Raw genomic sequence first — 115,343 nt, 5'->3', positions numbered from 1 at the left:
CCTTCTCCTTTATTGGCGCTGTAATTGAAACTTGTTCCAAAAGATAGGTAATGAACGGTTTTACCCGTGTTGAATTCCGCATTAAAGTCTAGCCTCGCCGAAAGGTTCACAGGACGGCCATCTACTAATGAAACGGCATTATAAATTCCAGAAGCAAACTGCCCTTCGGTAATACCCGTAGTCGTAGCCTCAGAATATAGAATATAGGCCACATTCCTCAATTCTTCTGAATAAGTTTGCTGATGACCTTCATTATATTTTAAATTTAACCCGATGTTTTTCAGAAAATTCCCATTCAAGCGGTAATTCATCCGGTTTCCGATGCCAAAGTTCCAGCTGTCGAACCTGGTTTTAGTGGATTTCGGATCGTCAGGGTCTTGTTTGATCCCATCCAGATTTCTTCCGTAATCGAGGCTAAAGGTGTTTTTCAATTGTTTTTCCCGGCCAAAAGAATTCGTCCACATCGTATTGGCATTGATTCTCTTGTAAGCTTTCAGTTTCTCCCTGTTGTCAGAAAATGAATTGACATAATTTAAACCCATATTTAAGGCACCAAGATCATGACCCAATTTTGTTCCTTTAGAAAAAGAGTAGGAAGTGGCATTGTCTCTGAGCTGCATCCGGATTTGAGCTGGACCAGCACCTGCCTGACGTTCCACAATTACGGCTCCATCACTGAGGTCCCCATATTTTGCAGAGGGAACACCAGCAATCACTTCAATACTTTCAATATTGTCTGCCGGAATTTGTCGAAGGTCGGTACCCCCAAAAGCGTAATCACCGGAGTACGCCAGATTTCTTCCACCAGATAGTCCCCAACTGTTGGGACTTGATATACTGGAACCCGATAATCCAGTTAAACCAGGATTATAACTCTGCATATTGGCATTATTACTGATCGCCTGACCATCTACAATGATGGCAACCCCAAAGGAATTGTTCAGCGTAAAAGCATCTCTGCCGTTATTCCGATCTGGGTAAGCTGCCCTTAAGGTTAAATTCTGTATGTTTTGTAAGGAAGGCGGACTGGTTTTTCTATTCGGAATCAAATTCAGCAGGTCATTTAAACTCAGTGCAGGAATCTGTTCAATCATGTCCCTGTCGATGAGGATAGAGGAGTTGGAAGATCCCTCTCCATTACTTTTTGCGCTAATCGAGATCTCCTTTAAACCCAGGTCAAGTGTTTTAAGGGTAATGACACCCAAATCAATTTGCTCTTTATTGATCAAAACCTGTCTGCTGATCTTTTTGTAACCAATGTAGCTGAATTCCAGATGGATCACCTGATTGCTTACTTCTGACACCTGAATCGTAAAAGTTCCGTCTTTTTTAGTGATGGAATACTGATTGGTTTCTACCAGTTTGATATTCACCAAATCAATAGGTTGATGTGATTCATCATTCACTTTTCCAGTGACGACCGCTTTTTTTTGCGCGTAAATAGCCGTTGAAGCTATTAATAGGAGTGTTGTGTAAAGTAATTTCAATTTAGACTGATTCTAATTCCAGGCGCAAAAGTGTAATTTTTACACTAATAAAGCAAGTTATTTAGAATAATTCTATTTAGTCTCTTTTGAAATTCCAATGCTGTCTATGAAATAGGGAAGGATCGTACAAAATGATTGCTTACTTTTGTACAATAATTCTTCCGCCAATGATTTCTAAGCAAAAACATCGTTTCTTTCTAAGTCTTTTCTTTTTCATCTCCGGTTTTAGTTTCGCGACCTGGGCATCAAGAATTCCTACAATTAAGATGGCATTTGACTTGAACGAAGCGGAATTAGGAAGCATCCTATTGGCCCTGCCGATAGGATCATTATTAGGCTTGCCCATCTCTGGATGGTTGATTTCCCGATTCAATAGCAAGGTGCCATTGGCAGGAGGATACGCTTTAAATGCATTTTCATTGGCATTAATCGGCTTTGCACACAATATTTATAGCCTGGTAGGCGCGGTAATTCTATTTGCATTCACCACCAGGATCTTTAATATTTCCGTAAATACCCAGGCTTTAACCTTACAGAAGCAATTTGAAAAGAAAATTATTGGCTCTTTTCATGGCTATTGGAGCATTGGTGGAATTGCTGGAATTGCACTTTCAACCGCTTTACTGGCTTTAAACGTGTCTATTCAGCTCCATTTCAGTATTGTAGCGGTCATTATGCTGGGAATTACCTTGTACTCTTATCAGTTCCTGCTCAGTGGCGATCGTGCTACAACTGGCAATAAACTGATCCTGAGCAAACCAGATCCTTATATTTTTTACCTGGGGGTTGTGGTTTTTTTGTGTGCAATTTGTGAAGGCGGGATGTTCGACTGGTCTGGAATTTACTTTCAGGAAGTCATCAAAGTAGAAATCTTCACTTATGGTTACCTGATCTTTATGACCTTTATGGCGGCTTCCAGGTTCTTATCAGACATCATTATTGGTAAAATCGGAATGCCGAAAACTTATATTATGAGTGCCGCATTTATTGTGTCAGGAATTAGTCTGGCCATTATCTTTCCGGTTTTCTGGCCTGCAATGATCGGTTTCTCTTTAGTGGGCTTTGGTACTGCATCAATTATTCCAATGTCTTATGCATTGGCTGGTGCCTCAAAAAAATATTCTCCAGGGATGGCCATCTCTATTATTGCCACTTACTCGATCACCGGAATGCTTTTAGGCCCTCCATTGATCGGTTATCTGGCTCATGCTTTTAACCTTAGGGTTTCCTTTATCATTTTTGCTCTATGCGGATTGATGCTAATTCCGATCACCAGGATGTTTTTCAACCACCAGAAAATCGTAGATAAAGAAGTTGCCTAGTGCTGAAATCACAAACTAATAGTAGTATCTAACTTCTCTGGTGTAAACTTATTCCAGTATAGGATAGCCCTTATTGTGCTGATACGTATAAAGTCATTGGTAGGTCTCTGGTAGGGGGTTGATAGGGCCCTGATAGGTCTAATGGCCCTATTAAGGCAGGTACAAGGGCCTTTCAAATAGGATGGAACCCCGAAGAGAACCTAAGGTCATGCCGGAATCAGCTCCAGTTCAGCAGGGGCCTAATAGCAAAAGCCCATTACCTTACAGCGTAAGAAACGGGCTTTTGAGGAAATGAAAGAAAGGGGGATAGAATTAACTATTTAGTACGTTTTCTGCGGTATGTTTTGCATCGGATTCCAGATCTTTAGCTTTAGATTTTACTTGATCTACAACGTCACCTACTGCATTTAAGGCTTCATTTGATTTTGTTTTCGCTTTGTCAAATACCTGATCTTTCAAATCGGCCAATTGGTCTACTTCTGATAATATTTTACTTTTAGCAAGGTGTAATTTGTCCTTTGCCGAATCAGAAAGATCTTTTGCCTTGTCAGCTATTTTTGTTCTGGTATCAGTTCCACTATTTGGTGCAAACAATACACCTATGACAGCCCCAATGGCCAAACCGGCCAAGAGTGCCACTACAGGAATAGTAGAATCAGTTTTATGAGCGGTTAATGAAGAAATTGCGTTACGATAATTATTGTATTTCATGGGATTGGGTTTTGTGGTCTCATCTAATTCGATGATAACCTGTTTGATATACCAACAAGTGGCTTTCCAAAGTGTTTGAAAAAAAACAAATTAAACAGATTCTATTTGACAGAATGAAGACGAAATAAAGCAAATGATTTAGTTAATTTTGCATGGTGTATTTATTACACTAACTTACAGTTGATGATGAAGAAAAGCTTACTTACTTTAACCCTTGGCGGACTTGGAATTGGCATTACAGAATTTGTAATGATGGGCCTCTTGCCTGATATTGCCAAAGATTTAGCCATTACCATCCCGCAGGCTGGACATTTGATCTCTGCTTACGCTTTAGGGGTAGTGGTAGGTGCGCCGCTTTTAGTGGCCATTGCCGGGAGTTATCCTCCAAAAAAAATCCTGATCGCGTTGATGGTGATGTTTACTGCATTCAATGCTTTATCTGCTTTTTCTCCGGATTATACCATGATGCTTGCTGCACGTTTTCTTGCCGGACTTCCCCATGGGGCATTCTTTGGCGTAGGATCTGTAGTCGCTAGCCGCATTGCCGGAAAAGGTAAAGAAGCTCAGGCTGTTTCCTTAATGTTTGCCGGTTTAACCATCGCCAACGTAGTAGGAGTACCGCTTGGAACGTATATTGGTCACCATTATTCCTGGAGATACACCTTTGTAATCATAGTGATTGTAGGGTTAATCACACTTTTAAGCTTGAAATTATGGATGCCTAACCTTTCAGCAACTAAAGACAGAGACCTGAAAAAAGAACTGGCATTTTTCAAACTTCCTGAAGCCTGGTTGATCATTTTGATGATTGCTATTGGTACAGGTGGATTGTTCTCCTGGTATAGTTATATTGCCCCATTGCTAACCGATGTTTCTGGTTTCTCAGCAGATTCCATCACTTACATCCTGGTACTTGCCGGTTTAGGAATGCTGGTGGGTAACTTTATCGGTGGTAAACTGGCGGATCGTTTCTCCCCAGCGAAAGCCTCAGTTTCTCTTTTGATCGCAATGGCTGTTTCTTTATTTATCGTTCATTATGTTTCCTATAATCAGACGCTTTCTTTGGTGATGACTTTTATTACTGGTGCAATTGCTTTTGCTGTGGCTGCCCCAATACAGATGCTGATGATCAATACGGCCAAAGGCTCTGAAATGATTGCCGCTTCAGTGAGTCAGGCGAGTTTCAATATTGGGAATGCTTTAGGCGCATTTTTAGGCGGTTTGCCATTGGCTGCGGGTTATGATTATACTTCCCCGGTTTGGGTAGGAACAGTAATGGCTTTAACCGGTGCAGTATTTGCCTGGCTGCTGATTTCCAGAACTAAAAGATTGTCATTAGCACAGTAATATTTAACTACCTGCTCCCCTGAAAATAACAAATCAATAGCAATAGGCATTGTCCGTTTTTGAACAGTATGCTGTCCGCTTATGGACAGCTTTTTCTATAAACTGCGTAGTCTAGGCCTTATAGGCTGATTTAGCGACTGGCATATAGATTGGCTATCACCTACAAAAATACCTATCAATATGTTTAAGCATCATCTGCTACTGATCTACCGGAATTTCAAAAGATATAAAAGCTCGTTTTTAATTAACCTGCTAGGGCTTACTGCCGGTCTTTGCTGTGCCTTATTGATTTACCTCTGGGTGATGGATGAATTGCGAATGGATAGGTTTCATGTGCATACTGATCAGTTGTACCAGGTGATGGAAAATGAAAAAACTGCCTCGGGAATCAATACCAGAGATGCAACGGCTGGTTTGCTTGGTGAAGCCCTGGCTAAAGACATGCCTGAAGTAGAGGAGGCAGTTACCACTTCACCTAACTTTTGGTTAGCAGAAAGTAAGGTAAATACCGGAAATAATCCAGGGATAAAAGCAGGCGGTAAATTTGTCGGGAAAGATTTTCTAAAACTCTTCTCCTATCCTTTGGTTGCAGGAAATACCTCGGAGGCATTGGAAGGAAAAAATAACATCGTAATTTCTGAAAGCCTGGCAAAAAAACTATTCCATACTACAGATGTGGTTGGAAAAGAAATGGTTTGGAATAATTCTGAGATAAAAGGCGATAACCATGTCTTAATCTCTGGGGTTTTTAAGGATATTGCTGCCAATTCCTCAGAACATTTTGATTTTCTGGTGACTTTGGATGTACTCTTTAAAGGCGGTACCTATTTGAAATGGCAAAACCTGGGACCTAATACTTTTTTGCTCTTGAAAAAAGGAACTGATCCCCAGGAATTTGCGGCAAAGATTGAAGATTTTATGGCCAAAAAAGGACATCCTTACAGAAGGCTGTTCATCAGGCCCGCTGCCGATGCTTACTTGTATGGAAGGTATGAAAATGGTGTGGTTGCTGGTGGAAGAATTGATTATGTGAAGTTATTCTCACTGATTGCTATTTTCATTCTAGTGATCGCCTGTATCAATTTCATGAACTTATCTACCGCAAAAGCCTCGAGGAGAATGAAGGAGGTAGGGATTAAAAAGGTGATGGGCGCAAGTCGTAAATCATTGATTTTTCAATATTTATCCGAATCTGTCCTGTTAACCGTGTTGTCACTATTTCTGGCCTTACTTTGTGTAGAACTCTTTCTGCCGCAATTCAATAGCATTACCGGTAAAAACTTAAGCCTTCATTTCGATTTAAAAATGACAGGTGTTTTATTGGGAATTATCTTATTTACAGGATTGTTTTCAGGAAGTTATCCCGCTTTATACTTGTCTGGATTTAATCCTGCAGCTGCATTAAAAGGCAAGTTGGGAGCCACCATGGCCGAATTATGGACGCGTAAAGGCCTGGTTGTTTTTCAATTTACACTTTCAGTGATCCTTATCGTTTCTGTTTTTGTCATCTATAAACAGATTGAATTTGTACAAACCCGCAATCCAGGATACCAGAAAGACAATGTGATGTACTTTGAAACAGAAGGAAGATTGCAGGAGAACTTCGGTTCTTTCCTAACCGAGGTTAGAAAGGTACCAGGCGTTATTAAAGCTGCTGGAATGGATCGGACCTTTTTAGGAGATCAGAGTGGCACAACAGGTACTTTTAAATGGGAGGGGATGGATCCAAAAGAAGTCATCAAATTCCAGAAAGGAAGAATTGGTGTCGATATGGTGGAAGCCTTAGGAATGGAAATGGCCCTGGGAAGAAGCTTTTCTGACAAGTTTGGTGCTGATAGCTCAAAAGTCCTGGTGAACGAAGCTGCCATAAAAGTGATGAAACTTAAAGACCCAATTGGTAAAACATTTGGGATTTGGGGAGAAGATTATCAGATTATAGGCGTGATCAAGGATTTTAATTACGAATCCATGCACCAGGAGGTGAAACCCCTGTTTTTTAAATACGCGGAGAAAGACCTGACCCGGGTGATGATTAAGATGAAGGCCGGATCAGAAAAAGAAACAATTGCAGGAATCCAGGACTTCTATAAAGAGTTTAATCCGGGTTATACCTTAAATTATAGGTTTCTGGATCAGGACTTTCAGGAGCAATATGTGGCGGAAACCAGGGTAGCGGTATTATCCAGATATTTCTCCGCATTAGCCATGATCATTTCCTGTCTTGGTTTATTCGGATTGGCTACTTTTACTGCTGAAAGACGATTGAAAGAGATTGGCATCAGGAAAGTATTGGGAGCTTCAGAAGCAAGTATCATCATGATTTTATCCAAAGATTTTACAAAACCGGTCATTGCAGCTATATTGATTGGCCTGCCAGTTAGCTACATCATAACTAAATACTGGTTAAATACCTTTGCTTATCGAATAGAGCTGCAGCTTTGGTATTTTGTAGCTGCAGGGCTATTGGCTTTATTGATTTCCTGGATAACGGTAGCCATTCAGGCAGTTAAGGCAGCTACAGTAAACCCGATTCAATGCATTAAAGCAGATTAATAAATTTGACAAATTACTTATATTTGAATGCTATGGTTTTTTTAGCCATAGCATTCAAAGTATGCCAGAAATACTCCTCATCTGTGTTTTATTAATTCCCCAGACTGTAGCCGGTATTCTTGCTTTCAGCATGGGGAGAAGCTTTTGGTTCTGGTTTTTTATCTCTTTTCTAATCCCTATCATCTCTCTGATCGTTTTGTTGTTTATGGACGATAAAGGAACAGAAGCTACAGGTTATGAACTGGCAGATCATGTTCGCGAAAGAGAAAAAGAAAAGCACTCATTAGAAAAAGAAGCACACTAATTAATGGCTTTTGGCAGCCAATCTGCAGCCTTGCAATAAGCCTTTTAATTCTTCAATTTCTGCTGTTGAAAGAGGTTTTAAAGGTGCCCTAAGCTGCCCTGCATCTTCGCCTAGTAACTCCAGGCCAGCCTTTATGGCTCTTGGTAAACCTTTTCCCAGTAAGAATTTTAAAAGATCTAATTGCTGGTAAAATAATTCCTGTGCCCGTTTTAAATCATTCTTTAAGGTAGCTTCATATAAGGCAATGTTCAATTCTGGAATCAAGTTACTTGCTGCGGTGCACCAGCCGCTGGCACCTGCGGTAAATGCACCTAATGCCAATGGATTGGAGCCGTTGAAAAAGGGAAGGTCCGCTCCAAGCTCTTTGCGTAGCGTATGCATTCGCTGAAGATCTCCAGAACTTTCTTTAATCATAGTCACATTTGGAATTTCTAATAGTCTCTTTAACAGTGATGGCGACATGTCTACTCCTCCGGTAGCAGGGTTATTATAAGCCATGATGGGTATAGAAATTGCAGCGGCCACCGCTTCATAATGCTCAAAAATCTCTTGATCGCTCAATTTCCAATAACTCATTGGTAAGATCATGACCGCATCAGAACCTGCCTTTTCTGCAAATTTTGCATGGTAAATGGTTCTTTCAGTGGTGAGATTGGAAACACCGGTGAGCACAGGAACTCTTCCGGCAACTTGTTGGATGGTCGCTTCCGTAAGCGCCTCTTTCTCTTCATCGCTGAGGTAAGGCATCACTCCTGTGCTGCCAAGCGGTGCAATGGCATGTACGCCAGCTAGGATCATCCGCTCCGTTAATCTTTTGAAAAGAGGAACATCAATTTGTTTCTGCTGATTAAATGGAGTGATGGGATAGGCAATGATGCCTTTAAATATGGATTTCTGCATGGAATTATGTTTTAATGGTGGTTTTTAAGGATTAATCTCTTCCTTCTTCTTCGCGAAGGGCTACACCTAAATGCTGTAGCTGTGGTGCATTTTCACAGGCAATGTATTTTGCCTGATTTTTGTCGCTCTTATTCTGGTGCCTATGCCATGCCCAAACCGGGATGTAAACCGCATCCCCAGCCTGCCATTCCACTTTTTCTCCTTCGATTTCGGTGTAACCTTCTCCTTCAATGACAAAAAGAACAGTTTCGTATGTGTGACGGTGTTTATTGGTCAGCTGACCCGGTAAAAGTCCACCAATAGTCATGCTTACATTTTTAGTGGGCAGGTCTACAAAAAATACCGGATGTTTCCTCTCTGAGGAAAATTGATTATGAATGCCTGCTTGTTCTACATTTTTATGAATGAATTTTTCAGGACGCTGGTAATTTGGACGGGCAAAAGTTTGATGAAAATCTTTGGATGATAAGGGTTTGTTGTTTGCTGTTGTACTCATGATTTTTTGATTTAATGATGAATTGAAGGAAATATGAACTCCTTTTTATACTGCAAAATTTGTTTATTTTTGGCTGACTAAAATCATCCAGTTTTTAGTAAAACTAATGGGCCAGATGTTAAGACCTTGGAAAATCCTTTTAAACATTGAATTGGGGACAGATAAAGCTGTTTTTCAGCAGATTGCTGATGGTTTGATTGCTGAAATTCTCAAAGGAAGACTAAAGCCGGGGATGCCATTACCCGGAAGCCGGATTCTGGCAGAAGACATCGGCGTCAATAGAAAAACAGTGGTTCTAGCTTATGAGCAATTGATTGCAGAAGGCTGGCTGGAAACGCTTTACAAAAAAGGAACCTTTGTTTCAGAAAAACTCCCTAAGCAAAAAGTCAGGCGTAAACAAAGAAATGAGGACAATATTTCTGCTTTGAAAAACTTCTCTTTTACGGCATACCATAGGGGTAGCCCAACAGAAGTTACCAGTGATGTACCCTTAATCGTCTTTAATGATGGTTTACCTGATGTGAAATTGGCACCATTGGATGAGTTAGCCAGGGCTTATAAAAGGATATTTCAGCAGAAAGCACGCTGGCGCATGCTGGGCTATGCAAATGAAAGGGGAGAGGAGCGGCTTCGCAGCGCAATATCCGCTATGCTGAGCATGGATCGGGGCTTGAATTTTAATGTCAACCAGATTTGTATTACCAGAGGAAGTCAGATGGCACTTTACCTAACCGCTCAGGTTTTGTTGAAAGCCGGAGATTTTGTAGCCATAGAAAATCCTGGATATAGACCCGCATTTGATGTGCTTCAGCATGCAGGTGCCACCATGATTCCTGTTGGACTAGATGAACAAGGCATCAACGTGCAGCAATTGGAGGAGATCTGTAAGTTACAGCCGATCAAAGCAGTGTATGTGACACCTCATCATCAATTTCCTACCACGAGGAGTATGAAGGCAGATCGTCGTTTGCAGCTGCTAAATCTTTCCAATCAATATGGCTTCGCCATTGTGGAAGACGATTATGACCATGATTATCATTTCGGATCCAGGAGCTTACAGCCGCTGGCAAGTTATGAGGCGGCACATAATGTGATTTATATCAGTTCTTTGAGTAAGCTGATCGCTCCAGCGGTAAGGGTGGGGTATGTGGCCGGCCCTGAGGCGTTTATAGATTCTTTAGCGGCATTAAGGATGACAATTGATCGTCAGGGAGATCCGGTAATGGAAAATGCAGTCGCCGAATTGATGGAAGAAGGTCTGGTAAATAAGCATGCTAAACGGGCATTAGGGATTTATAGAGCACGAAGAGCAATGATGGTCAAATACCTGGACTTATATATGAAAGGGCTGGCAGATTACGAACTTCCGGAAGGTGGGCTTGCCTTTTGGTTGGTGTTTAAGCAACCTGTAAATACCATTCAACTCGCGGAACAGCTGCTGAAAACTGGGGTCCAGGTGATTTCTACGGAAAGGTTTTCTTTTGATGAACAGCCTTTAAATGCACTGAGACTGGGTTATGCTTCTTTAGAAGCCGAAGAAATGGAACGTGGTATCAGGTTGATTGCCGCATTATTAATGAAATGATCAGTTGCAACTTATTTTCCACAAGACATAAGTGGAATGGATAAACTAAAAAGGGAGATCAATAAACACAAAGGAATATAAGTTCTGGTATCTTCTTTTGCAAAACCTGTTCCTTTCACACTTTTCATCATTCCAATGTATTTGAAATCCCCAATGGCACGTAATGAAAAGATTCCAGCAATGAAATAAGTTGCCATATGGATATAATTCATGGGAATAAAACTACCGATTACACCAGTATTGGCTACGGTAATGAAGGCAAAAATAACTAGCCCGAGGGCTACCATTAAGGTTCCTGTTTTACCGGGTTGTAAGGCTTTTTCGCCGCTGCTGCAAACTGGAAGCGCATTTTCCAATGCCCAGGTGCCACCAAATGCCCAATAAATATGTAAAAATGCCAGGAAAAGAAAAATCATTGCATTGATTGCAACCAGGAAAAACATCATCATAGTTATAGTTAAAAAAGGGTCGCAATATCGCAATACTTTCGGTTTTCATCGTATAGAGGGAAGAAATATATTTTCATTTCTTTTCCTGTAGCTCAGAAATAGTTATTTTCATTAGAAATCAGATGGGCTGTTTTATTTCTTGCTGGCTATTGTATATCTTGTAAAACGAATCGGGTGCTAAAGGAGTTTTTCTTTTGATACCTTGAATTTTAAAATAGCTCAATTATGGAAAACAAATGGAATGAAGACGATTTGAAGGCAGTTGGCAGTCAGTTGAGTTCGCCAAATGGTGAAGCTGGGAAGAAAACCGGAGAACGGATGGCTGTTTCAAATGAAAATATGATCAAGCGGACTATTGATGCCATGAAACTGGCTGATCAGCAGCAGGTATTAGAAATCGGACCTGGGAATGCGAGCCATCTGACTATGCTAATGGCACAGGCAAAGGGCTTAAAGTATATAGGAATTGATATTTCTGAAACAATGATCGAAGAAGCAAGCCGGATCAATCAGGAACTGCTGAAGGCCGGCGAGGCTGCTTTTTTATTGTCGGATGGTATACATATTGATTTTCCTGCCCACAACTTTCATAAAATATTTACGGTAAATACGCTGTATTTCTGGAAAGATCCTAAAGCGTACGCTACGGAAATTTATAAAGCGTTAAAACCAGGAGGTTATTTTTGTATCGGTTTTGCCGACAAAAACTTTATGGAACAGCTGCCCTTTACGAAATGGGATTTTCAATTGTACGATACACAAATGGTGAAAGATTTGCTGGAAGAAGTAGGTTTTGAAGTAATCAAAGTATGGGAAGAGAAAGAACAGGTGACAAATAATATAGGTATGGATGTGAAAAGAGATATTATTGTGATCACTGCAGGCAAGTAAATGACGCTTTTTAGCACCTATAGGGGTAATGTTCAAGGGAAGTCAGGAATATTGTCATATTAAAATAAGTTCCTGTCGGCTGCGGATATTCCATCGCAATGAATGTATACATTTGCATTTTTTACGACCATGGAAAATAAAACAAACACTACCCTAGAAAGAATTCAGCAGCATATTGAACCTTTAAGACAGGAGATCATTCAGCATAAAGTTTACGGCGTCATCAACGACCTGGAAGATTTAAGGATCTTTATGGAATACCATATTTATGCTGTATGGGATTTTATGTCCCTTTTAAAAGCCTTACAGATTAACCTGACCTGTACCAGTATTCCATGGTTTCCGGTTGGTTCTGGAAATACCCGTGCGTTAATCAACGAAATTGTAGCAGGTGAAGAATCAGATGTTGATGCTGAGGGGATTAAAAAGAGTCATTTTGAAATGTATCTGGATGCCATGCAGCAATGTGGTGCGGATATCAAGCCAATTGGTATATTTCTGGAGGCCTTAAAATCAGGAAAAACAAGGAATGCGGCTTATGAAGCAGCGGGAACTCCGGCTGAGGCCAGAGAATTTGTTGATTTTACCTTTCAGGTGATTGAGGAAAAACAAGCACATATCCAAGCGAGTACTTTCACTTTTGGCAGAGAAGATTTGATTCCAAACATGTTTTTAACGATGGTTAACGACTTAAATCAGAAGTTTCCTGACCAGATTTCCTTGTTTAAATATTACTTAGACCGACATATAGAAGTAGACGGAGATCACCATAGCCATCTTTCCTTAGAAATGACAGCGGAACTTTGTGGCAGTAATGAAGCTTATTGGCTGGCTGCCGAAGAAATGAGTATGGAATCTTTAAGAAAAAGAATCGGGCTTTGGGATGGTGCTTATCAAGCCATCATGAGCCGCAAAGCTTAATTCATAAATATTGGCGGAAGACTATAGTCTTCCGTTATTTTTTCAATAAAGAGCGAATTGATCGCCTTAATTAATAGATCGGCATTTCTTTTCGCAATAGGAAGCGCTGTCTGGTATACATCTTCTGGTAAATCATAGTGATTATAAGTCTGGAAAATCATGAGGATTTGAGCATTGCTCCCCGCTTTTGTGGCCTCTTTCCCAATCACTGATAGACCCTTTTGAAAGAATTTTAATTTTGGATTGGTCCTGAAAAAACCGTAGTCATGTTGGTACATCATTGTTTTTGTATTGATAACGAGGTGTTCTTTTCCGTAAATATTCCAAAAGGAGAATCTGATCAGTAGAATCGCGCACAAAGTACTGAATATCATCAATGCGACAACCCCTTTGCTGACAGCAAGGACTATAACCCCCAGTAAAATAAGGTTTAAAGATCCTAATATCAGCTTTGCCGGGAGATCGGCATTGATCCCAATGGTGACGTAAATACAAACTCCATCAGAATCCATGATGAAAAAATTTTCCTTCATATTCGAGCATTAAGGTATTAAGGAAAGTTAGGTAAAAAATAAATAATAATCCTAAGTGTTGTTTCGTACGAAAGTTTTCCTACCTTTAGTTTATGGAAACGAATCACTCAAAAAATCTAAAACCAATAGAGCCGACCAAAGCGGAATTAGAAATCCTCCAGGTACTATGGGAGCAAGGCCCTACTACCGTTCGTTTGGTGAATGATAAATTAAATGAATTTCGCGAAGTTAATTATACTTCTACCCTGAAACTGATGCAGATTATGGCAGAAAAAGGAATCCTAACCCGTGATGAAAGTCAGATGAAACACATTTACCATGTTGCGGAAAAAGAACAGACGACTAAAGATTTTCTGTTAGACAGATTTATTGATACCATGTACAATGGATCGGCTGGTAGATTGATGATGCAATTGATGGGGAATAAGAAAACCTCAAAAGCAGATCTTGAGGCGATTAAAACTTTGCTGAATCAGCTGGAAGAAAAATAGCATACGAGAATTATTAAAATAAATACGATCACCTAAAGAACCACAGGAATGGAAAGCATCATATTTAAAACCTTGTTACACTCCCTTTGGCAGGGCCTGATCCTTGCCCTCCTCACTGCAGCAGTATTGGTTTTTACACATAAATCCAGTGCCAGCGTACGATACAACTTATTGATTTCTTGCTTGATCTTGTTCTCAGTAAGTGTTTTTGCCAGTTTTATCTATGAATGGCAATCTGCGGATGCTGCTGTTGATACTGGAGTAGTTACTGCTGCGGATCGACTGGCAAATGCTTTTCCATGGTCCTCGGGTACTTTACCAGCGCAAGATAGCGTAGGAAACGATTCCATTGCTGCGGTACAGCAACCCTGGGTTTGGCTGCAGCAGGCGCTTTCATTCTTTAATTCCTATGCCAGCACGATTGTACTGCTTTGGCTTTTAGTTATCGCCGCTAAAAGTGTGCAGTTGTTTGCAGGATTATATAGTATCAAAAGAATTCGCCAGACTAAAATCAGCTCAGCAGGGCCGTATTGGGAGAATAGGGTGCAGCAATTGGCCATACAATTTGGTATTTATAAAATGGTGGCCATCGTACAGTCCGGACTGGTGAATGTTCCTATGGTAGTGGGATATTTTAAACCCTTGATTTTAATCCCTATTGGTTTACTAAATAACCTTTCTAAAGAAGAGGTTGATGCGATCTTATGTCATGAGTTGGCTCATGTAAAAAGAAGAGATTATTTGGTGAATATCCTTCAAAGTTTCATGGAATTGCTGTTTTTCTTTAATCCGGCAGTCTCTTGGCTGAGTGGATTGATCAGAGAAGAAAGAGAAAGCTGCTGCGATGATCTGGCTGTTTTGAATACAAATAATAATAAAGCAGGTTATATCAGTGCACTGGTTTCTTGTGAAGAGTTTCAAATGAATAAACCAGTCTATGCAATGGCGATTTCAGGGGATTCCAATCAATTGGTGAAACGGGTAAAGAGAATGGTTTCTAATGACCATCCAACTTTAAATAAAATGGAGAAGAGCATTCTGGCAGTTTCCCTGCTGGCGGTGGTTACTTTTAGCATGGCATTTTCTACCGTATTGAAAAAACCGGCACAAAAATCAATACAGGAAGCATTGAAAAGTCAAAGCCTAGCAGACACTGAAAAAGAAGTGCCAGCCTATCAAAAGATGATCTCTGCTATTGAAAGCGGGGTGCTGACCGCAGAACATTTGGTGAAAGGAATAGAAAAAGGTGTTTTAGAAACTGAAAATGCCGTAGCTAAAACTGAAAATTTTGTAGCTGATGTTGAGCAGCAATGGTCTCCAGGTGACCCGAAAAAATATGCGGCTAATCAGGCTAGATATGAAGCAGATAAATTAAGATATGCAGCTGATAAAGCAAGGGATAAGGCAATTAAAGCTGAATTAGTGGAAAACCAAGCGAGACCCGAGGCGAGTAAGGAGGAAATAGCAGCTGATCAAATCCGGGCTGAACATGAAAAGCAGCGGATTCAAGATGAACAGAAGCGGGTTCAAGATGAAACAAACAGGATTCAAAATGAAAAGCGAAGCCCTGCTCAGAAAAAAGTAAAATCAACAGATGCAAAAAGTACCATCACCAAAAAGTTTGTTTCTGATAATTCTACGGCAACGGTTTATGATGAGAAAACGCCAGACTACATTTTGAAGGATTTGATAAAAGACCGTTTGGTAAAGCAGGACGAGAAGTTGTCTTTTGAAATCAATCAGCATCAATTCCTCTTAAATAACAAAAAACTTCCGAAAGATGTTCGAAAACGCTATGAACAGAAATATCTGAAAAGTGCGGATTGGATCATTTCCTATAAACAGGAATACGAATCAAAATAGGGAGCATAAATATTCAATTAATGTGTTATAGCGCGCTGTAAAACAGCTTTTCTACAATTTAATTCTTAAATAAATGAAAGTATTGATCGCGGTAATTCTGACCGCATGGCTGATTACAGCCCAAATTTTAGCTTTTTCCCAAGCGCCCGCTACAGCCAGATTATCAGGAACGGGGCGAATTTCAGGTAAAATAATGAAAGATGCGACTGCACCTTTTGACCTGGCAACAGTGGCCTTGTTTAATGCACAAGACAGTAGTCTTTTGAAAAGTACGTTTACAGAGCAGGATGGAAAGTTTTCTTTTGAACAGTTACCAAAAGGAAGTTATCAATTGAGAATCTCCGCAATGGGTTATCAAAACCTCCAGAGCGCAGTGGTGATTTTGCAGGATCACAATTCAACAGTTGTCCTTCCGGCATTAATCCTGTTGGGCGCTACAAAAGACCTGAAAGAGGTAGCCATCACTGGAAAAAAGGCTTTTATTGAGCGTAAAATTGATCGAACCGTAGTCAATGTAGATGCTTTAATTGCAAATGCAGGTACCACTGCCTTAGATGTACTGGAGAAATCACCAGGAGTAATGGTGGATCAGAATGGTTTGATTAGTTTAAAAGGAAAACAAGGGGTTGCGGTATTTATAGATGGTAAGCCCAGTTATTTATCGGGTGCAGACCTGGAGAATTACCTGAAGTCCATGCCATCTTCTTCATTAGATCAGATTGAGCTGATGACCAATCCTCCTGCAAAATATGATGCTGCAGGAAAAGGTGGAGTGATCAATATTAAAACGCGTAAAAGTAACCAGACAGGCTGGAATGGAGGATTAAATTTGGGATATACACAAGGGGAATTGCCTAGAAGTAACAATAGTTTTAATATGAATTTTCGAAAGGATAAGTTGAATTTTTTCACCAATCTAAGTCAGAATTACCAAAATAACTTTACTGATCTGGATTTATTCCGCAAGTATAAAAATGAGGATGGCAGTACTAAATCTTTTTTCGAACAAAACAGTTATATCCGTAGAAAGGCCAATACTTTAAATGGAAAAATTGGAATGGACTATTACCAATCTGAGAAAACAACCTGGGGAGTGGTGGTGACTGGCATGAACAGATCAGGAAATCAAACGACAGATAATGTAAGTCAGCTTTTAAATGCCGGAAGAGGACTAGATTCGGTAGTTAAAGCACTCAGTAAAGAAAAAGAAAGCTTTAAAAATCTGGGTTTTAACCTGAATTATCGCCATGATTTTGACAAAAATGGTCAGCAGATTTCCATGGATGCCGATTACCTGGTATACCGTACCAATAACCGTCAGCAGATCTTTAATTCTTCTTACCTGCCTGATCAAAGCTTGAAATCTCAAGATATCCTTCATGGAGCATTACCCGCTAATATTAAAATATATTCCCTGAAAGCAGATTATACTAAGCCACTTAAAAACAATTGGAAAATAGATGCTGGCTTGAAATCAAGTTATACCAAGACTGATAATGTGGGGGATTACAGCTACACGATTGGAGATATCACCCGTCCGGATTATCAAAAGAGCAACCATTTTATTTATAAGGAGAACATCAACTCAGGTTACATGAACCTGAGCAGGGAAAGTGGAAAATGGTCCATACAATTGGGGTTAAGGGCAGAAAATACCAATTCTGATGGCCATCAATTGGGCAATCCTTTGAAACCAGATTCTGCTTTCAATAGAAACTACACGAGTCTTTTTCCTACGGCCTACCTGTCTTATAAACTGGATACCTTAGGAAATCACCAGATCGGTTTAAATTATGGAAGAAGAATAGATCGTCCTTATTTTCAGGACCTGAATCCATTTATTTCTCCACTGGATAAATTCACTTATTATGAAGGTAATCCTTTCCTGAATCCCTCTTTTACCAATAGTATTGAGCTTTCTCATACCTTCAAAAATAAAGTGACCACTGCTTTGAGTTACAGTGATACGAAAGATGAAGTGAATGAAACCATCGAGATTCGGGATGGGATTTATTACAGCAGGCCTGGAAATATTGGCAGGAAGATCGTGAAAAGCCTGAGTGTAAATTCAGGTTTGGATTTGTTTCCCTGGCTTTCCTGGCAGTTTTATGGTGAATTGACCAATATTAATGCAAAAAGCAACGATTTTTACAGTGGTGCGTTGCACACAAAGGGTACTTTCTTTTTCACAAAGAGTAGTTTTCAATTTAAAATTGGAGAAACCTGGACGGCGGAATGCAGTGGTTCTTACAGTTCTAAAATCACAGATGTACAGTTTGTCATAGGGGAGATGTACCAGTTTAATGCGGGCCTGCAAAAGAAATTATCTCCGAGTTCAACGATTAAAATCAATGGTAATGACCTCTTTTATACTAAGATCGTCAACGGAAAGATTAATAATCTGGCTTCCGTAGAAGCTGGCTGGCGCAATCGTTCAGATTCTAGAAATGTGGTGGTTAGTTATAGCTATCGTTTTGGAAAGACCTTTTCCGACTTAAAAAAACATAAAAATACCGGAGCAGAAGCGGAACAGAATAGAGTGAAAAATTAATATTTTCACCATCTTAGCGGTTCAACAAACAAGACGAAGCTATTTTTTATGAGTTCAGTATCATTTTTTAAAAGACAAGAAGAAGAAGCCATCCGCCTATCCAGGATGGACTCAAATATGGCCATCTCTAACCAGGATGTTGCAGGAGTTGCTAAATATTGGATGGATGATATCGTGGTGATCTCTGGTGAAGGTGGACAGTATTTAGGTAAAGCAAAATTGCTGAAAGCCTGGAAAGAAATGTTTGCAAGTAAACCACCATTATTTGAACGCATTCCTTCGTCAATTGTGATCGGTGACAGTGGGATTCTAGCTTGGGAAACCGGAGCCTGGAGTTATAAAACAGAACCGTTTAGAGGTAACTATTCTGCCATGTGGCGCAAAATAAATGGGGTATGGCTGACACAGTCGGAACTTTTTGTTTCTCTGGACTAAACATCCCTGTTTAAATTAAAAACCCGCTTATTTTCCATGCTAATGGTAGATAAGCGGGCTTTTCTTTATATAAATAAATTATCTTCGGTGATGATTGAAGTTTGCTGTGCAATTATTGTAAATGAAGAGGGGCAGGTGCTTGTGACTCAGCGAAGCGCTGTAATGTCTATGCCCTTGAAGATGGAATTCCCAGGCGGTAAAATCGAGCCTGGAGAAACTGCGGAAGATTGCCTGATCAGAGAAATACAAGAAGAGCTGGACTTAACTGTCGAAATCATCTCCCCGCAACCAGCCTCAGCGCATCATTATCCGGATTTTTCTATTCTTCTCCTCCCTTTTGTTTGTCGCATTGTAGCTGGAACTATACTATTAAGAGAGCATGCAGCCTATGCTTGGATGGCACCCTCAGATTTACTAAATTGCGATTGGGCCGAAGCGGATGTACCCATTGTTCAGCAGTATCTGGCCATATAATGCAACATCACCATTAACGAACAAATAAAAATTATGAAAAACTCAGGCAAAGGGTTCATCTTTCTCGCCGTTATGCTTCCATTCGTTGCGGAAGCCCAGCTGAGTAATCCCCAACAAAAGACTATGATTTACCCTGAAACAAAAAAAGAAAATATAACAGACAGCTATTTTGGGACTACTGTACCAGATCCTTACCGTTGGTTGGAAGACGACCGATCAGAAGAGACTAAACTATGGGTGGAGGCTCAGAATGCGGTAACCAAAGCCTATCTGGCGAAAATTCCTTATAGAAACGACATTAAAGAACGCCTGAAAAAGCTGATGAATTATGAAAAGTATTCTCAGCCATTTAAAGAAGGCGCTTATACTTATTATTATAAGAATACAGGCCTACAAAATCAGAGTGTGCTTTATCGTCAGAAGGAAGGTGGCGCACCAGAAGTTTTTCTTGATCCTAATACCTTTTCGAAAGATGCAACCAGTTCGATGGCAGGGGTTAGCTTTTCAAAAGATGGAAGTATGGTGGCTTACCAGGTTTCTGATGGTGGTTCAGACTGGACTAAAGTGATCGTATTGAAAGCAAGTGATAAGTCTGTCGTTGGAGAAACTTTGACGGACGTGAAGTTTTCAGGCATTGCCTGGCAAGGGAATACAGGTTTTTATTACAGCAGTTATGATAAACCTGCAGAAGGCAGTCAGTTGTCTGGATTGACACAGTATCATAAGCTATTTTTCCACCGATTGGGTACTGCACAAAAAGATGATCAACTGATCTTTGGAGGTGATCAAACCCCAAGACGTTATATTGGAGCCGGTTTAACAGAAGATGAGCATTACCTGATCATTTCTGCCGCAAACTCTACCTCTGGCAATGAACTGTATATTAAAGACCTAAAGGCGAAGGATGGAAAGATTGTTCCTGTAGTGGCTAATTTTGATAAGAACCATAGTGTCATTGATAATATTGGCAGCAAGTTATTCATTTATACCAATCTAAATGCACCTAATGGCCGTGTGGTGACAGTAGATGCTGCTCAACCTGGTGTTGAAAACTGGAAGGAGCTGATCAAAGAAACAGAAAATGTATTGAGTGCTTCTACAGGGGGCGGAAAACTATTTGCCGATTACATCAAAGATGCGGTATCTATGGTATTGCAATATGATATGAATGGGAAGCTGGAACATGAAATCAAGCTTCCTGGACTGGGGACAGCCGGTGGTTTTGGCAGTAAAAAAACAGATAAAGAATTGTATTATACCTTTACTTCCTACGTCTATCCTGCAACCATCTTTAAATACACGGTGGCAACGGGTAAATCGGAAGTTTACAAGAAGTCAGGAGTAGATTTTGACCCTTCAAATTATGAGTCCAAGCAAGTTTTTTATCCTTCAAAAGATGGGACAAAAGTGCCGATGATTCTTACTTATAAAAAAGGAATCGTGTTGGATGGTAAAAATCCTACTGTTTTATACGGATATGGTGGTTTTAATGTGAGTCTGACGCCGGCATTTAGTACAGCTAACATTGTGCTGATGGAGCAGGGTGGTATTTACGCCGTAGCGAACCTGCGTGGCGGTGGCGAATATGGAGAGAAATGGCACCTGGCAGGAACGAAAATGCAAAAGCAAAATGTGTTTGATGATTTTATTGCTGCGGGAGAATACCTGATTGCTAATAAATATACTTCAAAAGACTACCTGGCTAGTATGGGTGGTTCAAATGGCGGGTTGCTGGTTGGTGCTACATTGGCACAGCGTCCTGACTTGTTCAAAGTAGCTTTCCCAGCGGTAGGGGTAATGGATATGCTTCGTTACCATAAATTTACAGCAGGAGCAGGATGGAATTATGACTATGGTACCTCGGAAGATTCAAAAGAGATGTTTGAATATTTGTATAAATATTCGCCGGTTCATGCTTTAAAACCTGGTGTTAAATATCCTGCAACGCTGATTACCACTGCAGACCATGACGACCGTGTCGTTCCTGCACACTCTTTTAAATTTGCAGCAACTTTACAAAAGGATCAGGCAGGTGATGCCCCGATTTTAATCAGTATACAGACCAATGCCGGTCATGGTGCGGGGAAACCAACTGATAAAGCAATCGAAGAAATAGCCGACAAATGGTCTTTCCTATTTTACAACATGGGGATTAACTATAAGAAATAAAGCCCAGGCACATAAAAAATGCCCAATCAAAAGAAATTGATTGGGCATTTTTTATGCTTCTTATTTCAAATCAATAAGTAGAGGATGCTAAATCCTTATTTCATTAAGGCCAGGAATTTTGGTAAATCTTTTTCATTGCTGGAGAATAAGATCAGTTTTTTGTCTGCTCCGTACAAGTATAAAGATGGATATTGTTTCGGGTGGAATAATGGAATAAATACATAGTCTTTATCCTGTAGGGTAGTTACGTTTTTCATGCCTCTTAAAGGCTTAGCAAAAGTATCCACAAAGTAATTAATGGAACGAAATACGTCTTGAGAAACCAGATACAAGTTCACATTGGATATTTCCTTAGTGTTTTTGCTGAGATTTCCGGCAACTTTCTGACAATGTTCACAGGTGGCGTCAAAAAACATAATCAGTGATTTTTTTCCTCCTGGAATCTGATCAGTAGAAAAAGTTGCGCCATTTTCTTTGTAAAAAACAGCTTTAGGGCGTGTTGATCCTGGTGCCAGGCCCTGAGCAAATGCGCCAATTGAAAATGATATGAATAGCAGGGAAAAGAAAAATGATTTCATAAGGTGTTTTTATAGATTAATATTGGCAATATCGCGTTCTCATCTGAGGAATCTGTCATTTGAATTCAAAAATACAATTCCTATATTTATCAATTGAGGTGCCAAAATGAAAAAAAGAAAATTTAGCGGTCTGGCGGGAAAGGTGCTGATCTTAGTAATTATATTGTTAAATGTCGGTTGTGATCAGATTAGCAAGTCTATCGTAAGAGAACAAGTGGATTATTATGAAAATATAAAGGTTTTCAGTAATTATGTAACCCTGACTAAAGTGGAGAATTCCGGCGCCTTCTTAAGCATGGGTGATGCCCTGCATTCCGGAATTAAATTTGTCTTTTTACTGCTGTTGCCTGTTGCGGTATTGATCGCCGGTATCTATTTTGTCATGACCAGGAAAGACCTGAGCCCAGTTTTGATATTTGGCATTTGCTGTGTGATTGGCGGTGGGATCGGTAATTTATACGATAGGATCATTTATGGCTCCGTTACGGATTTTCTTCATATCGATTTCATTGTATTTCAGACCGGTATTTTTAATGTGGCTGACTTGTCTATTATGGCGGGAATGTCATTAATCATTTTTGATTCCATTCATAAAAGAAAAGTCGCGTCTAAACTTCGTCCTCAAGCATAGCGTCGTATGCTTTTAGGGACATTATAAATTTCATTATTATCTGCTGTAATTAAAATAATTGCGTTTAGTTATTTGTTTAAGTGCCAAAAAGCAAGATACTCTTGCTTAATTTGATCTGCTGATAAATTTAGGCGCTTTCTTTGTGGTAGGCTTAGGTAACATAAATCATTTACCATGAAAAATAGACTATTACTAGCCCTGGCCCTGTTGTTTTCAGGCTTTACTTATGCACAGGATATTCCTGCAAAAGATGTTCCTTTAGAGGTGCGCAATTCCTTTAAGAAAGCATTTCCTAACGCCACCAAGGTAGAATGGGAATTGAAAGGCGATTTGTACAATGCAGATTTTGATATTGGCAGACGCGACCATGAAGCCTGGTTCACAAACAAAGGTGCAATCGTTAAGCATAAAAAAGAAATCAGAGCCAAAGAGCTGCCTGTAGCGGTATCCAATGTTATCAAGAAAAACTATAGTGGCTATAGAATTGATGATGTAGATCAGTTTGAAGAAGGAAAAGTATTCCTTTATAAGGTGGAACTGAAAAAAGTTGGAGAAGAAAAGAAGGTAGTTTTTGACGCCAAAGGAAATGTAGTCAATAGGATATTATAGTTGCAAGGATTTAACCAAGCACCAAACGTCATCAGGATTTTGCTCTTGATGACGTTTGGTGTTTAAGGATATACTGGTTTGCTGGATGCGGCTTCTTTTTTAACAGGTTCCTTGTCTCTTGTGATAATTGGAGGAGGGAATTTTTTGTTATTTTCTTTTGCATCAGGTACTATAATCGGTGGAGGAAATCTGGTGATATTCTTCTTCAGCATTGGTTTTGCAAATTTCACTTTTTCTTTTTTAATGGGTTCTTGAGGCGGTGGAGGAGGAACTCCTGGTGCTGGTGGAGCAGCTGGCGGAGCTGGTGGTACTGCAGGTTGTTTTTGTGTTTTACTTTTAACGGGCTCCTGATTTGTTGAGAAATGCAGTGGTTTTAATACTTCTGCAGTATTACTGACTGATTTTTCCGGATACAAGTCTACCAGACTGTAATCTTTGGTAAAAGCCATGGTGGAGCTGCCCAGCATGACAGCTGCGATTGGCAATGCGAACAGGAACTTGAGCCTTGCCCTTCCTGTTGATTTTTCTTTGTTTAACATGTTGATTCTCTGTTTTAGTATAGATTGATTAAATATGTGATTACTCAAAGGATTGGCTTCCATTCCAAAAGAATTTTTAATCAGAAATAATGCGTAATCATATTTTCCAATTTCTTTTAAAGTAGTTTGTTCATCGGCAATATATTCATGCAGGAGTTTGATGTCTTTTTTAAGAAGATAGGTGATGGGGTTGAACCAGTTCAGGGTCTGAACGATTTCAAAAAAGATAATATCCAGGCTGTGTCGCTGACGAATATGTACCAATTCGTGTTTTAGAATCGTTTCTTTTCCTGCAATGTTCAATGGAATAAACAATAGATGGAAGAAAGAAAAGGCCGGGTTGTCCTGTTTCAAATTGACGTAAGTCACCTTGTCTTCCTGATAACGTTCAGATCTTTTGGAAAGTGCAAAGATTCGGTATATATCTCTGATGAGTTTTAAGCTGAAGAAGATGGCTATTCCAGTATAAAGCGTATAAAGTAAGACATTTAACAACTGTAATTCCGTGTCATTGTTGTTGGTATAGTTCATGATTCTGGCTGCTGGCTGATCAATTTCACGCTCAAAAAGCTGATTAAGATAGCCCATTTGCAGGAAAGGCAGACTGAAAGCCAGGATGCTGCTCCCGATCAGGAAAAACCTGTTGGCAGTATAAAAGGTCTCTTTATGCAATAGCAAACGGTAAACTCCGTAAAAAACCGTGAGGTATAAATTAGCCTCCAGCAGATAATAGAACCAGTTCATCATTTCTTATTTTTAAGTTTTTCAGCCATTTGGATTAATTCATCAAGCGCCTCCATATCCATGTTTTTTTCTTTTACTAAAAAGGATACCAAGCTTTCATAAGAGTTTTCAAAGTAATTGTTCATCACTTTATCGAATGCAAAGTGCTTATACTGGTCTTCTGTGATGACCGGGAAATAAATATGTGTATTTCCAACGGCTCTGTGGTCGATAAAACCCTTGCCTTCTAATACCCTGATCACTGTAGATACGGTATTGTAAGCCGGTTTAGGTGGATCCATTTTTTCAATCACGTCTTTAGTTAAGCCTTCCTTTATTTCCCATAAAATCAACATCACCTGTTCTTCTGCTTTTGTAAGTTCTCTCATTATATGCTTTAATTACGATGGTAAAATAAAGGTACTACTATTTTTATAGTTTGCAAACTATTTATGTAGTTTAATAACTATTTATATAGTTTTTGTGACTAAGTGTTTGAATTTCAGCTTTTTTAAAAATAAAAATAGAAGCGGTTGTGTTCAGCGGAGAAATTTGGACTGTTCTTTTTCATCACTATCATGGAGCTAAAAGGCCATTGATAAATGCAATTAAAGAAGCGTTATGATAGGCTTAGCTGGTTGGAAAGATGAGCGTGAAGGTACTGCCTTCTTTTACTTTAGACTGCACCTTGATTTCAATATTATGATAAAGGGCAATACTTTTAACGATAGAAAGGCCAAGACCATAACCTACATTTTCAGAAAGGTTTGCTTTTCTAAAGCGATCAAAGATGAAATCCAGGTCTTCTTCGGCAATACCGATTCCGGTATCCTGAATGGTGATCGTATAGGCATTTTCAGGGGTATATCCATCAGTGATGAGGATACTTCCCTGATAAACATTGTATTTAATGGCGTTATTGATCAGGTTGTAGAACAACTGAAAGAGTAAATCCTGATTTACCTGCTTTAAAGTCTGATTTATGGTTAGGACTACTTTTAGGTCGATTTCCTGTTCCAGGAGGCGATGATTGATTTCTTCTAACACTTCATCAATAATCACCGCAGGTTTGACGCTGGCTGATTTCACAAACTGCTGGTTCTCAATTCTGGAGATCAGCAGGAGGGAATTGGAGATCTTCTTGAGACGGCTTAATGTTTTCATCATCTCAATAATCCTCAGTACCACACTTTCCGGAAGGTTTTCATCTCCCAATAAGTTTTCCATTTTATTTTGAAGGATGCCAATTGGTGTCATGAGTTCATGAGACGCATTGGCGGTAAATTCTCTTTCTTTTTCAAAAGCTTCATTAATCTGGTCCATCAAAAGAATCAATGATTCATCCAGGTATTTAAAATCTTGTGTGGAAGTGGGGATCGGGGGAGAATAATCTTTAAAGGGAAATTTTCTATTGATCAGTTTACTTTTAATAATCTGACCTAATGGCCTGATGAGGATCCTGGTAAAGATCAAGTCAATTAATAGCGTGAGGGCGATGAGGCCCATCAGCACATATAAGGCAGTTTTTTGTAGTGTTTTGTTGTATTGGTTGATACTGGAAACGGTTTTTCCAATCTCCAGCAGGTAGTTTTTCTGGTCGTATTTGAAGGTATGGATCAGGATCTTATAGGTTAATGTATCGCGCTCTACGATCCGCTGCGCAGTTTTTATCGTATCAATGTGAATATTTTTTGCTGCGGGCTCCAGTGCAATGTACTCTTCTTTAAGCATGGTATAACTACCATAGCTATCATCTCCCTGGAGGTAATGTTCAATCCCGTTCTTTTGCACCACATCGATGACCTTATTTTGCTGATTTCTCAAAGAGTAATTGGTGTATTCTGAGACAATCCTGTTTACCAGGTAAGGCAATGAAAATACAAACAGTAAAACAACAGCCAGTTTTGAGCTGGTGATAAACAGGATAAGCTTTGATGATAATTTCATTTATTTTCTGATTCTGTAACCTACACCTCGCACGGTTTCCAGGAAATCGGCTGGCGCCCAGGCATTCAATTTTTTTCTGATGTTCTTAATGTGTGCATCTATATAGTTGGAATCGTAGTCGTCATCTGCAAAAGTGCCCCAGATGTGTTCGCTAAGCTGCATCCTGGTCAGCACACGGTTGTTGTGCAGGAAAAGATAGCTCAATAAATCAAATTCTTTTCTGGAAAGTTCGATTTGATTTTCCTGGAATAGGATCAGTCGTTTTTGCAGGTCGACCTGGAAATCGCCTAATGGCAACAATTCCTCTTTGACATTGAACTTACGACGGGAGATGGCCTGCATCCTCGATTGAAGTTCTAATAAAGAAAAGGGCTTCGGTAAGTAATCATCGGCACCAAGGTCTAATCCGGCGATGCGGTCTTCCAGATTGCCTCTGGCAGTCAGAATAATATAGGCCGCATCAGGATTGTGTTTTTTCGCTTTTGGTAATAATGTCAGTCCATCTCCATCGGGAAGTCCGAGGTCCAGCAGGATAAAATCATAGCCATTGCTTTCCATCTTTTCCAGGCCGTCTTTAATATTATGGGCCAGGTCGCAAATATAAAAGGCCTTTTTCAGGAAATCTTCCATCTCATACGCCAGCGTTTTTTCATCTTCTACAATCAGGACTTTCATAATGGGTTTTTAGTCTCTTCTTCTTTTATCGTCCCGGCCTGGTCGTTCTCTTTTTTCAGGTTTTACTTCTCCCGGTTTTTCCTGTCTCCTGGATTGAGGAACTTCTTTGACATCTGGCTTTTTCTTTTCCTTGCCGCGTTCTTGTCTTTTATCTCTTCTATCCTGATAAAAGTTTTCATTTGAACTCAAGGTATTCTCCTTGGAAAACAGGGGTATAGTTACCTTTTCGCTGGCAAAAGAACCAATCGGGAGTCCTAGGAAAAGTAGGGCTGCGGTATATGAACGTAAGGATTTATTAGTGCTCATGATGTAAATATATGGAAAGTTTGCCTCTTGCGAGGCAAACTAGTCCTCCCTCTCATTAAAACATTGTGTGTTTTATTATCTGCGCCACTTGTATTGAATGATACGAAGATGGGGGCCGAAGATGAAATTAAGATGAAAAAGAAAATTAAAATAAATAAATCTGAAATTTCATGTTCATTTCATGTTCGCTATAGACATTTGAATCAACAAACACACAAATGAAACATTAAACATAGGGTTATGAAAAAGTTAATAGTATTAGGGTTACTTGGAATAATAGGATGGGCGCCCTTTAAGGCTTCGGCACAAATCAGTGTCAGTTTGAATATTGGTTCTCAACCATTATGGGGACCTGTAGGTTATGATCATGTAGATAGTTACTATTTGCCGGACATAGAATCCTATTATAGTGTACCAAGGCGTCAGTTTATTTATATGGATCGTGGCAGATGGATTTATTCGTCCTCATTACCATCAAGATATAGAGGATATGACCTATATAGTGGATACAAAGTAGTGATCAATTCCAGAGATCCTTATCGTGATTTTGACCACCACCGTGTAGCTTATGGAAGGTATAGAAACATCAGAACTCAGCCGGTGATCAGACATAGCCATGATTCTAGGTATTATGTAGTGAAAGGGCACCCATATTATGGTAGAGGAGACCGGGGTGGTTTTGATCGCAGGGACAGAGGGCATGATAATTGGAAAGGTAATAAAAAATATGATCGTGACAACGGACATCGCTATGAGAAAAGAGATCATGATCGCGGAGATCATGGAAGAGGCCGAAATGAAGGCAGAGGGAATGACCGTGGCGGTGATAACCGACATGGAAGAGGTAGAGGTTAATCATTTGATCATCAAATAAAATAAAGTATATGAAAAAGTTAATCATATTGAGCATGTTAGGCATCATGGGCTTTTTAGCTCAGCCTGCAGCTGCACAGATCAGTTTAAATGTTAATATTGGTTCACAGCCATTATGGGGTCCGGTAGGTTACGACCATGTGGATTACTATTACCTACCGGATGTGGAGAGTTATTACTCTGTACCGAAGCAACAATTTATCTATCAGGAGAGAGGAAAATGGATTTACTCCAGATCTCTACCTACCAGATACAGGAATTATGACTTGTATAATGGGTATAAAGTAGTGGTGAATTCCAATGAGCCTTACCGCAATTTCGACCGCGATCGCGTTCAATACTCGAGGTACAAAAATGTACGTACCCAGCAGGTGATCCGAAATAGTAACGATAAGCGTTATTACGTAGTGAAAGGACATCCACATGGAATGCCTCCGGGACAAGCGAAAAAATATCCTGCAAGAGTAGAAAGACCACAAGTTAGAGACAACGGGAGAGGGAATGAACGCGATAACCGTGGAAATGACAAGAATAAAAGAGGAAATGAGCGTGAAAAACGTGGGAATGACAATGGCAGGGGTCATTAAGCAGCATTGCTGACACCAGCAGTATAAATAAAAAAAAATAGGCCTTCCATTTGTGAAGGCCTTTTTTTTTATCATTTAATTTTTTCGACTAGCCACTAATTGGTAATCAGTTTTGCAACCGCTTTTTGCTCTAATCCTGTCGGAACCATCATTCCTATACTTAAGATGGTATAAATACCACCCGCTTTAATTTCTGCATCTACCAACTCTGATTTCACTAATCCAGTGGCTTTGTCTTTGATTTGAAGGGTCTGGGTTTTAGCCTCCACTTCAATAAACGCACTATTTGCTTTATACGCTTTATCGCTGATTAAGACTGCACCTTCTTTAATGCCCAGATCTAATGCTCCTGCATCTGGAGACAAATTAATGAAACGGATCAATGCTTTTTCTTTTGGAGCCTGCGTGACTTCATCCTTGATCACTAAATAGTCCAGTTTATCATCTTTGCCGATTAAAAAAAGAGAGTAAGCTCGGTTGTTTTCAGTAGAAACTTTTTTGGTGATCAAACTTTCTGTGCTGCTCGCAGTAGTGAATTTAATAGATAGATCTCCTGTGCCGACTCTCAAATAAGGCAATGCACCACCAAATGGAATTGCGCCTTGATTTGCTGGTGAGTTGTTTACATAAATATTGTAAGTAGCAGGAGTAGGTGAGGTATTCACCATCATTAAAGAGGCCGATTCTGGAATTGGGGTCTCTTTTGTAGAGCAAGAGCTTATCATTAAGCTGCTTAAGGTAAATAGGGCGCCGGCCATGATCTTGGTTAAGTTTCCGGTAATTTTTCTTGTAGAAAGGATCATATTGAATGAATTTTAGATTGTTATTTGCTAAAACGAGATGCGCTGACAAAACGCTACAGATTCAGGTAGATTAAAAGGGCTGGGAATTGGGAATGAAATTTGTATACCTGATGTTATGAGAATTATTCTAGGGTCAGACCATGCAGGGTTTGCTTATAAAACGATTTTAGCTGCGGCACTAAATGAGGAAGGATATGAAGTGATTGATCTTGGTACACATACAGTTACGCCAAGTGATTATCCTGATTATGCTGCGGCAGTGGCCGAAGCAGTACTGAATAAAGAAGGTGAAAGAGGGATTTTGATTTGTGGAAGTGCGGTGGGCGTCAGCATTGCAGCCAATAAATTTAAAGGGATCCGCGCGGGCGTATGCCATGATACTTATTCTGCACATCAATCCGTTGAGCACGATGATGTCAATATTTTATGCCTAGGTGCGCGGGTTATTGGCTTGGAACTGGCAAGGGACATTGTTTTTTCTTTTTTGAAGGCTGAATTTTCCGGAGAAGAACGACATGTGAAACGCCTGGATAAAATTGCCGCGATAGAAGCGCAATGGGGGGCTAAAAAACAGATTCCGGAACAATAATACTGTTGATAACTATGCGCAAAACCTGTTGATAACACGTTGATAACCTGTGGAATTGATGTTAAAAATAATTTCTAATTCTCTTTGCATTAGTCAGTTATATGTCGTAAATTAGATGTATCAAAAAGGAAGTTCTTTAGCTGTTTGAAAGAATGACTTCAAAAAGAATAGGTGCCGAAGGGCAGAAGATTCTGAAGCGTTCAATGAATTAGTAAAAGGTCAGATTCAAAGGAGACGGAGAAAATGATACTTAAAATGCCTATACTTTTAAGTAAAGGTATACTCACTGGATTCGGGACAAACATTTAAAACGATCTATTATTCTACGGAATGATGTGAGCATTAAATTTCAATGGGATCAAAGTTGAAAAATACTAAGAGCACCAAAGGAGGTTAAATGACAGAGAATTTGATGCTTTTTCGCTGCTATGGCAACGAAGAGGTGAAAACGGAGAACCAAATCGCTAGAAGAGGAACTCCGTTTTCTTTTTGCCCTATTTTTTCTCAGGACTGCTATTGATTCGTTTTAGCAGGCTTATTATTAACTAAAAGATTTCTTAACGTTAAGGGAATATGACCGAGGTAGATTTGGAAAAATTACCAGAGGGATCATCAGATGATAGCAGAGACTGAATTGCTTTCGCTGTTACAGCGCGGGGAACATAAGGCAATGGAGGATATTTACCGTTACTATTGGGAGGAGGTTTTGGATGCCGCTTATAAACGTGTACGTGATGAGGAAATTGCTCAGGATATTTGTCAGGAAATCTTTATCTCCCTCTGGGAAAACCGGGAAAACATTCAATTGAAGGGCAGTCTTTCGGCTTATTTTATGGGGGCGGTTAAATACCGTGTGATCAACTATTTTCGCTCTTCCCAGGTTAAAGAAAAGCACCAGGAAGATCTGCGTCTTTTGATGATGGAGTGTGCCGGGCTTTCAGCAGTTCAGGGAATGATGCTCAAAGAACTCCACCAGGAAGTGGAAGAGGCGATTCAGGAACTGCCAGAAAGAATGAGAGTGATCTTTTCTATGAGCAGACAGGAAGAAAAAACCATCAGAGAAATTTCAGAAGAATTGGATCTTTCTGCGCAAACGGTAAAAAATCAGCTCTCCTCAGCTTTAAAAGTAATGAAGAAAAGACTATCGTACTTGTTGTTCATGACGATTTGTATGCTGTTCATCTAAACTTAACCTAAAGGTAACAACTTTGGTTAGTACCATTCTTCTTTTCATTTGACATAGGTGTAGATGACAAAGGAAGAACAGGCACAATTGCTGCTCAGTAAATATTTAAATGGAGAAGCCAGTCCGCAGGAAGTGGAACAGGTGGAACAATGGTACCAGTCTTATGAATTTCATTCTCCCTTGGCAAAAGGGAAGAAATCGGAAATCGCTGCGGCAGTACTCTTAAACCTTCAGGAGGAAATGGCGCGGAGAGTTGCTAAAAGCTACCGTCTTTTTGGAACTTACCCTGCGGCTAAAATTGCTGCAGCTGTATTTTTTGTGCTGTCTGTCGGTATTGGCTATTGGTCACTTCAAAAAACCGATGTGGTTAAAGAAAGGTTTGTTACCCTGCATACCACTGCCAGGGAGAAAAAGATCATTATTTTTAGTGACGGTTCAAAGGTGATCATGGCGCCCCTCGCGCAATTGGTTTATCCCTTGAAATTTAAAAGTAAGGACAGGACAATCTCGCTCACTGAAGGAGAGGCCTTTTTTGAGGTGGCTCATGAGGAAAACCGACCTTTCCTTGTGAAAACCAGCAATGACCTGTACACTAAAGTACTGGGCACTTCTTTTCGGATAAAATCATATAAAAATCAATCGCATATCTCTATACAAGTCGCCACTGGTAAGGTTGCTGTGGGGAATACACATCAGGTATTTGGAACCTTGGTTAAAGGTCAGGAACTTTCTTATGATAAGGTACATCAGCGGGCTGAAATCAAGGATACACCTGTTAAACTGCTGGTTGATCTTAAGTTTGAAAATATCGCAATAGCAGATTTAATTCCTAAACTGGAATACGTCTATAATATCAGCATCTCACTGGGCAGCCCCGCGCTGGGGAAATTAAAATGTACGGGAATATTTAACACCAGACAAAGCCCTGAAGAGATTTTGGAGATCATTTGTGTACTCCATCAATTGAAATTCAGTGCATCCGAAAATCATAAAACTTTTAATGTGTATAGAAAATGAGAATATAAAGGGGATCAATAAACCGGTACTGATCAGATCAGTACCGGTAAATGTTAAAACCGGCCTGCTAACGTCGAAATTATAAAGCCGGAATATTTTAAAACCAATTCAAGTTATAAAACAGATAAAAATATGAAAAAATCCTCAGTAAAGAGGTCACCAGCTCTTTTGAAAGCCATGAAATATTCATTGTTAACTTTTTCTATACTCTGCACCTTTTGTGCGGGATTATCAGCCTCACCTACGATGGCTCAGGTACTGGAGAAAAGTAGGGTCACGATTAACGTGGGGCCAAAACGTGCCACCATCGCTATGCTTAAAGAAATTGAAGCCAGCACCGGACTTCATTTTGTGTACAATCCAGATGGAGTTCGCGAACATCAAATTAGGGAAAATGCAGCTTTAAAAAACGAGCGCGTTTCCGCCTTACTTCGCCTGATGGGTTTTGATTTCCAGGAAAAGGGAGGTCATGTGATCCTGAGAAAAATACCTGTCCCTCCTGCAAAACCTGATTTTAATGTTTCAGGAAAAGTGACGGATTCTTTAGGAATGGCAATGCCAGGCGTATCGGTAAAAGTGGTAGGATTATCCAGAACGACAACTACCGATGCAAACGGGAAGTTTACGATCGCAGTTGGCGAAAATGGATCCTTATCTTTTTCCATGGTAGGTTATAAAACTAAAACACTGAAAGCAGCCGAGCATGAGGAATTGAATGTGGTGCTGATGGAAGACCGCTCGTTATTGTCGGAAGTGGTAGTAGTGGGATATGGTACGCAGAAGAAAGCCACACTTTCTGGTGCAGTGAGTACCGTTGCTTTAGACAAAGTATCTTCCAGGTCAGTCAATAGTATTGGGGAAGTGCTGGCGGGAAAAGCACCTGGAGTAATGGTGACCAATGAAGGTGGTGACCCTACTTCTGGTCCGCGTGTCAACATTCGCGGTTCTGGCGGAATCAATGGAGAGAATGTACTTTATGTAGTGGATGGTTCGATTTTTCCTGGAACACCAGTGCTCAATCCAAATGATATTGAATCAATTTCAGTGCTTAAAGATGGTGCTGCCGCTATTTATGGAGCCAGAGCATCTGGAGGTGTGGTCCTGATCACTACGAAAAAAGGAAAAACTGGTAAGATGGAAATCAGCTTTGATGTAAAAGCTGGTGCGCAGAGTGCCTGGAAAAAATTAACGCCATTAAATGCAGAACAAAGAGCGGTAGTAGCAGAAACTGCTGCAAAAAATGGTAAAACTAACTTGCTTCCTGCTTTTGATCCTACGAAATATCCAGAGGGCAGAATCACGCGTACCAATTGGATGGATGAAGTATTCAGAACTGGAAAAACTCAGGATTATAACCTTGCAGCTGCTGGTGGTTCTGAAAAATCTTCCATGTATTTAAGTTTCAATTACCGCAAAGCAGAAGGTATTGTCTTGAATACTGAGGTGGAACGCTATAACTTCAGGATCAATTCTGATCATAAATTGAATTCCTGGTTGAAAATTGGTGAAAACCTCTCTTTCAGCAGTACGAATGGTCAGGGTGCAAATACGAGCAGTGATTACACTGGCGCCTTATTGTCGGCAATTTATTATCCGGCCAATGGTACGCCATATAATCCAGATGGTAGTTTTGCTGGTTTACCAGGCGGTGCTTATGCGGGCGATTATGGTGACATCGTGAATCCGGTGGCGGAATTGAAACGCATAGACATCAACAGGCCTCAAAATGTGCTTTTGATCAATCCTTATATCATCCTGGACCTTGCCAAAGGCCTGACTTTTAAATCGAATTTCAGCTTAACTAAAGAATTTAACAATAGAAAAATATTTACACCAAAACGTCCTGAAGTTGGAAAGCCATTGCTGATCAACTCCTTGGAAGAAGGTAATTCCAGAAGAAATGATTTTCTTGCAGAACAGGTTTTTAATTATAAAACAGCCTTTGGAAGTCACCAGTTAGATTTAACAGGAGGGTTCTCTTTCCAGAAGACAAGGTTTGATGAGTTTTATGTGGTAGGTAAAGGTTTTGACGATGAAGCACCGTCTAAAAGATACCTGGTGAACGCTTCGGTATTTGAACCGGCGGTCAGTAAAATGGATAGAACAGCCATGTCGTCCTTGTTTCTGAGGGCTAATTACAATTATCAGGAAAAGTATATGCTGTCCTTGATTGGCCGTCGTGATGGAACTTCTATGGTTCCAAAAGTTGAAAATAAATATGGTGATTATTATTCTGCATCCGCAGCATGGGTATTATCAAAAGAGAATTTCCTAGTGGAAAGTACCTGGTTAAATGAATTGAAACTACGTGGTAGTTATGGGGTATTAGGTAACCTGGGAAGTTTACAGACTCAGGATGTAAATCCACTGCTGACCAGTACTTTGTCGTATTTCGGACAAACGCCAGCAAGTAGTAACGGCTATGTATCTACTGTATTGGAAAATCCCAACTTGACCTGGGCAGAATCTAAGCAGACAAACTTTGGGTTAGACCTGGGTATCCTACGCAATACTTTCACTTTAACCGCTGATTATTTTATCAAAAATACGGATAAAATGATCTTCACAAAACAACTTCCTGGAACTGCAGGACTGGAAAAACAAACCATTAATGCTGGATTGATCAGAGATAATGGAATAGAGCTGGGCATCAATTACAACAGCGATAAAAACAAAGAGTTCAGCTATTCTATCGGTGCAACACTGACGAAGGTGAATAATAAAGTAATCAAACTGGCTCCAGGTTCAGAAAGTTTTCCAGTAGATAAGAACTTCAGAAATGAGCTGGCTCCTTTGTTCATAAAAGTAGGACAGCCGCTATACAGTTACTATGTTCTGAAAACACAGGGGATTTTCCAGACTCAGGCAGAAGTAGATGGTTATACCAATGCAAAAGGGGAAAAGATCCAGCCAAAAGCAAAACCTGGAGATTTTAAGTTTGCAGATTTAGACAATAGTGGCTCCATCGATGGCGGAGATCGTCATTTTGCAGGCAGCGCTTATCCTGATTTCTCTTATGGTTTCAGCTTTAATGCTGCTTACAAGAACTTTGACCTGAATATTTTTGCACAAGGTGTTTATGGTAATAAGCTATTTAACGCGGTGAAAAGAACAACTTACAGTGCCAGCGGACCTTCTTATAATAAATTAACAGGTATTCTGGATGCCTGGTCGCCGGAAAATCCAGGTGGAAAAGTACCGATCATTTCTACTTCAGATAACAATGGAAACTTTAATGCTTCCGACTTCTACATCGAAAATGGTTCTTACCTGCGTATTCGCAATGTGACGCTGGGTTATACCCTTCCTAAATTCCTGACTAATAAGCTGAAAACGGGTGCAGTCCGTGTTTATGGTACCGCAAATAATTTGTTTACGATCACTAAGTATTCAGGTTTTGATCCGGAAATCGGAATGGACAACTATGGTCTGGATGTGGGTAGATACCCTCAGGCGAGAAGTTTCCTATTGGGTCTAAGTGTGAATTTATAATTTTTAAAAGAAAGAAAGATGAAACGAAATATAACGTATGTAGCCATTGCAGCAATGGCAATTTTAAGTTCCTGTAAACAACAACTCAACCTAAGTCCAGAAGGTGCACCGTCTGCCCAGAATTTCTGGAAAACACCTGAAGATGCCTTGAAAGCAGAAAGCGGTTTGTATGAAAAATACAATGATGAGAATTTTTATGGGAGAGGGATGTTCTGGTTTATCAATGCCAGCGATGATATGGTGACCGGTAGAAATAAGCCAGAAGGTGATAACATTAAAAACTTCAATAAAACTTATGTGGGTGGGGGCTATACAGAAACCCAATGGTCGATGCGCTATGCCGTGATCAAACGTGCCAATGATATCATTAATAAAGTACCAGCCATTCCGATGGATGAAAACCTGAAGAAACAGGTGATCGGTGATGCTTATTTTAATGCGGCATTGGTGTACTTCCAATTGGCAGCTAACTATGGAAATGAGAAAGCAGGAGTACCAATTGTAGGTTTGGATAGCGATCCTTCACAGGCCATTCCAAGAGCGAAAAACGTAAATGAAAACTATGACTACATCATTCAGCTGTTTTTGAAAGCAGCGGATCAATTGCCGTATTTCAAGGATATGAAAGCGACAGATTATGGAAAAGCACATAAAACAGCAGCCTGGGCCTATTTATCAAAGGTTTACCTGTATAAAAAGGACTATCCTAATGCAGTGAAATATGCAGACATGGTGATCAATTCTGGTCAGCATGAACTGATCATGACTAAGTTTTCGGATGTTTTCAAAGCGGCAAATAACTGGTCTAAAGAATACATCTGGTCTGTAGTATGTACGCCAAATGGTGGCGGTACCGGTTGGGGAAGTAAGCTTCCAGGTGTCATGCTCACCAATAAAGGATGGGGTATTTACAATGGCTGGGGCTATTATCTGCCCACCAAAGAATTGTATGATGCTTATGAAACTAACGACCAGCGTAGAGAAGCTACTATTTTGAAACCTGGTGATAAATTTTTCTACTTCGGTCAGGAGCGTAGTTTCACAAAAGACGGTGGAGCAACCTCTGACTATCAGTTTAAAAAATATATGGAGCCTTTCTCTTATGAAAACCCAATACCAACACACGTTAATCCTAATGGAGATAATGGAACCACAGACTTGAATGTTCCTTTGATGCGTTATGCGGAAGTGTTGCTGATCAAAGCAGAAGCTGCCATTATGGTAAGCGGCGCTGGAGCTGGAGATACGGAACTGAATAAAATCAGACTTCGTGCTGGTTTACTCGCAAAATCAGGGATGAATCTGGCGGATTTGAAAAGAGAACGCCGAAGTGAGCTTGCTGGCGAATGGGCAGATCGTCACAGAGATTTAGTGAGGTGGGGAGATGCACAGGCCACGTATGCACTGCCATTACATGACTCGCAAGGAAATGTGATCTGGCCATCCAGAGCTTTTAATCCTCAGGTTCATGATGTCTGGGCAGTGCCGCAAAGAGAAATTGACAATAGTGCTGGAGTGATTACTCAAAACCCAGGCTGGTAATTTATTTTTATCAAAATTGAAGTACCATCGGTGCTGGTGGAAAATCCTGCCGATGGTATTTTTATATTATTCTTTTTAACTCAGATTTCTTTCAAATACAATATGGATATAAAAAACATCATTCGCTCCGCGGTTTTTGTAGCTGCATTATTTGCAATGGACGCAAAGGCGCAGCATAGTTTAAGCTTTAATTCTGGCCATAGCCACAACGATTATCATCAAAATATACCGTTGCTGACTGCTTATTATGCTGGGATGGGGGCTATTGAAGCAGATGTTTTTCTGAAAAATGGGATCTTGTATGTCGCACATGATGCTTCAGAAATAACACCAGAAGCTACATTAAAGACACTTTATCTGGAGCCCTTGGCAAGATTTTACCGCAAAAACGGAAATCAGCCTTATGCGGATGCAAAAATGAAATTGCAGTTGGTAGTGGATATTAAGGAAGATTATCCATCGGTATTGACACAGCTGATTAAGGATCTCGCTGCTTATCCGGGAGTTTTCAATGACCAGATCAACCCAAATGCCATTCGGATAGTGATCAGCGGTGATATGCCTAAGCCGGCTGATTTTCAGAATTATCCTGCTTATTTATCTTTTGATGGGCGGCCTAATGTGAATTATACCGCTGATCAATTGAAAAGAATAGCAATGATCAGTGATGACCTGAAAAATTATACTTCCTGGAACGGAAAAGGAAATCCGACGCCTGCGGATTTGCTGAAAATGAAGACCTTGATCGATGCTGCGCATGCGCAAAATAAGCCTTTCAGATTTTGGGCCACACAAGACAGTCCTAATACCTGGATCGTTTTGGAAAGATTGGGTGCCGATTGGATCAATACGGATCAGCCGGGAAAACTAAAAGATTTTTACCTCCACAAGGATAAACTGACTTACACCAATCCAGTGGCTTATCCAGTTTATACACCAGAATACAAAGTAGATGGACTGAATAAACCGGTTAAAAATGTAATCCTGTTAATCGGTGATGGGATGGGCCTGGCACAGATTCATGCCGGATTGATTGCCAATCACGGAAAACTAAACATGAGCAATGTTGCTAATGTTGGTTTCTCTCAAACTGCCGCTGAGGATGCAGGGAATACGGATTCTGCTGCCGGTGCTTCTGCAATGGCCATTGGCGAGAAAACCAATAACCGCTATATAGGCGTAAGTCCGGATGGAAAGAAAATGACTAACCTGGTGGATACGCTGGCTGATTATGGCATTAAAAGTGGTATTATCAGTGTTGGAGACCTGACGGATGCAACTCCTGCCGCGTTTTATGCGCATCAGCTGGATCGTGCAATGTCGCAGGAGATTGCCGCAGACCTACAGAATAGTAAAGCGGAGATCTTGCTGGGCTCCAACCAAAAGAGTTTCCTGAAAAATAAGGATACAGAACTGATCAGCAAACTGAAAGCTCAAGGTTTTCAATTGAGTACCACTGCCGGGGATTTCTTGAAACAAACACAGGGAAAACAACTGGTCGTATTACCGGATAGTGCCACCAGACCAGTAAAAGATAGACGCGGAGATTTACTGAGCGTAAGTTTGCAGCATACTTTGAAATTATTATCGGCAAATAAACCTGGGTTTTTCATCATGGCGGAGGGCGCACAGATCGATTACGGAGGTCATGTGAACGATTTACCGTATGTAGTTACAGAACTTCACGATTTTGATAAAGCCGTTGCCGCTGCCTTACAATTCGCAGATCAGAATAAAGAAACTTTGGTATTGATTACTGCAGACCATGAAACAGGTGGTTTGACGTTATTGGATGCTTCCGCAGAAAAAGGAATGATCACTGGCTCATTCAGTACGAATGACCATACCAATATTATGGTGCCGGTATTTGCTTATGGCCCAGGATCAGCAGATTTTAAAGGAACGTACCCAAATCACGAGTTGTTTCATAAAATACTTAAAGTAATGGAATTGAAGAGTAAAAAGAAACTCAAATAACCCATTTAGAAAGGTCTCAAAACCCTCTTGAACTGCCCCTGGAATTTTCTAAATTTTGGGGGCAGTTTTTTTTAATCATCAAGATTCATTTTTTGAACTGGAGTAGCTGCAAGATCGCTGAAATTTCATTAATTTTATTAGGATGAGTCAACCTTCCCAAAAACGTAATTCTACGAAAAAAAAGATCTTTGTGCTGGATACTTCAGTTATTCTATACGATCATAATGCCTTTAATAATTTTCAGGAACATGATGTGGCCATTCCAATCCAGGTATTGGAAGAGCTGGACAATATGAAGAATGGAAATGAAACACGAAATGCAGAAGCGAGAAGTTTTATCCGTTTGATGGACCAGGCCTCGGGAGAGAAAATCATGAACCAATGGATTCCACTGAAGGGGCTAAAACAAGGTCATTTTAAAGTGGTAATGGACCATAAGCCAGCGCTTTTTGATGCGGAAGTAGTTTTTGGACCAGGTAAATTTGACCATCGCATTCTAAATGCAGCACTGAGTTTGCAGGAAGAATTTCCAGAAAAGAAGGTTGTGCTGGTTTCTAAAGACATCTGTCTGCGGTTAAAGGCAAAATCGCTGGATCTCCATGCAGAAGATTATGAAACAGGGAAAGTTAAAAATGTAGATGCGCTATATACCGGGAAAACAATACTTTCCAATGTAGATGCAGCGCTTTTTGATTCTTTGAAAAATGAAGGACATATTTCTGGCTCAGCCATGCTGCTGGATACTAACGCGGGAAATCATTTTTATATCCTGAAAAGTAAAAGAAAAACTCAGACCGCCTATCACGATATAGTAACTGATCAGCTGGTTCGCGTGAAACCTCAAAAGGTTTTCAATATCTCTCCTAGAAATGAGGAGCAGAGCATGGCCGTCAATGCCTTAATGAATCCGGCAGTAAAATTGGTTACGATACAAGGAAAAGCAGGTACAGGAAAAACACTGCTTGCGATTGCCAGCGCCTTAGAAATGCGTAAAGAATACCGTCAGATTTATGTGACCCGGCCAATTGTGGCCTTAAGTAATAAGGATATTGGCTTTTTACCTGGCGATGCGAAATCAAAGATTGACCCTTATATGGCGCCTATATGGGATAACCTGAGGTTTATTAAAGAGCAGTACCAGCATGATCCGAAAATGCAGGCCAGGATTGAAGAGTTTGTGCAGACGGAAAAGATACTGATCGCGCCGCTCGCTTATATCAGAGGTAGAACACTGACGAAGATCTTCTTCATTGTAGATGAAGCACAAAACCTGACTCCTCATGAAATAAAGACCATCATTTCACGTGCAGGAGAGGAAACAAAAATTGTCTTTACCGGGGATATTTATCAGATCGATACCCCTTATCTGGATGCAGAAAGTAATGGGCTTTCTTACCTGATTGAGAGTGCGAAAAATCATCCGCTTTATGCGCACATTACGCTGGATAAAGGGGAGCGGAGTGAACTGGCCAATTTGGCAAATGATTTATTGTAATCGGTTTTCAGCATGCTTTCTTTTTTTCAGGATACTTTCTTATTTCAGCATGCTTTGTGAACAAAAAAACCGCTCAGCATTTGAACGGTTTTTCGTGGTTAACTAAATTAACGCTGGCTCCTGAATCCTATTTTTTTCTATGGGGCTGAGGATCTTTTTTTCTGAAGGTTCATGCCTTCATTGTATCCCATGTAGTCTTGTTTTATAATTTTGCGATGACGAAATCTGTCTGGTTAAGTTTAGATACATCATTTCTTACCAGGTGGTGTTCAGTTGATGATCCGCTTAGTTTTAAGTCGGATTTTCCGCTCATTTCTGTGTATAAACTTCCAATGGTCGCGTTCACATTTGCTTTTGCACTGTCTTTTAAGAAGATCTGAAGTACAGCCAGGTCAAAAGAACCGCGGGTTTTGATGGTTGCAGTTTCTGCGGCGTCAATCCTTTGCAAGTCTTTTACATGAACATAAATGGTGCTTTTGTCCGTTGAGTTGATGTATAAAGTGTATCCTTTTTGCTGAATGCTGTTGCTGCCCGCTTGTATTTCATCATAAGCGTTAACACCTTCTGTATTTCCCTGGATCAGGATCACATTTGCATTTCCAGTCACGACTACTTTATTGAATTTTACGGTGGCGCTTTTGCTCGCTGGAGATTTCTCTTTAGCAATAGTTGTGAAAGCTGAAGAAGTTAAAATGATAGCAGTTAAAGCTGAGGCGAATAGAGTTTTGATGGAAGTTTTCATGTCTTTATGTTTTAAGTTTTTTAAGGTTTTTTGTAGTTAAGACCATCTCAAATGAGAAAGGTTACGACGTTTTTAGGGGCTTTAGACGAGTTTTAAGTAAGGCTCGACCAACCGTCTGAACTTCTCGACCAATCGACGAAATTATTTTCGTCGATGTTTTTCAGGATTTCGTCATCTTTTTGTAGGCTTGACTATTACTTACCATAGGTCAACAATTCGGATTAAAATAAACAGGAAATTTGAACCATCATAAATCATAGATGACATGGGACATTTGACCAGAAAAGATTCATTAGCTGTTAATGAAATACTAAATAGGGTAAACAGCGAAAAAACATATTTCATTTACACGGATAAGACAGTCCGCATCCTAAAGGTTGCCGCATTTTTGCTGTTTGCCTTTCTGGTCATTAAACAATATTATTCAGCGGATTCAGAACTGATCCAGGTACGTCCGGTTGAGCAGGTGGCCGGGCAATCTATTTATGGTGAGCCTTTGAAAAATGTAGACCTGATCGATTTGGCGGCATTGAAACCTTTCATGAAAAAGAGAACTGAATCAGAATTGAAAATTAAAGGATTGGTTTCCGCGGTGGCGGATAATGGGCAGTTAGAAATGATTCTTGAAGATGGAAGCTTACTGAAAGTGAATCATCAAATGAAAGTAGAGCAGGCTAAAGGTTTAGTGGCTAAGGAAGTGGTGATGGCAGGAAAACTCTATAAAACAGCCGGGAAAGACGCATTGGTTTATGACGCAAACAGCCTGACTGTGCGTTAACCCTTTAAAGAATTATTTTCAGGAATTTTTATAACTTGTCCTTCCTAGATTCAAATTTATGAAGGACTATTTTTTTAATCTCCTGGCTTTTGACTATTGGACCAATCTGAGGCTGATTCAATCCATGCAAACCGCTACAGATATTCCCCAGCGTGCAAAAGATCTTTTTAACCATTTACTTGCTGCAAACAGGATATGGAGGAGCAGGATGGAAGGAGAGATGCAGGATGTGGAAGTCTGGGAGAAATTTGATGAGCAGGACTGGCAGAAACTACTGGATCAGAATTATCAATTGATGACGAGTTTCCTGGAGCAGCTCCAAGAAGAAGACCTTCAGCGTAAAATACGGTATTATAATACAAAGGGAGTTGCTTATGAGACCATTCTGTCAGATATTTTAACCCACCTTATTGTCCATTCAGCATACCATCAGGGGCAAATCGTTAGCCTGATGAAACCCTTTCTCCATACCTATCCGGATCTAATGTATATCACTTATACCCGTGAAAAAAAATGATTTTAGAAGTAGCCATATTAGACGTAATTCCTCAGGAAACGCGTTCTTTTGAGAAAGATTTTGAAAAAGCGTCCAGTATCATCAGCAGGATCAAAGGTTATCGTGACCATCAGTGGCGGTAAACCAGAAATCCAACGAAAATCAGCAGTAGAATATTTGTCGATAGCTTAAAGAATAGACAAAAAGCTTAAATTTGAATTCCAAAAACAATCCCTTCATCATGGCCAATAACGTAAATATCACTTCCAAAGGAATTAGAAAAGTCTTGCGTCTTTACAACGAAAAACAGGCACTGGCAGAGTATATCTGGAATGGTTTTGACGCAAAAGCAACGACCATTTCAATAGATTATACTTTTAATGCACTAGGAAGTTTAGAAAGTTTGAAGGTGGCAGACAATGGTTATGGCATCAATTTTTCCTTATTAAAAGATAAGTTTAATCCATTTTATGAATCTGAAAAAGCATTGGAACAAAGCATTCATCTGCACAAGTCTACCATGCACGGAAAGAATGGGGTAGGCAGACTCACCTTTTTTACTTTTGCGCATGCTGCAGAATGGAACACCACCTACGAGGAAAACGGACAGTTCAAAAATGGCAGCATAAAAGTCTCAGTTGGGGAATTGAACAATTATGAAGCTAAGCTTTTGAATGAAAATGTACAGGATAAAAAGACAGGAACTACGGTTTCTTTTTCAAATGTCCAGTTGTCAAAAGAAGCAATGGAATTGAGTATCATCCCTTATTTGCAGGCGGAATTCTGCTGGTTTCTGGAGCTTCATAAAAACCGGGATTTTTCCATTGTGATCAATGGGGAACCTCTAGTTTATCAGGATAATATTATTGATCAGGAAGACGGCTTGGTTTTTAGATACCCGGAAAGTAACACCACGTTTAAAGTGAAATTTATCCAATGGAAGGAATCATTACATAAAGAATTGTCGAAGAACTATTTTATCAATCATAAGGGGCAGGAAGTTTATAAAGACTACACTACGCTGAACAAGAAAGCAGATGAATATTATCATAGTGTTTTCATTGAAAGTGAATTCTTTGATGAGTTTGATTTTAGCAGTACCGATTATGAAGCGCAGGTAAAGTTGTATGCACGTACTAAATCTTCTTCTGAATATAAGTTCCTGATCAAAAAGGTGAATGAGTTATTGAGGGCCAAAAGAAAACCTTTTCTGAAAGAATTTTCTAGCAAACTGATGGAAAAGTATGCGCTGGAAGGGGTTTTACCTTCGTTTAAAGAAGAGGAGGCCAGCCAAAAAACTGACCTGATCGAAACCTTAAAAGTAATGTATGAGTTACAGCCTAAACTATTTAGTGGTTTAAGTATCGATCAAAAGAAAGCTTTTGTCAGGTTCACACATGTATTGCTCAATTCGAATCAAAGAACACAGCTGTTTCAGGTGATCGAAGATATCGTGGAACTGGAAGCTGAAGAAAAAGAAGAATTGATGAGCTTTTTAGCGGGATAAATCTTTTATAAAGTTTCTTTTTTTGAAGTCAGCGTTGCGCCGGCACTGGCAATCACGACTAAGGCTACGGCAAGATATTCGAAAAAAGAAAGGTGTTCCGATAAGAATACGATTCCGGCTAATGAGGCCACTGCAGGCTCCATACTCATCAGAATACTGAAGGTACGTGCAGGCATTTGCCCTAGAGCACTCATTTCTAAAGTAAATGGAATGGCACTGGATAAAAGCGCCAATGCACCACCAAGTAACAATAAGGTCGGGGTAATTTGGCTGAAGCCACCACCGAAGAATCCAAACGGAAGGACAAGTAATGTGGCGAAGATCATGCCTACAGAAACCGCATCGCCACCTTTCATAATTTTAGAAATCCGACTGCCCAATACAATGTATGCAGCCCAGAATCCTCCCGCCAATAGCGCTAGGAGTACACCGATCAAGTCCAAACCTTCGTTAGACCAGGGGGCAATTAAGGCAATTCCTGCTGCGGCAAGCAATACCCAAAGGTAATCCAGTGCGCGTTTAGAGTTACATACCGCCAATAATAAAGGACCAATAAATTCAAGCGTCACCCCTAATCCCAAAGGAATACGTTTAATCGCCATGTAAAAAATCACATTCATCGCACCCAATGCAAGACCATAAGGGATTACGGCTTTCCATTGTGCTCCGGTCAGTTTGAACAAATTTGGGCGATTTGCAACCAATAGAATAATGGCAGATAATCCGATGCGAAGCGAAGCAGTAGCTGTAGGGCCAATAGCTGGGAAAAGTCCTTTTGCAATTGCTGCACCCGCCTGTACACTAATGATGGCCAATAACACTGCGGGTAATGGTGGGATGTTAAGCAGGATACTTTTTTTCATAATGCAGCAGTATTAAATGGAGGTAAATCAAACGTTTGATATTAAGTAAAAAACGTCTTCCCAATTTGGGAGCGCAAAATTACGAAAAGCAGACGACAATATTTTGTGGATCTTTCTATATCTTAGACTGAAATGGAAAAACGCACGGTATTTATTGGGCTTATTACTCAACTTTTTTTAGGATGGATCTCCGGTAATGATGGCTTTGCTCAAAAAAAGCCAAACGTCATTTACATTTATGCAGACGATCTTGGCTATGCAGAAATTGGTGCTTATGGACAAGAGAAAATCAAGACTCCCAATCTGGATCGCCTGGCTAAAGAGGGAATGAAATTTACCGATCACTATACGGGGACGCCTGTTTGTGCACCTGCCAGAGCGATGCTCATGACTGGTAAACATGGCGGACACGCTTATATCCGAGGAAATTATGAACTTGGAGGTTTTCCGGATAGTGAAGAGCGTGGCCAGATGCCTTTGAAGGAAGGGACATTTACCCTTGGTCATTTGATGCAGCAGGCAGGTTATAAAACTGCGCTGGTTGGGAAATGGGGATTGGGCATGAACGGTACTTCAGGTTCTCCATTGAAGCAAGGTTTTGATTATTATTACGGATTACTGGATCAGAAACAAGCGCATAGTTTTTACCCGACACATTTATGGGAAAATGACAAACGGGATACATTGGACAACACCTTTATCAATGTGCACCGCGCATTGGATCCCCAAAAAGCAAGCCCTAAAGATTTCGACTACTATAAAGGTAAAGTCTATGCTCCTGAGAAAATGACGGAAAAAGCGCTGTCCTTTATCGATCAAAACAAAGAAAATCCTTTCTTTCTATACCTTCCATACCCTTTGCCGCATGTTTCTTTACAGGCACCGGAGGCCTTTGTGAAACCTTATATCGGAAAATTTGAAGAGCAGCCTTATTATGGCCAGCAAGGATATGCGCCCAATCAATATCCATATTCCACCTATGCAGCGATGATTACTTTTTTAGATGCACAGGTTGGGATCATTATGAAAAAAATTAAAGCGCTGGGCTTAGATGAAAATACGATCATTATGTTTTCGAGTGATAATGGAACCACTTTCAATGGAGGAGTCAATGCAACATACTTTAATAGTGTGGATGGTTTGAGGGGATTGAAAACAGATGTGTATGAAGGTGGGATCCGTGAACCATTTCTGGCCAGATGGCCAGGAAAAATCAAACCAGGATCTACCAGTCACCTGATTTCTGCACAATTTGATCTTTTGGCCACAATGGCCGATTTAACCGGGCAAAAAGTAGAAAATACAGACGGGATTTCTTTTCTGCCCACCTTAACAGGTAAAACCAGACAACAGGAAAAACACAAATACTTATATTTTGAATTTCCTGAAAAGGGTGGACAAGTAGCCATTAGGATGGGGGATTGGAAAGGCGTAAGAACCAATGTGAAGAAAGACCCTAATAGTCCATGGCAGGTTTATCATTTGAAAACTGATCGTAATGAAACCAAGGATCTGGCAGCTAGTCGCCCGGACTTAATTAAACAATTCGAAGCGATTGTGAAAAAAGAACATCAGGACAGTCATGTGAAGGATTGGAACTTTTTGTAAGCTAAATGTCATTAAGATGTAATCCTGGAAATTGTTTGATTTTCATAATTAATGGTTTGAACGGAATACTTTGATTTTATAGTGAGCAGATAAATTTGTGGTGTAATATATACACCATGCCTAAACCTTCATTGTTTATGGTCGTAGTTACTGGGGTTTTCATCCTGAGTACGACTAGCACCTATGCACAAACGCTCTATTTAAAAGATGCGATCAATACTGCCTTGAATAATTACGGGAGTATTAAGGCCAAAAAGAATTATGTAAATGCTTCCGAAGCGGGCCTCCAGCAGGCACGTAAAGATTATTTGCCCAACCTCAATTTGTCTGCTCAGCAGGATTATGGAACGATTAACGGACAAAACGGACCTTCCTATGGTCTAGGTGGTCTTGGCGTTGCCTCCAGCGGTCCAGCCTTTGATCAGCAGAATTGGAATGCTGCTTTCGGCGCTTTATATCTGGCCAATGTGAACTGGGATTTTTTCAGTTTCGGAAAGATTAAAGAACGAGTAAAAGTATCCGCAGGTATCCTGAAACGGGATCAACAAGATTTGATTCAGGAGCAATTCCAGCAGAAAATCCGTGTTTCTGCCGCTTACCTGAATTTACTGGCCGCACAAAGGTTGAGGAAAACACAGGAGAACAATCTGCAAAGGGCGATTACCTTTAAAAATACAGCGGTCATCAGGGCAAGTAACGGTTTGATTGCCGGCGTAGATTCCTCTTTGGCTAAAGCGGAATTGTCCAGCGCAAAGATTGCGTTAACTAAAGCAAAAGATCTGGAGCAGGAACAGGCCAACAGACTAGGGGTGTTGATGGGCGAAACGGTGACCAACCTGGAGCTGGATACGGCTTCCATTACCCGAATTCCTCAGCATTTATTCCTGGATAGTGTGCTCCAGGAAAAATCACATCCCTTGCTGCAGTTTTACCGCAGTAAAGTGGATCTGAGTAATGAACAGGCACATTTGTTCAGAAAATCCTATTATCCAACATTTTCATTATTTGGAGTGATGCAGGGCAGGGGCTCTGGATTCAGTGCTAATTACGCGCAGCAGCCAAATGCTTTTACCAGGAATTATGCAGATGGGATTAATCCGGTACGTGGGAATTACCTGCTCGGGGTAGGGATGGTCTGGAACCTGACCACTATCCTGAAAACACATCCGCAGGTGAGGGCTCAGGAATTTGTTTCCAAAGGCCTTCAAGACGAATACGACCTTGCCGAACAACAGTTACAGGCGCAGGTAGCTATTGCAGAGGCCAAATTGAAAAATGCCCTTGACAATTATAAAGAAGCACCGATTCAGGTTAAAGCCGCTGCCGACGCTTACTTACAAAAAAACACTTTGTATAAAAACGGGCTCAGCACTATTGTAGACCTTACCCAGGCACTTTTTGTGCTCAATAGGGCAGAGACCGATCGGGACATCGCCTATAATAATGTCTGGCAAGCGCTCTTGTTAAAATCAGCTGCCCTTGGAAATTTTGACCTGTTTATCAACGAATTTTAATTAGCCACCTCCATGAATTTAATACGTTTTGCACTTCGTAAACCCATCTCCATCCTGGTGCTCGTTGCCGGTTTGTTCTTCTTTGGGATCGGCGCCATCAAAGATATCAAGGTAGATATTTTACCTAAAATGAACCTTCCTGTGATCTATATTGCGCATCCTTTTGGGGGGTATACGCCTTCTCAAATGGAAGCCTATTTTGGAAAACAATACATCAATATCCTGCTTTTTGCCAATGGGATTAAAACCATAGAAACGAAGAATGTACAGGGATTGATGCTCATGAAACTGACTTATTATGAAGGAACAAATATGGCGCAGGCCGCTGCCGAGCTCAGTTCGCTTTCCAATAGGGCACAAGCAATTTTTCCGCCAGGCTCACAACCTCCATTCATCATTCGTTTCGATGCTTCCTCCTTGCCCGTCGGACAGCTGGTATTGAGCAGTCCGATCCGCAGTAACAATGAACTGCAGGATTTTGCAAATACCTATGTGAGAGCTTCATTTACGGCCATTCCAGGTTTACTGGCTCCTGCACCTTTTGGCGGGAGTGTGCGAACCATTGAGATCAACGTAGATCCAGAATTGCTGCGCGCACATCAGCTCACCGTAGATCAGGTGGTGGAGGCTATTAAAATAAATAACCAGACCGCACCTTCGGGGAACGTTCGGATTGGTGATAAAAACTACCTGACACCAACCAATTACACGATAAAAAAAGTAAAAGAATTTGAGAATATTCCTCTGTTTAAAGGAGTGGTACAGAACCTGTACCTCCGTGATGTAGCGGTAGTGAAGGATGGGGCGGATGCGACAGTGGGTTATGCACTGATCAATGGAAAACGATCTGTGTACCTGAGTATTGCCAAGTCTGGGGATGCTTCTACCTGGGATGTGGTGAGTAAACTGAAAGAGAACCTCCCCATGATCCAGAATACATTACCGGAAGATGTGAAGCTTTCTTATGAGTTTGACCAATCCGTGTATGTGATCAATGCGGTAAAAAGTTTGATCAGCGAGGGCGTAATTGGCGCTTTGTTAACCGGTTTAATGGTGCTGTTATTCCTCGGTGATAAACGAGCCGCATTGATTGTGATCCTGACCATTCCTACTTCCATCATAGCCGGAGTATTGTTTTTAAAACTTTTCGGACAAACGATCAATATCATGTCCTTGAGTGGACTGGCCCTGGCCATCGGGATTTTGGTAGATGAGTCGACCGTAACGATCGAAAATATACACCAGCATTTTGATATGGGAAAACCGAAGGCTTTAGCGATCTGGGATGCCTGTAAAGAGATTGCTTTCCCGAAATTGCTGATCTTGTTCTGTATCCTGGCCGTATTTGCTCCTGCATTTACAATGACTGGTATACCTGGAGCATTGTTTTTACCGCTGGCCCTGGCCATTGGTTTTTCTATGGTGGTTTCTTTCTTTTTATCTCAAACTTTCGTACCCATTATGGCCAACTGGCTGATGGTAGCGCATCCAAAGAAAGCAAAACCGCATTCAGCAGCGATCACTGATGATGAAGCGGTGTTTTTAGAAACAGGGTTGAGCCTGGAATCAGAAAAGGACACCCTAAATCAGAAGAGGGTATTGGTAGAAAGGGAAGACTTTAACAATGATGGCAAATTGGGGCCATTTGAGCGTTTTAGAAACCGCTTTATGCGCTTTCTGGACCGGATCATGCCTTACCGAAAACCAGTAGTGCTGGGCTATCTGTTAGTCATCATTTCTATCGCAGCGATTTTACTCGCCAACATCGGAAGAGATGTACTGCCGAAAGTAAATTCCAGTCAGTTTCAATTGAGAATGCGGGCGCCGGATGGAACCCGTCTGGAGCGCACAGAAGAAAAAGTTCAGGTCATCCTGGCGGAATTAAAGAAAATGGTGGGGCCGGAACACCTGGATATTACCTCAGTTTATGTTGGGCAGCATCCTGCTTTGTTTTCTGTAAATCCAATATATTTATTTATGGCAGGACCTCATGAAGCTGTTTTTCAGGTGGGATTGAAAGATTACCATGTGGATATGGAAGCGTTTAAAGACCTGCTGAGGACCCGTATTAAAGCATTGGAGCCCGATGTTAAATTGTCGTTTGAGCCGATAGAACTTACGGATAAAGTATTGAGTCAGGGTTCTTCTACTCCAGTGGAAGTGCGCATCGCAGGGAAAAATAATAAAGAAAACGAAGTATACGCGAATAAGATCATGAAGGAATTGAATGGAATTAGTTATCTGAGAGACGTGCAGATTGCACAGCCGATCAAATATCCTTCCCTTAACATCAACATCGACCGGATTAAAGCAGCACAGGTTGGCGTAGATTTAAATGATGTATCCAGGTCTTTGGTGGCTTCCACTTCTTCGTCCCGATATACGGATAAAAATGTCTGGGTAGACGAAAGGATTGGTCTCGCTTACGGTGTTCAGGTTCAGGTTCCCTTCAATAAAATGAGCAGTAAGGATAACCTTGGAGAAATTCCGCTGTTAAAGAATTCAAACCGTCCGATATTGAGTGATGTGGCGAGCATCAGTACAGATACCACCTACGGGGAAAATGACAATGTTGGAGCTACGCCATATTTATCGGTAACCGCCAACCTGAATAAAAAGGACCTTGGGACAGCCTCAAAAGATGTCACAAAAGCCATCAAATCTTTGGGAGAACTGCCAAGAGGGCTGATTGTACAGCCAGTAGGGATGATTAAGGTGCTGGATGATACCTTGAGCAGTCTGCAATCCGGGCTATTGGTAGCCATTGTGGTGATCTTTTTGATGTTATCGGCAAACTTTCAATCTTTCAAAGTTCCTTTGGTGATTTTAGCGACGGTTCCAGCGGTAGTATTGGGTGCGTTATTGCTGTTGATGCTAACCGGCTCTACCTTGAACTTGCAGTCCTATATGGGAATCATTATGTCGGTAGGAGTGTCTATTGCGAATGCAGTACTCCTCATTACCAATGCGGAACAGCTGCGTAAACACAATGGCAATGCTTTACAGTCGGCAAGAGAGGCCGCTGCATTGCGGATCCGTCCTATTATTATGACCACTGTGGCCATGATTGCAGGGATGCTGCCAATGGCGATTGGACATGGAGAAGGCGGTGATCAGGTCTCCCCATTGGGAAGAGCTGTAATTGGAGGTTTAATTGCTTCTACCTTTGCCGTGCTGGTCATTTTACCGCTGGTATTCGCCTGGGTGCAGGGAAAAGTTTCCACGGAGTCGATTTCTCTGGATCCTGAAGATGAAGAAAGTAAACACTACATCAAGGGCTTGTCCGAATAATTGATAAATAATACCGATTTTAAGCTTAGATATTAAGATATAAACATACATAAATGAAAAAATATATATTTCCATATACCATTTGTATCACTGGAGGAATGGCGCTGTTAACGCTGCTGAATGGCTGTTCGGCTACTGCTAAAAAAGAACCAGTTGCCACTGAAAAAGCCGCGCCTATAGCCACGTTTAAACTTCAAAAAGAGAAATTGGCGACTGCCTTACAGCTACCCGGTGAGCTCAGCGCTTTTCAGCAGGTAGACCTGTATGCCAAGGTGAGCAGTTTTGTGAAGACATTAAACGTAGACATTGGTTCGGAGGTGAAGAAGGGACAACTGTTAATGACGCTGGAAGCACCGGAAACTAATTCTCAGCTTGCAGCGGCAAAAAGCAGATTGAAAGCACAGGAAGCACTATATCTGGCCAGTAAAGCAAATTACGACCGCCTTTATGAAACTAGTAAAACACCGGGTACCATCTCTAAAAATGACCTGGATCAGGCTGTAGCACGTAAAAACTCTGATCTCGCACAATTTGAAGCAGCAAAAGCATCCTATCAGGAAGTGGGCTCGCTGAGAGATTATCTGGAAATTCGTGCGCCTTTTAATGGGAAAATTACTGCAAGAAACGTGAATTTAGGCGCCTACGTAGGTCCTTCAGGAAAGGGCTCTGAATTCCCATTGTTCACGCTGCAAGAACAAAAATACCTCCGTCTGGCCATCTCTATTCCAGAGGTTTATACTGGATATTTGAAGGCAGGAGATGAAATCAGTTTCACTGTAAGGTCATTGCCGGAACAGCTGTTTGTGGCAAAAGTTAAGCGTTTATCTGGTGCCCTGGATTTACGTCTGCGTTCTGAAAAGGTAGAAATGGATGTGCCAAATGAAAACAAACAGCTATTGCCGGGAATGGTTGCAGAAGTCCATATCCCACTTCCAGCTAATGCCAGCACCTTTATTGTGCCTAAAAAAGCAGTTATAGAAACAGCGGAAGGAACCTATGTATGGAAGGTAGTAGGAAATAAAACAGAAAAAGTAAATATAAAGAAAGGCAGAGAAACGGACGATCAGACAGAGATTTTCGGCAAGCTGAATATTGGTGATGAACTTGTTACAAGTCCGTCTGAAGAATTACGTGCAGGAACGCCAATCAAACCCTAAATTTGCCTAAAGATTGATTGTATGTTGTTTAAAAATCAGGATCTTTATCAAGTGAATAAAAGCGAAAGTTTAAAGGATTACTATGATCTTTTAAAGACGCATCGTCCTGAAATCACGGTTCCAAGCTTTGAGATGGTCAGTGATATTGGTCATTTTGGTATTTTCAAAAGATCGGCTTATTGTCATTTAAACCCGACTCCTTATAATCGGAGGGATTTTTATAAAATATCGCTGATTATTGGTCATGGCGTACTCCATTATCCTAATGAAAAGATCGAAGTAAATGGAAGGGCTTTATTGTTTACCAATCCGAATATCCCTTATGCCTGGGAGTCGACTTCCGAATCTCAGTCTGGCTATTTCTGCCTTTTTACAGAGAATTTTATCCATAAGAGAAATGAAAGTCTGCGGGAGTCCTTGCTGTGGCGAATTCAGGACTGTCCTGTCATCTTAATCAATGAACAGCAGCAAGAAACCTTCAAAGGAATCATGATCAAAATGATGGAAGAAATGGAAGGGGAATATGTTCATAAATACGACCTTTTGCGTAATTATATCCATCTGATTGTACATGAAGCCCTGAAAGTCAGGCCGGCAAATACTTATTTCAAAGAAAACAATGCCTCTGTTAGATTAACTTCTCTGTTTTTGGAACTGTTGGAACGCCAGTTTCCAATTGGTTCTTCAGATCATGTTTTGGAACTGCGGACGGCACATGATTTTGCGCATAAACTTTCTGTACACGTGAATCATTTGAATCACAGTGTGAAAGAGGTCACAGGAAGAACCACATCAGACCATCTGGCTAGAAGAATTGCAACGGAAGCTGTTGCGCTATTGAAACATACTGAATGGAATGTGGCGCAAATTGCCTACTGCCTAGGCTTTGAGTATCCGGCCAATTTTAATATATTTTTCAAAAAACACATGCAGTGTACACCTAAATCTTTTAGGTAGCCTTTATAAGGGGATTCAATTCTCCGGTTTTTGTACTATTTTTATACAAATTTAAACGAACATGAAAAAGTTGATTACCCTTATGCTTTTCGCCTTTATGGCTATTGGAGTTCAGGCGCAGCAAAAAGCAAAAAAAGAACCAGTTATTGATTTTAAAACACCACATGTGGTAGAAACTGCCTGCGGGGAATGTAAATTCGATTTGAAAGGAAAAGAATGCGATTTAGCGGTAAGAATCTATGGTCAGGCTTATTTTGTGGATGGTTCTGATATTGATGACCACGGCGATGCCCATGCTAAAGATGGTTTCTGTAATAAAGTGAGAAAAGCGGAAGTAACAGGGAAAGTTGTAAACGGCAGATTCAAGGCTACATCGTTTAAACTATTGAAAGAGGATACCGCAAAACCAAACACTAAAATATAATATGGGATTATTTTCTGCCCTGATGGGCAATGCAGGCATTGTAAACAACGATCAGTTGAATAAGGATTTTCATAAACTTTTAACTGATGGAGAAGCAATTGAATTGGGATTTAAACTGCTTAGAGATACTTTTATTTTTACTTCAAAACGCTTGATCCTGGTGGATATTCAGGGTCTTACAGGTAGTAAAACAGAATATATGTCTATTTCTTATAAAAGTATCTCACGCTTTAGTGTGGAAACCGCAGGTACTTTTGATTTGGATGCGGAACTTAAAATCTGGATCTCCGGAGAAGCTCAACCAAGTGTCAGAAAGAAATTTAACAAGTCAGTCAATGTGTTCGATGTACAGAATGTATTGGCTTTTCACGTATTAAAATAGACATTCTATTGCAGGCTATCTCAAAGAGATAGCCTTTTTATTGGAGCAGCGGTGCTGCTCATCCTGCCAATTTCTTCCTCAATTGGTAGACGCTCCTTCGCAAATCCTGTATTCATTATTTCGTTGAAAAAGATAGAATTCTGAAGCTAAGCGCTAACTTTGAAGATTCAGTTACAAACGATCAGATATGTTTCATAAAGACGAATATATAGCAAGAAGAAAGCAGCTCTCAGCAGCGTTCCAGTCTGGAATTTTACTTTTTCTGGGAAATGAAGAAAGCCCAATGAATTTTCTGGACAATGCCTACCATTTCCGCCAAGACAGCACATTTTTATATTATTTCGGGATCCCGGAGCCGCAGCTTGCTGCGGTGATCGACCTGGATGAAAATCAGGTCACTCTTTTTGGAGATGAAATGAGTATAGATGCGATCGTATGGATGGGCAGACAAAAAACACTTTCAGCAAAAGCAGAAGAAGTGGGAATCACTAAATTAGTTCCTTTTCAGCATTTGGATCAGTATCTTGCTAAAGCAAAAGCACAGGGAAGGGCCATCCATTTCCTTCCCCCTTATCGCGCGGAGCATAAAATTAAACTGGCAGAACTGCTGGAGATCAAACCAGCACAAGTAAAAGAAAAGGCTTCTATTTCTTTGATTAAAGCAGTAGTGGCACAGCGTTCGGTAAAATCAGCGCTGGAAATCACAGAGTTGGATAAAGCTTCAGTGATTTCAGCGGACATGCACCTGAAAGCAATGCAACTGGCCAGACCAGGAATGTCGGAAAATGAATTGTCAGCAGCTGTTCATCAAGTGGCATTAACTGCAGGAGGGCAGCTTTCATACCCCATCATTTTAACGGTAAATGGACAGATCTTACACAACCATTACCATGGTAATATCCTAAAAGAAGGAGATATGATCCTGAATGATTCAGGTGCAGAAACGCCGATGGGTTATGCAGGTGATCTGACACGCACTTTCCCTGCTGGTAAAAAATTCCTGCCAGAACAAAGAGATGCCTATAATATTGTGCTTCATGCCTATCAGGAGGCAGTACAGACGTTGAAACCTGGGCGAAGGTATATTGATGTGCATTATCAATCTTGTTTGAGCCTTGCAGAAGGTTTAAAAACACTTGGCCTGATGAAAGGAAATCTGGAAGATGCAGTAGCTCAGGGAGCACATGCTTTATTTTTTCAATGTGGTACTGGCCACATGATGGGACTGGATGTGCATGATATGGAAAATTTAGGAGAACAATATGTAGGATATACGGATGAACTTCAAAAAAATACCACTCAATTTGGCTTAAAATCTCTGAGATTAGGAAAAGCATTGGAAGAAGGATATGTGGTAACGGTTGAGCCCGGACTGTATTTTATTCCTGAGCTGATTGATCAATGGCAGGCAAGCAATGAGTTTTCATCTTATATCAACTATGACAAAGTCCAGGCTTACCGGAATTTTGGCGGCATCAGGGTAGAAGATGATTACGTGATCACTGCGGATGGTTATAGAAAACTGGGGAAAGACCTGGCTATTTCTGTAGAAGAGATCGAAGAAATCAGAAACACTGCTTATTAAATAACAAAAGGCGAAATTGGTTTTAATACAAACGTTTGTATTAAAATATTGTTATAAGTAATAATTGCTTAATTTTTGATTAAGAAAACTGCAGAGCTGGGGGCTTTCTTAAAATCAGGATGAAGTTTAAATAATCGGGACAACGCTAAAAATTTATGGGGATTAAAGTACCAGAGCACTGGAATGAAAAAGAAGAACTGATCAGACTGAAAGCAGGAGAAGAAACTGCCTTCGGAAAACTCTATGCACATTTCAGTGAAAAAATATATGGGCAGCTGCTGCATCTCCTAAAAGACCAGAATCTGGTAGACAAATTGATTCAGGACTTATTCCTTACCGTTTGGGACAGTAGGGGGAAACTCTCTTTAAAAGCGGCTTTTGTTATCCAGCTGAATACCATGGCTGAAAACCTGGTGTTTGATTATTTTAGAAAGTTCGTGGCGGAGGAGGAAACGGAGCTTTTGATCGCGCATTTCGGGACGCTTTCTGAAAAGGAATTACGTTTGCTGATCCGCAAAGCATTAGTCGATGAACTGCCTCCAAAATTTATAGATGTACGCTTAAAAAAACATATCGCCGACCTTTATCCCCTATTGAGCACAATGATCAAATCTGATGATCAGAAGATCAAGCTCATTCCTTTTTATAAACAACGGTCCTTCGCTTATCTCGCTATCGCTTGTCTGGCTTTACTGGTAACTGGTTTTATGTCTATGTTTTACCGGGAATTCAGGTCTTCGAAGTTTGATGACCCAATTACTGGATCAGCCTCTTATGGCATTGTACCGGGTAGTAATAAAGCCGCATTAGTATTGCCCGATGGACAAGAGCTGAGTTTAAGTGAGGTGAAAAGTGGCTTAAGGATCACTGAATCGGGGATAACTTATAATGATGGAACTCAGTTGCCTGTTTCAGTAGATGGAATGGATCTAACACTCAAAACTCCAAATGGCGGTCAGTATATGCTCACTTTATCTGATGGTACAAAAGTTTGGTTAAATGCAGCCTCTTACCTAAAGTTTCCTGGTGTTTTTTCAGCGGAGAAAGTACGGAAAGTACAGCTCAGCGGTGAGGCTTATTTCGAAGTAGCGACCAATGCAGCTGTTCCTTTTATGGTAAAATCGACCAGACAGGAACTGAAAGTTTTAGGGACTCATTTTCAAGTCAGCAGTTATCCGGAAGATGCCGCTGTCAGCAGTACTTTGGTGACTGGCAGTGTTTTGGTTGATCATCCCGGCATAGGAAACAAAGAAACAATCCTGAAACCTGGTCAGCAGCTAATCCTAACGGAAACAATGGCTCAACTTAAAAACGTAGACATAGAGGCCGAAACTTCATGGAAAAATGGAATGTTTGTCTTTAAATCGGAACCATTGAGCAGTATCATGGAAAAAATTAGTCGCTGGTATGATGTTCCGGTAGTGTATGAAGGAGTTAACCCAGATCAGCCATTACTCAGTTTAGAAGCTTCCAGATTTGATGAACTTTCTAAACTTTTGAGCCTGCTGGAGCTTTCAGGCGCCGTTCATTTTAAGCTGGAAGCAAAACGAATTCTGGTATTGAAATAAAATACTGGCCAAAAAAAGCACCTCCATTGAGGTGCTTGATAGGCGGTTACCAGCAAGGTCTAATGGCTCAGCTATAGTTTTCAATGATACTTTCATTGGGGATGAAATCCTGGGGACTACATCCGAAATCTATCGCGATTTTGTTGAGTTGATCATAGGTGTACATCGCTGGCCACCTTTCTCCTTCTATTTGTCCTATGTAGCCATCGGAAACTTTCAAAACCATGGCAATATAGGTTTGCCCTTTGTTTCTTTCTTTTCTGATCGTCCGTACTTTACGGACAATTTCCAATTCAAATTTCGATTTTGTATTCATGTGGAGGGCGGTAAAAAAGAAAAACAAGGTATCACTGCTTTTTGCAAAGCATCAATAGTCTTATTTATCTTTTGAGTAGTTTGTGGTTTAGTTGGTTGATTGTGTTAATTAGTATGTGGTTTATAATTTAAGGTAATTCAAGCAGCTTTAGGTGGTTAGGCCAATGCTATGACTCAATTTTCATTTAATTCATAAATAAAGTTAACGAATTAAATGAAGATATAAAACAACATTATAAACTATGTGCTTTCTGATGATACAGGCTATATGGAGAGCGAGAAATATAAAATCAGTAACAAAAGGCCTTCAATAATCGATCGATTGCTGAAGGCCTGATTTAGGAGTGGGGGAGTAAATGAATTAACCTTTTCTTACATTGATCGCATTTAAACCTTTTTTACCTTGAGCGACTTCGTAACTTACGGTGTCATTTTCACGGATAGGTTCTTTTAGCCCTGAAGAGTGTACGAATACTTCTGCACTTCCATCTTCAGGAACAATAAACCCGAATCCTTTAGTCGAATTAAAAAATTTTACTGTTCCTTTTTGCATGGTGTAATGTTTGTGGTTTTTTGATTAAACAATTTGAGCTCTTAAAATTCTGATAGGTTGATGCGCATCTTGTAGCTGTGTTTGGTTTGTTAATAGATTTCGAAATTCAGTAGATATACACCGGAACAAGCAATGTATAAAAATGTTTATGGTTTAAAATGATTTAGAATTTAAGTAGTTGATTTCAGGTATTTTACATCGTGATTTTACGTATTTATGGTAAGGTTTTTTACGTATAAATACTTGTTTTAATGCCCTGAAGAACTAGTCGTTAAAAACACGGACATGGGCCATCTGGGGCAACAAAAACACTTTTAGTGCACATTTGTTATATATTTAAAACAATGACATTGTTCCGGCTTATTTATGATCAGTACTTCTTCAACAAAAGACTCCAGCTTATCTGGTATTTCCAATCCAGAATATATTTTAAATTTAATCGATGTAGCTTGTTTTCATTTAGATGCCAATAGTGTTTTTTTATACGGGAATAAAAAGGCGATTGCACTTTTTAAAATGGGAGATACCGCATTTTTAGGGGCAAATGCCTGGACGTTTTTCAATAAAAATGCTTGTTCAGCAGCTTTTCAAGCTATTCAAAAAGCAATTTTAAAAAAAGAAGTAACAGTTACAGAGTACTTCTGCAATCAGGCAGAAATATGGATTTCCCTTCATGCCGTTCCTTCTGAAAGCGGGGTAGTTTTAATGTTTACGGAGATCAATGAACTTACCACAGCAAGACTGCAGCTGCTGGAAGAACAGCGCCGTCTAAAATTGGCCCAGGAACTGGGTAATATTGGCTATTTTGAAGGCCGTACTAAAACTGATCCCCTTTATTTAAGTGACGAATTGTACCGGATCTACGGTTATCAGCCAAAAGAGAAGCCATTTAATTTTGAATTGCTTTGTTCGTATTTTCATCCTGAAGACCGAAGTTTGTTGATGCATACTTTTGAAGAACATCTACAGGAAAAATGTGCTTTTGAACATAGCTGCCGCATTATTACTGCTCAAAAGGAAACGAAGGTGATCCACATGAAAATGGAATTTTTGCTGGACATTACTACCGGCCTGACTCGTTTTTATGGGGTAATCCAAGATGTTACTGTACATCACCTTACAAAAGTGGAACTGAAGGAAAGTAAAGATTTGATTGAATCTGTATTCAACGCAAGTTTGCTGGGCGTATCCTTGTTAAAACCCTTCAGAAATGCTGATGGAGATATTGTCGATTTCCGAATCGAGATGATGAGTCGGGAATTGGAAAAAGAAGCAGGACGGGGGGATTTGATAGGTAGACTTTATTTAGCTGAATTTCCTGGTGTAAAGCCCTCAGGCTTGTTTGATGTGATGTTAAAGGTAATGGAGACTTCCATATCGCAGCAAACCGAATATCATTACAATTATGATGGCTTTGATGCCTGGTTCTCCAGTATGTTTGTGAAAATGGATGACGGGTTAATTGTGACCAATGTAAATATTACTGCCCGTAAAATTGCCGAACAGGAGCAGCTGAAAAATCTGATGATTATGGAACAATCCGAAGAACTGGCTAAAATTGGAAGTTGGGAATACGACTTGAGCTCTGGGGCCTTTAGCTGGTCTGAAGGAATGTACCAGCTTTTTAAGCTGGATCATACGGCGGTTCCGGTACCTGAAATTTACCTTCAATATGCGACTGCAGAACATACTGAAGCAGCAGAGAAAATTATTGAGCTCATGAAGGCTGGTACAGGAGGTTTTGAAGAAAGTATTGAAATTTTAGTAGAAAAGATCCCAAAGGTCTTGAAAATAAAAGCTTCCATACATCGGGATGAAAACGGAAAGCCATTAAAGGTATTAGGGGTTGATATAGACATGACGATGCAAATTGAGCTGTTCAGAAAGAATGAATTGCTGCAAAAGGAGATTTTCAGGGCTATCCTGGGGACACAGCAGGATGAACGTAAGCGTATTGCGGAGAACCTGCACAATGGACTGGGGCAGCTGCTATACGGTGTAAAGCTAAGTCTATCTAAAAATATGCTCAACCTTGTTAATCTAACTCCGACTGAAAATTTAAAAGAAATGCAGCAGACCGACAATCTATTGTCTGATGCCATTAGAGAGAGCCGGAGGCTATCTCATGAACTGATGCCATCAATACTCGAAGATTTTGGACTAAAGGCCGCATTGGATGATATTTGTAATCAATTTCAACTGGCCATTCTGATTCATACCACTTATACCGGATTAGAAAAAAAATGGGATAACTACATAGAAGTTGCAATATATAGAGTGGTCCAGGAATTAATGATGAATGTAGTCAAGCATGCAGAAGCCAGCCAAATTCATCTCACCATTAATGCCAATGAGGAGGTGATCCATATCCAGGTGCATGATAATGGAAAAGGATTTGACCAGGAATTGGTACTGAATAAGGGTATAGGCCTGAAAGCAATCCGAAATAAGGCTAACCTGTTAAATGGTTGTCTCGCTATTAACTCCGTTATAGGTAAAGGAACGGTAATTTCAGTCCTCCTTCCTAACGAACTGAATTGATTAAATCATATTAATTTAATCGTAATTCCTTTTAATCAGTGGTAAGTACGTGGTGTCTTAACGTATTTCTACTGGATTTAGTGAAGTTATGATGAAAAATTTCTTCTTTTAGAGCTAAATGTTGTGTTTTTTTTCGAAATTCATTTCATGGAAGCTTTAAGAGTTGTGCTAGCTGAAGATCATCACATCGTAAGAGATGGAATTCGATTATTATTAGGACAAGAGAAAAGTATTAAAGTTGTTGGGGAGGCGACAAATGGCACTCAGGTAATTGATTTATTAGATCAGGGATTGGAAGTAGACGTAGTTTTAGCAGATCTCAATATGCCTGAAATGGATGGAATGGTCCTTATTAAAACCCTGAAAATTAAATATCCCGAAATAAATATTGTAGTACTCTCCATACTGGACCAGCAGAAATATGTTTTTGAAGCATTTTCTGAAGGTGCAATGGGTTACTTGTTGAAAAGTGTAGGGGTCGATGAACTTTTATTCGCATTAAGGCAGGCAAATAATGGTCAGAAATACCTGTGTGCTGAACTGGGACTTCAATACTTGGAAGATTCCTTCCATCGTCCTGGCCGATTCTCCGAATACCGGGATGAAACACCGCTTGATCTTTCTTCAAGAGAAGTAGAAGTACTTCATTTTATTGGAGAGGGACTCACCAATAATGAAATTGCAGACCGATTATTTATTAGCAGACGAACTGTAGAAGGGCATCGGCAAACGCTGATTGAGAAAACCAGGGTACGTAATACCGCTTCATTGATCAGATATGCAGTAGTCAATGGCTATTTAAAATGACTTTATTTTCTTTGCCAATTTGTTTCTGGACAGGAATTTGGCTGAACATCTCCATTATTTGAACTATTTTCGCTGTTGAATAACTTTTATCACTTCCATATTAATCTTACATTAGCATTAAATACGGATAGGATATGGATATAGCCCAAAATAGCTCCAACCAGCAATTACAAAAAGCTGATTTTTCTGAACTTACTGAAGAATTGAAGGAAAAGAGTAAGCAAAGAAAGTTTTTTCCAATTATTGCAATGGGTGGATCGGCAGGATCTTTCCATGCTTTTGAAGCCTTTTTTAGGCATACGCCTAAGGATACCGGTTTTGCTTTTGTGATCATTATGCACCTGGATCCTATTCAAAATATCGGACTTTCGGAATTGATTCAAAAATCAACCTCTATGCGTGTGGTTGAAGCGGAAGACGGAACGAAGATCGTCCCAAATCATATTTATGTCATTCCTCCCGGTAAGGATATGGGGATTCATAATGGTCATTTACTGTTGTTTAGTGCCTCAAGATCAAAAGGAGCACACATGTGTATTGATTATTTTCTCCAGAGTCTAGCAGAAGATCAATGGAACTATGCGGTTGGAATTGTGTTTTCTGGAATGGGCGCTGATGGAGAGACTGGTTTGAGGATGATCAAAGAAAAATTGGGCATGGCAATGGTACAATTACCTGAAACTGCCGAATATAGCAGCATGCCTGAAGCAGCGATCAAGACAGGAATGATTGATTATATTTTGCCTCCCGAAGAAATGCCTGGCAAACTCATTCAATACCTCAACCATCCGGCATTAAAAGCGGTGGGGACAGATGAATTGTTAAAAGAAAGAAACAATCAGACCCATCTTAACAAGATACTGATGATGCTGCGCTCCCATACGGGACACGATTTTACACTGTATAAAAAGAATACCATTACCAGACGCGTGGAAAGGAGAATTGCATTTCATCAATTACCTGATTACATTAATTATGTCAATTTTCTTAGGGAAAACCCACAGGAGATCGAAATACTTTTTAAAGAACTATTGATTGGAGTCACTAAATTCTTTAGAGATGTTCCTGCATTTGAGCAAATGAAGGAACATTTGTACGCCAGATTGATCAAGAAAAACCACGACGAGCCAATTCGCATCTGGATAGCAGGCTGTTCTACAGGGGAAGAAGCCTATTCTGTGGCGATCTTCCTGATGGAGTTTTTAAGTGCTATGAAGTCCAGGACCCAGCCTAAAGTGCAGATTTTTGCCACAGATTTAGACCCGAATGCAATTGATCATGCACGTGCCGGTTTTTATTTTTCTAATATTATTTCTGAGATCTCCTCAGAACACCTTGACAAATATTTTATCAAGAAAAATAATGGTTATGTAGTGAAAAAGGAAGTTCGGGAACTGATTGTTTTTGCACAGCACAACCTCATTAAAGATGCCCCTTTTACAAGGCTGGATTTACTGTGCTGCAGAAATGTAATGATCTACCTGACCGCAGATCTGCAAAAGAAACTCATGCCGATATTTCACTATTCCCTGAATATTGGTGGAATTCTGTTTCTGGGACCAGCAGAGTCTGTTGGTGTTTTTAATGATGCTTTTAATGTGCTCGATTCTAAATGGAGACTTTATGAACGTAAAGATGGTGTTTCAGTAGCAGGAAAAATGATTGATTTCCCGTTTAACATTACCAATCAATCGGATAAAAATATGAAAGGAATGCAGGAAAAACCAGTAGCCAAAAGTTTATTGGCAGAAAGGTTTCATAAAGTACTCTTGGAAGCTTATACCCCGGCTTCATTACTTGTAGATGATAAAGGAGAAATCCTTTATATCAATGGAAAGGTCGATAAATTCCTCAAATTTCCTTCAGGAGAGGCCTCAATGAATATCCACAAAATTGTAGTTGAAGAACTTAGGTATGCCTTGGGAAATGCGATTCACCAATGTATCCTGGAAAAGGCTAAAATAGAGTATGCCGATCTGAAGATCAATTTCAATGGCGTTTTGCAAATGGTTGATTTTAGCGTAGATCGTCTGGATGATACGCAGCTGCAAAACCTTTTTGTAGTGATTTTTATAGATAAAGGGCCGATAAAAAAGAAATCGGGTCTTATGGGGAAACGGAGCTCTATTCAGGGAGCTGCAGTGGAAGGGCTGGAAAAAGAACTGACTTATACCAAACAGCAGCTGCACACCACTATTGAACAGATGGAGACTTCTCTGGAAGAATTGAAATCTACTAATGAAGAACTTCAAAGCACAAATGAAGAATTGCAGAGTACCAATGAGGAGGCACTCACCACCAAAGAAGAAATGCAGTCCTTAAATGAGGAGCTCATGACCATTAACCTTCAATATCAGAATAAAGCGGAAGAGTTAACCCGCATGAATAACGATATGAAAAACTTATTGGACAATACCGATATTGGAACTATCTTTTTAGACAATAACCTCAATATACTTCGATTTACACCGCAGGTAAATAAACTGTTTAATGTCATCAATTCTGATGTAGGCCGCTCAATAACTCATATCGCTTCTAATTTTGACTACCCATCTATTGAAAGTACGATAGTGGAAGTGATTGAAAAATTAAATGGCAAAGAACTGGAAGTGAAAACAAAAGCGAATGAATGGTATAACCTGCGGATCATGCCTTACCGCACGATGGATAATTTTATTAGTGGAGCAGTGCTTACCTTTACTAAAATCACTCCTGTTAAGGCACTGGAACGTAAGTTTTCCAGCCTGCTTTGCTATATTCAGGCAACCGTCGATCAATTGCAGCATGCTGCAGTCATATTGGATAGGGATGGTAAAGTCCTGGTAGTCAATAGCTTTTTCTTGCAGCTATTTCAGATGAGAGAGGTCGAAATTAAAGAACAATTTTTTATGGAGATTGTTCATAACCGATGGAATATGAGTAAATTAGATTCACTATTCCTAACGGACGAAAAACATCAGAAATTGTACCTTCAACATGAGTTCCCGAGTATAGGAATGAAGAAGTTAATGATATATTTAGAATATGTTCCTGAATCAAAACAGGACGAATACACGGTCAGTATAGTCAACTTCATCGAAAAAGAAAGTGAGTAAAAGAAGCGATAGAGAGAAAGTTATTTCCTTGCTCCGTGCAAGAATTGGCACATCCAGTGATGCATCTTTGTCTCAAGAAAGACAAATTTCAGACCATGAATTGGAAGTCCTCCTGGAGGAATTGCAGATTTTTCAATTGGAGCTGGAAATGCAGAATGATGAACTTTCCAATTCTTATCAAATGCTGGAGCTGGAACGCGCTAAATTTGTCGATTTTTTTAATCTTGCCCCTGTAGGTTATTTTATCCTGGACTATATTGGTTTGGTAGAAGAAGCGAATCAGACTGCTGCTGATATGCTGGCAATGCAGAAATCTAAGATCATTGGTAAGAAATTCCAAAATTTTATCGCAGAGCAGGAGTGGCAGAACTTTTATGCCTTTCTACACCAGATGAACTCCGCAAAGAATAAACTCAGCTGTGAAATCATGCTGAATATGTCCAATAATCGTCAGTATGATGTGAGGATGGAGGGAATCGCGGTGACCAATGGAATTACAAAAAAAAATAAATATTATGTGACAATAATTGACATCTCCGAAAGTAAACATGCCCAGCAGCAACTTTTAGAGACTACTCAACGGCTGGAGATGACATTAAATGCTTCCGGAACAGGCACCTGGACCATGGAGCTAGGCAATAACAAGTTGTTTCTGGATAAATTTAGCTATTCTGTGCTTGGCATCATGGATTGGGAATTTGATGGAACTATTAAAGGCCTGCTGCTCATGATCCACCCGGAAGACAAGGCACTGGTTAAACGTAAGCTATTCGATACCATCAGTACATTCAATGACCTGAATCTGGAATTTCGCATCATCACTAGAGATGGAGAAGTTAGGACCATTCTGGCAAAAGGACATGAAGTCGTAAATGAAATTACACCTCGTTATTTTGCTGGAATTCTGATGAACATTACCTCACAGAAGAGGCTGGCTAGAATAGCGGAAGAATTAAGAGAGCAGCAGCAGAAACTAGTTTTATCTACTACTTTTTCTGCTCAGGAAAAAGAACGGCATAGGATCAGCAGTGCGCTTCATGACAGTGTTTGTCAGATTCTATACGGGATCAGGCTAAACCTTCAAAACATTCAGCTGAGCAAAGACCTAAGGGGAGAGTTCGTGAATGTAAATAAACTACTGGATCAGGCCATCAGGGAAACCAGGGAGCTTTCCTACGAACTGACACCCTCAGTATTGAGGGATTTTGGTTTTGTTTCTGGCGTGAAGGAGATGGCGCAGCGATTAAGTACACCAGGATTCCAAATTCAAACTGTCATTAAGGAAATGATTTACCCTTTATCTGAAGAAGTAGAACTGTATGCTTTTAGAATGATCCAGGAATTAATCAACAATTGCATCAAACATGCTAATGCGACAGAAGCAAAGATCCTTATCTCATCGGCAGATGAATATGTCAATATCGTGATCAGCGATAATGGAAAAGGCTTTGATAAAAGTGTGAATGAATCCATTACTTTGGGCTCTGGAATCCGGGGGATTAAAAACCGTATTTTTCTTCTAAATGGAAAGATTAATTTAAACACGGATAAAACCGGAACAACGATAAGTATTCAATTTAAACGCAACCCTGAGTTAGCCGAAAACCAGGGCGCTTAAAATTATGGTGATGTCTAAAGATGAAGTAAAGAATGTGATTGTGATCGGAACTTCTGCGGGAGGAATCAATGCCATGTCTAAACTCGTTGCTGGATTTAAAGAAGATTTTGATGCCGCAGTATTCGTAGTGATTCACATCTCCAGAAACTCTTTAACAGAGGTCATACTCAGCCAGCTTCAAAAGCACACCGTTTTAAAATGCGTCATTCCTAAAGATGGGGAGGAAATTACAAATAAAGTCCTTTATCTGGCCCCTGCAGATCATCACATGATGATTGAAAAGAAAAAGGTGCTCATTAGAAAAGGAGCTTATGACAACCATTGGAGACCTTCTATCGATGTACTTTTCCGTTCTGCGGCAGCGGCTTATGACTCCTGCGTTACCGGAATTATTTTAACTGGTTTATTGGATGATGGTACTTCTGGTATGTCGGCCATAAAAAGGAGTGGCGGCCGCTGTATGGTACAGGATCCTCAGGAAGCAGATTTTCCCGATATGCCAAATAGTGTGCTGAATAGTATGGAAGTGGATTACAAAGTTTCCATTAATGAGATGGGATGTATCTTATCAGAGATGTTTTCCAAGAACCATTGTGAAGCAGGAACAGTTCCTGATGATGTGAAACTGGAAGCAGAAATTACCATGAGAATGAGCAGCAATGTGAAAGACCTGGAAAAATTAGGCCCCTTAACCCCTTTCAGCTGCCCGGATTGCGGGGGAATATTAGCAAAAGTTGAAAACGACCAGATCGCCCGGTATCGTTGTTATACCGGACATACCTACACAGAAAAGGCACTTGAATCTGAAAAAATAAAAAGAATAGAAGAATCGTTATGGGTAGCTATCCGGATGATGGAAGAAAGAAAAAATCTTCTTGAGAATATGGTTTCCAATAATCCTCCTAACAAAATAGAACGGGCAGCACAAATGAAAGTCCACATTGACCGCTTAAAAAAAATGTTATTAGATTTAAATGAAAACCTGGAAAACAAGAAGTAGAAATATTATATTAAAGTAAATATTAAAAGATGTTACAGGTACTATTAGTAGAGGATCACAATATAGTTAGGAACGGCATTAAAATGCTGTTGGAGACAGATAAAGACATAAACGTCGTTGCTGAAGCAGAAAATGGGGTAGAGGCATTGGCATTTCTGTCTACCGGGGAAAAAGTAGACATTATACTCGCAGATATCAATATGCCGGAATTGGACGGAATGATGTTGTTGAAGGAGTTGAATAGGATGGACATCAGGGCATCGATGGTTATGCTTTCTATGCACGACAATGAAAAATATGTCATACAAGCTTTTGAAGCCGGGGCGATGGGGTACTTATTAAAGAATGTCAGTGCAGAAGAACTGATTTTTTCTTTAAAGCATGTAAATTCTGGAGGAAAATACCTGTGTTCAGAATTATGTATGAGAATGCTGGATAAATGTAGTCAAAATGCAACACGAAATATGGAATATTCCGAAGTAAGTCATGATTTTTCGGATCGGGAAATCGAAATACTGACTTTGATTGCTGAAGGATTGACTAATAGTGAAATATCTGAAAAATTATTCATTAGTAAAAGAACTGTTGAAGGACACCGTCAAGGCTTAATAGAAAAAACTGGATCTAGAAATACTGCAGCCTTGATTCATTATGCCATATTGAATGGGTTGATTCACTAAGAAAAAGTTTTACTACCCATTTTGAATCGGCTTTAAACGATTTAAAATGGCTTTTTGCGTTAAATACGCAAAACGGAATGCTCAATACGTGTTTTATGTATGATATATACGGATTAAAAATTTGGCACGCTCTGAGGCATAGCATTTGATATTTCGATGGTATACTAATCAGCAAATACCATGAGCACAACCACAATCGATTTTAACTTTCAACTATGGAGCTATAAGGACAACTTAAGATCTTTTGCTCTGGCATTTACACAAAATGATGATGATGCCGATGACTTAGTGCAGGACACCATGCTTAAAGCAATTCGCTATGAAAAGAACTTTAAGCACGGTACCAATCTGAAAGGTTGGTTATATATGATTCTACGGAATACCTTTATTAACAGCTACAGACGTAGAAACCTGGCTAAAACTTTTATGAATTTTGGGGTCGATATCACGACCACTGGCGCAGCATTGGGTGCGTCCCATAATACCGGGGTAGGGAAGTGTATCATGAACGATATTCACAGTGCACTTGGAAAATTGCAGCCCCAATACTATACACCTTTCGTAAAATACTTCGAAGGTTATAAATATCATGAAATTGCAAAGGAATTAAACATTCCGATAGGAACTGTGAAAACAAGAATTCACGTGGCTAGAGGTCTGTTGAAAAATGAGCTGAAATCGTATCAGGATCAGTTTTTTAGTAACGGTACGCCGGTCTGATTTTAGCAGCCCTTTCCATTACAGGGTCTCCCATTTATAAAAAATGGGAGACCAGTATTTTCATGTACTCTATTTTACTTTTACACTGCTTACTTCGATCAGTTCGGGTCCGTTCTCTACAGGATAACCCGGAACTTTTGTCCCAACCACTTCAACCTCTTTGTTTTCATAACTATTCAGGTCTACATTGATGCTCTTCAAAGCATAAGTTTTATGGTTAGATTGAATGGTATGGGTACCATATTGATAGGTAGTCATTCCTATTTTTTCAATCTTGCCGGTCAGGCTCACCGTATTCCCATCTTTAGAGGATTTCATACTGCTGCACCCTGCTAAGCTGAGGCCAAGGGCTAAAAGAAGAATTAACTTTTTCATAGATTTGATTTTATACCTTTAATTTATAGTTCTCTGATCCAGATGTTACGGAAACTTAAAGGCTCACTTTTATCGCCATGTGCCTGTAATTTTATAGGGGAGGCACCATGTGCTTTACGGTAAGCAGGTAATCCTACATATTGAGTAGGTCCTTTTAGTTCAAAATTATTTTGAACAAGTACACCATTAAAAAGGACAGTTACCTTTGCCGGGCTTTTCAACGTACCGTCAGTTTCAAATACCGGCGCAGTCCAGATGACATCATAGGTTTGCCATTCTCCTGGTTTTTTTGAAGGATTAACCAATGGAGTAGTTTGCTTGTAAATGCTGCCTGCCATTCCATTTGTATACGTTGGGTTGTGATAAGCATCTAATATCTGCAGTTCATACCCCAGATCTCCCTTTCCAGTAGAAGCCAGGAAAAGACCGCTATTCCCGCGCGCCTGTCCTTCACCAGTGATATTCGCTGGCACCTGCCATTCTAAATGCAATTGGTAATTCTTGAAAGATTGTTTAGTTTCAATGTTCCCACTGTGCTTGTCCACAGTAAATGCCCCTTTACTAACTTTCCAGGCAGCAGGTTTACTGCGGTCGTCGGTCATCACCCATTGGTCCATGTTTTTTCCGTCAAAAAGGACAATGGCGTCAGCAGGTGCATTTCCGAATACTTTAGCAGGACTAACTACAGGCGGAACAGGAGTGTAAAATTCGGTGTCCTCATGTTTAGCTTCCTGTGCATTGCTGATGCTGATCGTTCCAAGGATCAAAGTAGTGGTTAAGATGGCTTTATTTAAGTTCATAGCTGATATTTAACGTGATATTTTTTTCTAATATACCATTATTGAAGACAGTTTTAATTGAAAAACTCATCCATTAGGTTTTGTCGCTCATTTGTTGCAAGATTGATGAGCTCAAAGCGTTTAGCAGAGGTAAAAGAGCCCATGTCTGTATCGCTGTTGATGTGAATTGTACCCAGGAGAATCACATATTTACAGGTATATTTTGTTTGATTGACCAAAGTGTTGATGCGGGCATCAATGGCCTCATAGATGACCTCTGTAGTCTCCTTTATGGGATGAACTGCAGCGAGAATCCTTTCTTTTTCTTTCAGTATAATCTGCTCTATCGTATTCATTTGATAATCTATATCCTCCAGATGGCCTTCTATAATCGAATTGGAATAAAGCTTTTTTAAAGCACCCTTGGCAGCACCACAGCAGTCGGTACTATTCTGCTGCCCGTAACGATGGATTTCACCAAGGACCCCTGCTTTTGAAATACCAATATGAGGTCCATAATAGACAAGAACAGCGCCGTCATCCGGGACATGGCTGGCAAAAGCACTCATACCACTCAATCCGGCAAAAGGAAAGCCATCCAGGCCGCCCAATTTGAATGGACCTAGAAATTCATTTGACCTCACCGGAAACTGTATGCTATTTACATCATCACTGCAAATGCTATCGGCCATCATAATTTGAGCAGGTTCCAGGTCTAGGTGTTCCTCTACAAAATCAATTAAACGGTTGATGCTATCAATCGTAGAAATAGCATTTGGGTAGTGTTGACGTATAATCGCCAGTTTTTCTCTTTTTTTCATAAAGCGAGTTTAGGCCCATCCATTATTAATGGATGGAGCTGTGGTTTAATGCGGAGCAGCTAGATCGCAATCAAATATCTGATTTTATTGAAAACTATCGGCTTTCTAAGGAATTTAATTATCAATACTGTAATAATGGTATCGGGAAAAATCGATATCATCAGAGTAATGTCATCTCTTTTTCTTTAATAGGTATATCGGAAAAAGTCGATATATATTTGTACCATGAAACAGTTAGAAATATTTAAAGCCCTGTCTAACAAGACCCGACTGGAAATTTTACAATGGTTAAAAGATCCTGCTGCGAGTTTTCCAGAGCAAATTCACGCCGGATTTGAAGTAGGGGTCTGTGTGGGAGAAATTCAAAGGAAGTCAGGATTGACACAATCTACTGTTTCAGAGTATTTATCTATTCTTCAGCGTGCCGGCCTGGTTTCTTCTACAAGAGTAGGGCAGTGGACATATTATAAAAGAAATGAAGAAACATTTATTGAACTGAGTAAAATTATTGAATCCGATATATAAATCATATAATTATGAATACAGATAGCTTGTTCAGGCCATTTAGTCTGAAATCTTTAAATATAAAAAACAGAATAGTGATGGCGCCAATGACGAGATCTTTCTCGCCAAATGGCATTCCAGGAGCAGATGTAGCTGCTTATTATAGTAAAAGAGCAGTTGGAGAAGTTGGCTTAATCCTTTCTGAAGGAACCGTAATCGATCGCCCAGCCTCTTCAAATGATGGAAATGTTCCTCATTTTTATGGAACCGAAGCATTGGCCGGATGGCAAAATGTGATCAATGAAGTGCATGCCAATGGCGGCGCAATGGGTCCTCAGATCTGGCACATGGGAATTATGGACAACCACGCCTCAGGCTGGCTGCCTTCAATACCATTTGAAGGCCCTTCTGGCTTAAACAGACCGGGTTTTAACAATGGGAATACCATGACCGAAGCCGATATCAAAGCCGCGATTCTTGCGTATGGTGCCGCAGCAGCAGAGGCAAAAAGAATGGGATTTGATACAGTAGAGATTCATGGTGCACATGGTTACCTGATCGACCAGTTTTTCTGGGAAGGCACGAACCTGCGTACCGATAGTTACGGAGGTAAAACCTTAGCGGAACGCAGCCGTTTTGCCATTGAAGTGATCAAAGAAGTGCGCAGACAAGTAGGCGAAGATTTCACCATAATTCTTCGTTTATCTCAATGGAAACCTGCTGATTATACTTATCAATTAGCAAAAACACCTCAGGAAATGGAAGAGTGGTTAATTCCTATGGCTGATGCAGGTGCGGATATTTTTCATTGTTCTCAGCGCAGATTCTGGGAGCCGGAATTTGAAGGTTCAGATTTAAACTTCGCAGGATGGGCTAAAAAAATCACTGGAAAAGCAACAATTACCGTAGGTTCTGTTGGATTGGACGGAGAGTTCTTGAAAGCTTTTGCAGGAGAAAGCGCTCAGCCAAGTTCTTTAGATGAATTGATCCGCCGTATGGATCGGGGAGATTTTGATTTAGTGGCCGTAGGCAGACCATTGCTGGCAGATCCAAACTGGGTAAAGAAAATTAAAGATAACCGTTTGGGAGAACTGAAAGGCTTTACCAAAGCAGCATTAGGACAGTTGGTAATGGACTAAGCAATCGCTGAAATTACAATAAAGGGCCGTACTTAGAAATACGGCCCTTTGCTTTATAAGGATTTTTGATTTTCTTTTAAGTAAGTGTCAATCTGCAGACCTACCTGATCCACGATTTCCTGTGGATGTTCCGCTTCATTTCCACCAGATTCATACCAGCCATTGTCATCTTTAATCAGATAAAGATAAAAACCTGAGCCCGCGGACTGGCTTTTGAAATGATAAGTCTTTTCGTCTGAAGTCGTTAACGGCCCTTTAACAATTCTACCACCCGATAATTTCACTTCCACTTCTAATAAATGCTTTTTTACACCCATGTTTTTTTACGAACATAGGCAATATAACTCGCATCCCAGTTTTTATCCCATTTCTTTAAATAATTGTTTTATTTTGGGCAAACTAATTTGAAACCTTATCTACAATGCGTATTTACTATTTTTTGCTGGCCTTCCTGTGCTTTTACAGCAGCATGGCCATTGCCCAGACTTCAGTGCAAAGCACTGGTTGGCTGTTCTTAATGAACAGCAATAAATTATCAAAAAAATGGGGGACCCACCTGGATGTTCAACTGAGAAGCGGTGATCAGTTTAGTCATTTGAGAAACGTTATGTTCCGACCTGGTCTGACCTATTTTCTAAATGACAAGAGTGACCTGACCCTGGGTTATTTGTTAAATCAGACTTACATTCCACAGGAAAGTACTGCTGATATCCAGCTCACAGAACATCGCATCTGGCAGCAATATATCTATAGACATAAGCTGAATACCTTGAACTTTAGCCATAGATTTAGGTTAGAACAACGATTTATAGAACAGCAGAATGGAACAGATGTATTTGCACAGCGCATCAGGTATTTTGCTCGCGTGATACTTCCTCTGGCAAAAGGCCAGCAGAAGTTTGAAAGAGGTGCATTTGCGGCCTTACAAAATGAACTGATGTTCAATGTGCAGCATAATAACCATATAAATGGTCATTTTTTTGATCAAAACAGGGCTTACCTTGCAGGAGGATTCCGCTTTAGCAAACAATTTGACCTGGAGGCGGGCTACCTGAACCAGGCGCAGAAAATGCGTAAAGGGCAAACAATTAATCATGCCATCCAGCTCGCTTTATACACCAGATTTTAAGGAAAGTTTAGCAGGAGTGAAGAAATTTCCTCCCGCTTTGAATTTTTCATTTGAATATCCATGGGAAGGTAAATGATGTGTGCTAAATCAAGCGTGGAACACAAATAATTGACCGGTGTTTGCGACTCCAATTTGATCAGGCTGGATGCTTTTGCAGTTGCATCAAATCCATGGCTGCGGAGGTGTTTGATCAGTTCATCCGGATGCGCACTGTAAATGGGCAATACCCAATAACTATGGTTTTTATTTAAAGTACCAATCTTCATCGCCTCAGGCAACCGGCTTAGAATAGCGGCAGCCAGCTTCCTCCTTTCACTAATCCCATCGGGAGAGAAATTAATCCATCTTCTTTTTAATAACCGATGATTGGCCGTACAGGGTCTGAATCTGATTTTTCTCAGGACATCCTGGCCTGGAAATCCAGAGGTAAAACCAGCGAGCGCATCATCGAAATCTCTTCCGCTCCTAGTAATCAAATGGTAAAATAAAGTATAACCGATAGGAGTCGTCAGTAACTGCATGAATAAAACCTTCAGCAATTTTTTCAGGTATACGCTTGTTTTTTGTCTCCTTAAACCTTCGTTCAGCGAACATGCTTTTAAATAAAGCGAGGGGTCTTTTATGCGAACAACAGCACCGGAAAGTGCAGTATTTGTTTTGATCAAGCCAAAACTATAAAGCAGTATGTCGGTTTCCGGGTGCCCTGGAAATGCTGGATAAGGGGGCATTGCTGAAAACTGCGGACCTTCAATATTGCCCATGAAAGCTTGTGCGGCATCTTCAATTACCAAAATCTGATGTGCTTTTGCAATCGGTATAATGGCTTCCATATCCATCACAGCCCCGAAAAGATGGCTCAGTAATAACATTTTGCTGGCCGGATTTATAGCTGCTTTAAGCGCTTCCGGATCAATGCTGAGCGTGTCTTTTTTAACAGATAAAGGGATAGGAATCAGCTGATGTGCCCGGATAATTTGGAACATATCCGGAATATTAATGTCGCTGACCAGGATTTCTGTGCCTGGAGGGTAATTTAAGGCAGTCAGGATAAGATCCACACCAGTACGCACAGAGAGCGTCACCATATGGTCTTCTTTTTTTGGAAAGTCTGCTGCCGTTTTGTTTTTGCGAAAATAGCCAGCAAGGCAGTAGCCAATTCCGGCAAAGGTATCTGAAAAACTAAGGTCTAATTTGCCTCTCGGGATCATGTGCTGATTTTGTCCCGAAGATAAGTTTAAAAAAATAAACTGTAGCTTTACACCATGATTGGCAGGAAAAGCACATTTCTCAAATATATTTTAATATTTCAGTTGACTGTAGGTCTAGCCATTCCATCGCAGGTTTTTGGTCAGCATCAGCTGCAGCAACTGGACGATCGGATCCTGATTGGGCTTTCTGAGCGGAGAACGCCAGAAAAAACCGGCTTCTTTATGTTCCTATCTAAATATAATGATGTCGTTAATGTGGGGGTTCCAGTAGGCCTGATGGCAGCAGGAGTCATTTCAAATGATAAAGAAATGCGTCAGAATGCAGCCTACATAGCCAGTAGTTCTGCTGTCAATGTATTGGCAACGCTGCTCATTAAAAAACTTGTAAAACGTCCCAGGCCCTTTAATGGGGTTGTGAAAATCAATGCCGTTTATCAGCCTTCTCATTATTCTTTTCCATCAGGCCATACTTCTACCGCTTTTACCACGGCAACAGCGCTGTCACATAGTTATCAGAAATGGTACGTGATCGCGCCAGCGTACCTTTGGGCAGGTTCTGTCGGTTTTTCCCGTTTATATCTTGGGGTTCATTATCCTACGGATGTGGCTGCGGGAGCAGTTTTAGGTACAGGCTCCGCCTTATCTATGGGCTTTTTGCGCGGAGATAAGTAAAGCACTTCTTTTAATGCTTAATAATTTTTATATTTGCTAATATTTGTAGTATTTCATTTGTCTGCAAAATTTATGACTGGCAGACAATAGAGAGGATCCTAGATTGAACAAGCGTATGACCATAACCGTACTTCCAATTGCAGAACCGGAAATTAAACCGGCAGACCCTTTAGTAAAAGTAATGAATGACCAGTTGGTGTTGCTGGCCAGGGAACTCCAGGATTTACACCTCAAAGATCTCGAGCTCATGGAACCCTTATTTGAAGACATCGTGATCTATATCGGTTATAATAGCAAGCAGGGGGTTCGCTGGAAAATTGTCAACGATGTACCGGAATCAGCCATCGCTGAAGTGGCAAGACAATGCGATAAACTAGGCTATGTGAGGTGGAAAACCGCTACACTCAATGCTTTTAACCGAGACTAATTCGGGCTGAAACCAGATTCATATTCAGGTACTGATCTTATTTATTTTTTTCAGGGAATGAAACTTTTTGAAGGCTCGATGCGTATCTATGCTAAAGGCTCCGAATGAAAATTCTACGTATCGTCTTACTGGTATATGGCTTTAGCATCGCATCTGCTAAGGCTCAAAATCGACAGGAAATAAATAACGATTTTATACAGCTCTACAAGGAGAATGCGGAACTATCTTATATCTCGCCAAAAGGAGAAATAGGAGCACCGACTAAATATGTGATCAACGGAAGGGCAACCACCACCTACATGCTGCTCGCGACAGAAGAACTGCCTATTGCCTTTGCTGTAGTGCCCGATTTCACCGTCAGGGTGAGAGATGAAAAATCAGCAGGAGTACGGACACCCAGTTTCAGACTTGGAGGAACCTTGTTTGTGAGGCTGGACAGGTCTGTCCCCGATTATAAATATGCCACCTTAAATTTTACCCACCATTCTAACGGACAGGACGGAGAGGCCTTAAATCCGGATGGCAGTATCAATACAATTAACGGTAATTTTACAACCAACTACCTGACCTTATCCTATCATTTCGGAAGAGATGTCAATAAGCAAAAAGCGAAGGGATATTACTCCTTAAATCATGAAACCGGTTTTGAATGGCATAAATGGTTTAGCTACGAAAAAGCGCTGAAGCACGATTATGGTTTCAGCAGGTTCATCTACAAGTTCTCCTTAAGGAATTATCAACCTGAAAAAGAGCAATGGAGGCTAAATGCTGAAATCAATTACGCAGTGAATCCAATGACGGAATATAAGTTTACTGCACTCAAAAAAAGACTCAATTCAGAGCTTTCTTTCCATTACAGTTTCCCTTTTATGAACAATGCCTACCTGATGATGGCTGCAGGATATTATGGAGAAGATCCCTATAATATATATTATAGGGATAAGTACAGCTATCTTCGTTTTGGTATTTCCAGCGGAATCTTACGCGGGAAAAAGTAGTTGTTTGTTCTTCACATTCTTTGGTTACAAGGTTGCTTCCCCAGCAGCTGCTGATTCCAATCGGGAAATCCTATATAAAAAAATCTGATTCAGGAGCAGAATAAGACCATTTGATTTCTTTAATTGTTGCGCCTAACACTATTACCGTAACTAATTCGTTTTATTTCTTAATCATTGGATAATAATTTTTATTTTTAACAAACATAAAAACACAAATGAAAATTTTAAGAACACGCACACTAATCGTTGCGATTGGGTTGTTGACCCTTTCGATGCAAGCCTGCAAGACTAAGAAAATAGTCGCTAAACCAACTCCTCCAGTAGAAAAGCCAGCTCCTGCACCTGTAGAAAAACCAGCTCCTGCGCCTGTAGAAGAGAAAGAAGCACCTGCTCCTGAAGAAAAAGCAAGTTTTAACTTCAGTAATGTACAATTTGAATTCAATTCAGATGTATTAAAAACGGCTTCTTTTGAGATCCTGGATCAGGTAGTGAGTCAAATGAAAAAATCACCAGATGTGGTGTTGACCATCCATGGTAACTCCTCAACTGAAGGATCTGCTGCACACAACATGTCACTATCCGTAGACCGTGCCAATGCAGTAAAATCTTACCTGGTGAATGCAGGTATCAGTGGCACTAAATTAAAAATCAAAGGCCATGGGGCAACAAATCCGGTAACTTCAAATGCTACTGAAGAAGGAAGAGCGTTAAACCGTCGTGTAGAATTTAAAACAAAATAGTTTTTTTTAAAGGGTAGGAGCGTGAGTTAGGTTCTTCGGGGGAGACTGAAATGAAAAGTAGAACCCACACCAACCTCACTCTCCACCCATATTTTACCCTTGTGGTGTTCCAATATCTCCGAACAGAGGTATAATCCAATGCCAAAGCCGGAAATATTTTCGGTATGTTTGGTCTCTACCCGAAAGAAACGCTCAAATAACTTTTCTAAAGATTGGGGTTTAATTCCCATCCCTTCGTCTTTAATACTGATTTGAGCCGCTGATTCAGTCAGCTGGCAATTCACTTCGATTTTTTTTCCTTTCGGCGAATATTTTACCGCATTACTCAGTAAATTGGAGACCACAGATCCGATTTTATCACGATCGGCGTGTACGGTCATTCCAGCACAGGGATTTAAGGAAATGACGTGCTGATGTAAGGTGGGATTGGTCTCTTCAATTGTTTCTCTGATCAATTGACCAAGGTCAAAATGCTCCATATTCAAATGTATTTTTCCCGATTCCAACCTGGATAAATTCAGGAAACCATTGATCATACTGCTCATTTTTTTAACCTGCACATCCGCTTTTTTTAAACAGGAAGCCATAAAGTCACCATTTGGGGCGTTTAATTTGAGCATCATCAATTGAAGATATCCGTTTAAAGAAGTCAGCGGAGTTTTCAACTCATGACTCACCATTCCAATGAAGTCGTTTTTTCGGATCTCGTCCTGCTTTTGTTCCGTAATATCTAACATCATACCCGAAAAGTGGGCAGGATGGCCAGCTTCCATAGGATAAATTCGACCCAAAGCCCTTACCCAGCGGATATTTTGGTGGTTCCGACCTATAATTGGGTGCTCCACACTAAAATCTTTTCCGGTTTCTATAGATTTAACGATCGCATCAGCAACCTGCTGACGGTAATCTTCATGCACCTGATCGAGTGTATTAGCCAATGTCACCTCCTCCTCCGCGGTGTAACCAAACAACTCTTTCATCCGCGGAGAGGCAATAAAAGTATTGCTTTCAATATCCAGTCTCCAGGTGCCTACATTTGCAGATTCGATAGATAAACGCAGCATTTCTTCCGCCTGTTCCACTTTCTTTCTTGCAACCACCTGCTCAGTAATCACATTGGCCACCATTAAAATGCTTTTGGTTTTACCATTTTCATCCTTCATCGGCTGATAAACGAAATTGGCATAAAACTCTTCCAGTCTATGCTGCTGCTTCAATAAGCCACGAACTTCATTTCCATAATAAGGTATCCCGGTGTCCATTACCTCTTTCAATAATTTTAAAAATGGCTGCCCGTTTAGTTCCGGCGAAACATATGCCAGCGGCTTGCCAATGACTTCTTCACCTTTACCCCATTCTTTCAGGGCCTGTTTATTTGCCGATTCAATAATGAAATCGTAGCCCGTAAACATCGCAATGGAAACAGGAGCATCCTGCAGCATATACCTGATTTTGGATTCACTATCAGCCAGTTCTGCCAGTGTCTTTTCCATCTTTTGATCGGCATGGACTTTTTCTGTAGTTTCTGAGCAGATGACCAGTACACCGCCGGTTTTTCCTGGTTCATCTTTCACTTTGCTAAAGCTAAAAGTCCAGTAAACGTTCTCTATCTGGTTATTTCTGAAAATTGGAAGCAATATATCTTCACACCAGGTGGCAGCCCCACCAGCAAGTGCCTGATCAATCATCGGCTGAACAGTAGGCCAGATTTCCGGCCAGCAATCTGCACCACATTGTCCGAGGGCGGCGGGATGTTTGCCATCATTGCCCAGACTTTTCCGGTAAGCATCATTGTAAAATTGCACGAGCTCCTCTCCCCACCATAAAAACATTGGAAAATGGGAGCTGATGATCAAACTAATGGTGGTTAATAAGCTTTGCGACCATTGTTCAGGAGCACCAATAGCGGTTTTCGACCAGTCATAATCACGAATCAACTGCCCCATTTCTCCTCCTCCTTCTAAATAATGTGAATAATTCGATTCTAGGGATTGATCTGGAAGCATATAAAAACGATTAAGGTGTCTGGAAAAACTTAAATATATCTAATTCGAGGAGGTTTTTGTGATGAAATTATACAAAAAATATACATTTTAGGAATTTTTTTGGTCTTTTTTTCTTTCTAGAATATAGGTTGGTCAATTTTGGTTTAAAAAAAACTGGCAGGTGGGGGACTGCCAGTTATAAAATCAACTACTAATTTGAGTAGTATTTGATCACAATAGAGCGTAACGATTATTTTGAGGAAGATCAGCTGTACTAAAATTTTTTTTTGAAGGTGTCGTTGCAAATAGTATGCTGGATACTGTTGCGTTGCTCACCGTTTTACTGACTTCACTATGATACTGGTAATTACAAATTCCGGTGGTATACTCTGAATTCATTTCTAAATTCAAAAATAAGCAGGGATTTTGGGCACTATCCATTAGCTTATGACCTTTGAGCTGTATAGATACATTGGAAAGTTGATTTTGGTAATTTCCAACTACCTTAAAGCTGAGGTTAAGTGGGCCGGTCAACTCTTTTATGGTAATAATTGCCGTTCCGGAAATTCTGCCGCCGGCTTGGTGCTGCAGATTTAAATGGAGCACAGGTTGGAATAATCCTTCACTAAGGATCCGTAAATTTAAGGGTTCGTTAAGTACTGGTTCGGCTATCATTGGAGGTTGATATTTGTATACCTCGAAAGTAGCTGTACTTTACAGCTTCTATAAGCGTGAAAATACCCTAATGAAAAAACAGGTATAAATACCCGGTTCTAATTTTAATATAACGACTAAATGTAGCTAATTTAAACAATTATTGATTTTTTTGGTTCTAAATAAATATCTTTTACTATGAAAAAAAAGTTACCTCTTCCTTTATGGACCATTGTTATTCCCCTTCTAGCCTGGATTGCTTATTTTGGAATGTCATTAGAATTGGGAAACCTCTATTCTATTGTACTTGCTGCAGTATTAATCGGTAGTGTGCTTGCTGCGGTACATCATGCGGAAGTAGTTGCCCACAGAGTTGGTGAACCTTATGGTACATTATTATTGGCGCTGGCCATTACGGTCATAGAAGTTGCCCTGATTGTATCCCTCATGTTAACGGGAGGACCCGAAACTACTGCCTTAGCCCGTGATACAGTGTTGGCTGCGGTGATGATTATTTTAACCGGAATGATAGGACTCTGTTTAGTGGTGGGCGGTGCCCGATTTAAAGAGCAGGTTTTCAGTGCACAAGGCGTAAGTGCCGCATTAATCGCCCTTACCGCAATCTTAGTCCTTACCCTCATTCTTCCTAATTATACGACAAGTACCGCTGGTCCGGTGTATACATCCGCACAGTTAGGTTTTGTAGCGATCGTTTCCCTGGTTTTATATGGTACTTTTGTCCTGGTACAAACGGTTAGACACCGCGACTTTTTCCTTCCTCCGGAAGCGGATGGAGATGAAGATGTCCATGCAGATCCACCAAGTAAAAGTGTAGCCTTATGGAGTGCATTGCTATTATTGGTGTGCTTAGGGATAGTGGTATTACTCGCTAAAGCATTAGCGCCAGATATCGAGCTGGCAGTAGTCAATGCCGGAGCACCGAAATCATTGGTGGGCGTAATTATTGCCGCAGTGGTACTGCTGCCGGAAGGTCTTGCAGCCTATCGTGCCGCAAAAAAGAACCGTTTGCAAACCAGCCTTAACCTGGCAATGGGTTCTGCATTGGCCAGTATCGGTTTAACAATTCCTGCTGTTGCAATTGTTTCTATGGTCACCGGAATGACCATCACCCTGGGCATAGATATGAAATCAACCGTACTATTACTGTTGTCTTTGTTTACCATCATGATGTCGTTGGCTACCGGCCGGACAAATATTTTGCAGGGAATTGTATTGCTAGTGATTTTTGCAGTATACCTGTTTACCATCGTTGCCCCTTAATTTAACTAAATACCAGCAAAGCGGATTTAATTTCCGCAATGGCTTATAATTTATTTGTTTTGAAACTGACCGAATGGTCGGCTTTTTTTTGATCAGGAGCTTGGCTGCTGGAGGTGTTTATTTTGATAATTTCCAGCATTTCAGCTTCCGGTTAAGGGTAGGAGGTGCTCTGGAAGAGACCTGCTTTCCTGAGGGGGCTGGAGGGGGTTGCTATAGGGTTTGGGATAGCAGAGACTATAGCAACCCTATCAGAACCCTATAATAATGCCCTGCTCTTCCCGAACACTTCCCGACTACTTCCTCTTTTTTTTCTAAATCTGGATCAGGTATTTTTAGGTATAAAAATTTTGCTTTTCGGCAATATCAAGCCTAGAATAGGAGTGATCAAACTCCCTTTAAAAGGATAATCCCGAATTATCCTTAGCTTTACCATCATGAAAAAGGTAAACATAGAAGGATATGTAGAGTTTGACGCCAATATTCTGAAAGATTGGATCGATAACGGGGTTAATTATGTGAAAATTGTAAACCTTAATTTGAGCGGCAGTATTGAAGCTTTTGAATTAATTCCAAATTCTGAAATTCCGGAAACCGGCGACCTCATCCATCATATCCTTTCTGAAGACATAGAAGATTTATTAGAAACGATGGAAAAAGTGAAATTCCTGGTTCATGAAATCTATTTAGAAGAGGAAGAAGAAACAGAATAGTTTTCAAAACAGAATTTTGTCATTTCCAGACCAGCTATACACAGGGCCATCCCGCTCAGCGTATAGCTTTTTTTATGGAAGAAACGCTTTCCATCATTCTATTATTTTACTCAATAAACTTGATCAGAATGGGTTACAGAACAAGCCCTATATAGTGTAATCATTTTTGCGACTTTATCAGTACCTCATCTGTCATAAAATCTAGTTGTTTTTCCACCGAATGTGGATAACAGCTTAGAGCCTTTCTAGATAATATTTGCCATTTTTGAATTCGATCCTCAGGCCTGCATGAGGCCTGTTTTACTAATAAAATCCTACGAAATGAGTACTAAAAGAATCATCAAATTCGAAAAAGAAGATTGTAGCCCATGTAATATGGTCTCGGAATATCTGGATAGAAAAGGAGTGGTATACGAAACCATTAACCCCTTCAATCAACCTGAACTGGCCATGCAATTCAGAGTACGTTCTGTACCTACGGTGATTCTAATGGAAGCAGAACAGGAAATGGCAAGAGTGATCGGTTATAAACCGGAAGAATTGGCCGCTTTAGCAGTTTAACCTTGCTGCTGCGATGACCTGCATTTATTATGACAGTAAAACCGGTAATGTAGAGCGGTTTGTGAACCGCTTAAAGTTACAGCGCGACTGGAATATTCAAAAGATTGATCAGGTGTCTGCGCCTTTAGCGGAGGGACATCTGATTACCTATACCACAGGTTTCGGTGAAATCCCAGCCTCCACGCTGCGTTTCCTGGAGGAAAATAGCGGCAGGATCAAATCAATTACCTCCAGCGGGAATAAAAACTGGGGCCCTAACTATGCCCTCGCTGCAAAAAAAATCTCTGCCCTGTTTCAGCTGCCTGTTTTAATGCAGTTTGAGCTCTCAGGAACCGCAGCTGATGTTCAACAATTTATAGACAATATAGAAGGCTAAAAGATATGGTGACTAAAAAATGGATCTTGTTGAACAACGAGATCATGGTTAAAAAAGACGACGAATTCAGCCTTAGCAAAGATAAGGAAGCTGTTCGCTCTTACTTTTTGGACTATGTAAATAAAAATACGGTTTTCTTTTATACGCTAAAAGAGAAGATCGATTACCTGATAGAACAGGAGTATTACATTGATTTCTATCAATGGTATACATTTGAACAGATGGAAGAAGTATACGACCTGGTTTTTGCCAAGAAATTCAGGTTCCAATCTTTCATGAGTGCTTTCAAGTTTTTTCAAAGTTATGCGCTAAGAGACGATAGCGGTGAGAAGTTTCTGGAACGCTATGAAGATCGAGTGGTTGCAGTTGCTTTATTTCTGGCCAGAGGCGATGTACCTCAAGCCAAACAATATGCTGAATTGCTGATCAACCAAGAGTATCAGCCGGCAACACCTACTTTCTTAAACTCAGGTAAGAAACGTTCCGGTGAACTGGTTTCCTGCTTCCTGGACGAAATCGGTGACAACCTGAATGGTATAGGATATGCGATTGATTCAGCAATGAAACTTTCCTCAATCGGTGGCGGTGTTTCTTTTAACATTTCTAAAGTACGTGCAAGAGGGGAGTCGATCAAAGATGTTGAAGGTCGTGCAGGCGGTGTATTGCCGATCATGAAAATTCTGGAAGATACTTTTTCTTATGCCAATCAATTAGGGCAGCGCCCTGGTGCTGGAGCGGTATACTTAAACATCTTCCACACAGATATTGAAGAGTTCCTGGATTGTAAAAAGATCAATGTGGATGAGAAAGTCCGCATAAAATCCCTTTCTATAGGTGTGATTGTGCCTGATAAGTTCATGGAACTTGCAGAAAATGATGAAGCCTGCTACCTATTCTATCCACATACGGTATATAAACAATATGGTAAATACCTGGATGAATTGGACATGAACGAGATGTATGAGGAATTGGTGACCAACCCTTTGGTGAAAAAGAAAAAGATCAATGCCCGTCATTTGATGGTGAAAATTGCTCAGACCCAAAAAGAAAGTGGTTATCCATACCTGTTCTTCAAAGGAAATGCCAATAGAGGACATGCTTTAAAGGAACTTGGAAACGTGAAGTTCTCTAACCTTTGTACCGAAATCATGCAGATCTCTGAAGTTTCAGACATCGAGATCTATGGCAAAGAAGATACCATCCGTTACGGAATTTCCTGTAACCTCGGCTCATTGAATATCGCCACGGTAATGGAAAATAAAAGGATCAAAGAAGCAGTAGCAACTGCAATGAGATCTTTAACCGTAGTTTCCGACCTGACCAATATTGCCATGGTGCCTTCTGTACAGAAAGCAAATAAAGAACTGCACAGTGTAGGTCTTGGTGCGATGAACTTACATGGCTTCCTGACCAAAAACTTTATCATGTATGAAAGTGCAGCAGCACTGGACTTCTGTAATGTGTTCTTTATGATGGTCAATTTCTATTCTATTCAGAGTTCAATGGAAATCGCAAAAGAGAAAAAAGAGACGTTTGTAGGTTTTGAGCAATCAGAATATGCAAATGGCAATTATTTCCAGCCTTACCTGAGCAAAGACATTGCACCAGTAAGCGATAAAATTGCTGGTTTATTCGAAGGAATGGCAATTCCGACGGTTGCAGATTGGACGGAACTGATGAACCAGGTGAAAACCCATGGTCTTTACCATGCTTACCGTCTGGCCATTGCACCGAATCAATCTACCTCTTATATCATGAATGCAACCGCGTCTGTAATGCCGGTAGTGGATGTGATTGAAGTAAGGGAGTATGGCGATAGTACCACGTATTACCCAATGCCTTACCTGGATAACGACAATTATTTCTTCTACAAATCTGCGTATGATATGGATCAGAAGAACGTGCTGCGCCTGATTTCGGTTATTCAAAAGCATGTGGATCAGGGAATTTCAACGATTTTGCATACCAATACGAAAGACAGTACGCGTGATATTGCTAAATACTATATCTATGCCCATAAAATGGGACTGAAATCCCTGTATTATACCAGGACGCGTAAAGCCTCCATTGATGAATGTGTTTCCTGCTCGGTTTAACCCCCGACTTAATTAATTACCTTATTAAATTATATAAATGAGTTCATATAAAGCAGTAAACTGGAATACACCTGAAAATGATTACGCAGGAATGTTCTGGGAGCAAAATCTTCGTCAGTTTTGGGTGGATACTGAATATATTCCTTCTAAAGATATTGACAGCTGGAAGTCTTTGAGCCCTGAAATCCAGGAAGCTTATAAAAAAGCATTGGGTGGCCTTACTTTACTAGATACCCTGCAAAGCCATACCGGAATGCCTAAATTGTTAGACCATATCAATGGACTGCAAAATAAAGCAGTATTGTCCTTTATGTGTATGATGGAGGCCATCCATGCCAAGTCTTACTCTACAATTTTTACTACAGTAAATAGTACTGCAGAAATCAATGAACTGTTTGAATGGGTGGAAAATAACAAGCTTTTACAATTTAAAGCTTCCACTATTGACAAATATTACAGAAACCTGGATGCCAGCAAAGTAAGCGATGAAACCTTATTTATGGGCCTTGCCGCATCGGTATTATTGGAGTCCTTCTTATTCTACAGTGGGTTCTTTATGCCATTGTGGTTGGCAGGACAAGGTCAGATGGTAGCTAGTGCAGACATCATCAAGAAAATCGTAGCAGATGAGTCTATTCATGGTGTGTTTGTAGGTTTGCTGGCACAGGATCTTTATAAAAAACTACCAAATCCGGAAAAAAGTAAAGAAGAACTGATTGATCTTTTAATGGAGCTTTATGAAAATGAATTGAAGTATACTGATGAGTTGTATACCGAAGTTGGGTTGACTGCGGATGTAAAAGAATATGTAAGATACAATGCCAATAAAGCAATGATGAACCTTGGTTTTGAAGAGCTGTTTGAGGTGAAAGCAGTAAATTCTATTGTATTAAATGGATTGAACGGCGAAACTACACAGCATGATTTCTTCTCTAAGAAGTCAACAAACTATGAAAAAAGTATGGAAGTGGTACACCTGAGAGATGAAGATTTCCAGGTAGCAGCTGAACCGGTTTTCTAAATACTTGCTCAAAGGGGAATATCCCTGCTTTTTTTGCAAAATACGATCCTGTCTTTGTTGGTTTTTAACGACCTGATGAAGACAGGATTTTTTTTTAAAACAAATAGGCTCATTATCAGTGTTTAGTATGATAGATATCATATTTCTTTAAAAAAGGATTTCCGACCTTAGTTAAAGATCAACTAAAATAAGCGCGATGAAAACTATATTGATTCCTACTGATTTTTCTCCTAATGCAGATCATGCCGCATTTTATGCTTATGAACTGGGAAAACATATAAAAGCAGGTCTTAAACTTTGCAATGCCATTATGGTGCCGGCAGCAGCACTCATGTCGCCGCAGGTAGCCTGGCCCCTAATGGACCTGGGTACTTTGAAACAAGATGCCGATCGGGAACTGGAAAAACTTTCGGAGAAACTGCAGAAACCAGCTAAAGATGCCGGAATTGCTCCCGAAAAGTGTCCGCCTTTGAAGGTATATTCCGAAGTAGGAACTGTACCTGAGTTGATCAAGGTGTTAGCAGAAAAAGAGGAAATTAACCTGGTAGTAATGGGTACCTCTGGCGCAAGTGGCCTGAATAAATTGTTCCTGGGAAGTACCAGCAGGGATTTAATCGCCAACACTAATCTGCCCGTCTTATTAATTCCGCCGGGGACGGAGTTTAAACCCTTTAAAAGAATCGCATTTGCGACAGATTTAACTGCAGCAGACCTGGCGTTGATTCATTCACTGGCATTTCTTGCGCGGCCGTTCAATGCGGAAATTCTAATCGTTCATATCAGTAAGGATGATTTTGATCCTGAAGTTGATCAAAAGAAAATTGACGACTTTCTAAATGATGTGACCTGTAAAGTGCATTACCATAAAGTATATTATCGACATGTAAAAGATATGGGAATCGATGAAGGTTTAAACTGGCTCACTGATCATGTAGATATAGACATGCTGGCTATGGTTCATCGCAAACATAATTTTATCAAGAGGTTATTTGAAGGTAGTCACACACAAAGAATGGCCGTTGATACAAAATTACCTTTATTGGTATTTCCGCCAGAAACGCATACTGTTCTTTAGGCTGAGCAGAATTTAACTGAGTGTTTCTAATTTACTTTTTATTGCCCGGAAAACAGGGGTAAATCGTAAATTTGAGCGCTTATGGGAATAATAAAGAGGAATGAAGTTTATACGGTAGACAGTGCTCAGGAACGATTGATTCCGCTATTAATGGCGTATCAACAAGCTGTGGATACCAGTATAATTTCCTCTATTACAGATGTGAAGGGGACGATTATACATGTGAATCAACGGTTTTGTGAGGTGTCTAAATTTAGCAGACAAGAGCTGCTGGGTCAAAATCACCGCATCATTAATTCCGGCTTTCATCCCAAAGAATTCCTAAAAAAGATGTGGTCTACGATCGGAAAAGGGCAGGTATGGCATGGAGAAATAAAAAATCAAGCCAAAGACGGAAGCTATTACTGGGTAGATAGTGTGATTGTGCCCATTAAAGACGCTATGGGCAAACCGGTGCAATACCTTTCTTTAAGGACACTCATTTCTGAACGAAAAGAAAAAGAAGAAAAAGATAGAGAAGATCAAGTCAATGCTATGGAAGAGATGTTGTTTAAAATTTCTCATGAATTAAGGCAGCCGGTGGTTAAAATTCTGGGTTTATCTGATTTGATTGACGATTCCCGTAATGCTCCCGAAGACCTGAAAATTATTGTGGAAGGGATCAAAGAATCGGCAATTATGCTCGATAACTATACTCGGGAACTTGCCGGTTTTGTACATAAAATCCGTAATGAACAGGATTTAGACGCAGGTTAATTGTTTTATACCAATGAAAATAGCCATCATTAGCGACATACATGCCAATTTACCAGCCCTAAAAGCAGTATTAAATGATATCGCCTCGTTTAAGCCAGATCAGGTTTATTGCCTTGGGGATTTAACCGATGCTGCACCATGGCATAATGAAGTGATTGAATTGATTCAAGAAATGGAAATTCCTGCCATAATGGGGAACCACGATGAGCGCATCGCTTTTGATCATCCCGTTCATTCGCTTTCCAAACACTGTTTAGCAGAACAAAGAGCACGGTTAGCCGCGATTAATTATACAAAGCAGAACATTACACCGGCTAATAAAGCTTTTTTGTCCACATTACCCGCCACACTGAAAATTGAACTGCAAGGACTGCGCATTTTATTGGTTCATGGTAGTCCCGATAGTAATGAAGAGTATCTTTATGAAGATGCCGAGGAAAACAGGCTTTGCCAGCTGTTTGAGAAGGAACAGGTGGATGTCATCATTTCAGGGCATACCCACCTGTCTTATCTCCGGTATCTGCCAGGATCCAGGAATCAGGAACCGAAGTTAATGATCAATGCGGGATCTGTCGGCCGCTCAAAAGAAAATGACCGAAAAGCAGCTTACCTGCAATTAGAAAGTATCGCTGGTGTTTCTGGGATTCAGGCTTTGAAGCCTGCGATTCGAAAAGTAGCCTACCCAGTAGAAGAAACCATTCTCGGGATTCGTAACAGCCCAATCTCGGATTTTTATGCGGATTTCTTTGAAAAGGAACACGCAGAAGCGAAAATTTAAGCGGGATAGATCTCCATCCCTGGGGATGATCAGCAATAGAGATACAGTAGAGAATTGGGAAAACGGAGCAGGGTAAATCCTGCTCCGTTTTATTCATGAACTGCATGTTTTGTCCATGATCTAGGTATTTTATTTGCTGAAACTATCGCTCACTGCTTTACCTCTCCAGCTTTGCGGAGCTTTTAACCCCATGATCCAGGCCAGTGTTGCTGCGGTATCATAAGTGATGATGACCTCCTTGATCTGGTGGTTCTTCTTCACCCCAACACCATTGATCACCCATGGGATTTGTACTTCATCCAGTGTTTTACCACCATGACCTTTACCAGTTCCTCCATGATCCGCAGAAACAATAATGATCGTTTCTTTCTCAATTCCAGCATCTTTTACCGCCTGTAAGATTTTTCCGATCCTTTCATCTACTTTTTTCAATTGCTCATAATAAGCAGGAGTACGGTGGCCAATTTCATGACCAGTATGGTCTGGTTCATCAAAATGAACGAAAGTGAAGTATGGTTTTTCTCTTTTTATAATTGATGCAGTCGTGTCTGCACAAAAATCATCCTTATCATTTCCAGGAACGACAATACTGATGGCATCTTTTTCTACCAATGGACCAATTCCTGGCCAGCTATAAATAACCGCGGTTTTTGCATTCGGTTTCTGATCTCTGATGACACTAAAAATAGAAGGGAAAATACCATACTTAGTGGTTGTTGCCGAAGGTATTTCAGGTGTTTTACTTCCCCATTCCGTATAGCCGTGTTCTGTTGGACCGGCGCCCATTAACATGGAAGCCCAGTTTACAGCACTCGAAGAAGGAAGGACAGACCTCGCCTGAAGGCTGGAAGCTCCGGTTTCCATTAACTTTTTAAGATGGGGCATTTGTGCATCTGGAATGGCGTAAGCACCTAGGCCATCGCAGCCAATTAAGACTACATGTTTAACATTTTTTACCTGTGCATTCGCGCCCAAACCCGCGCAAAGCAAACAAAAGGCAATAATTGATTTTTTCATTTGTGTGGTTTATATTGGTTAATCGTATTGAAAAGTTAAATATATGTGTTAAAATGTTTAGTTTCATTAAACATTTTAATTTTTTTGAGATCGCAGTTGTGGGCGCTTTAATGAGCGGCAAAAAAAATACCCTCCTAAAGTTTCAGCTTTAGGAGGGTATAAGAAAATTTTAGATCAGTAGTATTACCAGCCTTTGATCGCACCACCTTTAAAGGCTTCCTGTGCAGCTTTCTCTACTTCTACACTTTGGTATGCTTTGACAAATTTTAATACTTTCTCTGCGTTCTTATTGTCTTCTCTGGCAACGATGTTGTTGACATAAGGAGAATCCTTTGCTTCCACAAATAAACCATCTTTTTCAGGACTCAAACCAATTGGCGCAGCAAAGGTATTGTTGATGATGGCAATCGTTACATTCTGGTCATCCAAAGCCCTTGGCAGCTGTGGAGCCTCTAACTCTACAATTTTAAGTTTTTTAGGATTGGTCACGATGTCATTAACGGTAGGTAGTAGCCCAACACCTTCTTTTAGTTTGATCAGTTCAAATTTCTCCATCAATAACAAAGCTCTCCCGCCATTAGTAGCATCATTAGGAATGATCACTGTGCTGCCCTCTTTAAGCTCTGATAAAGATTTGATCTTTTTGGAGTAACCTGCCAATGGGAAGACAAATGTATTTCCTACGATCGCAAATTTATATCCGCGTTGTTTCGATTGAACATCCAGATAAGGTTTGTTCTGGAAAACATTGACATCAATATCTCCTTGCTGAAGGGCCTCATTTGGCATTACATAGTCGTTAAATTGAACCAGGTCAACCTGCAGACCGTATTTTTCTTTGGCAACTTTCTTTGCTGCTTCTGCTAAACTATACTCCGGACCGGATTCTACACCTACCTGAATATAGTTAGGGTCGTCGTTTTTTGCCGTACGGCTGCAGCTGAATAGGGCTACTGAACTCGTTAGAAGGGCTAATGCCGTGATAAATTTGATTTTTGTATTCATTTGTTTTTCATATTTGATAGGTAATCCGGAAAGACTACCTGTGGTCAACTCTTTTAGCGATAAAATCACCCAGGAACTGAATGATAAATACCAATGCAATCAATAGCAGTAATACGGTGTTCATCACGACCACATCGTAACCTACATATCCATATTGATAACCGATCTGGCCCAATCCGCCGGCACCAACCGCACCACCCATTGCAGAATAACCCACCAGGGTAATCAGGGTAACAGATGCGCTGTTGAGGATAGAAGGAAGGGCTTCCGGTAACAATACTTTATATACGATCTGGAAAGGAGTGGCGCCCATTGCTCTTGCCGCTTCTACTAATCCCCCAGGAACCTCGATCAGGCTGTTTTCAATCAATCTGGCGATAAAAGGGGCAGCGCCAATGCTCAAAGGCACAATTGCAGCTTCTACACCAATGGAAGTACCTACCAATGCTCTGGTGAAAGGAATCATCCAAACGATCAAAATGATGAATGGAATGGAACGAAAGATGTTCACCACAATAGAAATGGTATGGTTGAAGGTTTTATGTTCTAAAACCTGTCCTTTTCTGGTCATAAATAACAGCACACCCGTAGGCAAGCCAATTAAGAAACCGAAAAATCCGGAAACAAAAGTCATGACGATGGTTTCCCAGGCTCCTTTAGCAAGGAGCAAAATCATTGAATCAGACATAACCTATTACTTCTACTTTAATGTTTTTACTTTTATAAAATTCTATCGCCTGAAGGCTGTTTTCTTGTGTGCCGAAGACTTCAATCAGCATGACACCAAATTTAATCCCACCGGCATAGTCCATTCTTGCACTGATCACGTTGCTGTCGATCTGGAAAAGACGCGCCACTTCAGACAATACCGGATCATCTACTGATTGTCCGGTAAATTCAAGCTTCAATAATGGACGTTTGTTTGCTGCAGGGGAGGCAACCAGTCGTTCTTTATAGTCTGCTGGGATGTCCAGGCTTAAAGCAGAGGCAATAAACGCCTTCGCCAGTTCCGTTTTTGGATGAGAGAAGATTTCACTCACCGCACCCTGTTCAATTAATCGTCCTTCAGAAATAACGGCCACTTCGTCGCAAATGTCTTTAACAACTTCCATCTCATGCGTAATGAGCAGTATGGTGATGTTCAGCCGCTTGTTGATGTCTTTCAATAAAGCGAGAATAGATTTGGTGGTTGCAGGATCTAAGGCACTGGTGGCTTCATCACACAGCAGTACTTTAGGATTACTGGCCAATGTTCTGGCAATGGCTACCCGCTGTTTTTGTCCGCCGGATAAGTTGACCGGATAGTCATGGTGTTTTTCATCCAGACCCACCAAGGCAAGCAATTCAGTCACTCTTTTCTCTATCTCCGCTTTAGGGGTATGGTCTAGTTCCAGGGAAAAAGCAACATTCTCAAAAACAGTACGCGATGATAAAAGGTTGAAATGCTGGAAAATCATTCCTATATGCCTTCTGGCCTTTGCCAGTTCTTTCGGAGAAAGCGCCATCAGGTTTTGTCCATCCACGATTACTGCTCCTGAACTTGGTTTTTCAAGCAGGTTTACACAACGGATCAGGGTGCTTTTTCCGGCTCCTGAACTTCCGATCACCCCGAAGATTTTACCTTCAGGTACAATTAAGGAAAGCTCGGATAGGGCAGTGATCGTTCTGGTTTTCTGGAAAAATGTTTTTGTTATATTTCTTAATTCAATCATTGCCCGGAAGCTTTTTTTTGACAAAGATAAGGTTTCAAGGCATTAGATTCCGATAAAATCTATTAAACTAGTATAGAATAAAAACATGCGGAAATGAAATCCTGGAAAACTGCTGTATTGTTGGAAGAAGATTGCGGGTAAAAATGAAGAGCAATTGCGATGATGTATTCCCCCAATCATTGGTTAAGAATTTCGGAATAACCGCGCAACCCTTGCGTTTACAGGTAAGCAGGGGGATTGGTCTGCTCTATCATTTTATCGATTACAATGGTCTGGGTTTGACCAGTAACCAGCTATGGTTCAATTCTATCAAGACGGTTTTATCGGAAGATGATGGTTGATTTTTCTCCTCCATGTAATTTCAGAAAGTAGGATATTTTTGATTGTTTTGTCTTAGAATTTGCATTTAAGCCCTGATTTCAATAGTTTTAGAATCGCATTGCTAGCTTAACACACTGGCAGGGCTGCGGTATTCAGTTACTTATATACACAATGAAGCTTCAGAAATTATTCTTAATTCTACTATTTACCTCTATCAGTACCCTTGTTTTTGCACAAACCAGTGCAGAATTGAAAAGGAATAAAGAAGCCATCCAAAGAGAAATTGAATTGCTGCAGAGAAACTTAAATGAGACCTCCAGTAATAAGCGATTGACACTTGGACAGATCAGAACGGTGAATGCAAAGATCCGTTTGATGCAGAATAAAATTGCAGTGATCAACTCGGAAGTGAAAAATCTGGACAATCAGATTCATGAAAACAGCAATGAAGTACGTAGTTTAAAAGGGCAGCTGGGGCAGTTAAAGAAGGAATATGCGAGCATGATCCGCTTTGCGCAACGGAACCAGAATGCTTATGAAAAGATGATGTTCATATTTGCGGCTGATGATTTTAACCAGGCCTATAAAAGGATTAAATATTTACAGCAATTTGGTCAGTACCGCAAGAAACAAGCTGATTACCTACAGGGAACGCAAAAAAACATAGAGTATAAGATTGGTGTACTGGATAAGAATTTGAAAGAAAAAAGCACATTACTGACCGAACAGGAGCATGAAAAGGTCAAACTGAGCAAGAACAAATCTGAGCAGGCCGTGATGTTAAATCAGATCAGCCGACAAGAGAAACAATTCAAGCAGGATCTGGCGGCCAGAAAAAGAAAACAGGCTGATATTGACCGTGCCATTAGAAATGCCATTCAGAAAGAGATCGAACTTGCCAGAAGAAAAGCGGAAGAAGAAGAGCGTCTGGCCAATCAAAAGGCAATTGCAGAAGGTCGCCCGGTAGCCGCAGTAAAAGAAAAAACCAATTCCAGTTACCTGACTGCCTCTCCGGAAGCAGCCAAGCTTTCTGCAGGTTTTGAAAACAATAGAGGGCGTTTGCCATGGCCAGTGAGTCAATATTCTATTGTAGAGCGCTTTGGTGCCCATACGGAAGGTCAGGCTTCCTATAACAATGACGGGATTAATATCCTAACGGAGAACGGGGCTGCTGTAAAGGCGGTTTTTGAAGGCAAGGTGTTATTCGTTAGGGAGTTGTACGGGACTTTTATTGTCGCCCTGATCCATGGCGATTACTTCACCATTTATCAGAATTTAAAATCGGTCAGTGTGGCTAAAGGGGATAAAGTGGAAACCAAACAAACCCTTGGTATTGTGGCTTCTAAAGAAGATGGGCCTGTGCTTCATTTTGAAATTATGAGAGGTCAGAATAAACTCAATCCTGAAGCCTGGATCGCAAAATAAACCTTTAAGTTTTCCGGAATTTTCATTTAGATGTCATAACATCTTCCAATGACCTTCATGCTGACTAAAACAGTATAGATAGTCAGTTGTTAGCTATATATTTGTGCCCACTCTCATAACCTAGTTTATTAAGGATTACACAAGTTAACCGGAAACGTGCACACATCATACCCAGATTCAGCAGGCCTAAAACCCGCTGCCTTAACGCTAAAAGCTCCATTTTTAACAGAAAGAAGCTTGCTTTTGGTTCTTTTGAAGCCAATCAGTCTATTCATTTTATTTTTAATACTCTTCCTTTCTAATCAGGCAAAGGCGCAGCAAACGCTGGTCAGGGGTACGGTAACTGATGGGAGCACAAAAGAAACACTTCCCTATGTTTCTTACCTCATTGCAGGGACAACGCTTGGTGGAAGGACGGATGCTGATGGTAAATTCAGTATCACTTTAAATGATGGAGCCAATGCACTTAGATTTAGCTATGTAGGTTATAAATCGCAGACTAAAACCATTAAATCCGGAGGTACGCAAGTGCTCAATATTCAGCTGATGCCAGATGCGATGCTGATGAATGAGGTGGTGATTACTGCAGGGAAAAAGCCGAAATATCGAAATAAAGAGAACCCGGCAGTAGAACTGATTCGAAAAGTGATCGCCAACAAGTCAAAGAACAAAATGGAAAACTACAATTTTGTAGAATACCAGAAATATGAACTGATGAAGTTCTCTTTGAGTAACCTTTCTGATAAGTTCAAGAACAGAAGGGTTTTCCGTAATTATCAGTTTTTATTCCAGGAACAGGACTCCACGCAAATTGGCGGTAAGAATTTACTCCCTGTTTTTCAGGAAGAGAAATTAAGCGACAACTATTTCAGGAAGAGCCCTGAAAAGAGCAAAACGGTAGTTATCGCAGATAAAAGAGTAAATTTTGATCAGCGTTTTATAGACAACCAGGGCTTAACCGCCTATTTCGACCGGATGTATCAGGACATCAACATCTATGATAACAATATTTCTGTAGTGAGTAATCAATTGCTGAGTCCGATTGCAGATAGTGCCCCAACTTTTTATAAATTTTTCATCACGGATACCATTAAGAACCATAATCCTCAGCTGGTAGAGCTTGCTTTTACGCCGCGTAACAATACCGATCTACTGTTTGAAGGGAGATTATATGTGACGCTGGATGGCAATTATGCGATCCAGAATGCCTACCTGACGGTCAATAAAAACATCAACCTCAATTTTGTACGTGCACTGGAAGCTAAACTGGATTTCGAGAAGAATCCGGATCAGCGTTATCATTTGAGTAAAAGTAACCTGATTGTTGATTTCGGTCTTAGCAAGAAGAGTGGGGGAGGTTTTACCGGAGAAAGGACCGTGACTTTCAAAGATTTCAAATTCAATGTGCCGCAGCCAGATACCGTTTATAAGGCATCTGGGGCATTAGTGGTCATGCCTGATGCCTTTAAAAAATCAGAGGAGTTTTGGCTAAATAACCGTCCGGAACCCCTTCGTCCGGGAAATATGAAGATTTATGGGCACATAGATTCCTTACAAACCATCCCTTCTTTCAAAAGAACGATGGATATTGTGACGCTGTTCTTCGCCGGATACAAAGATTTTGGTCCCTTTGAAATGGGGCCAGTGAATACTTTTTACAGCTTTAATGGCGTGGAAGGCTTTCGCCTTCGCCTTGGAGGCAGGACAACCCCGGCATTGAGCAAACGCTATTATTTTGAAACGTATGCCGCTTATGGCTTTAAGGATGAGAAATGGAAATACTTTTTAAGCGGAACCTATTCTTTAAATAATAAGTCTATTTATTCTTTCCCTCAGAACTATATCAGGGCAAGTTTTCAGCGGGATACTAAAATTCCAGGACAGGAATTGCAATTTGTCCAGGAAGATAATTTCCTGCTTTCCTTTAAAAGAGGAGAGAACAATATGATGCTGTATAATGATTTTTACAGGTTAGATTATGTGCATGAGTTTGAAAATCACTTTTCATACACCTTAGGGCTGCGCAAATGGAAGCAGAGCCCTGCAGGGTCACTGTACTTTAGTAACTCCGCTGAGAACATTTTAAATGGCCGTATTGATCATATCAATACTGCGGAGGTCAGTTTGGGATTAAGGTATGCACCAAATGAGAAGTTTTACCAGAGTAAAATTTACAGAACACCGTTTGTAGGGCCTAATCCTGTTTTCAACTTCCGCTATACCGCAGGGATTAAAGGCGTATTTGGTGGAGAGTACAATTACCACAATTTTATGGGAAGTATCGATAAACGGGTTTACCTGAGTCAGCTAGGCTATACAGATGTGACGCTGGAAGGTGCTTATATCATTGGTAAGGTGCCTTTTCCATTGCTGGCGATCCATAGAGCCAATCAGACTTATGCGTATCAGCTGAACTCTTATAACCTGATGAACTTCCTGGAGTTTGTGAGTGATCATTATGCCAGTGTGAATCTGGACCATAATTTTAATGGGTTCTTTTTCAATAAAATCCCATTGCTTAAAAAACTGAAATTAAGAGAAGTGATGTCTTTTAAAGTGCTGTATGGCAGTTTACGTGACGAGAACAACCCGGATAAGAACCCGGAAGCGATGCAGTTTGTGCGCAATGAAAATGGGCAGCCGATCACCAATTCCCTAAACAGAGCGCCTTATATGGAAGGAAGTGTAGGCGTTGGGAACATATTTAAAGTACTTCGTGTGGATGCAGTGAAAAGATTCAACTACCTGGATAACCCGAACGTTTCCAGCTGGGGTATTCGTGCGAGAGTCAAATTCGACTTCTAGCAGCTGAAGAAATGATGCTTAAAAGCGCTGCAGGGCTGGGCCCCTACAGCGCTTTTTTTTTGAAATCCGCTTTAGAGGATTAGCTATCTTTGCGAAGAGAAGAATGAAACTACTCAATTGATAAATGGCAGAGAAAGAAACATTGATGGCCCTGGCGCTGACTACTGAAGAAAAGATTAAGCAAGCGGCTACCAAGCTGTTTGTAGAGAAAGGATTTGCAGCCGCAAGGACCAGGGATATTGCTGTGGAGGCAGGTATAAATCTGGCCTTGCTCAACTATTATTTCAGAAGTAAAGAGAAGTTGTTTGATGTAGTGATGGAAGAAAGTCTCCAGCTTTTTTTACTGGGATTGGAAGAGATTTTGAACGATGTAAATACGGTACTTAAGGATAAGATCGCAGGAATTGCAGGACACTACATAGATCTTTTGAAAAGTCACCCCGATCTGCTCTTGTTCATCCTGACTGAAATCAGGGCAAACCCATCCAGGATGGATGCCAATCTAAATGTGAAGGAAATGCTGATCGAATCTAACTTTTACAAACAGCTGGAAGCGACTACTCAGATGAAGGTAGATCCCATGCATTTTATCATGAACCTGCTGGGGCTGCTCGTTTTTCCTTTTATCAGCAGTCCGGTTTTAAAAGGCGCGGGGGAACAAGGAAAGGCTGAATTTGATCAGCTGATGGAAGAGCGAAAACATTGGATTCCAATTTGGATAGAAGCCATGCTAAAAACGCTTTCTGCGCGATAATTTGCGTTAATCATTTGATTAAAACAAATTATTAATTCAATTATATTGTATTTATATTCAGTGTTTTGTGTTTGTAAATTAAGGTATTAGTTTAGATTTACTGAGGCGAAGCGTTTTTTTGCCGCTCAACTGAAATGTAAGCTCCCGGCTGAAAAATCGGGCTGTAAAAATTCAGTTCATACCATTATTTTGACAATCCACTGGATAAGTTGTTTTTAGAAATCTATAGCTTTGTAGCTATCTTATTCCCCTCAGACTTAATAACAGGGCTGCTTAACCGGAGTAAAATAAAAACACAATGACTACTATGATTTTCACTAAAATAAGCCGTGCCAGTTTAGCACTGTTTATTTTTATGCTGACCGTTTTTACGGTAAATGCGCAGACTGCTGACCGCAGTGATCCTTCCCCATTAAAATTTCCAACGCCAAAAGGAATCAAGAATCAGCTGTTCTATTTGCAAAGAGACCCCAATACTAATACCATCATTTATGAACTGAATTTAAATGCAAAAGGTGAGGTCAACAGGGCAGAACCATTATTGGTGTATTGGCTGCGTTATGATGATAACGGAGAGAAAAAAGATTTGAGCTATATCCAGCGTAAGTTCGCCTACGGCATCCAAACTAAAGAGATTGGAAAAGATCAGTATGAGATTCGTTTTGTGTCCCATAAAAAGATTCCTATGTATTTGATGGTCTCAAAAGAAGATCAGAAGTTCCATGTTTATGTCACACTGAACAATAAGAAAATTGAATTGAATAAGATCTTTGTAAGAATTGAAGGCGGCTCTTTTTGGCTTCCAAATGTGAAATATGTAGAGCTGAGCGGAATCAATACAGCTACTGATACGCCAGTTATCGAACGAATCAAGGTTTAATAGACAAGCGATCTACCGGTGTTTTTCCGCATTTTACCGATAGCATACGGAAGTACAACATAGATCGCTTGATCTGCATTGCGCTCCTCCATAGTTTTGAAGAAAAAAAGAATATGGAAACGCAGATAAAAAAACACAAATTTAACTTTAATGTTGCTGCAGGGGCAGTTATTGTCGCAGTAGGTTTAATCATGATCCTGGATAACTTAGGTCTGGGGATTCCACGCTGGGTACTGTCATGGCATACGATTATGCTGGGCATAGGCTTGTGGATTGGCTATCAAAAAGACTTTAAAGTATCAGGCTGGCTGATCCTTGTGATCATAGGAGGTGTATATACGCTAAGCGATCTGCCCTTTATTGACCTTTCCGGATTTAAAGCAGCATTGGTGTTCATCGGGCTGGGTATTTACCTGCTGATCAAACCAGCAGCAAAATATGACTGCGGAGGTTTTAGCGCGAAGAAGCCAATTCAATTCTAATTATTTCTATTTTTCCAGTTGTTTTGATTGATTTAAATACTCTGGGTTTAACTGGTCTGTAAAACAGGTATTTATTGTAGTGTGTAACCGTATAAAAACGGGTGTGAGCCGGGATATATTCTCGTAAATTTATAGAAAATTGATGCTCATGGTAAATTTGCAACAACACAATAGACTGGAAAATTATCCAATTTTACAAATCCGACCAGCAAGGATAATCGTTGTGGATAACGACAAAATGCTTTGCAACCGACTGTCTGGAGCTTTTCAGAAATTAGGATTGCAGCATAGAATCTATCACCAGGTGACGGATATTGTTCCGCTCGCAGAGGACTTTAGGCCTGATTTAGTCCTAACGGAATACTTGCTGCCCTGCTCAAACGGAGGAGAACTTTGTGCGCAGTTAAGAAGTTGCCAGCGGACTTGTCGGATTCCCGTAGTCATCTATTCCAGCCTTCCTAAGACCTTTTTATCTTTAGCAGCTTTCAATTGTAATGCTTTCTTGCAGAAACCATTTGGTATGCCTGCACTTTTGAAGGTGATGAGTTGTTTTTTAAGCAACTGCTGTCATGTGCGCTGTACCCAGACGGTAATCTCTTCTATTTCCAACCTGAATTAAGGGGTGTTAAGATGATACAGGTCATTGTTTTGGCCGGTCATCACCTAAATAATCAGAAAAGGACACCTGGTCAATGACCTGGCTTCTTTATATGTACATTATTTACTTTGGTTTTTGCCTGGTGGATCTTCTATTTCAAATTCCATCATGACCATTTTGAAGACTGGTCAAATTTCTTTTTTACACCCAGGTTTATCAGCGAACGCGTAGGCTGGCTCCGCAAATGGATGGAATGGTATGTTTAGTGTTTTCCAAATTCCTTATTTTTCTATTACTTTTACCATCTCTTGCCGATGGATCCGGTAGGAATGAAAAGATCAAACCTAAGCTTAAATATGAATTACCTAACAATCGGCGCTTTAATCCTCCTTACTATCGTAGTACTACCTTATCTTTTTAGTGCTTTCAAAAAGTTAAATCAGTACAATATGCCTTTTCTGAAGGCTTTTAATCCAATGTGCAGTCCGGCTAGCTATGAAGCATCGCTATTGAAAAAGAGCCTAAGTCCAATTACCCAGGAAATGGAAACTAAACAAATGACTGGTTTTATCAACCATTGGACGGCTAAATTCGAAAACAAGCAGTTGAATGCTGCAGATGTGGTCTTGTTAAATGAACAATTGGCGGTTGGAAATACACAGCAGGTAAATGGAATTCTCGCATTACATCCGGATGCATTAAATATGTACAATGAGATCAATAAAGGGTTGACTGCCATAGAAACGGAGAAAATGGCTGTTCAAACACAGGCTGCAGCGATCGTTAACTAGTCTTTTCCGCATTCATTCGGCCTTTTAGTTTGTTTTTCAACTAAGGGTGGGTATATTTGCGCCGTGGAATTTTTAGCTTCCACAGCGGTGTGGATCTAAAAATCTTAATTGATTCACCTTAAACTAGGAATAGATGCTTAAACCCTCGGAATTTTTTAAACAGCACATCGGACAAGAGATGAAGACCTCTTTGTCGCCGGTATTGAACTGGTTAAAGCCAACGGTTCTAGCGGTAGAAAGGGGGAAGCTGATATTACAGCATAAGGTGAGGGAAGAAATGACCAATCCTATGGGAATCCTGCATGGCGGTATTACTGCTGCCATTATTGATGATGCCATCGGAGCTACACTGTTTGCCTATGATGAACCGTATTACTATGTAACGATCAACCTGGTAGTGGATTATTTCGCCGCTGCAAAAGAAGAAGACCTGATTATTGCAGAAACAATAATGGTAAAGAAAGGCCTGCAAATTGCCAATGTAACCTGTGAGGTCTGGAACAAAAGCAGAACACGGCTCATTGCAAAAGGTTATAGTAATCTACTGCGGACGGAAAGAAGAAAACCCGAAGACAGTACAACAGATAAATAAAAATACAAGGGCATTAGCCTTAACAATATTAAATAAAATAAAAAAATAGGATGAAAAGAGTAGTCGTAACCGGTATGGGTGTTATTAGTCCATTAGGAAATTCTGTAGATGAATTGTGGAAGAATATCCTGGCAGGTAAGAGTGGAGTAGGACCAATCACAAAGTTTGATTCTACCAAATTTAAAACTCATTTTGCCTGTGAGGTCAAAGACTTTAACGCAGAAGATTACGTTGAGAAAAAAGAAATCAAAAAGTATGATGTCTATACTCAATATGCTATTGCAGCAAGTGACCAGGCGATTAAAGCTTCAGGACTTGATTTCTCTGCCATGTCTGAAGAAGACCGCTGTGAAGTTGGTGTGATCTGGGCAACTGGAAACGGAGGAATCGGTACTTTTGAACAGCAATTGAAAGAATACCATACGGGTGATGGTACTCCAAGATTCAGCCCTTATTTTATTCCTAAAATGATTGTGGATATCGCGGCTGGAGTCATCTCTATCCGTAACAGTCTGCACGGACCGAACTATTGTACTGTTTCTGCCTGTGCTTCTTCAAACACTGCGATTATCAGTGCCTTCGATACGATCAGATTAGGAAAAGCAAATATCATGATCGCAGGTGGTTCTGAGGCTGCTATCACGGATTCTTCTGTGGGAGGATTTAATGGTGCTCAGGCTTTGTCAAAAAGAAATGATGATCCTGAAAAAGCTTCACGCCCATTCGATAAAGACAGAGATGGTTTTGTGATCGCTGAAGGTGCTGCCGCCCTGATCCTGGAAGATTACGATTATGCAATTGCCAGAGGTGCTACTATTTATGGTGAGATGGTTGGTGGCGGTATGGCTGCTGATGCTTACCACTTAACAGGAACACACCCTCAGGGATTAGGTGCGGTTCAAGGTATGAAAAAAGCATTGAAGGATGCTGGAATTGAGCCTGAAAAAATTGATTATATCAATGCACACGCGACTTCAACAGGTCTTGGTGATTTAAGTGAATTGATCGGAATCAAAAAAGTATTCAATGACGCTCCGGTATTGATCAGCGGAACAAAATCTATGACAGGCCATTTATTGGGTGCTGCAGGTGCAATTGAAAGTGTAATCAGTATCCTTTCTGCACAGCATGATATGGTTCCGGCTACTATAAATACAGAGAATTTGGATGAAGCGATGCCTGAAGGATTAAACATCGTTTTAGGAAAGTCAGTCGCTAAAAAGGTCAACTATGTAATGAACAATACTTTTGGTTTTGGCGGGCATACCGCTACATCCATCTTCAAAAAGTACGAAGGTAAATAAGCAGTTGCTTCGTTATACAAAAAACGAGCGTGTCTTTTGGATACGCTCGTTTTTTATGTGCTCATTTTTATTTTACAGACCTGTAACGGAGCTTACTTTACCGTTTCGGTTCCTGTAATCACATGGACTTCACGCTGCGGATATGGGATTCCAATGCTGTTTTTATCCAGTTCTTCTTTGATCAATTGAAAATTTCTGTGGTATACTGGCCAGAATTCGCTGTTAGCCGCCCAGGCACGGATAGTCAGGTTGATGGAGCTATCCGCTAAAGCAGTAACCAGTACCTTAGGTTCAGGGTCTTTGAGGATCTGCGGATCTGCAGCCAGGACTTTTATAATCTCATTTCTGGCTACATTGATGTCTGAATCGTAAGAGACGCCAATCACGTATTCCAGCATTCTGGTGTCATTGTCAGTTAGATTATTGATGACCGCATTCGCCAGAGGGCCATTAGGAGCGTATAAAGTGGTGCCGTTGCCAGCCTTTAATGTGGTGTATAGAATGTCAATTTTAAGTACCGTACCGCTTACGCCATTATTTGTAGCTATGGCATGTCCCACTCTAAAGGGTTTAAATAATAAGATCAGGACACCGCCAGCAAAATTCGACAGACTGCCTTGTAAGGCTAGACCTACCGCTAAGCCTGCGGCACCCAGTACAGCCACGAAGGAGGTGGTTTGTATGCCTAGTGTAGAAGCAACCGTTAATAATAACAGTACATAAAGTACAACTTTGATAATACTCAGTAAAAAACTAGACAGCGAGATGTCAATTCTTCCTTTTGTAAAGCGATTGGTTAAAAAACGGAGTAGAAATTTTATCAGATACAGGCCAACAAATAAAGTGATGATGGCTGCTATAAAAGACGGTATACGCGCTATTAGGCCGTCTAAGAGGTGATCCAGTGTGATTTCAATTTTGGACATATAATTTATTTTTATGTAATTGCGTCTTAGCCACATTTATGATGCCATCAATGGGCTTGATTTTTGTAAAACTGCAAATTTAGCTTGAGAAAAGCTTTTTAAGCCACAGAATTACTACAGAATTAACTGGTAATTTAGAAATAAGATATATATATAAAGATGTTGAGATTGAAGTGTAGCGTGTTGCTAATGTTGTGTTTTTCTTTAATAACCAAAGGCCAGTTGGTAGATTCATTAACAAACAATAAGAATAAGGTTAAAGTTGCCCCTTTTATCATACCTGCGGTGTTTATAGGTTATGGCTTGATGGCAAAAGGAGATAATTTCATTAAAGATCTTGACCACAGTACTCAGGCGGAACTTCAGGAAGACCATCCATTTTTCTCTAAAAGTGCCGATGATTTTATGCGCTATGTACCTGCATTAGCAGTGTATGGCCTTAATCTGGCTGGCCTGAAAGGTAAGAATAGCTACCTTGATGCAACAGGTAATTATGTCGTGTCTATGGGCATCATGACAGGAGTGGTGGCATTGGGGAAAAAGGGCTCTCACCGTTTACGCCCTGATGAAAGCAGTTACGACTCATTTCCTTCCGGACATGCGGCTACTGCTTTTTTAGCTGCAGAATTTTTAAAACAGGAATATCAGGAGGTATCCCCCTGGATTGGTTACGCAGGTTATGCGGTGGCCACTACTACAGGAATATTCAGACTTTATAACAATAAGCATTGGGTAAGTGATGTGGTGGCAGGTGCTGGCGTAGGCATCTTGTCTGCTAAGTTGGGTTATCTAGTCTATCCAAAGCTAAAAAAACTGATTATGGGTCGAAAACAAAGCAATTTCAATGTGATGCCAGCCTATCAGCAAAAAACGCTTGGTTTTTCTATGTCCGGTACTTTTTAAAGATCAGCCGACTACAGAATTTCTACATATTTGAGTGTTAGCTTTAGTTAAACATTTGAATAATGAAAAAGCTGAATTGTTTGTTAATTGCATTTTGTTTGCCTGGTTTTCTATATGCCCAGGTTCAATCCACTGATTCCTTAGCCCTGCAGCGTGCCAACGATCATCCTTTAAAAGTAAAGGCATTGATTATTCCTGCAGTATTTCTGACTTATGGAGCGCTGTCTTTTGGTAACAATCCAATCAGAGATCTGGATTTAACTACAAAAAACGAACTTCAGGAAGACCATCCATTATTTGCGGCGCACCTGGATAATTATACGCAGTTTGCGCCGGCACTTGCGGTTTATGCACTAAATTTTGCTGGAATAAAAGGAAAGCATAGTCTGGTAGATGCGACAGGGATTTATGTATTGTCTACTGCGATTATGGGAGGAAGTGTATCCATTTTAAAGAAAACTTCCCACCGGTTAAGGCCAGATGGCAGCGGTTATAATTCCTTTCCTTCAGGGCACACTGCTACTGCTTTTTCCGCCGCCGAATTTTTAAATCAGGAATATAAAGATGTTTCTCCCTGGTACGGCTATGCCGGATATGCGGTAGCGACAGCTACAGGTACATTGAGGATGTACAACAATAAGCATTGGCTGAGTGATGTGGTTGCAGGTGCGGGAATTGGAATCCTGTCTACCAAAATTGCCTATTACTTATATCCGCATGTAAAGAAACTTCTGATCGGGAAACAGACGCTGAGTTATAGTATGGTGCCGGTATATCAAGATAAAACAGTTGGTCTTTCTTTCCATGGAACGTTCTAAAACTAGTCGATATGCACTGATCGTGCTGCTGTTATTTTCAATTTCTGGAAAGGGACAATCCATTTCCGGGAAAGACCTGGATTATTTTATGCATCAGGGCTTGACTGCCAGTCCGGTTTTGAATGATTATAAAAACCAGCAGCTGAGTAATCGGATAGATAGTTTAAGGTGGCGAGCCGGTTATCGCCCCCAGGTTACGGCAAGTTCAACAGGTTTGTATGCACCAATAGTTAAAGGTTATGGCTATGACCAAACACTGAGTAATGGGCAGAGCCTGGAAGCATTGCTGACTGTAAATTATATGCTAATCGGGAAAGGACGAATCAATCAGCAGCAGGAGCAATTAAAGATTCATAGCGATTCCATTAAATATGCGGCAAGCTGGTCGGTACTCGACCTTAAGAAGAACATTACGGATCAATATTTAAATGCTTACGCCAGTCAGGAGCAAATGGTGTTTAATACGGAAGTCTATGAACTACTGAAAAAAGAAGAAGTGGTTCTAAAAAAACTTACCCGCGCAAATACTTATAAGCAATCTGAATATCTTACTTTTATGGTCACCTTTCAGCAGCAGCGTCTAGCCTGCAAGCAAGCAGAGATACAGTTTAACAGCGATTACGCGATGTTAAATTACCTTTGTGGGATAATTGATACTACTGTAAATCCAATAAAGGCGCCCGATATTAGTCCTGCTATTCCTGTTCGCGGCTCATTTTTTACTACACGCTACAAGTTGGACAGTCTAAAAAATGAGAATGATAAGATTGGGGTAGCGCTGAACTATAAACCCAAAGCCAGTATTTATGTAAATGGGGGGTATAATTCTTCATTTTTACTGCAGCCCTACAAGAATTTCGGAACAAGTGCTGGTTTTACACTTTCCATCCCGATTTATGATGGCCATCAGAAAGCAATGCTGCTGCAGCAGTTGAATATCCAAAAGGAAACCGGACTGGCTTATCAGGAGTTTTTTATCAGACAGCACCAGCAGCAAGTCCATCTATTGCTGCAGCAGATCAAGGAAAATCAGGATTTGTATCCACAGCTTAACGAGCAGATCAGGTTTGCTAAAAGTCTGATAGAGGTAGATAGTCGGCTGCTACATACCGGTGACCTTAGGATTGCCGATTATATCATCGCGATTAACAATTACCTGGCCGCTAAAAATCTGCTGCGTCAAACTTATATCAATGGCCTTAAGCTGATCAATCAATTCAATTATTGGAACAGATAATATGAAGAATGCAATAAAAAATATAGCTGCTGCTAGCCTCAGTTTATTGCTGGCTGCCTGTGGAGCGCCGGCAAAAGATAATAATCCGGGTGCTCAGGAGCAGCAAACTACGGTAGAAATCACGCTTCCTGGACGTCAGGATATGGCTTCGTATGTAGATTTAAATGCCAGTTCCAGCTATCTGGAAAAAAGCTATATCAAGGCCAGTATAAATGGGTACCTAAAGGAAATGAAAGTTAAAATGGGGGATGCTGTCCGAAGTGGCCAGGTGTTATTCAGCCTGGTCACTAAAGAAGCACAGGCCATTGGGAATTCCATTAATCGGCTGGATCCTGCATTTAAGTTTTCTGGCACCTCAAATATCCGGGCGGCAGCACCTGGTTTCATTACTATGGTGAACCATCAAAAAGGAGATTATGTGCCAGAAGGAGAGGTTCTGGCAGTGTTGAGTAATAAAAATAGTCTGGTGTTTTTGTTGGATGCTCCTTATGCAATGAGACAAAGTTTAGTCGATAATGCTGCGGTGGCGCTGACTTTGCCAGACGGAGAGCAGTTGGCTGGAACAATTGGCCTTCCTTTGGCCAGTGTAGATTCTGTAGCGCAAACGCAGCGTTTTATCATTCATGTTGCTCCTGATCATACCATTCCAGAAAACCTGGTAGCCATAGCAAGAATTGTGAATTTGTATCATCCCAATGCCTTGACGCTTCCAAAAGCTGCGCTCCTGAGCAATGAAACGGAAGATGAATTTTGGGTCATGAAATTGAGTAACGACTCTACAGCTGTTAAGGTGGTCGTGAAAAAGGGGATCGATGATGGAAAACAGGTCGAGATCCTATCGCCCAGCTTTGCAGCCAATGATCGGTTTGTACTAGGCGGCAATTATGGTCTTGCAGATACAGCGAAAGTTAAAATCAAGAGATAAGCCATGAATAACTTTTTCATTTCTCATAAGAAACCATTAATGGTGGTTTTACTGCTGGTTCTTCTGGGGGGCGCTTTTTCTTATACCAGGATCAAAACGGCTTTATTTCCGGAGATTACCTTTCCAAAGATCAAGATCATTGCAGAAGGTCAGTTGCAGCCAGTGAATCAAATGATGCTGACGGTGACGCGGCCTTTGGAAAATGTGGTGAAGCAGGTGCCGGATTTAAAGCTCATCAGAAGTGTAACAAGTAGGGGGACTTGTGAAATATCGGCATACATGAACTGGAATGCAGACATCGATTTAAGTCAGCAAAGGATTGAATCGCAGATTGCTAAAATTAAAAGCAGCCTTCCTCCAGAGCTGAATCTGACAGTAGAGAAGATGAATCCATCGATTCTTCCGGTTAGTGGTTATACACTGGAAAGCAGGGTTAAATCCCCAATTGAACTGAAACAATTGGCAGATTATACCATTAAGCCATTTCTATTGCAAGTGGAAGGGGTTTCGGAAATCCGGGTCATCGGTGGGAAAACTAAGGAGTACCGCGTAAAGCTACAGCCCTCAAAGATGACGGCGCTGGCGATTAGTCCCGATCAAATTGCCAATGCAATGACGCAAACCAACTTTGTGAAATCTAATGGTTATGTAGTGGATTTTAACTATTTATATTTATCAGTTACAGATGCTACGCTAAAGACAAAGGCAGATCTTGAAAATGTAATCGTCAGTAAAAAGGGCAATAGAACAGTTAGATTAAAGGAGCTTGCGGAAATAAGCGCAGCCGAAGCGATTGAATATACCATGGTGAATGCCAATGGGAAGCCAGGGATTTTGATTGCAGTCATCAAACAGCCAAATGCGAACCTCGTGGATCTTTCTGCGCAAATGGAACAGAAGGTTTCTGATTTGAGAAAAATTTTACCTCAGGGAGTGACGATAAAGCCTTATTATCTGCAGGCTGATTTTGTGAATACTACGGTAAAAAGCGTGACTGATAGTTTGTGGATCGGTTTGGTATTGGCCATTGTGGTGGCCATCGTTTTTCTACGCTCGCTGAAACCTAGCCTCAGTATTTTGCTCACCATTCCTGTTACGCTGGGTTTAACACTAATCTCTTTGTATGCTATCGGTTACTCTTTCAATATCATGACGCTTGGTGCAATTGCTGCTGCTATTGGATTGATTATCGATGATGCAATTGTGGTAGTTGAGCAGATTCACCGGACCCATGAAGAGCATCCGGGCGCGCCAACTGATGTGCTGTTGAAAAAGGCAATCGCCTATCTCTTTCCAGCAATGCTGGGCTCTTCCATTAGCACCATCGTGATTTTTATCCCTTTTGTGTTGATGACAGGTGTTGCTGGAGCTTATTTTCAGGTAATGACCAATACAATGGTTATCACATTGGTGTGTTCTTTTTTTGTAACTTGGATTGGTTTGCCAGTGATTTACCTATTGCTCAGTAAAAAAGAAAGCCCGCTTTCGGAAAATGCAGTGGCGGAATTGCTGCAGGTGTCAGCCTTAAATCCCGGTGTTCCATTAGTCGAGTCAAAGAACAGTGCCTGGATCAGCTATTTTATTCAAAGATCTTATTGGAGTTATGGATTTATTGGCTTGCTCCTATTGCTGATGCTGTTCTTGTTTCCTCGTTTAGAAACGGGTTTCTTACCGGAAATGGATGAAGGCAGTGTGGTGCTGGATTATAAAACGCCTCCAGGTACTTCTTTGGAAGCGACGGATCGAATCCTGACTGAAGTGGAGCGGATGATTGTTAAAATTCCTGAAGTAGCTACTTACTCCCGGCGGACAGGCACGCAGATGGGCTTTTTTATTACAGAGCCCAATACCGGAGATTACCTGATTCAGTTAAAGAAAGATAGAAATAGGAGCACCGATGAAGTTATCGAAGACATCAGACATAAAATTGAACAGTCCCAACCTGCTTTGACCGTAGATTTCGGACAGGTGATTGGTGATATGCTGGGTGATCTGATGAGCGCAACACAGCCTGTCGAACTTAAAATATTTGGAACAAATCAAAAAGTTCTTCAGCAGCTTTCAAAAAAAGTAGCAGATGTAGTGTCAAATGTAAAAGGGACTGCTGATGTTTTTGATGGGATAGTTATTGCTGGGCCTTCTGTCGATATACGTCCTGATTATGCTGCCCTGGCACAATATGGGATTTCGCCCACTGAATTTCAGCTGCAGGTGCAGACTGCCCTGGAAGGGAATGTGCTGGGCAGTATGTATGGATTGCAGCAAATATACCCGATAAGAATGGTGTCCTTTAATGGAAATAAGCCAGGTGTTGAGCAGATCAGTCAAATGAATATATTTCTGGCTAATGGAAAGATGGTGCCTATCAGTATGCTGGCCAAAGTACAGACTAAAAGCGGAGAGGCAGAGCTGGAACGGGAAAACTTACAGTCTATTGGTTTGGTTTCTGCACGTCTGGATCAACGTGATCTGGGCAGCGTAATGGCTGATATTCAACAGCAGATTGGGGCGAAGATTCAGCTTCCAAACGGCTATTTTATTGAATATGGAGGTGCCTATGCGGAGCAGCGGCAGTCTTTTAAGGAGCTTTTTATGATCCTGGTGCTTTCCAGTTTATTGGTTTTTAGTGTCATTCTATTCGTTTTTAAAGATTTTAAAATCGCCTTTCTCATTTTATTAATTGCTGTCCTTGGGCTTTCTGGGAGTTGCCTGGCTTTGTTTTTAACGCATACACCATTGAATGTTGGCAGTTACACGGGATTGATTATGGTGGTTGGGATTATTGCTGAGAACGCCATATTTACTTTTTTACAGTTTAAAGATTCGTTGAAAAGCAAAGGGATGAATGAGGCGATAGTATATGCGATTTCAACCAGGTTGAGGCCTAAGGTGATGACAGCTCTAGGGGCTATTCTTGCTCTAAGTCCACTGGCGTTCGGTATAGGGGCGGGGGCTCAGTTACATCAGCCATTAGCTATTGCAATTATTGGTGGTTTTTTGGTAGCACTGCCTTTATTGCTAATTGTGCTGCCAAGTCTGATCGGTCGATTTTATCGGAATTGAGATAAATTTAAGGGGCCGAACTTCCCGGAACGGGCCCCTTTTACCGACATCCATCGAGTAGAATAAATTATAATTCAAATATATAGATCTACCCAAGGCAAAAAAATGATCTTTATCACAATTTTGCTTTTTCACATAAAACATTGGCATTTGTTGTTGGTGTTCAGCTGGTTGTTGTTGTTTTTGTGCTTGGTAGTTTTCAATTTCTGTAGCAGAGCTCCCTGCTCGTTAACTAAATTTTGTTTGGTATTGGAACATTATTTTCTTCAATTTTAAACTATTGGTTTATTTTTTAGTTTATTTAATGTATGATGTTTATCGATAAATGATTATTTATTTTCTATAATTTTTCAGTGATGATTTAATATTTTGTTAAATCATATTTTTTTTAATGTTTCTATGCTAGAAGTAGACGGTTTAATTTAAGTGGCATGATGCTGAGATGTATTTTTATGTGTAATACTTTCCCCATATTGGGGAAAGTATTACTTCTTTGTTTTGTTTGATGTGGAATTTTTTACACATTTTATATCTATAATATTTAAATAATGTCTTTTATGTGTCTTAAATATTGTTTTATGATTTATGTATTTATTTGGCTCGGTTTTTATCAAAAAATTTGTTTTTTTTTATTCTGCATGGGAATATTATAGAAATTCTGTTTAATTTGGTAGGGATAAATAGAGTTAACCTTTAAGAAAATTTGCTGTTAGCCGATCATTTGGTAAGAAAGCGTACTTATTAAAGAATTGATTTCGCTTTGCAAATATTCCTATAGGACCATACCTCTATTTCAACGGTATGATGGTAAAAGCGCTCCGACATCTGTTTAATTTGCTGACGAACAAACTATGCTGTCTGTTTATAGTTTGCTTGTTATTCAATTTTTCGGCTGTTTATGCTGAGGGAAGCAAGGATTTGTATCCTGCAGGTGCAACAGGGAACCGCGCATTTTTATATTGTAATTCTAACAACACCGCATCCGAATCATGGCCATTTAAAACCGCTGGAACGCATTATGTGTATGCAAATGCCGGTGAGATTATCGCGGTAGCCTCAAGTGCACATGGTTATGGGAAAGCTAAGATCGCGGTGACTTCTCCATTAGGTGTCACCAGCTATTCCAATACCGCGTTGCTCGCTGGAAGAATTCCCAATCGTAAAGCAGAAATTGCCGGACCAAAAAAAGGTAAGAACGATAATGCCAATTCGTATACTCCTTTTACAGTAGATGTCACAGAAGCCACAAAAGGGATCTGGAAAATTGAGTTTCTTCCGCCTTCAGGACTGGACGGAACTGATAAATTGGATGTTCCTGATATTCTTGCCAATGATGACTGGACGCAATCTGGATCCAATAGTAATGGGACCAATGGTAACCTAGATGAAATTGCCGCATGGGATGTTTCAGTCATGAAAAAAGGGGGAGATGAATGGTTTACTGGAAGGGTGTATGTAAACGTCCTCAACCTTCACCTCGCCGCCAGCTTTCCACCAGAAAAAGCGTATTATGCCACGCATTATGTGCTCACCAAAGATGGACGCGCTTACCGGGTGAAAACCAATGGTAGTAACGGGGTAGGTTTTACTTTTTTCTCTAATAGCAATGGTTTTGCGGTTAACTCCGTTCCAACCTATAAAAGCTTAGATAAATCCACGCTGGTGGATATTCTTAGTTATACGCATAATCCAACTTCGGCAGACAACGGGACGAATACCACCCATAAAATATTCTACAATAAGCCTAATCCTGATTTACCCGCTAAAGCAGCAATTGCAACCACTCCACTCTCAGAAACTTGGTTGAAAAACGATGCCGTACTTCCTAAAATTACCAACCTTAAAATTGTGGGCGCAGAAGGGAGCCCTGGACTTGCAGGAAGGAATGGCGCCTATATTAAATTCGAATCCAGTACCATTGGAACTTATAGGATTACTATTCCGGTATTGACCGCTGCGGGTGCTATTGCAAATCGGATCATCATCGGTGTAGCTAATGCAGGTGAAAATAGTGTTTTTTGGGATGGAAAGGACGCCAATGGAAATTATTTGTTACCAGCTTCTGTAGTGAGTACGCTGAAAACTAAATTACAATCTGCGGAAGTTCATTTCCCTTACATAGACATGGAAATTAATCCTTTAGGGTTAATTATCGAACTGACCGTAAACAATACAACGTATGACCTTGATGTCGATAACAAAGATGAATCTATATACAGTGATCGAACATATTGGGATGATAGCGATGTCACTGGCGCCGGCTCTTTCCCGGAAAGTTCCAACCCTTTTTTTAATGCAATAAATGGGCTTCCAAGTAGAACCAATGGCCATAAATGGGGCGCCTATGCTCCTAGTGATTCCAAAGCACCTGCAGTTCCAAATTCTGGCAGCGGAAGTTATAGTTTCGGAAATAAGAAGTCTATGGATACCTGGGCCTACATCCAGGGAAGTGAGATCGACAATCCAATTGACCTGACGATAAAAGTTGCCGATCTCAAAGTGCTAAGCATTACTCCAGACCTCAGTACTTTCCTTTCAGATCAGCAGGTTGTTTATAAGGTTAAGCTGAAAAACAGTGGTCCTAGCGATGTTCAAAGCGCTCTTTTTACTTTCTTAAGTCCGAAGGGATTCCAGATAGGGTCGGTTATTCCAACCTCCACGATTACAAATGGTGTAGGGACAGTCAAAAACCCTTTGATCGGAGATGGCAAATTTACCGCTACGCTGGATATGAACAATGATTGTGAAATTGAATTTACCATCATTGGAAAGCTGACGGTTTCACCATCAATTCCGATCATGACTGCAGAGGCTAGTATTCTTCGTCCGGCGGATGTAACAGATCCTGATGCAACCAATCTAAATCTGAATCCAGATGGTAGCGCGCCCTCAGATCCACATTTGGAATGTAAAAATGGAACAGCTGCAGAAGACTGTAACAACATAAAGTATCATCACATTCAGATTTATGACATTTGTGCAGGTTCAGCTATTCCTACGATCTCCTATCAGGGAAATAACGATATTGTTTCCCTGATCGGGAACTTTCCTTCGCTTGATTTTAAACGAGATGATCCCAATAAGTCCATGCAGATTACCGGAACGCCATCGGCTACTGGATCTTTTACCTTAGGAACGGAGAGAAATGATCAGCATAAAACCACTTATTTGGTTCATGTAGCAGCCCTACCAGTGGTGGCGCTTCCAAACGTATTGGCGGTTTGTAATGGCAGAAGTATTGCGATTGCTGCAACAGCCTCAGGAGAAAATAACACCTATCAGTGGCAGTTCAAAAATGGCAGCAATGACTGGCAGGATTTCGCCGAAGGAACGGATGTGAAAGGATCAAATACGAGTATCCTTACGCTTAGTAATGTGCCTTTGAATCTCGATGGACAAAGAATTAAGGTATTGGTACACTCTTCTTTTGGTTGTGATGCGGAAGCGAGCGGAACATTAAAAGTGTCGGAAAATCCAATAACAGTAACGATCACGTCCAATAAAACTCAACTCTGTGAGGGTGATGGTACTACATTGACTTCTTCTATTGATAAAGGGAATCAATGGTACCTGGAAGGGGTGTTGATTCCAGGTGCAATCAATAAGAAATTAATGGTTTTCGAAGCAGGGACTTATTCTCTTGTCGTGACTAACGAGGCCGGCTGTTCTACCCCAGGAAGTAATACAGTGGAAATAACCATTATTCCGCCACCTGAAATATCAAACATCACTGTAGAAGGTAATGTGGTTTCTTGTAGTGGTGAAGCGGTAAAACTCTCTGTAGCCAGTAATAGCGCGAACCTTACTTATCAATGGGTAGATAATAACGGTGACATAGCCGGAGCTAACAGTAGCTTTTTTATGGTCAGCAAGACTGGCAAGTATCTGGTTAAAGTTAGAAATTCAAATGGTTGTGAGGTGATGTCTTCCAGTGTTGATATTACGATTAAAAATAGAGCGCTTGCCACAGATGTAACAGTGACAAATCAGACGATTTGTGCTGGTGATAAAGTCATGCTAACTGCGGAAAGTACACTCCTTGGCGCGGTATTTACCTGGTATAGCGACTCGCAGTTAACGAATAAGATTAAAGAAGGGGCTACTTTGGAAGTGGAACCAGCCAGTACTACTAACTATTTTGTAACAGTGAGAAATGCAGATATCTGTGACAATGCGGTTGGTAACGCTAAAAAAGCAACTGTGACGGTAAACCCGGTTCCAGATGCTACGGTGATTACTGCAGAAGGCGAGACCACTTTCTGTGCAGGTGGAGCCGTGGTGTTAAAGACGACCACCTTAGCAGATAGCTACCAATGGTACAATGGGCTAAACCTGATCACAGGGGCTACCCAGCAAACCTATACTGCTACAGAAAGCGGCAGTTACAGCGTAAAAATTACTTCCAGTGCTTGTGAGAGCCCTGCTTCCAATCCGATACCAGTTACGGT

105 protein-coding genes (1 of these 105 running past the window's edge) are annotated in these 115,343 nt (G+C 40.5%); 76 read left to right on the top strand and 29 right to left on the bottom strand.

What is annotated here, in order from left to right; translation table 11 throughout:
• Nucleotides 1-1,487 carry the 5' portion of a TonB-dependent receptor gene (locus K7X70_RS17965; RefSeq protein ID WP_222538374.1) on the bottom strand. Its footprint begins 1,294 nt before the window's first position, so the window shows 1,487 of its 2,781 coding nt (coding positions 1-1,487); its start codon is at nucleotides 1,485-1,487; its stop codon lies off the left edge, out of view.
• 167 nt (nucleotides 1,488-1,654) lie between these two features.
• Here K7X70_RS17965 and K7X70_RS17960 point away from each other — a divergent pair, with 167 nt between their 5' ends.
• Nucleotides 1,655-2,809 (top strand): MFS transporter, encoded by a 1,155-nt coding sequence (locus K7X70_RS17960; RefSeq protein ID WP_222538373.1) that lies wholly within the window; start codon nucleotides 1,655-1,657, stop codon nucleotides 2,807-2,809.
• Between the two features lie 312 nt (nucleotides 2,810-3,121).
• Here K7X70_RS17960 and K7X70_RS17955 read toward each other — a convergent pair whose 3' ends face one another.
• Nucleotides 3,122-3,520: a YtxH domain-containing protein gene (locus K7X70_RS17955; protein WP_222538372.1), complete on the bottom strand. Its 399-nt coding sequence runs from the start codon at nucleotides 3,518-3,520 to the stop codon at nucleotides 3,122-3,124.
• A gap of 183 nt (nucleotides 3,521-3,703) precedes the next feature.
• On the opposite strand from K7X70_RS17955, the gene K7X70_RS17950 reads away from it, so the two are divergent.
• The 3 genes from K7X70_RS17950 to K7X70_RS17940 all read left to right on the top strand — a co-directional run bounded on the left by K7X70_RS17950 (nucleotide 3,704) and on the right by K7X70_RS17940 (nucleotide 7,724).
• On the top strand, nucleotides 3,704-4,867 hold the full coding sequence (locus tag K7X70_RS17950) for an MFS transporter (RefSeq protein ID WP_368388866.1): 1,164 nt from the start codon (nucleotides 3,704-3,706) through the stop codon (nucleotides 4,865-4,867).
• A 180-nt stretch (nucleotides 4,868-5,047) separates the two neighbouring features.
• Nucleotides 5,048-7,420, top strand: a complete 2,373-nt coding sequence (locus tag K7X70_RS17945) for an ABC transporter permease (RefSeq protein ID WP_222538371.1) — start codon at nucleotides 5,048-5,050, stop codon at nucleotides 7,418-7,420.
• Between the two features lie 61 nt (nucleotides 7,421-7,481).
• Nucleotides 7,482-7,724: a hypothetical protein gene (locus K7X70_RS17940; protein ID WP_222538370.1), complete on the top strand. Its 243-nt coding sequence runs from the start codon at nucleotides 7,482-7,484 to the stop codon at nucleotides 7,722-7,724.
• Here K7X70_RS17940 and K7X70_RS17935 read toward each other — a convergent pair whose 3' ends face one another.
• Nucleotides 7,725-8,624: a dihydrodipicolinate synthase family protein gene (locus tag K7X70_RS17935; protein ID WP_222538369.1), complete on the bottom strand. Its 900-nt coding sequence runs from the start codon at nucleotides 8,622-8,624 to the stop codon at nucleotides 7,725-7,727.
• A gap of 31 nt (nucleotides 8,625-8,655) precedes the next feature.
• A complete protein-coding gene (locus K7X70_RS17930; RefSeq protein WP_222538368.1) occupies nucleotides 8,656-9,120 on the bottom strand; it encodes a cupin domain-containing protein in 465 nt (154 codons plus the stop codon).
• A 115-nt stretch (nucleotides 9,121-9,235) separates the two neighbouring features.
• On the opposite strand from K7X70_RS17930, the gene pdxR reads away from it, so the two are divergent.
• The gene (gene pdxR / locus K7X70_RS17925; protein WP_222538367.1) at nucleotides 9,236-10,705 is read left to right on the top strand and encodes a MocR-like pyridoxine biosynthesis transcription factor PdxR; all 1,470 of its coding nucleotides are present in this window, start codon (nucleotides 9,236-9,238) and stop codon (nucleotides 10,703-10,705) included.
• An 11-nt stretch (nucleotides 10,706-10,716) separates the two neighbouring features.
• Here the strand turns inward: pdxR and K7X70_RS17920 are convergent, their stop codons facing one another.
• A complete protein-coding gene (locus K7X70_RS17920) occupies nucleotides 10,717-11,154 on the bottom strand; it encodes a DUF3995 domain-containing protein (RefSeq protein ID WP_222538366.1) in 438 nt (145 codons plus the stop codon).
• 225 nt (nucleotides 11,155-11,379) lie between these two features.
• Between K7X70_RS17920 and K7X70_RS17915 the strand changes: the two genes are divergently transcribed.
• Complete coding sequence (locus K7X70_RS17915) at nucleotides 11,380-12,045, top strand: class I SAM-dependent methyltransferase (RefSeq protein ID WP_222538365.1); 666 nt, start codon at nucleotides 11,380-11,382, stop codon at nucleotides 12,043-12,045.
• Between the two features lie 129 nt (nucleotides 12,046-12,174).
• Complete coding sequence (locus tag K7X70_RS17910; protein ID WP_222538364.1) at nucleotides 12,175-12,966, top strand: DUF3050 domain-containing protein; 792 nt, start codon at nucleotides 12,175-12,177, stop codon at nucleotides 12,964-12,966.
• On the opposite strand, the gene K7X70_RS17905 is transcribed toward K7X70_RS17910, so the two are convergent.
• The gene (locus tag K7X70_RS17905) at nucleotides 12,963-13,499 is read right to left on the bottom strand and encodes a hypothetical protein (protein ID WP_222538363.1); all 537 of its coding nucleotides are present in this window, start codon (nucleotides 13,497-13,499) and stop codon (nucleotides 12,963-12,965) included. The genes K7X70_RS17910 and K7X70_RS17905 overlap by 4 nt on opposite strands.
• Nucleotides 13,500-13,591: 92 nt before the next feature.
• On the opposite strand from K7X70_RS17905, the gene K7X70_RS17900 reads away from it, so the two are divergent.
• The 6 genes from K7X70_RS17900 to K7X70_RS17875 all read left to right on the top strand — a co-directional run bounded on the left by K7X70_RS17900 (nucleotide 13,592) and on the right by K7X70_RS17875 (nucleotide 21,482).
• A complete protein-coding gene (locus tag K7X70_RS17900; RefSeq protein WP_222538362.1) occupies nucleotides 13,592-13,990 on the top strand; it encodes a BlaI/MecI/CopY family transcriptional regulator in 399 nt (132 codons plus the stop codon).
• A 48-nt stretch (nucleotides 13,991-14,038) separates the two neighbouring features.
• On the top strand, nucleotides 14,039-15,853 hold the full coding sequence (locus K7X70_RS17895; protein WP_222538361.1) for a M56 family metallopeptidase: 1,815 nt from the start codon (nucleotides 14,039-14,041) through the stop codon (nucleotides 15,851-15,853).
• 73 nt (nucleotides 15,854-15,926) lie between these two features.
• Nucleotides 15,927-18,404, top strand: a complete 2,478-nt coding sequence (locus tag K7X70_RS17890; protein WP_222538360.1) for an outer membrane beta-barrel family protein — start codon at nucleotides 15,927-15,929, stop codon at nucleotides 18,402-18,404.
• A gap of 48 nt (nucleotides 18,405-18,452) precedes the next feature.
• The gene (locus tag K7X70_RS17885) at nucleotides 18,453-18,839 is read left to right on the top strand and encodes a YybH family protein (RefSeq protein WP_222538359.1); all 387 of its coding nucleotides are present in this window, start codon (nucleotides 18,453-18,455) and stop codon (nucleotides 18,837-18,839) included.
• Between the two features lie 90 nt (nucleotides 18,840-18,929).
• On the top strand, nucleotides 18,930-19,313 hold the full coding sequence (locus K7X70_RS17880; protein ID WP_222538757.1) for a (deoxy)nucleoside triphosphate pyrophosphohydrolase: 384 nt from the start codon (nucleotides 18,930-18,932) through the stop codon (nucleotides 19,311-19,313).
• A 33-nt stretch (nucleotides 19,314-19,346) separates the two neighbouring features.
• Nucleotides 19,347-21,482 (top strand): prolyl oligopeptidase family serine peptidase, encoded by a 2,136-nt coding sequence (locus tag K7X70_RS17875; RefSeq protein ID WP_438268964.1) that lies wholly within the window; start codon nucleotides 19,347-19,349, stop codon nucleotides 21,480-21,482.
• Between the two features lie 95 nt (nucleotides 21,483-21,577).
• On the opposite strand, the gene K7X70_RS17870 is transcribed toward K7X70_RS17875, so the two are convergent.
• Nucleotides 21,578-22,060, bottom strand: coding sequence for a TlpA family protein disulfide reductase (locus tag K7X70_RS17870; protein ID WP_222538358.1), 483 nt, complete (start codon nucleotides 22,058-22,060; stop codon nucleotides 21,578-21,580).
• 106 nt (nucleotides 22,061-22,166) lie between these two features.
• Here K7X70_RS17870 and lspA point away from each other — a divergent pair, with 106 nt between their 5' ends.
• Both lspA and K7X70_RS17860 read left to right on the top strand, forming a co-directional pair.
• Entirely contained in the window at nucleotides 22,167-22,691 is a 525-nt protein-coding gene (lspA, locus tag K7X70_RS17865) for a signal peptidase II (protein WP_222538357.1), read from the top strand.
• A 174-nt stretch (nucleotides 22,692-22,865) separates the two neighbouring features.
• Complete coding sequence (locus tag K7X70_RS17860) at nucleotides 22,866-23,300, top strand: PepSY-like domain-containing protein (protein ID WP_222538356.1); 435 nt, start codon at nucleotides 22,866-22,868, stop codon at nucleotides 23,298-23,300.
• Nucleotides 23,301-23,362: 62 nt separating this feature from the next.
• Here the strand turns inward: K7X70_RS17860 and K7X70_RS17855 are convergent, their stop codons facing one another.
• The 5 genes from K7X70_RS17855 to K7X70_RS17835 all read right to left on the bottom strand — a co-directional run bounded on the left by K7X70_RS17855 (nucleotide 23,363) and on the right by K7X70_RS17835 (nucleotide 27,490).
• Nucleotides 23,363-24,586 (bottom strand): M56 family metallopeptidase, encoded by a 1,224-nt coding sequence (locus tag K7X70_RS17855; RefSeq protein ID WP_222538355.1) that lies wholly within the window; start codon nucleotides 24,584-24,586, stop codon nucleotides 23,363-23,365.
• The gene (locus K7X70_RS17850; RefSeq protein ID WP_222538354.1) at nucleotides 24,583-24,951 is read right to left on the bottom strand and encodes a BlaI/MecI/CopY family transcriptional regulator; all 369 of its coding nucleotides are present in this window, start codon (nucleotides 24,949-24,951) and stop codon (nucleotides 24,583-24,585) included. The genes K7X70_RS17855 and K7X70_RS17850 overlap by 4 nt, the downstream gene beginning before the upstream one ends.
• A gap of 241 nt (nucleotides 24,952-25,192) precedes the next feature.
• Entirely contained in the window at nucleotides 25,193-26,509 is a 1,317-nt protein-coding gene (locus K7X70_RS17845; RefSeq protein ID WP_222538353.1) for a sensor histidine kinase, read from the bottom strand.
• Nucleotides 26,510-27,184 carry a response regulator transcription factor gene (locus K7X70_RS17840; RefSeq protein WP_222538352.1) on the bottom strand — a complete coding sequence of 225 codons (675 nt, stop codon included), beginning with the start codon at nucleotides 27,182-27,184 and terminating at the stop codon, nucleotides 26,510-26,512.
• 9 nt (nucleotides 27,185-27,193) lie between these two features.
• Entirely contained in the window at nucleotides 27,194-27,490 is a 297-nt protein-coding gene (locus tag K7X70_RS17835) for a hypothetical protein (protein WP_222538351.1), read from the bottom strand.
• A 240-nt stretch (nucleotides 27,491-27,730) separates the two neighbouring features.
• On the opposite strand from K7X70_RS17835, the gene K7X70_RS17830 reads away from it, so the two are divergent.
• Nucleotides 27,731-28,345, top strand: coding sequence for a hypothetical protein (locus tag K7X70_RS17830; protein ID WP_222538350.1), 615 nt, complete (start codon nucleotides 27,731-27,733; stop codon nucleotides 28,343-28,345).
• 29 nt (nucleotides 28,346-28,374) lie between these two features.
• A complete protein-coding gene (locus K7X70_RS17825; protein WP_222538349.1) occupies nucleotides 28,375-28,950 on the top strand; it encodes a hypothetical protein in 576 nt (191 codons plus the stop codon).
• Between the two features lie 95 nt (nucleotides 28,951-29,045).
• On the opposite strand, the gene K7X70_RS17820 is transcribed toward K7X70_RS17825, so the two are convergent.
• The gene (locus K7X70_RS17820; protein WP_222538348.1) at nucleotides 29,046-29,753 is read right to left on the bottom strand and encodes a DUF4397 domain-containing protein; all 708 of its coding nucleotides are present in this window, start codon (nucleotides 29,751-29,753) and stop codon (nucleotides 29,046-29,048) included.
• Nucleotides 29,754-29,868: 115 nt separating this feature from the next.
• On the opposite strand from K7X70_RS17820, the gene rpiB reads away from it, so the two are divergent.
• From rpiB to K7X70_RS17785, 7 genes are all read left to right on the top strand, one after another.
• Complete coding sequence (rpiB, locus tag K7X70_RS17815) at nucleotides 29,869-30,342, top strand: ribose 5-phosphate isomerase B (protein ID WP_222538347.1); 474 nt, start codon at nucleotides 29,869-29,871, stop codon at nucleotides 30,340-30,342.
• 616 nt (nucleotides 30,343-30,958) lie between these two features.
• Entirely contained in the window at nucleotides 30,959-31,528 is a 570-nt protein-coding gene (locus K7X70_RS17810; RefSeq protein WP_222538346.1) for an RNA polymerase sigma factor, read from the top strand.
• Between the two features lie 63 nt (nucleotides 31,529-31,591).
• The gene (locus K7X70_RS17805) at nucleotides 31,592-32,545 is read left to right on the top strand and encodes a FecR family protein (RefSeq protein WP_222538345.1); all 954 of its coding nucleotides are present in this window, start codon (nucleotides 31,592-31,594) and stop codon (nucleotides 32,543-32,545) included.
• 132 nt (nucleotides 32,546-32,677) lie between these two features.
• On the top strand, nucleotides 32,678-36,037 hold the full coding sequence (locus K7X70_RS17800; RefSeq protein WP_255607386.1) for a SusC/RagA family TonB-linked outer membrane protein: 3,360 nt from the start codon (nucleotides 32,678-32,680) through the stop codon (nucleotides 36,035-36,037).
• 18 nt (nucleotides 36,038-36,055) lie between these two features.
• Nucleotides 36,056-37,579: a RagB/SusD family nutrient uptake outer membrane protein gene (locus K7X70_RS17795; RefSeq protein ID WP_222538344.1), complete on the top strand. Its 1,524-nt coding sequence runs from the start codon at nucleotides 36,056-36,058 to the stop codon at nucleotides 37,577-37,579.
• A 102-nt stretch (nucleotides 37,580-37,681) separates the two neighbouring features.
• A complete protein-coding gene (locus K7X70_RS17790; RefSeq protein WP_255607383.1) occupies nucleotides 37,682-39,556 on the top strand; it encodes an alkaline phosphatase in 1,875 nt (624 codons plus the stop codon).
• Between the two features lie 142 nt (nucleotides 39,557-39,698).
• Nucleotides 39,699-41,051 (top strand): PhoH family protein, encoded by a 1,353-nt coding sequence (locus K7X70_RS17785; protein WP_222538343.1) that lies wholly within the window; start codon nucleotides 39,699-39,701, stop codon nucleotides 41,049-41,051.
• Between the two features lie 202 nt (nucleotides 41,052-41,253).
• On the opposite strand, the gene K7X70_RS17780 is transcribed toward K7X70_RS17785, so the two are convergent.
• Nucleotides 41,254-41,793 (bottom strand): GIN domain-containing protein, encoded by a 540-nt coding sequence (locus K7X70_RS17780; RefSeq protein WP_222538342.1) that lies wholly within the window; start codon nucleotides 41,791-41,793, stop codon nucleotides 41,254-41,256.
• Nucleotides 41,794-42,058: 265 nt separating this feature from the next.
• Between K7X70_RS17780 and K7X70_RS17775 the strand changes: the two genes are divergently transcribed.
• The 4 genes from K7X70_RS17775 to K7X70_RS17765 all read left to right on the top strand — a co-directional run bounded on the left by K7X70_RS17775 (nucleotide 42,059) and on the right by K7X70_RS17765 (nucleotide 44,574).
• Nucleotides 42,059-42,571, top strand: a complete 513-nt coding sequence (locus K7X70_RS17775; RefSeq protein ID WP_222538341.1) for a hypothetical protein — start codon at nucleotides 42,059-42,061, stop codon at nucleotides 42,569-42,571.
• A gap of 58 nt (nucleotides 42,572-42,629) precedes the next feature.
• Complete coding sequence (locus K7X70_RS17770) at nucleotides 42,630-43,088, top strand: DinB family protein (RefSeq protein ID WP_222538340.1); 459 nt, start codon at nucleotides 42,630-42,632, stop codon at nucleotides 43,086-43,088.
• Nucleotides 43,085-43,210: a hypothetical protein gene (locus K7X70_RS24450; protein ID WP_255607380.1), complete on the top strand. Its 126-nt coding sequence runs from the start codon at nucleotides 43,085-43,087 to the stop codon at nucleotides 43,208-43,210. The genes K7X70_RS17770 and K7X70_RS24450 overlap by 4 nt, the downstream gene beginning before the upstream one ends.
• A gap of 98 nt (nucleotides 43,211-43,308) precedes the next feature.
• Nucleotides 43,309-44,574: an ATP-binding protein gene (locus tag K7X70_RS17765; protein ID WP_222538339.1), complete on the top strand. Its 1,266-nt coding sequence runs from the start codon at nucleotides 43,309-43,311 to the stop codon at nucleotides 44,572-44,574.
• Nucleotides 44,575-44,579: 5 nt separating this feature from the next.
• On the opposite strand, the gene K7X70_RS17760 is transcribed toward K7X70_RS17765, so the two are convergent.
• A complete protein-coding gene (locus K7X70_RS17760; protein ID WP_222538338.1) occupies nucleotides 44,580-45,437 on the bottom strand; it encodes an EamA family transporter in 858 nt (285 codons plus the stop codon).
• Nucleotides 45,438-45,569: 132 nt separating this feature from the next.
• Here K7X70_RS17760 and K7X70_RS17755 point away from each other — a divergent pair, with 132 nt between their 5' ends.
• From K7X70_RS17755 to K7X70_RS17715, 9 genes are all read left to right on the top strand, one after another.
• Complete coding sequence (locus tag K7X70_RS17755; protein WP_222538337.1) at nucleotides 45,570-47,045, top strand: arylsulfatase; 1,476 nt, start codon at nucleotides 45,570-45,572, stop codon at nucleotides 47,043-47,045.
• 116 nt (nucleotides 47,046-47,161) lie between these two features.
• A complete protein-coding gene (locus K7X70_RS17750; RefSeq protein ID WP_255607377.1) occupies nucleotides 47,162-48,559 on the top strand; it encodes a TolC family protein in 1,398 nt (465 codons plus the stop codon).
• A 12-nt stretch (nucleotides 48,560-48,571) separates the two neighbouring features.
• Nucleotides 48,572-51,850: an efflux RND transporter permease subunit gene (locus K7X70_RS17745; protein ID WP_222538336.1), complete on the top strand. Its 3,279-nt coding sequence runs from the start codon at nucleotides 48,572-48,574 to the stop codon at nucleotides 51,848-51,850.
• Between the two features lie 53 nt (nucleotides 51,851-51,903).
• Nucleotides 51,904-53,007, top strand: coding sequence for an efflux RND transporter periplasmic adaptor subunit (locus K7X70_RS17740; RefSeq protein WP_255607374.1), 1,104 nt, complete (start codon nucleotides 51,904-51,906; stop codon nucleotides 53,005-53,007).
• 21 nt (nucleotides 53,008-53,028) lie between these two features.
• On the top strand, nucleotides 53,029-53,964 hold the full coding sequence (locus tag K7X70_RS17735) for a helix-turn-helix domain-containing protein (protein ID WP_255607372.1): 936 nt from the start codon (nucleotides 53,029-53,031) through the stop codon (nucleotides 53,962-53,964).
• Nucleotides 53,965-54,025: 61 nt separating this feature from the next.
• Nucleotides 54,026-54,388 (top strand): DUF6370 family protein, encoded by a 363-nt coding sequence (locus tag K7X70_RS17730; protein ID WP_222538335.1) that lies wholly within the window; start codon nucleotides 54,026-54,028, stop codon nucleotides 54,386-54,388.
• 1 nt (nucleotide 54,389) lies between these two features.
• Nucleotides 54,390-54,770, top strand: a complete 381-nt coding sequence (locus K7X70_RS17725) for a PH domain-containing protein (RefSeq protein ID WP_222538334.1) — start codon at nucleotides 54,390-54,392, stop codon at nucleotides 54,768-54,770.
• A 187-nt stretch (nucleotides 54,771-54,957) separates the two neighbouring features.
• A complete protein-coding gene (locus K7X70_RS17720; RefSeq protein WP_222538333.1) occupies nucleotides 54,958-56,355 on the top strand; it encodes an aminopeptidase P family protein in 1,398 nt (465 codons plus the stop codon).
• Between the two features lie 155 nt (nucleotides 56,356-56,510).
• Nucleotides 56,511-57,923, top strand: coding sequence for a FecR domain-containing protein (locus tag K7X70_RS17715; RefSeq protein ID WP_222538332.1), 1,413 nt, complete (start codon nucleotides 56,511-56,513; stop codon nucleotides 57,921-57,923).
• 67 nt (nucleotides 57,924-57,990) lie between these two features.
• Here K7X70_RS17715 and K7X70_RS17710 read toward each other — a convergent pair whose 3' ends face one another.
• Entirely contained in the window at nucleotides 57,991-58,239 is a 249-nt protein-coding gene (locus K7X70_RS17710; protein ID WP_062549431.1) for a helix-turn-helix domain-containing protein, read from the bottom strand.
• Nucleotides 58,240-58,599: 360 nt separating this feature from the next.
• Nucleotides 58,600-58,791, bottom strand: a complete 192-nt coding sequence (locus K7X70_RS17705) for a cold-shock protein (protein ID WP_222538331.1) — start codon at nucleotides 58,789-58,791, stop codon at nucleotides 58,600-58,602.
• A gap of 366 nt (nucleotides 58,792-59,157) precedes the next feature.
• Between K7X70_RS17705 and K7X70_RS17700 the strand changes: the two genes are divergently transcribed.
• The 7 genes from K7X70_RS17700 (at nucleotide 59,158) to K7X70_RS17670 (ending at nucleotide 69,252) form a co-directional block, all read left to right on the top strand.
• On the top strand, nucleotides 59,158-61,332 hold the full coding sequence (locus tag K7X70_RS17700; RefSeq protein ID WP_222538330.1) for a PAS domain-containing sensor histidine kinase: 2,175 nt from the start codon (nucleotides 59,158-59,160) through the stop codon (nucleotides 61,330-61,332).
• A gap of 147 nt (nucleotides 61,333-61,479) precedes the next feature.
• Nucleotides 61,480-62,139 (top strand): response regulator, encoded by a 660-nt coding sequence (locus K7X70_RS17695; protein ID WP_222538329.1) that lies wholly within the window; start codon nucleotides 61,480-61,482, stop codon nucleotides 62,137-62,139.
• Nucleotides 62,140-62,273: 134 nt separating this feature from the next.
• The gene (locus K7X70_RS17690) at nucleotides 62,274-65,234 is read left to right on the top strand and encodes a CheR family methyltransferase (protein WP_222538328.1); all 2,961 of its coding nucleotides are present in this window, start codon (nucleotides 62,274-62,276) and stop codon (nucleotides 65,232-65,234) included.
• Nucleotides 65,227-66,852 (top strand): PAS domain-containing sensor histidine kinase, encoded by a 1,626-nt coding sequence (locus tag K7X70_RS17685; RefSeq protein WP_222538327.1) that lies wholly within the window; start codon nucleotides 65,227-65,229, stop codon nucleotides 66,850-66,852. The genes K7X70_RS17690 and K7X70_RS17685 overlap by 8 nt, the downstream gene beginning before the upstream one ends.
• Nucleotides 66,853-66,862: 10 nt before the next feature.
• Nucleotides 66,863-67,852, top strand: a complete 990-nt coding sequence (locus K7X70_RS17680; protein WP_222538326.1) for a chemotaxis protein CheB — start codon at nucleotides 66,863-66,865, stop codon at nucleotides 67,850-67,852.
• A gap of 29 nt (nucleotides 67,853-67,881) precedes the next feature.
• Entirely contained in the window at nucleotides 67,882-68,532 is a 651-nt protein-coding gene (locus tag K7X70_RS17675) for a response regulator transcription factor (protein ID WP_222538325.1), read from the top strand.
• Nucleotides 68,533-68,712: 180 nt separating this feature from the next.
• Nucleotides 68,713-69,252 carry an RNA polymerase sigma factor gene (locus K7X70_RS17670; RefSeq protein ID WP_062549426.1) on the top strand — a complete coding sequence of 180 codons (540 nt, stop codon included), beginning with the start codon at nucleotides 68,713-68,715 and terminating at the stop codon, nucleotides 69,250-69,252.
• Between the two features lie 69 nt (nucleotides 69,253-69,321).
• On the opposite strand, the gene K7X70_RS17665 is transcribed toward K7X70_RS17670, so the two are convergent.
• Genes K7X70_RS17665 through K7X70_RS17655 form a run of 3 tightly spaced genes read right to left on the bottom strand, consistent with a single transcriptional unit; the run spans nucleotide 69,322 to nucleotide 71,227 of the window.
• Nucleotides 69,322-69,627, bottom strand: a complete 306-nt coding sequence (locus K7X70_RS17665) for a hypothetical protein (protein WP_222538324.1) — start codon at nucleotides 69,625-69,627, stop codon at nucleotides 69,322-69,324.
• 23 nt (nucleotides 69,628-69,650) lie between these two features.
• Nucleotides 69,651-70,427 (bottom strand): 3-keto-disaccharide hydrolase, encoded by a 777-nt coding sequence (locus tag K7X70_RS17660; RefSeq protein ID WP_222538323.1) that lies wholly within the window; start codon nucleotides 70,425-70,427, stop codon nucleotides 69,651-69,653.
• Nucleotides 70,428-70,480: 53 nt separating this feature from the next.
• Nucleotides 70,481-71,227: an LCIB family protein gene (locus K7X70_RS17655; protein ID WP_222538322.1), complete on the bottom strand. Its 747-nt coding sequence runs from the start codon at nucleotides 71,225-71,227 to the stop codon at nucleotides 70,481-70,483.
• Nucleotides 71,228-71,452: 225 nt separating this feature from the next.
• Between K7X70_RS17655 and K7X70_RS17650 the strand changes: the two genes are divergently transcribed.
• A complete protein-coding gene (locus tag K7X70_RS17650; RefSeq protein ID WP_222538321.1) occupies nucleotides 71,453-71,752 on the top strand; it encodes an ArsR/SmtB family transcription factor in 300 nt (99 codons plus the stop codon).
• An 11-nt stretch (nucleotides 71,753-71,763) separates the two neighbouring features.
• Nucleotides 71,764-72,870, top strand: a complete 1,107-nt coding sequence (locus tag K7X70_RS17645; RefSeq protein ID WP_222538320.1) for an NADH:flavin oxidoreductase — start codon at nucleotides 71,764-71,766, stop codon at nucleotides 72,868-72,870.
• A gap of 53 nt (nucleotides 72,871-72,923) precedes the next feature.
• Here the strand turns inward: K7X70_RS17645 and K7X70_RS17640 are convergent, their stop codons facing one another.
• Nucleotides 72,924-73,187 (bottom strand): hypothetical protein, encoded by a 264-nt coding sequence (locus K7X70_RS17640; RefSeq protein ID WP_222538319.1) that lies wholly within the window; start codon nucleotides 73,185-73,187, stop codon nucleotides 72,924-72,926.
• Nucleotides 73,188-73,291: 104 nt separating this feature from the next.
• Here K7X70_RS17640 and K7X70_RS17635 point away from each other — a divergent pair, with 104 nt between their 5' ends.
• The gene (locus K7X70_RS17635) at nucleotides 73,292-73,999 is read left to right on the top strand and encodes a DUF2490 domain-containing protein (RefSeq protein WP_222538318.1); all 708 of its coding nucleotides are present in this window, start codon (nucleotides 73,292-73,294) and stop codon (nucleotides 73,997-73,999) included.
• Here K7X70_RS17635 and K7X70_RS17630 read toward each other — a convergent pair.
• On the bottom strand, nucleotides 73,996-75,207 hold the full coding sequence (locus tag K7X70_RS17630; protein ID WP_222538317.1) for an aminotransferase class I/II-fold pyridoxal phosphate-dependent enzyme: 1,212 nt from the start codon (nucleotides 75,205-75,207) through the stop codon (nucleotides 73,996-73,998). The genes K7X70_RS17635 and K7X70_RS17630 overlap by 4 nt on opposite strands.
• Before the next feature lie 102 nt (nucleotides 75,208-75,309).
• On the opposite strand from K7X70_RS17630, the gene K7X70_RS17625 reads away from it, so the two are divergent.
• The 4 genes from K7X70_RS17625 to K7X70_RS17610 all read left to right on the top strand — a co-directional run bounded on the left by K7X70_RS17625 (nucleotide 75,310) and on the right by K7X70_RS17610 (nucleotide 78,044).
• Nucleotides 75,310-75,879, top strand: coding sequence for a phosphatase PAP2 family protein (locus K7X70_RS17625; RefSeq protein WP_255607366.1), 570 nt, complete (start codon nucleotides 75,310-75,312; stop codon nucleotides 75,877-75,879).
• A gap of 115 nt (nucleotides 75,880-75,994) precedes the next feature.
• Complete coding sequence (locus K7X70_RS17620; protein WP_062549417.1) at nucleotides 75,995-76,306, top strand: hypothetical protein; 312 nt, start codon at nucleotides 75,995-75,997, stop codon at nucleotides 76,304-76,306.
• A gap of 104 nt (nucleotides 76,307-76,410) precedes the next feature.
• A complete protein-coding gene (locus K7X70_RS17615; RefSeq protein ID WP_222538315.1) occupies nucleotides 76,411-77,304 on the top strand; it encodes a hypothetical protein in 894 nt (297 codons plus the stop codon).
• Nucleotides 77,305-77,519: 215 nt separating this feature from the next.
• Complete coding sequence (locus K7X70_RS17610) at nucleotides 77,520-78,044, top strand: OmpA family protein (RefSeq protein ID WP_222538314.1); 525 nt, start codon at nucleotides 77,520-77,522, stop codon at nucleotides 78,042-78,044.
• 26 nt (nucleotides 78,045-78,070) lie between these two features.
• On the opposite strand, the gene K7X70_RS17605 is transcribed toward K7X70_RS17610, so the two are convergent.
• Together K7X70_RS17605 and K7X70_RS17600 are read right to left on the bottom strand one after the other, a co-directional pair.
• Nucleotides 78,071-80,050, bottom strand: a complete 1,980-nt coding sequence (locus tag K7X70_RS17605) for a PAS domain-containing sensor histidine kinase (RefSeq protein WP_222538313.1) — start codon at nucleotides 80,048-80,050, stop codon at nucleotides 78,071-78,073.
• Between the two features lie 210 nt (nucleotides 80,051-80,260).
• Nucleotides 80,261-80,704 (bottom strand): DUF1842 domain-containing protein, encoded by a 444-nt coding sequence (locus tag K7X70_RS17600; protein ID WP_222538312.1) that lies wholly within the window; start codon nucleotides 80,702-80,704, stop codon nucleotides 80,261-80,263.
• A 177-nt stretch (nucleotides 80,705-80,881) separates the two neighbouring features.
• On the opposite strand from K7X70_RS17600, the gene K7X70_RS17595 reads away from it, so the two are divergent.
• The 9 genes from K7X70_RS17595 to K7X70_RS17555 all read left to right on the top strand — a co-directional run bounded on the left by K7X70_RS17595 (nucleotide 80,882) and on the right by K7X70_RS17555 (nucleotide 89,337).
• Complete coding sequence (locus tag K7X70_RS17595; RefSeq protein WP_222538311.1) at nucleotides 80,882-81,964, top strand: calcium:cation antiporter; 1,083 nt, start codon at nucleotides 80,882-80,884, stop codon at nucleotides 81,962-81,964.
• Nucleotides 81,965-82,398: 434 nt separating this feature from the next.
• The gene (locus K7X70_RS17590) at nucleotides 82,399-82,674 is read left to right on the top strand and encodes a hypothetical protein (RefSeq protein ID WP_062549411.1); all 276 of its coding nucleotides are present in this window, start codon (nucleotides 82,399-82,401) and stop codon (nucleotides 82,672-82,674) included.
• Nucleotides 82,675-82,995: 321 nt separating this feature from the next.
• Nucleotides 82,996-83,235: a thioredoxin family protein gene (locus K7X70_RS17585; RefSeq protein WP_062551093.1), complete on the top strand. Its 240-nt coding sequence runs from the start codon at nucleotides 82,996-82,998 to the stop codon at nucleotides 83,233-83,235.
• Nucleotides 83,236-83,248: 13 nt separating this feature from the next.
• Entirely contained in the window at nucleotides 83,249-83,611 is a 363-nt protein-coding gene (gene nrdI / locus K7X70_RS17580) for a class Ib ribonucleoside-diphosphate reductase assembly flavoprotein NrdI (RefSeq protein WP_222538310.1), read from the top strand.
• Between the two features lie 5 nt (nucleotides 83,612-83,616).
• Nucleotides 83,617-85,707: a class 1b ribonucleoside-diphosphate reductase subunit alpha gene (nrdE, locus tag K7X70_RS17575; protein WP_222538309.1), complete on the top strand. Its 2,091-nt coding sequence runs from the start codon at nucleotides 83,617-83,619 to the stop codon at nucleotides 85,705-85,707.
• 37 nt (nucleotides 85,708-85,744) lie between these two features.
• A complete protein-coding gene (gene nrdF, locus K7X70_RS17570; RefSeq protein ID WP_222538308.1) occupies nucleotides 85,745-86,728 on the top strand; it encodes a class 1b ribonucleoside-diphosphate reductase subunit beta in 984 nt (327 codons plus the stop codon).
• A gap of 196 nt (nucleotides 86,729-86,924) precedes the next feature.
• Nucleotides 86,925-87,803: a universal stress protein gene (locus tag K7X70_RS17565; RefSeq protein ID WP_222538307.1), complete on the top strand. Its 879-nt coding sequence runs from the start codon at nucleotides 86,925-86,927 to the stop codon at nucleotides 87,801-87,803.
• An 81-nt stretch (nucleotides 87,804-87,884) separates the two neighbouring features.
• The gene (locus tag K7X70_RS17560) at nucleotides 87,885-88,559 is read left to right on the top strand and encodes a PAS domain S-box protein (protein WP_222538306.1); all 675 of its coding nucleotides are present in this window, start codon (nucleotides 87,885-87,887) and stop codon (nucleotides 88,557-88,559) included.
• A 13-nt stretch (nucleotides 88,560-88,572) separates the two neighbouring features.
• On the top strand, nucleotides 88,573-89,337 hold the full coding sequence (locus K7X70_RS17555; RefSeq protein ID WP_222538305.1) for a metallophosphoesterase family protein: 765 nt from the start codon (nucleotides 88,573-88,575) through the stop codon (nucleotides 89,335-89,337).
• A gap of 129 nt (nucleotides 89,338-89,466) precedes the next feature.
• Here K7X70_RS17555 and K7X70_RS17550 read toward each other — a convergent pair whose 3' ends face one another.
• From K7X70_RS17550 to metN, 4 genes are all read right to left on the bottom strand, one after another.
• Nucleotides 89,467-90,354, bottom strand: coding sequence for an alkaline phosphatase family protein (locus tag K7X70_RS17550; protein ID WP_222538304.1), 888 nt, complete (start codon nucleotides 90,352-90,354; stop codon nucleotides 89,467-89,469).
• Between the two features lie 183 nt (nucleotides 90,355-90,537).
• A complete protein-coding gene (gene metQ / locus K7X70_RS17545) occupies nucleotides 90,538-91,359 on the bottom strand; it encodes a methionine ABC transporter substrate-binding lipoprotein MetQ (protein WP_222538303.1) in 822 nt (273 codons plus the stop codon).
• 34 nt (nucleotides 91,360-91,393) lie between these two features.
• Nucleotides 91,394-92,047, bottom strand: coding sequence for a methionine ABC transporter permease MetI (gene metI / locus K7X70_RS17540; RefSeq protein WP_062549399.1), 654 nt, complete (start codon nucleotides 92,045-92,047; stop codon nucleotides 91,394-91,396).
• Nucleotides 92,040-93,071, bottom strand: coding sequence for a methionine ABC transporter ATP-binding protein MetN (gene metN, locus K7X70_RS17535; RefSeq protein ID WP_222538302.1), 1,032 nt, complete (start codon nucleotides 93,069-93,071; stop codon nucleotides 92,040-92,042). Before metN ends, metI begins: the two co-directional genes overlap by 8 nt.
• 143 nt (nucleotides 93,072-93,214) lie before the next feature.
• On the opposite strand from metN, the gene K7X70_RS17530 reads away from it, so the two are divergent.
• The 10 genes from K7X70_RS17530 (at nucleotide 93,215) to fabF (ending at nucleotide 103,023) form a co-directional block, all read left to right on the top strand.
• Entirely contained in the window at nucleotides 93,215-93,412 is a 198-nt protein-coding gene (locus K7X70_RS17530) for a hypothetical protein (RefSeq protein ID WP_222538301.1), read from the top strand.
• A gap of 151 nt (nucleotides 93,413-93,563) precedes the next feature.
• Nucleotides 93,564-94,817 carry a murein hydrolase activator EnvC family protein gene (locus tag K7X70_RS17525; RefSeq protein WP_222538300.1) on the top strand — a complete coding sequence of 418 codons (1,254 nt, stop codon included), beginning with the start codon at nucleotides 93,564-93,566 and terminating at the stop codon, nucleotides 94,815-94,817.
• A gap of 261 nt (nucleotides 94,818-95,078) precedes the next feature.
• On the top strand, nucleotides 95,079-97,622 hold the full coding sequence (locus K7X70_RS17520; protein WP_432443892.1) for a DUF5686 and carboxypeptidase-like regulatory domain-containing protein: 2,544 nt from the start codon (nucleotides 95,079-95,081) through the stop codon (nucleotides 97,620-97,622).
• A gap of 124 nt (nucleotides 97,623-97,746) precedes the next feature.
• Nucleotides 97,747-98,376 (top strand): TetR/AcrR family transcriptional regulator, encoded by a 630-nt coding sequence (locus K7X70_RS17515; RefSeq protein WP_222538299.1) that lies wholly within the window; start codon nucleotides 97,747-97,749, stop codon nucleotides 98,374-98,376.
• 298 nt (nucleotides 98,377-98,674) lie between these two features.
• Entirely contained in the window at nucleotides 98,675-99,256 is a 582-nt protein-coding gene (locus tag K7X70_RS17510) for a DUF4833 domain-containing protein (protein WP_255607364.1), read from the top strand.
• Between the two features lie 113 nt (nucleotides 99,257-99,369).
• Nucleotides 99,370-99,738: a LiaF transmembrane domain-containing protein gene (locus K7X70_RS17505; RefSeq protein WP_222538298.1), complete on the top strand. Its 369-nt coding sequence runs from the start codon at nucleotides 99,370-99,372 to the stop codon at nucleotides 99,736-99,738.
• A 148-nt stretch (nucleotides 99,739-99,886) separates the two neighbouring features.
• Nucleotides 99,887-100,357 carry a response regulator gene (locus K7X70_RS17500; protein WP_222538297.1) on the top strand — a complete coding sequence of 157 codons (471 nt, stop codon included), beginning with the start codon at nucleotides 99,887-99,889 and terminating at the stop codon, nucleotides 100,355-100,357.
• A 335-nt stretch (nucleotides 100,358-100,692) separates the two neighbouring features.
• Entirely contained in the window at nucleotides 100,693-101,127 is a 435-nt protein-coding gene (locus tag K7X70_RS17495; RefSeq protein ID WP_222538296.1) for a hypothetical protein, read from the top strand.
• Nucleotides 101,128-101,260: 133 nt separating this feature from the next.
• Complete coding sequence (locus tag K7X70_RS17490) at nucleotides 101,261-101,719, top strand: PaaI family thioesterase (RefSeq protein ID WP_222538295.1); 459 nt, start codon at nucleotides 101,261-101,263, stop codon at nucleotides 101,717-101,719.
• A gap of 50 nt (nucleotides 101,720-101,769) precedes the next feature.
• Entirely contained in the window at nucleotides 101,770-103,023 is a 1,254-nt protein-coding gene (gene fabF, locus K7X70_RS17485; RefSeq protein ID WP_222538294.1) for a beta-ketoacyl-ACP synthase II, read from the top strand.
• A gap of 92 nt (nucleotides 103,024-103,115) precedes the next feature.
• Here fabF and K7X70_RS17480 read toward each other — a convergent pair whose 3' ends face one another.
• The gene (locus K7X70_RS17480) at nucleotides 103,116-103,949 is read right to left on the bottom strand and encodes a mechanosensitive ion channel family protein (RefSeq protein ID WP_255607355.1); all 834 of its coding nucleotides are present in this window, start codon (nucleotides 103,947-103,949) and stop codon (nucleotides 103,116-103,118) included.
• A gap of 222 nt (nucleotides 103,950-104,171) precedes the next feature.
• Here K7X70_RS17480 and K7X70_RS17475 point away from each other — a divergent pair, with 222 nt between their 5' ends.
• The 6 genes from K7X70_RS17475 to K7X70_RS17450 all read left to right on the top strand — a co-directional run.
• Nucleotides 104,172-104,852: a phosphatase PAP2 family protein gene (locus K7X70_RS17475; RefSeq protein WP_255607354.1), complete on the top strand. Its 681-nt coding sequence runs from the start codon at nucleotides 104,172-104,174 to the stop codon at nucleotides 104,850-104,852.
• Nucleotides 104,853-104,914: 62 nt separating this feature from the next.
• Nucleotides 104,915-105,670, top strand: coding sequence for a phosphatase PAP2 family protein (locus K7X70_RS17470; RefSeq protein WP_222538291.1), 756 nt, complete (start codon nucleotides 104,915-104,917; stop codon nucleotides 105,668-105,670).
• Nucleotides 105,657-106,907 carry a TolC family protein gene (locus K7X70_RS17465; protein ID WP_222538290.1) on the top strand — a complete coding sequence of 417 codons (1,251 nt, stop codon included), beginning with the start codon at nucleotides 105,657-105,659 and terminating at the stop codon, nucleotides 106,905-106,907. Before K7X70_RS17470 ends, K7X70_RS17465 begins: the two co-directional genes overlap by 14 nt.
• A gap of 1 nt (nucleotide 106,908) precedes the next feature.
• A complete protein-coding gene (locus K7X70_RS17460; RefSeq protein ID WP_222538289.1) occupies nucleotides 106,909-107,832 on the top strand; it encodes an efflux RND transporter periplasmic adaptor subunit in 924 nt (307 codons plus the stop codon).
• A 3-nt stretch (nucleotides 107,833-107,835) separates the two neighbouring features.
• Nucleotides 107,836-110,895, top strand: a complete 3,060-nt coding sequence (locus tag K7X70_RS17455) for an efflux RND transporter permease subunit (RefSeq protein WP_222538288.1) — start codon at nucleotides 107,836-107,838, stop codon at nucleotides 110,893-110,895.
• Between the two features lie 801 nt (nucleotides 110,896-111,696).
• A partial coding sequence (locus K7X70_RS17450; RefSeq protein WP_497007592.1) for an Ig-like domain-containing protein occupies nucleotides 111,697-115,343 on the top strand: 3,647 nt, incomplete at its 3' end.

The organism is Pedobacter polysacchareus (assembly GCF_019802255.1).
Lineage (GTDB): Bacteria > Bacteroidota > Bacteroidia > Sphingobacteriales > Sphingobacteriaceae > Pedobacter > Pedobacter polysacchareus.
Note: the sequence above shows the minus strand (reverse complement) of the source record. Positions and strands in the feature narration are given on the sequence as shown.

What these genes read in the sequence shown, in the direction of transcription:
- K7X70_RS17800 (WP_255607386.1), top strand. Translation starts at nt 32,678, where the DNA reads ATGAAAAAATCCTCAGTAAAGAGGTCACCAGCTCTTTTGAAAGCCATG.
- pdxR (WP_222538367.1), top strand. Translation starts at nt 9,236, where the DNA reads ATGTTAAGACCTTGGAAAATCCTTTTAAACATTGAATTGGGGACAGAT.
- K7X70_RS17730 (WP_222538335.1), top strand. Translation starts at nt 54,026, where the DNA reads ATGAAAAAGTTGATTACCCTTATGCTTTTCGCCTTTATGGCTATTGGA.
- K7X70_RS17775 (WP_222538341.1), top strand. Translation starts at nt 42,059, where the DNA reads ATGGGACATTTGACCAGAAAAGATTCATTAGCTGTTAATGAAATACTA.
- K7X70_RS17620 (WP_062549417.1), top strand. Translation starts at nt 75,995, where the DNA reads ATGACCATAACCGTACTTCCAATTGCAGAACCGGAAATTAAACCGGCA.
- K7X70_RS17565 (WP_222538307.1), top strand. Translation starts at nt 86,925, where the DNA reads ATGAAAACTATATTGATTCCTACTGATTTTTCTCCTAATGCAGATCAT.
- K7X70_RS17515 (WP_222538299.1), top strand. Translation starts at nt 97,747, where the DNA reads ATGGCAGAGAAAGAAACATTGATGGCCCTGGCGCTGACTACTGAAGAA.
- metI (WP_062549399.1), bottom strand. Translation starts at nt 92,047, where the DNA reads ATGTCTGATTCAATGATTTTGCTCCTTGCTAAAGGAGCCTGGGAAACC.
- K7X70_RS17860 (WP_222538356.1), top strand. Translation starts at nt 22,866, where the DNA reads ATGAAAAATAGACTATTACTAGCCCTGGCCCTGTTGTTTTCAGGCTTT.
- K7X70_RS17780 (WP_222538342.1), bottom strand. Translation starts at nt 41,793, where the DNA reads ATGAAAACTTCCATCAAAACTCTATTCGCCTCAGCTTTAACTGCTATC.
- K7X70_RS17675 (WP_222538325.1), top strand. Translation starts at nt 67,882, where the DNA reads ATGTTACAGGTACTATTAGTAGAGGATCACAATATAGTTAGGAACGGC.
- K7X70_RS17500 (WP_222538297.1), top strand. Translation starts at nt 99,887, where the DNA reads ATGGTAAATTTGCAACAACACAATAGACTGGAAAATTATCCAATTTTA.
- K7X70_RS17805 (WP_222538345.1), top strand. Translation starts at nt 31,592, where the DNA reads ATGACAAAGGAAGAACAGGCACAATTGCTGCTCAGTAAATATTTAAAT.
- nrdI (WP_222538310.1), top strand. Translation starts at nt 83,249, where the DNA reads ATGACCTGCATTTATTATGACAGTAAAACCGGTAATGTAGAGCGGTTT.
- K7X70_RS17750 (WP_255607377.1), top strand. Translation starts at nt 47,162, where the DNA reads ATGCCTAAACCTTCATTGTTTATGGTCGTAGTTACTGGGGTTTTCATC.
- nrdF (WP_222538308.1), top strand. Translation starts at nt 85,745, where the DNA reads ATGAGTTCATATAAAGCAGTAAACTGGAATACACCTGAAAATGATTAC.
- K7X70_RS17690 (WP_222538328.1), top strand. Translation starts at nt 62,274, where the DNA reads ATGGATATAGCCCAAAATAGCTCCAACCAGCAATTACAAAAAGCTGAT.
- K7X70_RS17920 (WP_222538366.1), bottom strand. Translation starts at nt 11,154, where the DNA reads ATGATGATGTTTTTCCTGGTTGCAATCAATGCAATGATTTTTCTTTTC.
- K7X70_RS17825 (WP_222538349.1), top strand. Translation starts at nt 28,375, where the DNA reads ATGAAAAAGTTAATCATATTGAGCATGTTAGGCATCATGGGCTTTTTA.
- K7X70_RS17930 (WP_222538368.1), bottom strand. Translation starts at nt 9,120, where the DNA reads ATGAGTACAACAGCAAACAACAAACCCTTATCATCCAAAGATTTTCAT.
- K7X70_RS17710 (WP_062549431.1), bottom strand. Translation starts at nt 58,239, where the DNA reads ATGAATACAAAATCGAAATTTGAATTGGAAATTGTCCGTAAAGTACGG.
- fabF (WP_222538294.1), top strand. Translation starts at nt 101,770, where the DNA reads ATGAAAAGAGTAGTCGTAACCGGTATGGGTGTTATTAGTCCATTAGGA.
- K7X70_RS17465 (WP_222538290.1), top strand. Translation starts at nt 105,657, where the DNA reads ATGGAACGTTCTAAAACTAGTCGATATGCACTGATCGTGCTGCTGTTA.
- K7X70_RS17905 (WP_222538363.1), bottom strand. Translation starts at nt 13,499, where the DNA reads ATGAAGGAAAATTTTTTCATCATGGATTCTGATGGAGTTTGTATTTAC.
- K7X70_RS17810 (WP_222538346.1), top strand. Translation starts at nt 30,959, where the DNA reads ATGATAGCAGAGACTGAATTGCTTTCGCTGTTACAGCGCGGGGAACAT.
- K7X70_RS17470 (WP_222538291.1), top strand. Translation starts at nt 104,915, where the DNA reads ATGAAAAAGCTGAATTGTTTGTTAATTGCATTTTGTTTGCCTGGTTTT.
- nrdE (WP_222538309.1), top strand. Translation starts at nt 83,617, where the DNA reads ATGGTGACTAAAAAATGGATCTTGTTGAACAACGAGATCATGGTTAAA.
- K7X70_RS17885 (WP_222538359.1), top strand. Translation starts at nt 18,453, where the DNA reads ATGAGTTCAGTATCATTTTTTAAAAGACAAGAAGAAGAAGCCATCCGC.
- K7X70_RS17755 (WP_222538337.1), top strand. Translation starts at nt 45,570, where the DNA reads ATGGAAAAACGCACGGTATTTATTGGGCTTATTACTCAACTTTTTTTA.
- K7X70_RS17785 (WP_222538343.1), top strand. Translation starts at nt 39,699, where the DNA reads ATGAGTCAACCTTCCCAAAAACGTAATTCTACGAAAAAAAAGATCTTT.
- K7X70_RS17695 (WP_222538329.1), top strand. Translation starts at nt 61,480, where the DNA reads ATGGAAGCTTTAAGAGTTGTGCTAGCTGAAGATCATCACATCGTAAGA.
- K7X70_RS17890 (WP_222538360.1), top strand. Translation starts at nt 15,927, where the DNA reads ATGAAAGTATTGATCGCGGTAATTCTGACCGCATGGCTGATTACAGCC.
- K7X70_RS17705 (WP_222538331.1), bottom strand. Translation starts at nt 58,791, where the DNA reads ATGCAAAAAGGAACAGTAAAATTTTTTAATTCGACTAAAGGATTCGGG.
- K7X70_RS17915 (WP_222538365.1), top strand. Translation starts at nt 11,380, where the DNA reads ATGGAAAACAAATGGAATGAAGACGATTTGAAGGCAGTTGGCAGTCAG.
- K7X70_RS17745 (WP_222538336.1), top strand. Translation starts at nt 48,572, where the DNA reads ATGAATTTAATACGTTTTGCACTTCGTAAACCCATCTCCATCCTGGTG.
- K7X70_RS17875 (WP_438268964.1), top strand. Translation starts at nt 19,347, where the DNA reads ATGAAAAACTCAGGCAAAGGGTTCATCTTTCTCGCCGTTATGCTTCCA.
- K7X70_RS17795 (WP_222538344.1), top strand. Translation starts at nt 36,056, where the DNA reads ATGAAACGAAATATAACGTATGTAGCCATTGCAGCAATGGCAATTTTA.
- K7X70_RS17940 (WP_222538370.1), top strand. Translation starts at nt 7,482, where the DNA reads ATGCCAGAAATACTCCTCATCTGTGTTTTATTAATTCCCCAGACTGTA.
- K7X70_RS17510 (WP_255607364.1), top strand. Translation starts at nt 98,675, where the DNA reads ATGACTACTATGATTTTCACTAAAATAAGCCGTGCCAGTTTAGCACTG.
- K7X70_RS17835 (WP_222538351.1), bottom strand. Translation starts at nt 27,490, where the DNA reads ATGAGCACTAATAAATCCTTACGTTCATATACCGCAGCCCTACTTTTC.
- K7X70_RS17910 (WP_222538364.1), top strand. Translation starts at nt 12,175, where the DNA reads ATGGAAAATAAAACAAACACTACCCTAGAAAGAATTCAGCAGCATATT.
- K7X70_RS17900 (WP_222538362.1), top strand. Translation starts at nt 13,592, where the DNA reads ATGGAAACGAATCACTCAAAAAATCTAAAACCAATAGAGCCGACCAAA.
- K7X70_RS17615 (WP_222538315.1), top strand. Translation starts at nt 76,411, where the DNA reads ATGAAAATTCTACGTATCGTCTTACTGGTATATGGCTTTAGCATCGCA.
- K7X70_RS17490 (WP_222538295.1), top strand. Translation starts at nt 101,261, where the DNA reads ATGCTTAAACCCTCGGAATTTTTTAAACAGCACATCGGACAAGAGATG.
- K7X70_RS17590 (WP_062549411.1), top strand. Translation starts at nt 82,399, where the DNA reads ATGAAAAAGGTAAACATAGAAGGATATGTAGAGTTTGACGCCAATATT.
- K7X70_RS17560 (WP_222538306.1), top strand. Translation starts at nt 87,885, where the DNA reads ATGGGAATAATAAAGAGGAATGAAGTTTATACGGTAGACAGTGCTCAG.
- K7X70_RS17495 (WP_222538296.1), top strand. Translation starts at nt 100,693, where the DNA reads ATGAATTACCTAACAATCGGCGCTTTAATCCTCCTTACTATCGTAGTA.
- K7X70_RS17895 (WP_222538361.1), top strand. Translation starts at nt 14,039, where the DNA reads ATGGAAAGCATCATATTTAAAACCTTGTTACACTCCCTTTGGCAGGGC.
- K7X70_RS17790 (WP_255607383.1), top strand. Translation starts at nt 37,682, where the DNA reads ATGGATATAAAAAACATCATTCGCTCCGCGGTTTTTGTAGCTGCATTA.
- K7X70_RS17945 (WP_222538371.1), top strand. Translation starts at nt 5,048, where the DNA reads ATGTTTAAGCATCATCTGCTACTGATCTACCGGAATTTCAAAAGATAT.
- K7X70_RS17680 (WP_222538326.1), top strand. Translation starts at nt 66,863, where the DNA reads ATGTCTAAAGATGAAGTAAAGAATGTGATTGTGATCGGAACTTCTGCG.
- lspA (WP_222538357.1), top strand. Translation starts at nt 22,167, where the DNA reads ATGAAAAAAAGAAAATTTAGCGGTCTGGCGGGAAAGGTGCTGATCTTA.
- K7X70_RS17585 (WP_062551093.1), top strand. Translation starts at nt 82,996, where the DNA reads ATGAGTACTAAAAGAATCATCAAATTCGAAAAAGAAGATTGTAGCCCA.
- K7X70_RS17870 (WP_222538358.1), bottom strand. Translation starts at nt 22,060, where the DNA reads ATGAAATCATTTTTCTTTTCCCTGCTATTCATATCATTTTCAATTGGC.
- K7X70_RS17455 (WP_222538288.1), top strand. Translation starts at nt 107,836, where the DNA reads ATGAATAACTTTTTCATTTCTCATAAGAAACCATTAATGGTGGTTTTA.
- K7X70_RS17855 (WP_222538355.1), bottom strand. Translation starts at nt 24,586, where the DNA reads ATGATGAACTGGTTCTATTATCTGCTGGAGGCTAATTTATACCTCACG.
- K7X70_RS17630 (WP_222538317.1), bottom strand. Translation starts at nt 75,207, where the DNA reads ATGATCCCGAGAGGCAAATTAGACCTTAGTTTTTCAGATACCTTTGCC.
- metN (WP_222538302.1), bottom strand. Translation starts at nt 93,071, where the DNA reads ATGATTGAATTAAGAAATATAACAAAAACATTTTTCCAGAAAACCAGA.
- K7X70_RS17480 (WP_255607355.1), bottom strand. Translation starts at nt 103,949, where the DNA reads ATGTCCAAAATTGAAATCACACTGGATCACCTCTTAGACGGCCTAATA.
- K7X70_RS17935 (WP_222538369.1), bottom strand. Translation starts at nt 8,624, where the DNA reads ATGCAGAAATCCATATTTAAAGGCATCATTGCCTATCCCATCACTCCA.
- rpiB (WP_222538347.1), top strand. Translation starts at nt 29,869, where the DNA reads ATGAGAATTATTCTAGGGTCAGACCATGCAGGGTTTGCTTATAAAACG.
- K7X70_RS17840 (WP_222538352.1), bottom strand. Translation starts at nt 27,184, where the DNA reads ATGAAAGTCCTGATTGTAGAAGATGAAAAAACGCTGGCGTATGAGATG.
- K7X70_RS17595 (WP_222538311.1), top strand. Translation starts at nt 80,882, where the DNA reads ATGAAAAAAAAGTTACCTCTTCCTTTATGGACCATTGTTATTCCCCTT.
- K7X70_RS17555 (WP_222538305.1), top strand. Translation starts at nt 88,573, where the DNA reads ATGAAAATAGCCATCATTAGCGACATACATGCCAATTTACCAGCCCTA.
- K7X70_RS17605 (WP_222538313.1), bottom strand. Translation starts at nt 80,050, where the DNA reads ATGCTTCCAGATCAATCCCTAGAATCGAATTATTCACATTATTTAGAA.
- K7X70_RS17765 (WP_222538339.1), top strand. Translation starts at nt 43,309, where the DNA reads ATGGCCAATAACGTAAATATCACTTCCAAAGGAATTAGAAAAGTCTTG.
- K7X70_RS17600 (WP_222538312.1), bottom strand. Translation starts at nt 80,704, where the DNA reads ATGATAGCCGAACCAGTACTTAACGAACCCTTAAATTTACGGATCCTT.
- K7X70_RS17645 (WP_222538320.1), top strand. Translation starts at nt 71,764, where the DNA reads ATGAATACAGATAGCTTGTTCAGGCCATTTAGTCTGAAATCTTTAAAT.
- K7X70_RS17650 (WP_222538321.1), top strand. Translation starts at nt 71,453, where the DNA reads ATGAAACAGTTAGAAATATTTAAAGCCCTGTCTAACAAGACCCGACTG.
- K7X70_RS17550 (WP_222538304.1), bottom strand. Translation starts at nt 90,354, where the DNA reads ATGAAAAAATCAATTATTGCCTTTTGTTTGCTTTGCGCGGGTTTGGGC.
- K7X70_RS17640 (WP_222538319.1), bottom strand. Translation starts at nt 73,187, where the DNA reads ATGGGTGTAAAAAAGCATTTATTAGAAGTGGAAGTGAAATTATCGGGT.
- K7X70_RS17460 (WP_222538289.1), top strand. Translation starts at nt 106,909, where the DNA reads ATGAAGAATGCAATAAAAAATATAGCTGCTGCTAGCCTCAGTTTATTG.
- K7X70_RS17820 (WP_222538348.1), bottom strand. Translation starts at nt 29,753, where the DNA reads ATGATCCTTTCTACAAGAAAAATTACCGGAAACTTAACCAAGATCATG.
- K7X70_RS17655 (WP_222538322.1), bottom strand. Translation starts at nt 71,227, where the DNA reads ATGAAAAAAAGAGAAAAACTGGCGATTATACGTCAACACTACCCAAAT.
- K7X70_RS17770 (WP_222538340.1), top strand. Translation starts at nt 42,630, where the DNA reads ATGAAGGACTATTTTTTTAATCTCCTGGCTTTTGACTATTGGACCAAT.
- K7X70_RS17530 (WP_222538301.1), top strand. Translation starts at nt 93,215, where the DNA reads ATGAAGAGCAATTGCGATGATGTATTCCCCCAATCATTGGTTAAGAAT.
- K7X70_RS17740 (WP_255607374.1), top strand. Translation starts at nt 51,904, where the DNA reads ATGAAAAAATATATATTTCCATATACCATTTGTATCACTGGAGGAATG.
- K7X70_RS17670 (WP_062549426.1), top strand. Translation starts at nt 68,713, where the DNA reads ATGAGCACAACCACAATCGATTTTAACTTTCAACTATGGAGCTATAAG.
- K7X70_RS24450 (WP_255607380.1), top strand. Translation starts at nt 43,085, where the DNA reads ATGATTTTAGAAGTAGCCATATTAGACGTAATTCCTCAGGAAACGCGT.
- K7X70_RS17725 (WP_222538334.1), top strand. Translation starts at nt 54,390, where the DNA reads ATGGGATTATTTTCTGCCCTGATGGGCAATGCAGGCATTGTAAACAAC.
- K7X70_RS17610 (WP_222538314.1), top strand. Translation starts at nt 77,520, where the DNA reads ATGAAAATTTTAAGAACACGCACACTAATCGTTGCGATTGGGTTGTTG.
- K7X70_RS17715 (WP_222538332.1), top strand. Translation starts at nt 56,511, where the DNA reads ATGGGGATTAAAGTACCAGAGCACTGGAATGAAAAAGAAGAACTGATC.
- K7X70_RS17660 (WP_222538323.1), bottom strand. Translation starts at nt 70,427, where the DNA reads ATGAACTTAAATAAAGCCATCTTAACCACTACTTTGATCCTTGGAACG.
- K7X70_RS17845 (WP_222538353.1), bottom strand. Translation starts at nt 26,509, where the DNA reads ATGAAATTATCATCAAAGCTTATCCTGTTTATCACCAGCTCAAAACTG.
- K7X70_RS17525 (WP_222538300.1), top strand. Translation starts at nt 93,564, where the DNA reads ATGAAGCTTCAGAAATTATTCTTAATTCTACTATTTACCTCTATCAGT.
- K7X70_RS17960 (WP_222538373.1), top strand. Translation starts at nt 1,655, where the DNA reads ATGATTTCTAAGCAAAAACATCGTTTCTTTCTAAGTCTTTTCTTTTTC.
- metQ (WP_222538303.1), bottom strand. Translation starts at nt 91,359, where the DNA reads ATGAATACAAAAATCAAATTTATCACGGCATTAGCCCTTCTAACGAGT.
- K7X70_RS17880 (WP_222538757.1), top strand. Translation starts at nt 18,930, where the DNA reads ATGATTGAAGTTTGCTGTGCAATTATTGTAAATGAAGAGGGGCAGGTG.
- K7X70_RS17700 (WP_222538330.1), top strand. Translation starts at nt 59,158, where the DNA reads ATGATCAGTACTTCTTCAACAAAAGACTCCAGCTTATCTGGTATTTCC.
- K7X70_RS17955 (WP_222538372.1), bottom strand. Translation starts at nt 3,520, where the DNA reads ATGAAATACAATAATTATCGTAACGCAATTTCTTCATTAACCGCTCAT.
- K7X70_RS17850 (WP_222538354.1), bottom strand. Translation starts at nt 24,951, where the DNA reads ATGAGAGAACTTACAAAAGCAGAAGAACAGGTGATGTTGATTTTATGG.
- K7X70_RS17635 (WP_222538318.1), top strand. Translation starts at nt 73,292, where the DNA reads ATGCGTATTTACTATTTTTTGCTGGCCTTCCTGTGCTTTTACAGCAGC.
- K7X70_RS17735 (WP_255607372.1), top strand. Translation starts at nt 53,029, where the DNA reads ATGTTGTTTAAAAATCAGGATCTTTATCAAGTGAATAAAAGCGAAAGT.
- K7X70_RS17760 (WP_222538338.1), bottom strand. Translation starts at nt 45,437, where the DNA reads ATGAAAAAAAGTATCCTGCTTAACATCCCACCATTACCCGCAGTGTTA.
- K7X70_RS17950 (WP_368388866.1), top strand. Translation starts at nt 3,704, where the DNA reads ATGATGAAGAAAAGCTTACTTACTTTAACCCTTGGCGGACTTGGAATT.
- K7X70_RS17505 (WP_222538298.1), top strand. Translation starts at nt 99,370, where the DNA reads ATGGAAACGCAGATAAAAAAACACAAATTTAACTTTAATGTTGCTGCA.
- K7X70_RS17665 (WP_222538324.1), bottom strand. Translation starts at nt 69,627, where the DNA reads ATGAAAAAGTTAATTCTTCTTTTAGCCCTTGGCCTCAGCTTAGCAGGG.
- K7X70_RS17830 (WP_222538350.1), top strand. Translation starts at nt 27,731, where the DNA reads ATGAAAAAGTTAATAGTATTAGGGTTACTTGGAATAATAGGATGGGCG.
- K7X70_RS17720 (WP_222538333.1), top strand. Translation starts at nt 54,958, where the DNA reads ATGTTTCATAAAGACGAATATATAGCAAGAAGAAAGCAGCTCTCAGCA.